The sequence below is a fragment of the Bordetella petrii genome (genome assembly GCF_017356245.1).
Taxonomy (GTDB): Bacteria; Pseudomonadota; Gammaproteobacteria; order Burkholderiales; family Burkholderiaceae_B; genus Bordetella_A; species Bordetella_A petrii_D.
On the sequence record NZ_JAFMZZ010000001.1, the window covers coordinates 1004000 to 1113394 of the forward strand.

Annotated in this window: 117 protein-coding genes, 2 tRNA genes and 3 pseudogenes (2 of these 122 only partly in view); 64 read left to right on the top strand and 58 right to left on the bottom strand. The window is 65.9% G+C overall.

Annotation, left to right across the window (positions count from 1 at the left end; translation table 11 throughout):
• A protein-coding gene (locus J2P76_RS04800; protein WP_207404891.1) for an ArnT family glycosyltransferase crosses the window boundary here: on the bottom strand, positions 1-375 show its beginning. Its footprint begins 1245 nt before the window's first position; only the first 375 of its 1620 coding nucleotides appear in the window; it begins with the start codon at positions 373-375; its stop codon lies off the left edge, out of view.
• Entirely contained in the window at positions 372-1430 is a 1059-nt protein-coding gene (locus tag J2P76_RS04805; RefSeq protein WP_207404893.1) for a glycosyltransferase family 2 protein, read from the bottom strand. Before J2P76_RS04805 ends, J2P76_RS04800 begins: the two co-directional genes overlap by 4 nt.
• Positions 1431-1560: 130 nt before the next feature.
• Here J2P76_RS04805 and J2P76_RS04810 point away from each other — a divergent pair, with 130 nt between their 5' ends.
• Positions 1561-2082, top strand: a complete 522-nt coding sequence (locus J2P76_RS04810) for a GNAT family N-acetyltransferase (RefSeq protein ID WP_207404895.1) — start codon at positions 1561-1563, stop codon at positions 2080-2082.
• A 20-nt stretch (positions 2083-2102) separates the two neighbouring features.
• On the opposite strand, the gene J2P76_RS04815 is transcribed toward J2P76_RS04810, so the two are convergent.
• From J2P76_RS04815 to J2P76_RS04845, 7 genes are all read right to left on the bottom strand, one after another.
• Positions 2103-3779: a methyl-accepting chemotaxis protein gene (locus J2P76_RS04815; protein WP_207404897.1), complete on the bottom strand. Its 1677-nt coding sequence runs from the start codon at positions 3777-3779 to the stop codon at positions 2103-2105.
• 340 nt (positions 3780-4119) lie between these two features.
• Positions 4120-4194 (bottom strand) — tRNA-Val (locus J2P76_RS04820).
• A gap of 72 nt (positions 4195-4266) precedes the next feature.
• On the bottom strand, positions 4267-4992 hold the full coding sequence (gene dnaQ, locus J2P76_RS04825) for a DNA polymerase III subunit epsilon (RefSeq protein WP_207404899.1): 726 nt from the start codon (positions 4990-4992) through the stop codon (positions 4267-4269).
• 6 nt (positions 4993-4998) lie between these two features.
• Positions 4999-8091: an efflux RND transporter permease subunit gene (locus J2P76_RS04830; RefSeq protein WP_207404901.1), complete on the bottom strand. Its 3093-nt coding sequence runs from the start codon at positions 8089-8091 to the stop codon at positions 4999-5001.
• On the bottom strand, positions 8091-9203 hold the full coding sequence (locus tag J2P76_RS04835; protein WP_207404903.1) for an efflux RND transporter periplasmic adaptor subunit: 1113 nt from the start codon (positions 9201-9203) through the stop codon (positions 8091-8093). Before J2P76_RS04835 ends, J2P76_RS04830 begins: the two co-directional genes overlap by 1 nt.
• 161 nt (positions 9204-9364) lie before the next feature.
• On the bottom strand, positions 9365-9832 hold the full coding sequence (rnhA, locus tag J2P76_RS04840) for a ribonuclease HI (RefSeq protein ID WP_207409119.1): 468 nt from the start codon (positions 9830-9832) through the stop codon (positions 9365-9367).
• Between the two features lie 43 nt (positions 9833-9875).
• Positions 9876-10649 (bottom strand): class I SAM-dependent methyltransferase, encoded by a 774-nt coding sequence (locus tag J2P76_RS04845; RefSeq protein ID WP_207404905.1) that lies wholly within the window; start codon positions 10647-10649, stop codon positions 9876-9878.
• A gap of 18 nt (positions 10650-10667) precedes the next feature.
• On the opposite strand from J2P76_RS04845, the gene gloB reads away from it, so the two are divergent.
• From gloB to fabI, 3 genes are all read left to right on the top strand, one after another.
• Positions 10668-11477, top strand: coding sequence for a hydroxyacylglutathione hydrolase (gene gloB / locus J2P76_RS04850; protein ID WP_207409120.1), 810 nt, complete (start codon positions 10668-10670; stop codon positions 11475-11477).
• Positions 11478-11487: 10 nt separating this feature from the next.
• A complete protein-coding gene (locus tag J2P76_RS04855) occupies positions 11488-12867 on the top strand; it encodes a transglycosylase SLT domain-containing protein (protein ID WP_207404908.1) in 1380 nt (459 codons plus the stop codon).
• An 87-nt stretch (positions 12868-12954) separates the two neighbouring features.
• Positions 12955-13740 carry an enoyl-ACP reductase FabI gene (gene fabI, locus J2P76_RS04860; protein WP_207404910.1) on the top strand — a complete coding sequence of 262 codons (786 nt, stop codon included), beginning with the start codon at positions 12955-12957 and terminating at the stop codon, positions 13738-13740.
• A gap of 28 nt (positions 13741-13768) precedes the next feature.
• Here the strand turns inward: fabI and J2P76_RS04865 are convergent, their stop codons facing one another.
• Entirely contained in the window at positions 13769-14167 is a 399-nt protein-coding gene (locus J2P76_RS04865; RefSeq protein ID WP_207404912.1) for an OsmC family protein, read from the bottom strand.
• Between the two features lie 140 nt (positions 14168-14307).
• Here J2P76_RS04865 and J2P76_RS04870 point away from each other — a divergent pair, with 140 nt between their 5' ends.
• Positions 14308-14988: a tellurite resistance TerB family protein gene (locus J2P76_RS04870; protein ID WP_207404914.1), complete on the top strand. Its 681-nt coding sequence runs from the start codon at positions 14308-14310 to the stop codon at positions 14986-14988.
• Between the two features lie 163 nt (positions 14989-15151).
• On the opposite strand, the gene nadC is transcribed toward J2P76_RS04870, so the two are convergent.
• Positions 15152-16021, bottom strand: a complete 870-nt coding sequence (gene nadC, locus J2P76_RS04875) for a carboxylating nicotinate-nucleotide diphosphorylase (protein ID WP_207404916.1) — start codon at positions 16019-16021, stop codon at positions 15152-15154.
• A gap of 120 nt (positions 16022-16141) precedes the next feature.
• A complete protein-coding gene (locus tag J2P76_RS04880; RefSeq protein ID WP_207404917.1) occupies positions 16142-17080 on the bottom strand; it encodes an NUDIX hydrolase in 939 nt (312 codons plus the stop codon).
• A gap of 177 nt (positions 17081-17257) precedes the next feature.
• Here J2P76_RS04880 and J2P76_RS04885 point away from each other — a divergent pair, with 177 nt between their 5' ends.
• Complete coding sequence (locus J2P76_RS04885; protein ID WP_207404919.1) at positions 17258-17491, top strand: hypothetical protein; 234 nt, start codon at positions 17258-17260, stop codon at positions 17489-17491.
• Positions 17492-17518: 27 nt separating this feature from the next.
• Here J2P76_RS04885 and J2P76_RS04890 read toward each other — a convergent pair whose 3' ends face one another.
• The gene (locus J2P76_RS04890; protein WP_207404921.1) at positions 17519-18235 is read right to left on the bottom strand and encodes a LytR/AlgR family response regulator transcription factor; all 717 of its coding nucleotides are present in this window, start codon (positions 18233-18235) and stop codon (positions 17519-17521) included.
• Positions 18236-18634: 399 nt separating this feature from the next.
• Between J2P76_RS04890 and J2P76_RS04895 the strand changes: the two genes are divergently transcribed.
• Positions 18635-19303 carry a DUF3313 family protein gene (locus J2P76_RS04895; RefSeq protein WP_207404923.1) on the top strand — a complete coding sequence of 223 codons (669 nt, stop codon included), beginning with the start codon at positions 18635-18637 and terminating at the stop codon, positions 19301-19303.
• A 24-nt stretch (positions 19304-19327) separates the two neighbouring features.
• Here the strand turns inward: J2P76_RS04895 and J2P76_RS04900 are convergent, their stop codons facing one another.
• On the bottom strand, positions 19328-20326 hold the full coding sequence (locus tag J2P76_RS04900) for a Bug family tripartite tricarboxylate transporter substrate binding protein (RefSeq protein ID WP_207404925.1): 999 nt from the start codon (positions 20324-20326) through the stop codon (positions 19328-19330).
• A gap of 53 nt (positions 20327-20379) precedes the next feature.
• A complete protein-coding gene (locus tag J2P76_RS04905; protein ID WP_207404927.1) occupies positions 20380-21363 on the bottom strand; it encodes a quinone oxidoreductase family protein in 984 nt (327 codons plus the stop codon).
• A gap of 270 nt (positions 21364-21633) precedes the next feature.
• Here J2P76_RS04905 and J2P76_RS04910 point away from each other — a divergent pair, with 270 nt between their 5' ends.
• Complete coding sequence (locus J2P76_RS04910) at positions 21634-22278, top strand: GntR family transcriptional regulator (RefSeq protein ID WP_207404929.1); 645 nt, start codon at positions 21634-21636, stop codon at positions 22276-22278.
• A gap of 137 nt (positions 22279-22415) precedes the next feature.
• Here the strand turns inward: J2P76_RS04910 and J2P76_RS04915 are convergent.
• The 10 genes from J2P76_RS04915 to tyrS all read right to left on the bottom strand — a co-directional run bounded on the left by J2P76_RS04915 (position 22416) and on the right by tyrS (position 33801).
• A tRNA-Ser gene (locus J2P76_RS04915) sits at positions 22416-22506 on the bottom strand.
• A 122-nt stretch (positions 22507-22628) separates the two neighbouring features.
• The gene (locus tag J2P76_RS04920; RefSeq protein ID WP_207404930.1) at positions 22629-24194 is read right to left on the bottom strand and encodes a SpoVR family protein; all 1566 of its coding nucleotides are present in this window, start codon (positions 24192-24194) and stop codon (positions 22629-22631) included.
• Complete coding sequence (locus tag J2P76_RS04925; RefSeq protein WP_207404931.1) at positions 24191-25450, bottom strand: YeaH/YhbH family protein; 1260 nt, start codon at positions 25448-25450, stop codon at positions 24191-24193. The genes J2P76_RS04920 and J2P76_RS04925 overlap by 4 nt, the downstream gene beginning before the upstream one ends.
• 12 nt (positions 25451-25462) lie before the next feature.
• Positions 25463-27379, bottom strand: coding sequence for a PrkA family serine protein kinase (locus J2P76_RS04930; RefSeq protein WP_431603411.1), 1917 nt, complete (start codon positions 27377-27379; stop codon positions 25463-25465).
• A gap of 365 nt (positions 27380-27744) precedes the next feature.
• The gene (locus J2P76_RS04935) at positions 27745-28374 is read right to left on the bottom strand and encodes a riboflavin synthase (RefSeq protein ID WP_207404933.1); all 630 of its coding nucleotides are present in this window, start codon (positions 28372-28374) and stop codon (positions 27745-27747) included.
• 38 nt (positions 28375-28412) lie between these two features.
• Positions 28413-29555 (bottom strand): bifunctional diaminohydroxyphosphoribosylaminopyrimidine deaminase/5-amino-6-(5-phosphoribosylamino)uracil reductase RibD, encoded by a 1143-nt coding sequence (gene ribD / locus J2P76_RS04940; RefSeq protein ID WP_431603412.1) that lies wholly within the window; start codon positions 29553-29555, stop codon positions 28413-28415.
• A gap of 151 nt (positions 29556-29706) precedes the next feature.
• Positions 29707-30183, bottom strand: coding sequence for a transcriptional regulator NrdR (gene nrdR, locus J2P76_RS04945; protein ID WP_207404934.1), 477 nt, complete (start codon positions 30181-30183; stop codon positions 29707-29709).
• A gap of 114 nt (positions 30184-30297) precedes the next feature.
• Complete coding sequence (glyA, locus tag J2P76_RS04950; protein WP_207404935.1) at positions 30298-31545, bottom strand: serine hydroxymethyltransferase; 1248 nt, start codon at positions 31543-31545, stop codon at positions 30298-30300.
• A 342-nt stretch (positions 31546-31887) separates the two neighbouring features.
• Positions 31888-32541: a YbhB/YbcL family Raf kinase inhibitor-like protein gene (locus J2P76_RS04955; RefSeq protein WP_207404937.1), complete on the bottom strand. Its 654-nt coding sequence runs from the start codon at positions 32539-32541 to the stop codon at positions 31888-31890.
• 30 nt (positions 32542-32571) lie between these two features.
• Positions 32572-33801, bottom strand: a complete 1230-nt coding sequence (gene tyrS / locus J2P76_RS04960) for a tyrosine--tRNA ligase (RefSeq protein ID WP_207404939.1) — start codon at positions 33799-33801, stop codon at positions 32572-32574.
• A 274-nt stretch (positions 33802-34075) separates the two neighbouring features.
• Between tyrS and J2P76_RS04965 the strand changes: the two genes are divergently transcribed.
• Together J2P76_RS04965 and J2P76_RS04970 are read left to right on the top strand one after the other, a co-directional pair.
• Positions 34076-35491 carry a M23 family metallopeptidase gene (locus J2P76_RS04965; protein ID WP_207404941.1) on the top strand — a complete coding sequence of 472 codons (1416 nt, stop codon included), beginning with the start codon at positions 34076-34078 and terminating at the stop codon, positions 35489-35491.
• A gap of 18 nt (positions 35492-35509) precedes the next feature.
• Entirely contained in the window at positions 35510-36646 is a 1137-nt protein-coding gene (locus J2P76_RS04970) for an anhydro-N-acetylmuramic acid kinase (RefSeq protein ID WP_207404943.1), read from the top strand.
• Here the strand turns inward: J2P76_RS04970 and J2P76_RS04975 are convergent.
• From J2P76_RS04975 to J2P76_RS23590, 8 genes are all read right to left on the bottom strand, one after another.
• The gene (locus J2P76_RS04975; protein WP_207404945.1) at positions 36597-36980 is read right to left on the bottom strand and encodes a hypothetical protein; all 384 of its coding nucleotides are present in this window, start codon (positions 36978-36980) and stop codon (positions 36597-36599) included. The genes J2P76_RS04970 and J2P76_RS04975 overlap by 50 nt on opposite strands.
• Before the next feature lie 261 nt (positions 36981-37241).
• Positions 37242-37514: a hypothetical protein gene (locus J2P76_RS04980; protein ID WP_207404947.1), complete on the bottom strand. Its 273-nt coding sequence runs from the start codon at positions 37512-37514 to the stop codon at positions 37242-37244.
• Between the two features lie 218 nt (positions 37515-37732).
• The gene (locus J2P76_RS04985) at positions 37733-38077 is read right to left on the bottom strand and encodes a hypothetical protein (protein WP_207404949.1); all 345 of its coding nucleotides are present in this window, start codon (positions 38075-38077) and stop codon (positions 37733-37735) included.
• Positions 38070-38669: a hypothetical protein gene (locus J2P76_RS23580; protein WP_242697295.1), complete on the bottom strand. Its 600-nt coding sequence runs from the start codon at positions 38667-38669 to the stop codon at positions 38070-38072. Before J2P76_RS23580 ends, J2P76_RS04985 begins: the two co-directional genes overlap by 8 nt.
• A gap of 200 nt (positions 38670-38869) precedes the next feature.
• Positions 38870-39115: a hypothetical protein gene (locus J2P76_RS04995; protein ID WP_207404950.1), complete on the bottom strand. Its 246-nt coding sequence runs from the start codon at positions 39113-39115 to the stop codon at positions 38870-38872.
• Positions 39112-41106 carry an EndoU domain-containing protein gene (locus tag J2P76_RS23790; RefSeq protein ID WP_207404952.1) on the bottom strand — a complete coding sequence of 665 codons (1995 nt, stop codon included), beginning with the start codon at positions 41104-41106 and terminating at the stop codon, positions 39112-39114. The genes J2P76_RS04995 and J2P76_RS23790 overlap by 4 nt, the downstream gene beginning before the upstream one ends.
• A gap of 129 nt (positions 41107-41235) precedes the next feature.
• Positions 41236-41580 carry a hypothetical protein gene (locus J2P76_RS05005; protein WP_207404954.1) on the bottom strand — a complete coding sequence of 115 codons (345 nt, stop codon included), beginning with the start codon at positions 41578-41580 and terminating at the stop codon, positions 41236-41238.
• Positions 41577-43142 (bottom strand): hypothetical protein, encoded by a 1566-nt coding sequence (locus J2P76_RS23590; RefSeq protein ID WP_242697296.1) that lies wholly within the window; start codon positions 43140-43142, stop codon positions 41577-41579. The genes J2P76_RS05005 and J2P76_RS23590 overlap by 4 nt, the downstream gene beginning before the upstream one ends.
• Positions 43143-43184: 42 nt before the next feature.
• On the opposite strand from J2P76_RS23590, the pseudogene J2P76_RS05015 reads away from it, so the two are divergent.
• The 18 genes and pseudogenes from J2P76_RS05015 to rpsQ all read left to right on the top strand — a co-directional run.
• Positions 43185-44447, top strand: a pseudogene (locus J2P76_RS05015) (dipeptide ABC transporter ATP-binding protein); the annotation flags it as partial.
• 128 nt (positions 44448-44575) lie between these two features.
• Positions 44576-45706, top strand: coding sequence for an aspartate-semialdehyde dehydrogenase (gene asd, locus J2P76_RS05020; protein ID WP_207404956.1), 1131 nt, complete (start codon positions 44576-44578; stop codon positions 45704-45706).
• 189 nt (positions 45707-45895) lie between these two features.
• Positions 45896-47542: a type IV pilus assembly protein FimV gene (locus J2P76_RS05025; protein ID WP_207404958.1), complete on the top strand. Its 1647-nt coding sequence runs from the start codon at positions 45896-45898 to the stop codon at positions 47540-47542.
• 5 nt (positions 47543-47547) lie between these two features.
• On the top strand, positions 47548-48354 hold the full coding sequence (gene truA, locus J2P76_RS05030; protein ID WP_207404960.1) for a tRNA pseudouridine(38-40) synthase TruA: 807 nt from the start codon (positions 47548-47550) through the stop codon (positions 48352-48354).
• 146 nt (positions 48355-48500) lie between these two features.
• A complete protein-coding gene (locus tag J2P76_RS05035; RefSeq protein WP_207404962.1) occupies positions 48501-49598 on the top strand; it encodes a TRAP transporter substrate-binding protein in 1098 nt (365 codons plus the stop codon).
• A 210-nt stretch (positions 49599-49808) separates the two neighbouring features.
• Positions 49809-50177 (top strand): annotated as a pseudogene (locus J2P76_RS05040) (TRAP transporter small permease subunit); the annotation flags it as partial.
• Between the two features lie 74 nt (positions 50178-50251).
• Positions 50252-50392, top strand: a pseudogene (locus tag J2P76_RS05045) (elongation factor Tu); the annotation flags it as partial.
• Between the two features lie 71 nt (positions 50393-50463).
• Entirely contained in the window at positions 50464-50775 is a 312-nt protein-coding gene (gene rpsJ / locus J2P76_RS05050; RefSeq protein ID WP_012251770.1) for a 30S ribosomal protein S10, read from the top strand.
• A 218-nt stretch (positions 50776-50993) separates the two neighbouring features.
• The gene (rplC, locus tag J2P76_RS05055) at positions 50994-51683 is read left to right on the top strand and encodes a 50S ribosomal protein L3 (RefSeq protein WP_162098136.1); all 690 of its coding nucleotides are present in this window, start codon (positions 50994-50996) and stop codon (positions 51681-51683) included.
• Between the two features lie 5 nt (positions 51684-51688).
• Positions 51689-52306, top strand: coding sequence for a 50S ribosomal protein L4 (rplD, locus tag J2P76_RS05060; RefSeq protein ID WP_207404964.1), 618 nt, complete (start codon positions 51689-51691; stop codon positions 52304-52306).
• Positions 52303-52599 (top strand): 50S ribosomal protein L23, encoded by a 297-nt coding sequence (rplW, locus tag J2P76_RS05065; RefSeq protein ID WP_012251767.1) that lies wholly within the window; start codon positions 52303-52305, stop codon positions 52597-52599. The genes rplD and rplW overlap by 4 nt, the downstream gene beginning before the upstream one ends.
• Complete coding sequence (gene rplB / locus J2P76_RS05070) at positions 52600-53427, top strand: 50S ribosomal protein L2 (protein ID WP_012251766.1); 828 nt, start codon at positions 52600-52602, stop codon at positions 53425-53427. It begins immediately after the preceding gene.
• 12 nt (positions 53428-53439) lie between these two features.
• On the top strand, positions 53440-53715 hold the full coding sequence (gene rpsS / locus J2P76_RS05075; RefSeq protein WP_012251765.1) for a 30S ribosomal protein S19: 276 nt from the start codon (positions 53440-53442) through the stop codon (positions 53713-53715).
• A gap of 3 nt (positions 53716-53718) precedes the next feature.
• Positions 53719-54048 carry a 50S ribosomal protein L22 gene (gene rplV / locus J2P76_RS05080; RefSeq protein WP_066124713.1) on the top strand — a complete coding sequence of 110 codons (330 nt, stop codon included), beginning with the start codon at positions 53719-53721 and terminating at the stop codon, positions 54046-54048.
• Between the two features lie 9 nt (positions 54049-54057).
• Complete coding sequence (rpsC, locus tag J2P76_RS05085; protein ID WP_207404966.1) at positions 54058-54849, top strand: 30S ribosomal protein S3; 792 nt, start codon at positions 54058-54060, stop codon at positions 54847-54849.
• Positions 54850-54851: 2 nt separating this feature from the next.
• Positions 54852-55268 carry a 50S ribosomal protein L16 gene (gene rplP / locus J2P76_RS05090; protein ID WP_006389610.1) on the top strand — a complete coding sequence of 139 codons (417 nt, stop codon included), beginning with the start codon at positions 54852-54854 and terminating at the stop codon, positions 55266-55268.
• Positions 55269-55278: 10 nt separating this feature from the next.
• Complete coding sequence (gene rpmC, locus J2P76_RS05095) at positions 55279-55470, top strand: 50S ribosomal protein L29 (RefSeq protein WP_012251762.1); 192 nt, start codon at positions 55279-55281, stop codon at positions 55468-55470.
• A 2-nt stretch (positions 55471-55472) separates the two neighbouring features.
• On the top strand, positions 55473-55751 hold the full coding sequence (rpsQ, locus tag J2P76_RS05100) for a 30S ribosomal protein S17 (protein WP_012251761.1): 279 nt from the start codon (positions 55473-55475) through the stop codon (positions 55749-55751).
• 289 nt (positions 55752-56040) lie between these two features.
• Here the strand turns inward: rpsQ and J2P76_RS05105 are convergent, their stop codons facing one another.
• Entirely contained in the window at positions 56041-57468 is a 1428-nt protein-coding gene (locus J2P76_RS05105) for an NAD-dependent succinate-semialdehyde dehydrogenase (protein WP_207404968.1), read from the bottom strand.
• 201 nt (positions 57469-57669) lie between these two features.
• On the opposite strand from J2P76_RS05105, the gene J2P76_RS05110 reads away from it, so the two are divergent.
• From J2P76_RS05110 to rplQ, 19 genes are all read left to right on the top strand, one after another.
• Positions 57670-58422, top strand: a complete 753-nt coding sequence (locus tag J2P76_RS05110; RefSeq protein WP_207404970.1) for an aspartyl/asparaginyl beta-hydroxylase domain-containing protein — start codon at positions 57670-57672, stop codon at positions 58420-58422.
• Between the two features lie 390 nt (positions 58423-58812).
• Positions 58813-59181, top strand: coding sequence for a 50S ribosomal protein L14 (rplN, locus tag J2P76_RS05115; protein WP_003806916.1), 369 nt, complete (start codon positions 58813-58815; stop codon positions 59179-59181).
• A gap of 10 nt (positions 59182-59191) precedes the next feature.
• The gene (gene rplX, locus J2P76_RS05120) at positions 59192-59512 is read left to right on the top strand and encodes a 50S ribosomal protein L24 (RefSeq protein WP_012251758.1); all 321 of its coding nucleotides are present in this window, start codon (positions 59192-59194) and stop codon (positions 59510-59512) included.
• Positions 59513-59524: 12 nt separating this feature from the next.
• Positions 59525-60064, top strand: a complete 540-nt coding sequence (gene rplE / locus J2P76_RS05125) for a 50S ribosomal protein L5 (RefSeq protein WP_207404972.1) — start codon at positions 59525-59527, stop codon at positions 60062-60064.
• Between the two features lie 12 nt (positions 60065-60076).
• A complete protein-coding gene (rpsN, locus tag J2P76_RS05130) occupies positions 60077-60382 on the top strand; it encodes a 30S ribosomal protein S14 (protein WP_012251756.1) in 306 nt (101 codons plus the stop codon).
• Positions 60383-60392: 10 nt separating this feature from the next.
• Positions 60393-60788 (top strand): 30S ribosomal protein S8, encoded by a 396-nt coding sequence (gene rpsH / locus J2P76_RS05135; protein WP_207404974.1) that lies wholly within the window; start codon positions 60393-60395, stop codon positions 60786-60788.
• Between the two features lie 12 nt (positions 60789-60800).
• The gene (gene rplF / locus J2P76_RS05140) at positions 60801-61334 is read left to right on the top strand and encodes a 50S ribosomal protein L6 (RefSeq protein WP_012251754.1); all 534 of its coding nucleotides are present in this window, start codon (positions 60801-60803) and stop codon (positions 61332-61334) included.
• A gap of 21 nt (positions 61335-61355) precedes the next feature.
• On the top strand, positions 61356-61721 hold the full coding sequence (rplR, locus tag J2P76_RS05145) for a 50S ribosomal protein L18 (protein WP_012251753.1): 366 nt from the start codon (positions 61356-61358) through the stop codon (positions 61719-61721).
• 15 nt (positions 61722-61736) lie between these two features.
• Positions 61737-62258 carry a 30S ribosomal protein S5 gene (gene rpsE / locus J2P76_RS05150; protein WP_012251752.1) on the top strand — a complete coding sequence of 174 codons (522 nt, stop codon included), beginning with the start codon at positions 61737-61739 and terminating at the stop codon, positions 62256-62258.
• A gap of 3 nt (positions 62259-62261) precedes the next feature.
• Entirely contained in the window at positions 62262-62447 is a 186-nt protein-coding gene (gene rpmD, locus J2P76_RS05155; RefSeq protein ID WP_028355429.1) for a 50S ribosomal protein L30, read from the top strand.
• Positions 62448-62456: 9 nt separating this feature from the next.
• Positions 62457-62897 carry a 50S ribosomal protein L15 gene (gene rplO / locus J2P76_RS05160; RefSeq protein ID WP_207404976.1) on the top strand — a complete coding sequence of 147 codons (441 nt, stop codon included), beginning with the start codon at positions 62457-62459 and terminating at the stop codon, positions 62895-62897.
• Positions 62898-62911: 14 nt separating this feature from the next.
• Positions 62912-64240 carry a preprotein translocase subunit SecY gene (gene secY, locus J2P76_RS05165; RefSeq protein ID WP_207404978.1) on the top strand — a complete coding sequence of 443 codons (1329 nt, stop codon included), beginning with the start codon at positions 62912-62914 and terminating at the stop codon, positions 64238-64240.
• A 9-nt stretch (positions 64241-64249) separates the two neighbouring features.
• On the top strand, positions 64250-64468 hold the full coding sequence (infA, locus tag J2P76_RS05170) for a translation initiation factor IF-1 (RefSeq protein ID WP_003806927.1): 219 nt from the start codon (positions 64250-64252) through the stop codon (positions 64466-64468).
• Between the two features lie 33 nt (positions 64469-64501).
• Positions 64502-64615: a 50S ribosomal protein L36 gene (gene rpmJ, locus J2P76_RS05175; RefSeq protein WP_003806928.1), complete on the top strand. Its 114-nt coding sequence runs from the start codon at positions 64502-64504 to the stop codon at positions 64613-64615.
• A gap of 42 nt (positions 64616-64657) precedes the next feature.
• Positions 64658-65023: a 30S ribosomal protein S13 gene (gene rpsM, locus J2P76_RS05180; RefSeq protein WP_012251748.1), complete on the top strand. Its 366-nt coding sequence runs from the start codon at positions 64658-64660 to the stop codon at positions 65021-65023.
• A 15-nt stretch (positions 65024-65038) separates the two neighbouring features.
• Positions 65039-65440 carry a 30S ribosomal protein S11 gene (gene rpsK, locus J2P76_RS05185; RefSeq protein WP_006216516.1) on the top strand — a complete coding sequence of 134 codons (402 nt, stop codon included), beginning with the start codon at positions 65039-65041 and terminating at the stop codon, positions 65438-65440.
• Positions 65441-65451: 11 nt separating this feature from the next.
• Positions 65452-66075, top strand: coding sequence for a 30S ribosomal protein S4 (rpsD, locus tag J2P76_RS05190; RefSeq protein WP_207404980.1), 624 nt, complete (start codon positions 65452-65454; stop codon positions 66073-66075).
• Positions 66076-66271: 196 nt separating this feature from the next.
• Positions 66272-67258, top strand: coding sequence for a DNA-directed RNA polymerase subunit alpha (locus J2P76_RS05195; protein ID WP_207404982.1), 987 nt, complete (start codon positions 66272-66274; stop codon positions 67256-67258).
• Positions 67259-67364: 106 nt separating this feature from the next.
• On the top strand, positions 67365-67760 hold the full coding sequence (rplQ, locus tag J2P76_RS05200; protein WP_012251745.1) for a 50S ribosomal protein L17: 396 nt from the start codon (positions 67365-67367) through the stop codon (positions 67758-67760).
• Positions 67761-67829: 69 nt separating this feature from the next.
• Here the strand turns inward: rplQ and J2P76_RS05205 are convergent, their stop codons facing one another.
• Positions 67830-68264 (bottom strand): HIT family protein, encoded by a 435-nt coding sequence (locus tag J2P76_RS05205; protein ID WP_207404984.1) that lies wholly within the window; start codon positions 68262-68264, stop codon positions 67830-67832.
• 100 nt (positions 68265-68364) lie between these two features.
• Between J2P76_RS05205 and cutA the strand changes: the two genes are divergently transcribed.
• Both cutA and dsbD read left to right on the top strand, forming a co-directional pair.
• Positions 68365-68706 (top strand): divalent-cation tolerance protein CutA, encoded by a 342-nt coding sequence (gene cutA / locus J2P76_RS05210; protein ID WP_207404986.1) that lies wholly within the window; start codon positions 68365-68367, stop codon positions 68704-68706.
• A gap of 46 nt (positions 68707-68752) precedes the next feature.
• Positions 68753-70642 carry a protein-disulfide reductase DsbD gene (dsbD, locus tag J2P76_RS05215; RefSeq protein ID WP_242697297.1) on the top strand — a complete coding sequence of 630 codons (1890 nt, stop codon included), beginning with the start codon at positions 68753-68755 and terminating at the stop codon, positions 70640-70642.
• 153 nt (positions 70643-70795) lie between these two features.
• Here dsbD and hemB read toward each other — a convergent pair whose 3' ends face one another.
• Both hemB and yihA read right to left on the bottom strand, forming a co-directional pair.
• Positions 70796-71809 carry a porphobilinogen synthase gene (gene hemB / locus J2P76_RS05220; protein ID WP_207404990.1) on the bottom strand — a complete coding sequence of 338 codons (1014 nt, stop codon included), beginning with the start codon at positions 71807-71809 and terminating at the stop codon, positions 70796-70798.
• Entirely contained in the window at positions 71806-72429 is a 624-nt protein-coding gene (yihA, locus tag J2P76_RS05225) for a ribosome biogenesis GTP-binding protein YihA/YsxC (RefSeq protein ID WP_207404992.1), read from the bottom strand. The genes hemB and yihA overlap by 4 nt, the downstream gene beginning before the upstream one ends.
• Positions 72430-72643: 214 nt before the next feature.
• Here yihA and J2P76_RS05230 point away from each other — a divergent pair, with 214 nt between their 5' ends.
• The 3 genes from J2P76_RS05230 to ccsB all read left to right on the top strand — a co-directional run bounded on the left by J2P76_RS05230 (position 72644) and on the right by ccsB (position 76898).
• Positions 72644-73345: a c-type cytochrome gene (locus J2P76_RS05230; protein ID WP_207404994.1), complete on the top strand. Its 702-nt coding sequence runs from the start codon at positions 72644-72646 to the stop codon at positions 73343-73345.
• Between the two features lie 119 nt (positions 73346-73464).
• Positions 73465-75549, top strand: a complete 2085-nt coding sequence (locus J2P76_RS05235) for a cytochrome c biogenesis protein ResB (protein ID WP_207404996.1) — start codon at positions 73465-73467, stop codon at positions 75547-75549.
• Between the two features lie 8 nt (positions 75550-75557).
• Positions 75558-76898 (top strand): c-type cytochrome biogenesis protein CcsB, encoded by a 1341-nt coding sequence (gene ccsB / locus J2P76_RS05240; protein ID WP_207404998.1) that lies wholly within the window; start codon positions 75558-75560, stop codon positions 76896-76898.
• A gap of 591 nt (positions 76899-77489) precedes the next feature.
• Here ccsB and lysA read toward each other — a convergent pair.
• Positions 77490-78782 carry a diaminopimelate decarboxylase gene (gene lysA / locus J2P76_RS05245; protein ID WP_207405000.1) on the bottom strand — a complete coding sequence of 431 codons (1293 nt, stop codon included), beginning with the start codon at positions 78780-78782 and terminating at the stop codon, positions 77490-77492.
• Entirely contained in the window at positions 78779-79036 is a 258-nt protein-coding gene (gene lptM, locus J2P76_RS23825; protein ID WP_431603378.1) for an LPS translocon maturation chaperone LptM, read from the bottom strand. The genes lysA and lptM overlap by 4 nt, the downstream gene beginning before the upstream one ends.
• On the opposite strand from lptM, the gene cyaY reads away from it, so the two are divergent.
• Positions 78987-79316: an iron donor protein CyaY gene (gene cyaY, locus J2P76_RS05255; protein ID WP_207405004.1), complete on the top strand. Its 330-nt coding sequence runs from the start codon at positions 78987-78989 to the stop codon at positions 79314-79316. The genes lptM and cyaY overlap by 50 nt on opposite strands.
• Before the next feature lie 36 nt (positions 79317-79352).
• Here cyaY and J2P76_RS05260 read toward each other — a convergent pair whose 3' ends face one another.
• Positions 79353-81818 (bottom strand): penicillin-binding protein 1A, encoded by a 2466-nt coding sequence (locus J2P76_RS05260; RefSeq protein ID WP_207405006.1) that lies wholly within the window; start codon positions 81816-81818, stop codon positions 79353-79355.
• On the opposite strand from J2P76_RS05260, the gene J2P76_RS05265 reads away from it, so the two are divergent.
• The 4 genes from J2P76_RS05265 to J2P76_RS05280 are packed head-to-tail and all read left to right on the top strand — an operon-like array spanning position 81733 to position 84770.
• The gene (locus tag J2P76_RS05265; protein WP_207409259.1) at positions 81733-81936 is read left to right on the top strand and encodes a hypothetical protein; all 204 of its coding nucleotides are present in this window, start codon (positions 81733-81735) and stop codon (positions 81934-81936) included. The two genes, J2P76_RS05260 and J2P76_RS05265, sit on opposite strands and share 86 nt — an antisense overlap.
• On the top strand, positions 81933-82553 hold the full coding sequence (locus J2P76_RS05270; RefSeq protein WP_207405008.1) for a shikimate kinase: 621 nt from the start codon (positions 81933-81935) through the stop codon (positions 82551-82553). Before J2P76_RS05265 ends, J2P76_RS05270 begins: the two co-directional genes overlap by 4 nt.
• Complete coding sequence (gene aroB / locus J2P76_RS05275) at positions 82550-83626, top strand: 3-dehydroquinate synthase (RefSeq protein WP_207405010.1); 1077 nt, start codon at positions 82550-82552, stop codon at positions 83624-83626. The genes J2P76_RS05270 and aroB overlap by 4 nt, the downstream gene beginning before the upstream one ends.
• Positions 83627-83645: 19 nt before the next feature.
• Positions 83646-84770 (top strand): deoxyguanosinetriphosphate triphosphohydrolase, encoded by a 1125-nt coding sequence (locus J2P76_RS05280; protein ID WP_207409124.1) that lies wholly within the window; start codon positions 83646-83648, stop codon positions 84768-84770.
• A 111-nt stretch (positions 84771-84881) separates the two neighbouring features.
• Here the strand turns inward: J2P76_RS05280 and J2P76_RS05285 are convergent, their stop codons facing one another.
• Positions 84882-85541, bottom strand: coding sequence for a glutathione S-transferase family protein (locus tag J2P76_RS05285; protein ID WP_207405012.1), 660 nt, complete (start codon positions 85539-85541; stop codon positions 84882-84884).
• A 33-nt stretch (positions 85542-85574) separates the two neighbouring features.
• Positions 85575-88433: an excinuclease ABC subunit UvrA gene (gene uvrA, locus J2P76_RS05290; RefSeq protein WP_207405014.1), complete on the bottom strand. Its 2859-nt coding sequence runs from the start codon at positions 88431-88433 to the stop codon at positions 85575-85577.
• An 88-nt stretch (positions 88434-88521) separates the two neighbouring features.
• Here uvrA and J2P76_RS05295 point away from each other — a divergent pair, with 88 nt between their 5' ends.
• The gene (locus tag J2P76_RS05295) at positions 88522-89703 is read left to right on the top strand and encodes an MFS transporter (protein WP_207405016.1); all 1182 of its coding nucleotides are present in this window, start codon (positions 88522-88524) and stop codon (positions 89701-89703) included.
• Positions 89704-89711: 8 nt separating this feature from the next.
• Here the strand turns inward: J2P76_RS05295 and J2P76_RS05300 are convergent, their stop codons facing one another.
• From J2P76_RS05300 to J2P76_RS05315, 4 genes are all read right to left on the bottom strand, one after another.
• Positions 89712-90680: a PDR/VanB family oxidoreductase gene (locus J2P76_RS05300; protein WP_207405018.1), complete on the bottom strand. Its 969-nt coding sequence runs from the start codon at positions 90678-90680 to the stop codon at positions 89712-89714.
• A 13-nt stretch (positions 90681-90693) separates the two neighbouring features.
• Positions 90694-91476, bottom strand: a complete 783-nt coding sequence (locus tag J2P76_RS05305; protein WP_207405020.1) for an SDR family NAD(P)-dependent oxidoreductase — start codon at positions 91474-91476, stop codon at positions 90694-90696.
• A gap of 67 nt (positions 91477-91543) precedes the next feature.
• Positions 91544-92515: a Bug family tripartite tricarboxylate transporter substrate binding protein gene (locus J2P76_RS05310; RefSeq protein ID WP_207405022.1), complete on the bottom strand. Its 972-nt coding sequence runs from the start codon at positions 92513-92515 to the stop codon at positions 91544-91546.
• Between the two features lie 42 nt (positions 92516-92557).
• Complete coding sequence (locus J2P76_RS05315) at positions 92558-93847, bottom strand: aromatic ring-hydroxylating dioxygenase subunit alpha (RefSeq protein ID WP_207405024.1); 1290 nt, start codon at positions 93845-93847, stop codon at positions 92558-92560.
• 150 nt (positions 93848-93997) lie between these two features.
• Here J2P76_RS05315 and J2P76_RS05320 point away from each other — a divergent pair, with 150 nt between their 5' ends.
• Together J2P76_RS05320 and ssb are read left to right on the top strand one after the other, a co-directional pair.
• Entirely contained in the window at positions 93998-94756 is a 759-nt protein-coding gene (locus tag J2P76_RS05320) for an IclR family transcriptional regulator (RefSeq protein WP_207405025.1), read from the top strand.
• Between the two features lie 134 nt (positions 94757-94890).
• On the top strand, positions 94891-95400 hold the full coding sequence (ssb, locus tag J2P76_RS05325; protein ID WP_207405028.1) for a single-stranded DNA-binding protein: 510 nt from the start codon (positions 94891-94893) through the stop codon (positions 95398-95400).
• A 62-nt stretch (positions 95401-95462) separates the two neighbouring features.
• Here the strand turns inward: ssb and J2P76_RS05330 are convergent, their stop codons facing one another.
• From J2P76_RS05330 to J2P76_RS05365, 8 genes are all read right to left on the bottom strand, one after another.
• The gene (locus J2P76_RS05330) at positions 95463-95672 is read right to left on the bottom strand and encodes a hypothetical protein (protein ID WP_207405030.1); all 210 of its coding nucleotides are present in this window, start codon (positions 95670-95672) and stop codon (positions 95463-95465) included.
• Positions 95669-96838 carry a PepSY-associated TM helix domain-containing protein gene (locus J2P76_RS05335; protein ID WP_207405032.1) on the bottom strand — a complete coding sequence of 390 codons (1170 nt, stop codon included), beginning with the start codon at positions 96836-96838 and terminating at the stop codon, positions 95669-95671. The genes J2P76_RS05330 and J2P76_RS05335 overlap by 4 nt, the downstream gene beginning before the upstream one ends.
• A 9-nt stretch (positions 96839-96847) precedes the next feature.
• On the bottom strand, positions 96848-98920 hold the full coding sequence (locus J2P76_RS05340) for a TonB-dependent receptor (RefSeq protein ID WP_347565288.1): 2073 nt from the start codon (positions 98918-98920) through the stop codon (positions 96848-96850).
• 274 nt (positions 98921-99194) lie between these two features.
• Positions 99195-99893, bottom strand: coding sequence for a haloacid dehalogenase type II (locus J2P76_RS05345; protein WP_207405036.1), 699 nt, complete (start codon positions 99891-99893; stop codon positions 99195-99197).
• Positions 99894-99916: 23 nt separating this feature from the next.
• Complete coding sequence (locus J2P76_RS05350; protein ID WP_207405038.1) at positions 99917-100723, bottom strand: SDR family NAD(P)-dependent oxidoreductase; 807 nt, start codon at positions 100721-100723, stop codon at positions 99917-99919.
• A gap of 152 nt (positions 100724-100875) precedes the next feature.
• On the bottom strand, positions 100876-101754 hold the full coding sequence (locus tag J2P76_RS05355) for a DMT family transporter (RefSeq protein ID WP_207405040.1): 879 nt from the start codon (positions 101752-101754) through the stop codon (positions 100876-100878).
• Between the two features lie 62 nt (positions 101755-101816).
• Positions 101817-102566 carry an anti-sigma factor family protein gene (locus tag J2P76_RS05360; protein WP_207405042.1) on the bottom strand — a complete coding sequence of 250 codons (750 nt, stop codon included), beginning with the start codon at positions 102564-102566 and terminating at the stop codon, positions 101817-101819.
• Positions 102563-103078 carry a sigma-70 family RNA polymerase sigma factor gene (locus tag J2P76_RS05365; RefSeq protein WP_207409125.1) on the bottom strand — a complete coding sequence of 172 codons (516 nt, stop codon included), beginning with the start codon at positions 103076-103078 and terminating at the stop codon, positions 102563-102565. Before J2P76_RS05365 ends, J2P76_RS05360 begins: the two co-directional genes overlap by 4 nt.
• Positions 103079-103284: 206 nt before the next feature.
• Here J2P76_RS05365 and J2P76_RS05370 point away from each other — a divergent pair, with 206 nt between their 5' ends.
• The 4 genes from J2P76_RS05370 (at position 103285) to J2P76_RS05385 (ending at position 106626) form a co-directional block, all read left to right on the top strand.
• Positions 103285-104388, top strand: coding sequence for a catalase family peroxidase (locus J2P76_RS05370; RefSeq protein WP_207405044.1), 1104 nt, complete (start codon positions 103285-103287; stop codon positions 104386-104388).
• Positions 104385-104930 (top strand): cytochrome b, encoded by a 546-nt coding sequence (locus J2P76_RS05375; protein ID WP_207405046.1) that lies wholly within the window; start codon positions 104385-104387, stop codon positions 104928-104930. The genes J2P76_RS05370 and J2P76_RS05375 overlap by 4 nt, the downstream gene beginning before the upstream one ends.
• 142 nt (positions 104931-105072) lie before the next feature.
• Positions 105073-105510, top strand: coding sequence for a cupin domain-containing protein (locus J2P76_RS05380; RefSeq protein WP_207405048.1), 438 nt, complete (start codon positions 105073-105075; stop codon positions 105508-105510).
• A 75-nt stretch (positions 105511-105585) separates the two neighbouring features.
• Positions 105586-106626: a LysR family transcriptional regulator gene (locus J2P76_RS05385; RefSeq protein WP_207405050.1), complete on the top strand. Its 1041-nt coding sequence runs from the start codon at positions 105586-105588 to the stop codon at positions 106624-106626.
• Positions 106627-106638: 12 nt separating this feature from the next.
• Here the strand turns inward: J2P76_RS05385 and J2P76_RS05390 are convergent, their stop codons facing one another.
• The 4 genes from J2P76_RS05390 to J2P76_RS05405 form a co-directional block, all read right to left on the bottom strand.
• Positions 106639-107133: an Ohr family peroxiredoxin gene (locus J2P76_RS05390; protein ID WP_207405051.1), complete on the bottom strand. Its 495-nt coding sequence runs from the start codon at positions 107131-107133 to the stop codon at positions 106639-106641.
• 185 nt (positions 107134-107318) lie between these two features.
• Positions 107319-108305: a Bug family tripartite tricarboxylate transporter substrate binding protein gene (locus J2P76_RS05395; RefSeq protein WP_207405053.1), complete on the bottom strand. Its 987-nt coding sequence runs from the start codon at positions 108303-108305 to the stop codon at positions 107319-107321.
• Between the two features lie 158 nt (positions 108306-108463).
• Positions 108464-109237 carry an AzlC family ABC transporter permease gene (locus tag J2P76_RS05400; RefSeq protein WP_207405055.1) on the bottom strand — a complete coding sequence of 258 codons (774 nt, stop codon included), beginning with the start codon at positions 109235-109237 and terminating at the stop codon, positions 108464-108466.
• A gap of 28 nt (positions 109238-109265) precedes the next feature.
• Positions 109266-109395 carry the 3' end of an AzlD family protein gene (locus tag J2P76_RS05405; RefSeq protein WP_207405057.1) on the bottom strand. Its footprint extends 170 nt past the window's final position, so 130 of the gene's 300 nt are visible here — the last part of the coding sequence; the start codon falls outside the window, past its right edge — the gene reads right to left on this strand; it ends in the stop codon at positions 109266-109268.

Sequence of the window (109395 nt, forward strand, 5' to 3'; positions counted from 1 at the left end):
GACCACGGCGGCGGTGGCGCAGGCGGCATCGCGATAGCGCCGCACGAATCCGTACAGGCCGGCCAGCGCGGCCCAGGCGGCCAGCCACGACGGCATGCGGGCCGCCCATTCGTTCAGGCCGAACAGGCGGAAGCACAGCTCGGCCATCCAGTAGTACAACGGCGGTTTGTGGAAATACGGCATGCCGTCCAGCAGCGGCACCGCATGCGAGCCGCTGCGCAGCATTTCCCAGGCCACGCCGGCGTAGCGGCCTTCGTCGGGCAGGGTCAGGGGCCGCATCCAGGCCAGCCAGCCCAGCCAGATACCGGCGGCCAGCAGCAACAGGCCCGCCGGCGGCACCCCGGCGCGCGCCCACCTCAAACGGTATGCGCTCATGCCTGGGTCCGCCTGGCGTTGGCGCGCTGGGCCCGGCCGCGCCGCTGGCGCGTCACGTACAGGGGCCGGCCCTTCACCTCATCGAAAATGCGGGCCACATATTCTCCCACCACGCCCAGCGAAATCAGGTTCACGCCGGCGAAGAACAGCAGCGCGGTAATGATGGTGGTCCAGCCCGACACCTGGTTGCCGTTGAACAGATAGGCCAGCACCAGGTAGGTGCCATAAGCGAACGACGCCAGCGAGAATGCGCAGCCCAGCAGGCTGACCAGGCGCAGCGGCCAGGTGGTGAATGCCGTCAGGCCGTCCAGCGCCAGGCGCACCAGCCGCCACGCGCCGTAGCGGCTGGTGCCGTGCGCGCGCGCATCGGGGGTATAGGGCAAGGGTTCGGCGCGAAAACCCACCCAGGCATACAGCCCCTTCATGAAGCGCGTGCGCTCGGGCAGCGCCACCAGGGCGTCCACCACGCGCCGGTCCATCAGGCGGAAATCGCCGGCATGAGCCGGCACCTCTACGCCGTGGGCGCCGCTGAGCAGCCGGTAGAACAGCCGGGCGCCGGTCCGCTTCAGCCACGATTCGTCGCCGCGGTGCGCGCGCACGGCATAGACCATGTCGGCACCGTCGCGCCAGCGCTGCAGCATAGCGCCGATCAGGGCGGGCGGATGCTGCAGGTCGGCGTCCAGGCAGATTACCGCGTCGCCGTCGGCGGCCTCGAATCCGGCCGACAGCGCGGCTTCTTTACCGAAATTGCGCGACAGCTGCACGTAGCGCATGCCGTCCAGCGCGGTCCATTCGGCCATCAGTTCGGCGGTGGCATCGGTGCTGCCGTCATCGACGACTATGATTTCCCATTGGGTGCACAGCCCCTGCAGCTGCGCGCGCAGCGCAGGCAGCAGCAGGCGCAAGTTGTCGCACTCATTCAGGCATGGAATGACGCAGCTGACGTGGCAATCGCCGAAGGCGTCAGCGCGGGCGGGCAGCGTGCGCAGCGGCGCGGCGGCCTGGGAAGGCGGCACGGCGGGCGCCGGCGCTTCCGAACGGAACTCGATGGGCATATACCGGGTACTTGCAAAACCAGAGCGCCCAGTATGCGCACCCCTACGTCGAATTTTCGTCGAACCGGCGGCCCGGGAAAGGAACCGGCGGCCAGGGCCGATACAATCACCCCGTCCCCACGGAGTTTCCATGACCGACCGCCATCGCGTGCGGCCGATGCAGGCCCACGACATCGAACCCGTGCTGCGCATCCAGGCCAGCGTATACCCGGCCGCGCTGCTCGAGGGCGCCGCCCTGTTCCTGAACCGGCTGCAGATATCGCCCGGCACCTGCCAGGTGGCCGAAGGCCGCAGCGGCCTGCTGGGCTACCTGGTGGCCTACCCCTGGCTGGCCGACCGGCCGCCCGCCCTGGATGCGCCGCTGGATGCCGTGCCTCACGATGCCGACAGCTGGTTCGTGCACGATTGCGCGGTGCTGCCGGCCGCCCAGGGCCTGGGGGTGGCGCAGGCCCTGCTGCAAGGCGGGCTGAACCATGCCCGGCGCCGCGGCCTGCGCCATACCAGCCTGGTGGCGCTGCGGCCGGCGGTGGGCTACTGGGAACGGCTGGGCTACCAGGCCGTGGCCGCCCACGCCGGCTTGCGGGCCAAGCTGGCGCAGTACGGAACAGGCGCCCGCTATATGGTGCGCGCCCTGGAAAAACCGCGCGGCTAGGGCCTGTTCACGCCGGGCGCTCAGGCGGCGATCAGGGCCAGGCCCGGCCGCTGCCCCGCCGCGGGCGGGGTGTCCAGCATCGCCCGGCCTTCCCGGCGCAGCGCCACCGCGTCGACCTCGGCCAGCGAGGTGTCCTGGTCGGTCAGGCGGAAGACGCGGATGGTGTCGTGCACCACGCTGACCTGGTCGTTGAGCGAGCTGGCGGCGGCGGCCAGCTCTTCGACCATGGCGGCGTTCTGCTGGGTAATCTGATCGAGCTGGGTGATGGCCGTATTGACCTGGCCGATGCCGGTGGATTGTTCCTGGCTGGCGTTGTTGATGTGCTCCAGCGAATCCGTTACGCGCCTGATGGCCTCCATGACGTCATCCATGCGGGTACGGGCCTCGCCGGCGCGCTGCTCGCCCTGGTGCACGCGCTGCCCGGACTCTTCGATGAGCACGCGGATTTCCTTGGCCGCCTGGGTGGTGCGCTGGGCCAGCGCGCGCACCTCGCTGGCGACCACGGCGAAGCCCTTGCCCTGCTCGCCCGCGCGCGCCGCTTCCACGGCCGCATTAAGGGCCAGGATATTGGTCTGGAAGGCCACGCCTTCGATCACCTGGATGATGTCGCCGATGCGCTGCGACGCCTGGGAGATTTCATGCATGGTCGTGACGACGTTCTGCACGGCCTCGTGGCTGCGCTGCGCGGCCCCCACCGTTTCACGCGCCATGCTGGCGCCCGATTCGGCCATGTCGGTGGTCTGCCTCACAGTGCCGCTGATCTGTTCGATGGCGGCCGCGGTTTCTTCCAGGCTGCCGGCCTGCGACTCGGTGCGCGACGACATGTCGCGGTTGCCGCTGGCGATCTCGCGCGCGCCCCCGCGCAGATTGACGACTTCCTCGCGCACGTCGCGCACCACCGTGCGTACGGACACGGCCAGTTGGGCCAGGCCCAGCTGCAGCTGGCCGATTTCGCCCTTGCCGTCGACCGGCACATACTGGGTCAGGTCGCCGGCCGCCAGAACGTTGGCGGTGGAAATGACTTCGCGCAGCGGCTTGACGCCGATGCGGATAAGGCGGTTGGCGGTCAGCGCGGCGGCAACCAGCCCGGCCACGGCTGGCGCCCATTCCGGCGCACCGTAAGGTTTGCCAATGAAGTAGGCAAGCGGCGGCACCGCCGCCATGAACAGCGAGGAAAGGATGATCTGGCCGCGCAAGCCAAACGAAAACAGACGGCCGATGCGGCCGAACAGGCTGTTGTTGAGCACCGCACCGTAGTGCAGCACATGGACGCGGCGGCCGCGTTCGGCGTCGCGGCGCATGGCGGCGTACAGCGTTTCGGCTTGCTGGATTTCATCCTGCGGAGCGTGCGTGCGCACCGACAGGTAGCCCACGATGCGCTGGCCGTTGCGCATGGGCGTGGCATTGGCGCGCACCCAGTAATAGTCGCCGTTCTTGCGGCGGTTCTTGATCAGGGCCGTCCAGGGCAGGCCGGCCTGGATGGTTTCCCACATGTCGCGAAAGGCCTCGTCCGGCATGTCGGGGTGGCGCACCAGGTTGTGCGGCTGGCCGATCAGCTCGGCGCGCGTAAAGCCGCTGACCTCGATGAAATTGGGATTGCAGTAAGTGATGCGCCCCTTCAGATCGGTGATCGAGATGAGCGTCTGGTCCGCGGGAAAGTCATAGCTGTTCTGGGTAACGGGCAGATTGATGCGCATTCGGGATACTCCAACAAGTGCGACCCGGCCCGCCGGGGCTTTCCCGCCGGGCTGGCAAGCCGGCGTACGGCCGCCGTGGATTGTGACCAATCTTATACAAAATACATATTTTGTCGAATATATTTCCTGATTTGTTTCAATTTCCCCAGGCGAGTGTTCCAAATGACAACAGGCCTCGCGGCCAGTCGAAGCCGCGGATTCAAGTGATGGGAAAAAGAAAGGGGGCCGCGAGCATGCATCAGCGCGAGCAGCCGGCAAGTGAGACGCCGCCGCGGCGTTTTGGCGCCGCAAAGAAAAAGGGCCTGGCCATATTGGCCAAGCCCTTAATTCTTTGGATACCTGGTGGGTGGTACAAGTTTCGAACTTGTGACCCCTGCCGTGTGAAGGCAGTGCTCTACCACTGAGCTAACCACCCAAAGAGGCGAAATTCTAGCATACGAAATCAGGCCCGCGCAAACTCCCCGCCCGGGCACGTAAAGAACGAGGCTCAGGCGTCGGCAGCGGCCGGCGTGTCGAGCGCCCGCCACACGCATGCGCCCCCCACGGACTTGTCCAGGCTGGCCAGGTATTGCTCGTGTTCGGCCAGTTCGTCGGCCGAAGCCGCCAGCACCGGCAGGACCGAGCCGTCGAACGCGCCCAGCGCGACGCCGGCGCCGCCGGCATGGCCGGCGTCATCCACATCGATCAGCAGCGCGTCTTGCCCGCGCGTCATGGCCAGCCACACTTCGGCCAGCAATTGCGAGTCGAGCAAGGCGCCGTGCAGGGTGCGGTGCGCGTTGGAAATGCCGTGGCGGTCGCACAGCGCGTCCAGCGAATTGCGTTTGCCCGGGTACAGGGTGCGCGCGTGCTGCAGCGAATCGGTGACCAGGGCGCAGTGCTGGGCAATGTCGCCGCGGCCGATCTTGGCCAGTTCGGCGTTGAAGAACTTCACGTCGAACGCGGCGTTGTGCGCGATGATCTCGGCGCCCTGGATGAATTCCAGGAACTGCGCCGCCACCTCGGCAAAGCGCGGCTTGTCGGCCAGGAACTCGGTGGTCAGCCCGTGCACCGCCAGGGCTTCCGGATCACTGTCGCGATCGGGATTCAGGTAGATGTGCAGGTTGTTGCCGGTGACGGCGCGGTTGACGATCTCGACACAGCCGATCTCGACAATACGGTGGCCTTGCGCAGGGTCCAGGCCGGTGGTTTCGGTATCGAAGATGATTTGGCGCATGACAGGCTATTCGGTAGCGGGTGGCTTGCCGTGGGGCGCGGCGTGGCCGGCGCCTTCGGCGGCGTGGCCCGGCTTGCGGCGTGCGGTCGCGATCAGCGTGTAGGCCACCGGCACCACGAACAAAGTCAGTAGTGTACCCAGCATCAGCCCGCCCACCAGCACCCAGCCGATCTGCTGGCGCGATTCGGCGCCGGCGCCTTGGGACACCGCCAGCGGCAGCGTGCCCAGCACCATGGCGCCGGTGGTCATCAGGATGGGGCGCAGGCGCAGCACGCTGGCCTCGACCACGGCATCGACCAGGTCGCGGCCCTGGTCGCGCAGCTGGTTGGCGAATTCCACGATCAGGATGCCGTGCTTGGTGATCAGCCCCACCAGGGTGATCAGGCCGATCTGGCTGTAGATGGACAGGGTGCCGCCGCTTGCCCACAGGGCCAGCAGCGCGCCGGTCATGGACAGCGGCACCGACAGCATGATGATGAACGGATTGCGCCAGCTTTCGAACTGCGCGGCCATCACCAGGTAGATAAAGGCCAGGGCCATGGCGAACACCAGGTAGATGCTGCCCGACGAATCGCGGAACTCGCGCGCCTGGCCGTCCAGGTCGATGACCACGGTGCGCGGCAGCACCTGGCGCGCTACCTCGTGCATGTGCTCGAGCACTTCGCCCAGCGCGTAGCCGGGCGCCACGGCGGCTTCGACCTTGACGGCGCGCAGGCGGTTGAAGTGGTTGAGAGATTGCGGCGACACGTTTTCATGCACGGACAGCAGGTTGTCGAGCTGCACCATGCTGCCATCGCGGGTGCGCACGTAGATGCCCGAGATGTCGGCCGGATTGGCGCGGTCGCGCGGCAGCACCTGCACGATCACGTCGTACTGTTCGCCCTGGTCTTTGAAGCGGGTGACCTGGCGTCCGCCCAGCATCGATTCCAGGGTACGGCCGACCACATCCACCCCCGCCCCCACGTCGGCCATCTTGTCGCGGTCAACCTGCACGCGCAGTTCGGGGGTGTTCAGGCGCAGGTCGGTGTCCAGGTTCTGCAGGCCCGGATAGGGGCGCAGCGCGTCCAGGAACACATTGACCATCTTGGCCAGCTCGGGATACGGCGCCTGGCTCATGATCACGAATTCCACGGGCTTGGAACGCGCCGATTGCCCCAGCGAGGGCGGATTGGTGGGAAACGCCTTGACGCCCGGCAGCCCCGCGAACTTGGGCTGCAGTTCGCGGGCGATTTCCTGCTGCTTGCGGTCGCGCTGCTCCCAGGGCTTCAGGCGCAGGATGGCAGTGGCGTCGCTGACCGTGGGGTAGCCCACCGACACCTGGTAGGCTTCGGCTTCGGGAATCTGGCTGTAGAAGTGCTCGATCTCGAGCATGCTTTCCAATGTGTAGTTCAGGGTGGCGCCTTCCGGCGAGCTGACCGTGCCGAAGATCACGCCGCGGTCTTCGACCGGCGCCAATTCGCTCTTGACCACCGAAAACAGCACGCCGCTGGCGGCCGCCACCAGCAGGCCCGCCACCACCACCACGGCGCGGTGGCGCAGCGCCAGGCCCAGCGCGCGCCGGTAGCCGCGGGCCAGGGCTTCCAGCCAGCCTTCCACCAAGTTGTACCAGCGGTTGTGGCGCGGCTCGTGGCGCAACAGCACCGAGCACATCATGGGGGTAAGCGTCAGCGCCACGAAGCCGGACACCAGCACGGCGCCCGCCAGCGTCAGCGCGAACTCGATGAACAGGCGCCCGGTGCGCCCCGTGGCGAAAGCCAGCGGCGCATACACGGTGACCAGTGTCAGGGTCATGGCCACCACCGCGAAGCCGATTTCCCGGGACCCTTGCAATGCCGCCTGCCGGCGCGGCATGCCCTCTTCGATGTGGCGGAAGATGTTTTCCAGCACCACGATGGCGTCGTCGACCACCAGCCCGATGGCCAGCACCATGGCCAGCAGCGTCAGGGTATTGACCGAGAACCCGAACAAGTACATCAGCCCGCACGCGCCAACCAGCGACACCGGAATCGTGACAATGGGAATGATGCTGGCGCGCAGGTTGCGCAAGAAAAAGAAGATGACCAGCACCACCAGCACGATGGCTTCGCCGATGGTATGGAAGACCGACTGGATCGAGCGTTCGATGAACACCGACGAATCATAGGCGATGTTCAGTTTCATGCCGGCGGGCAGCGTTTCGTTGAGCTGCGCGACCTCGGCCCGCACGGCCCTGGACAGGTCCAGCGGGTTGGCCGTGGACTGCCGCGTCAGGCCGATATTGATGGCAGGCCGGCCATTGAAACGCGACAGGATGCGGTCGTCGGCCGCGCCGATCTCGACCTTGGCCACATCGCCCAGCCGCACCGGATAACCCTTGACGTTGGCCACCACGATGGCGGCAAACTGCGCCGGCGTCTGCAGGTCGGTGGAAGACACCACCGAGAACTCGCGGTCGCGCGATTCGATCCGGCCGGCGGGAATCTCGACGTTCTGGCTGGCCAGGGCGGTTTCAACGTCCTGCACCGTCAGGCTGTAGGCCGCCAGCTTGTCGCGGTCGACATAGATGCGCATGGACGGCAGCCGTTCGCCGTACACGCGCACCTCGGCTGCGCCCGGCAGCACCGACAGGCGGGTCTTGATGTAGCGGTTGATGTAGTCGGACGTCTGGATGGCCGACAGCGAGCCCGACTCGACCGCGATGTAGATGATGGGATACGCATCGGCCTCGACCTTGCCGATGATGGGCTCGTCGATTTCGTCCGGCAGGTAGCGGCGCGCCCGCGAAACCTTGTCGCGCACCTCGGCCGCGGCGGCGTCCGGGTCGCGCGACAGGTCGAACTTGATGTTGATCTGGCTGCGCTCGGTGCGGCTGCGCGAGGTCATGACATTCACGCCCTCGATGCCGGCCAGCTGGTCTTCGAGCGGCTTGGTGACCTGCGATTCGATCACCTCGGGCGATGCGCCCTTGTAAGTAGTATTGACCGAGACGATGGGCTCGTCGATGTTGGGATATTCGCGCACGGTCAGGCGCGAATATGAAATCAGGCCCACCAGCACGATGATCAGCGACAGCACCGATGCGAACACCGGCCGCTTGATGCAGACCTCGGACAGGATCATTATCGTTCCGCCCGGGCCGCGCCGGCGGCGGGCGTCGGCACGATCTCGACCGGCGCGCCGTCGGTCAGGCGCTGGAAGCCGGCCACCACGACCTGGTCGCCGGCGGCCACGCCGGTCAGGATCTCGACCTTGCCGTCGCGGCGCTCGCCCAGGGTGACTTCGGCGCGGTGCGCCCGCCCCTGGCGCACATTGAACACGTACTGCGACTGCCCGGATGGCGCCAGCGCCGCCTCGGGCACCGCCAGCACCTGGTCGGCGCCGAACAGCAGCTGCACGCGGGCGAACATGCCGGGCCGCAGCCGCGAATCGGGGTTGGGCACGGTGGCGCGCAGCAGGATGGAACGCCCGCCCGCATCCACCAGCGGACTGACCGCGTAGACCTGCCCCTGGCGCTCTTCGCCCGGCAGGGCGTCAAGCCGCACGGTAAGCGCCTGGCCGACCTTGACCTTGCCGAAATACATTTCGGGCACGCGGAAATCCACCTTGAGCGGATCGATGGCCTCGAGCGGGGCCAGGTCCTGGCCCTGGTCGACGTAGTCGCCCACCGACATGCTGCGCAGGCCGACAATGCCGGCGAACGGCGCGCGGATGGTCATCTTGTCGAGCCGCGCCTGGGCCAGCGCGGCGGCCGCCTGCTGCACCTTGAGATTGCTGGCGGCCTCGTCGCGCGCCTGCTGGCTGACGAAGCCGCGCCCCTGCAGGTCGACGGCGCGCCGGTAGTGGCTCTGGGCCAGCGCCAGATTGGCGCGCGCCTGGTCGAGTTCGGCGCGCGGCACGGAATCGTCGAGCCGGATCAGCACCTGCCCCTGCTTGACGGGCTGCCCTTCCTGGAAGTCGATATGCTGGATGCGGCCGGCCACTTCGGGCCGCAGCACGACCGACTCGTCAGAACGCAGGCTGCCCACCGCCGAGATGCCGCGGGTGAAGGTCAGTTGCTGCACCTGGGCGGTTTCCACGCGGATGGCGGCCGACGGCCCGGCCGCCGCCGGCGCGGCCGCCTGGGCAGCGGTATCGGCGGACGGCGTGCCCAGCCAGCGCGGCGCCCAGAATCCCAGGGCCGCGCCCGCGGCGAGCCCGGCCGCGGCAGCGGCCAGCAGAACAGCTTTTTTCATGCGTAGTGGTGGCGGTGCATAGGGGCAGCCCGGCGGCAAAATCGCGGCATGGCACTGTAGCACCAGTTCTTACATACTGGCACAAATACGGGCGCGTTAGTACGCCGGACAGAACAGTTAGCGGGTATTCCCCAATGCGCGCGCGGGCCCCGGCTGACAGCCTAGCGCTTGCGCAGGCTTTCGACGCCCAGGTTGGCCAGGGCGTCGGCGCGCTCGTTGCCGGGATCGCCGGCGTGGCCGCGCACCCAGCGCCAGGAAACCCGGTGGCGCGCCACCTGCTCATCCAGGGCCTGCCACAGTTCGGCGTTCTTCACCGGCTTCTTGTCGGCGGTTAACCAGCCGCGGCGCTTCCAATTGGCCAGCCATTCGGTCATGCCTTTCATGACGTACTGGGAATCGGTGTGGATCACCACCCGGCATGGCCGCTTCAGCGTACGCAGACCTTCAATGACGGCCAGCAGCTCCATGCGGTTGTTGGTCGTGCCGGCCTCGCCGCCATGCAGGGTTTTTTCGTGGGCGCCGGCGCGCATCAGCACGCCCCAGCCTCCCGGCCCCGGATTGCCCTTGCAGGCGCCGTCGGTCCACATCTCGACCTGCGGGTCGTCTTCGTTGCTGTCTGTCTGCATCATCTTGTTGGTAACAGGCATGCCGGCGCGCCGCGCCGGCATGGCCTCAGGTTTCGCCCGGCCCGGCCTGGCGGTTGACCGCCACCGATGCCCCGCGGGCGCGCTTGCGCCGCGACTGCTTCCAGGCCGGGCCGATCAGCCGCATGCGGGCCACCCGCTTGACGGCGGACACGACATACACCGCGCCCCCCACCGCCCACCAGCGCCGGCCGTAGGTTTCCATGAAATGCCAGCGCCGCAGCCATTTCTCGGTGCGGCAGGCGGGCGTATAGCAGCCGAAACGGCCGGGTTCGACATCGAACGACAGCAGCTTCAGCCAGTCTTTCAGGCGCGGCAAGGATACCTGAGCCGAGGGCGGATGCGGCAGCCAGGGCTCCATGCCGGGCATGCGGTTGCGCGCGCCCCAGAGGCTCCAGGGGTTGAAGCCGGAAATGACCAGCCGGCCCTCAGGCACCAGCACGCGTTCGGCCTCGCGCAGGACTTCGTGCGGGGCGTCGGTGCACTCGAAGGCATGCGGCAGCACCAGCAGGTCGATGCTTTGCGACTCGAACGGCAGGGCATCGGGGCGGGCCACCACGCATCCCTGCCACTGGGCGGCCTGCTCGGGGGTGGGCATCTGCGAACCCACCCAGCCCTTGAACGGCATACGGTTGGCCTGCAGCAGATTGATTTCGGACAAGCCGGCCTGCCAGGCGTAATATCCGAAAACATCCGCCACCATGGCGTCGAACTGCGCGCGTTCCCAGGCCAGGACGTATTCTCCCGGCGGTGTCTGGAACCATTCGGCCAGTTCTACAATCGGCGGAGTTTCTTCGGTCAAGTCGACGTTCCTGAAATGATGCAAGCCATGCCCGCCCCTGGCGGCGACGGCGCCGTTGTGCCGCTGCCGGCCTTTTCCGACAACTATATATGGGCCATTGTGCGCGATGGCCAGGCTGCCGTGGTCGACCCGGGCGAGGCCGGCCCGGTGCTCGAACTGCTGGCGCAGCGCGGACTGCGGTTGCGCGCCATTCTACTCACCCATCACCACGGCGACCATGTCGGCGGCGTGCTCGAACTGCTGCGGCATGCGCAAGCCACCGTGTACGGCCCCGCGCACGAGCGCCTGCCGCACTGCGACATCCGCCTGTCCGAAGGCGGCCGCGTGGCCCTGCCCGAGCTGGACCTGGACCTGTCGGTGCTGGACGTGCCCGGTCACACCGCCGGCCATATCGCCTACTACGGCCGGGCCGCGGGCCGGCAGCCGCTGCTGTTCTGCGGCGACACGCTGTTCGCCGGCGGATGCGGGCGGCTGTTCGAAGGCACCCCGGCGCAGATGCACGCATCGCTGGAAAAGTTCGCCGCCTTACCGGCCGATACACAGGTTTGCTGCGCACACGAGTACACTCTAGCCAACTTGCGCTGGGCCATGGCGGTCGAACCCGCCAACCGCACCCTGCAACAGTGGTATCAGCGGGCCCAGCAGTTGCGCGAGCAAGGCCGTCCCACCCTGCCGTCCACCCTGCGGCTGGAGCAAGGCACCAACCCCTTCTTGCGTACACAGCAAGCCAACGTTGCCCAGGCTGCCGCAGTCCAGTCCGGACGTGTCCTCGACACGCCCGTGGCCGTGTTTGCAGCCTTGCGCGAATGGAAGAACGATTTCAAGTGACGATCCACCGATGACCCTGTCCCGACTGCTGCTACCCCTAGTTCTCGCCATGCTCGCCGGCTGCGCCGGCACCTCGCGCCAACCGGTACAGGCAGTCGACGCCAAACAGCAGTACAGCGCCAAAGACACTTCCCGCACCGTCGATCTCACCCACCCGCCCGTCGATGCCTGGGACCGCATCCGGCGCGGCTTCGCGATTCCCAACCTGAACACCGAGCTGGCCCAGGAATGGACCGACTACTACGCGGCGCACCCCGAATCGGTGCAGCGCATGGCCGAGCGCGCCGGCAAGTACCTGTACTTCATCGTCGATGAAATCAACCGGCGCGGCCTGCCCACCGAACTGGCCCTGCTGCCTTTCGTGGAAAGCGCCTACAACCCCACCGCGCTGTCGCGCTCGCAGGCCTCGGGCCTGTGGCAGTTCGTGCCCGCCACCGGCCAGTACTTCAACCTGAAGCAGGACTGGTGGCGCGACGAGCGCCGCGACCCCATCGCCTCGACCTACGCCGCGCTCGACTACCTGGAAAAGCTGTTCGAAATGCAGGGCGACTGGTACCTGGCCCTGGCCTCGTACAACTGGGGCGAAGGCTCGGTGCAGCGCGCCATCGCCAAGAACGAGGCCGCCAACCTGCCATCGGACTACCTGTCGCTGGACATGCCCGAGGAAACGCGCAATTACGTGCCCAAGCTGCAGGCCATCAAGAACATCATCGCCAACCCGCGCAAATACGCGGTGGTGCTGCCGCCGGTGGAAAATTCGCCGTATTTCGCCGTGGTGCGCAAGAACCGCGACATCGACCTGGAAGTCGCGGCCCGGCTGGCCGAAATGCCGCTCGAAGAGTTCAAGGCCCTGAACCCGTCGTTCAACCGCCCCCTGATTCGCGGCGCGCATCAGCCCACCCTGCTGCTGCCCACTGACCGGGTCGACATCTTCAACGCCAACCTGCAGGCCTACCAGGGCGACCTGAGCTCCTGGAAGGTCTACAAGCCGCGGCGCGGCGAATCGTATGCCTCGATCGCCAAGCGCTTCGGCATATCCGAGGCCGAACTGCGCCGCGCCAACGACATCTCCAGCCGCCGCCGGACAGCCAGCGGAAGCAACCTGCTGGTGCCCAGCGGCGGCCAGGCCGGCGTGCAGCTCGCATCGCTGGAAACGCCGGCGGGCGCGCTCGATGCGCTGGATGCCCCTGCGCGCGCCAAGCCCGCCACGCGCAGCAGCCGCCGCCCCAACGTGCGCATCCACAAGGTGCGGGCCGGCGATACGCTGTTCGGCCTGGCCAAGCGCTACGGCACTTCGGTCGATACCCTGCGCGCGCTCAATAACCTGAAGGGCAACAACCTTAAAATCGGGTCGCAGCTGCGCCTGCCCGGCACCGGCGCGCGCGGCTGAACGCCGCGCACCGCCGCAGCGGCGCCGGCGCCGCCCGGATACGCTCTAAAATAGCGGCCATCCGTACGAATTCTAAGGACACGACACATGGGTTTTCTCGCCGGCAAGCGCATCCTGGTCACCGGGGTGCTTTCCAACCGTTCCATTGCCTACGGCATTGCGCAGGCCTGCCACCGGCAGGGCGCCGAACTGGCCTTCACCTATGTGGGCGACCGCTTCAAAGACCGTGTCGGCGAATTCGCCGCCGAATTCGGCAGCGATATCGTGCTGCCCTGTGACGTTGCCGAAGACAGCCAGATCGACGCCGCGTTCGCCGAACTGCGCCAGCGCTGGGACAGCCTCGACGGCCTGGTGCATTCCATCGGCTTCGCCCCGCGCGAAGCCATCGCCGGCAATTTTCTCGACGGCCTGTCGCGCGAAGGCTTCCGCATCGCCCATGACATCTCGGCCTACAGTTTCCCGGCCATGGCCAAGGCGGCGCTGCCCCTGATGGAAGGCCGCAAGGCGTCGGTGCTGACCCTGACCTACCTGGGCGCCGAACGCGTGGTTCCCAACTACAACACCATGGGCCTGGCCAAGGCCTCGCTGGAAGCCAGCGTGCGCTACCTGGCCTCGGCGCTGGGCCCGCGCGGCATCCGCGCCAACGGCATTTCGGCCGGCCCCATCAAGACGCTAGCCGCCAGCGGCATCAAAGACTTCTCGGCGATCCTGAAATTCGTCGAAAGCCATGCCCCGCTGCGCCGCAACGTCACCATCGAAGAAGTGGGCAACGTGGCGGCCTTCCTGCTGTCCGACCTGGCCGCCGGCGTCACCGGCGAAATCACCCACGTCGACGCGGGCTTCTCCACCGTTACCGCCGGCATGGAAGACTAGCCGCCACGGGCGAGGCGGCCCCTCCCCGCTACGCCGGCCGCACCACCAGGGTCGACACCTGCACGTCGACCGCGGTCATCAGCTTGTGCAGCGGGCACTTCTCGGCCACCGAAAAAAGCTCGTCGATCTGCGCGTCGCTCAATGGCCCGTGCAGCGTCAGCTTGGCGGTCAGGCGGTAAATGCCCTTGCGCTCTTCGCCGGCATCGCGCACCACGTCCACATCCACCGATTCCAGCGGAATTTCCTTGCGCTGCGCGTACAGCATCACCGTCATGGCCTTGCAGCCGCCCAGCGACGTATCGAAATAATCGTGCGGATCGGGCCCCTGCCCCTGCGGCTGAGGCATGTCCAGCGGCAGATCGTGGCCTTCGGCCGTAGCGGTGAATTGCAGGGTTCGGGGGGCGTTCTGGCGTACGCGTATGGTCATGGGCGGTCTCCGGCAAAGCGGCCCGGCGGGCCGTCCGCTATTTGTAGCATTTCCCGGGTGCGGCGGATTGCTGACAAAAAACTGAACTTCACGTTTACCGGGCGGTCAGACGGAATTACGCATTCCCGACAGGAGCCCCCATGAGCGCCCGCCAGCTACTCGACCAACTACTGCAATCCGGCCAGGGCCTGGCCCGCGACGCCTCGGCCCGGGTACAGTCGGCCAGCGCCGGCGGCAACGCGCCGTCGTTCCTGGCCGGCCTGGGCGGCGGCGCGCTGGGCGCCGGCGCCCTGGGCCTGCTGATGGGCAGCAAAAAAGCCCGCAAGATCGGCGGCAAGGTCGCCATGTACGGCGGCATGGCCGCGCTGGGCGCCCTGGCCTACCGCGCCTACGGCGACTGGCAGCGCAAGCAGGCCCAGGCGCCCGGGCAGGCCCCGCAAACGCTCGACCGGCTGCCGCCGGCCCAGGCCGAGCAGCACAGCAGCGCCATCCTGGCCGCCATGATCGGCGCCGCCAAGGCCGATGGCCATATCGGCCCCGAAGAGCGCCAACTGCTGGAAAGCGAACTGGGCAAATTGTCGGCTGAAGCCGCCGACCGCCGCTGGCTCGAAACCGAACTGGCCCGCCCGCTCGACCCGGCCGCCGTGGCCGCGGCCGCCCAGACCCCCGAAATGGCCGCCGAAATGTACCTGGCCAGCCTGCTGGTGGTAGACGAAGAAAGCTACATGGAACGCGCCTACCTGGACGAACTGGCGCGCCAGCTGAAACTGGCGCCCGACCTCAAGGCGCAGCTCGAGGCGCAGGTCAAGACGCCGGCCTGAAGCGCCGGCACCATCAGGTATCAGGCTCGACAGGTACCGCCTGGCGATCGGCCCCCAGGGTGTCAGGCTCTGCAGGTGCCTGACGCCGCAGTGTGCCGCGGCCATCTCAGTCGTACGGTGTCTGGCACCCTGGCGGGAGCCAGACACCTGGCCGGGCTTATTGTCAACTGTCGAGGCCGATATCCAGCACGCGGGCGCTGTGCGTCAGCCAGCCCACGGCGATCAGGTCCACCCCGGTGGCCGCCACGGCCGGGGCCGATTCCGGCGTGATGCGGCCCGAGGCCTCGGTGACGGCGCGGCCGTCCACGCGGCGCACTGCCTCGCGCAGCGTGGGCAGATCCATGTTGTCGAGCAGCACGACATCCACCCCGATATCCAGCGCCTGGTCCAGTTGTTCCAGCGTGTCGACTTCCAGCTCGATCTTCACCATGTGGCCGATGCCGGCCCGCGCGCGCTGCACGGCCTGGTGCACGCCGCCGGCCACGGCCACGTGGTTGTCCTTGATCAGCACGGCGTCGTCCAGCCCGTGGCGGTGGTTGCTGCCGCCGCCCACCCGCACCGCATACTTCTGCACCGCCCGCAGGCCGGGCAGCGTCTTGCGGGTGCAGGTGACCTTGGCGCCGTGCGGGCGGATGGCATCCGCGATCGACGCCGTGGCCGTGGCCACGCCGCTGAGATGGCACAGGAAATTCAGCGCGGTGCGCTCGGCGGTCAGCATGCCGCGCGCCGGGCCGCTGATCACGGCGATTTCCGACCCGGGACTCAGCCGCGCGCCATCAGCCAGCACCGGCTGGAAGTCGATGCCGGCATCCATCAGCCGGAACGCCAGGCGGGCCAGGTCCAGCCCCGCCAGCACGCCCTCTTGCCGCGCCACCAGGCGCGTGCGCGCCTGGGCAGCGGTGGGCACGATGGCATCGGTGGTGAGATCACCCGCGCGGCCCAGGTCTTCCAGCAGCGCCGCCCGCACCAGCGGTTCGAGCATGACGGCAGGCAGCGGCGCGACGGGCAAGGCGAAATCAGGGGCAGGATCCATGGTTATGCTCACGACGAGTATTTATAGGGCAAAAAAAGCGGCAAGACTGCCGTGCCATTTATGCTATTGCTGAGCATAATTGATGTCAAGAGGGGCCCACGCCCGGCGCCCGGCCATGCCCTATTTCGGCTGGCGCGCCAGGGGCAGCTTGCTGCCCGCGATGGCGCGTTCCAGCAGCACATCGCGCCGGAAACGGAACAGCTTGGCCGGCCGGCCGGCGGTGCCGGTGGCCATGTCGCCGGTTTCTTCAACCAGCGCCTGCTGTTCGATCAGGCGGCGGAAATTCTGCTTGTGCAGCCCGCGGCCCGCCAGGGCCTCGACGGCGGTCTGCAGCTGCAGCAGCGTGAAAGCCGGCGGCATCAGTTCAAATACCACCGGCCGGTACTTGATCTTGGCGCGCAGCCTCGCAATGCCCGTGGCCAGGATGCGGCGATGGTCATGGCGCATGGCCTGCCCCGGCAGCGCCGGGCCGTCCGCGGCAGGCGCCTGGCGGGTGGCCTCGGGCACCAGCCCGGCCTCGAACAGCAGTTCGTAGCGTTGCAGCACCATGTCTTCATTCCAGGCCGCGCCGTCCAGCCCGAAAGTCAGGGCCGCCCGCTGGCGGCGGTGCGCCTGGGCCGCGCGGTCGCCCGCCGCGCGCACCCATGCCTTCAGGCGCGGCGCGATCAGTTCGCCGATCAGCGCGGGCGGCCCGTCGCGGTGGTCTTCCCAGGGAAAATAGCGGTACCAGTCCTGCCAGCCCACCTGCGCCACGCGGGTTTCGCCGGCTTCGCGCGTCAGGCCCAGATAACTGACCGAAATGGCGCGCCAGCCGCCGTCATCGGAACGATCGCGGTCGGCAAAGGTGTAAAGCTGCTCGATGTAGCCCAGCGGATGATGGGTCTGGGTTTCCACCCAGGCACGCAGGCCCGCCTGCAGCGAACGATGTTCCAGCTCGAAGGGCCCCGCCGGCAGGGCGCTGGCGTCTTCGGTGGTCAGCACGCGCGGCTGGCCTTGTGTAACGGCCACCAGCACGGCGACGAGTTCGGCGGAAACAGAGCGTTCGATGGGATCGGTCAAGGCTGGCGCGCGGCAACAGTAGCAAAGCCTGGATTATAAGAGCCGGTGCCGTGCAACAGCCCCTTGCAAACGACACATGCCGTCAACCCCGCCGGGCCGGCCCCGGCCTAACATGGAAGACAGGCGACGCGGGCCGCGGCGCAAGGCCGCGGTGCTGCAACATGACAGGAGGCCTTCATGAACAAGACTGCCCGACAGAATGTTCCCTCGGAACACGCCGACGACCGCTGGCCGAAGACACCCACGCACGTCAACAAGGGAACCGGCATCATGCCCATGCCTGACGAGGCCCCCGACGTGGCCGGGCGTGCCCGGCGCGGACGCGCCATCGCCGAACCGGGCGACCCCGGGGTCATCACGCCCGAAGACGACGTGCTGGATACCTCGCACCTGCACCGCCGGGGCCGCTGACGCGCACCGCCGCGCCCTGGCCGGGCGCTACTGCCTGGCGCGGCGCTCGTCCAGCGCCTCGCGCAGGCGCAGGTAAGCCGTGCGCCCCAGCTGCAGCGGCGGCGCCTGGTTCATGAACTCGACCTGGGCCGCCAGACTGCTTTCCGCCATCACCCGGCCCACCTGGTCCAGGTTCACCACCACCGAGCGCGACACCTGCGCAAACGGCAGGGGGCCCAGTTGCGGCAGCAGGCTTTTCAGGGTGGCGTACATCAGCAGGGTCTCGGCCTGCTCGACATGCAGCTTCACATAATCGCGCTGGGCCACCAGCGCCGCCAGCGCCTGCGCCCGGATCAGCCGATTGTGCCCCTGGTGGCGCACCGTCAGGAACGCCGCGTCTCCCCAGGGGCGGTTCAGGCGCGTGTACAGGCGCTGGACGGCCTGGCGCAGGCGCTCGATGCCCACGGGCTTGAGCAGGTAGTCCACCGCGTCGACCTCGAACGCGCGCGTGGCGTACGGCGCATGGGCGGTCACGAAAACCAGCTGCGGCTGGCAGTCCAGGGCGGACAGCACGTCGAATGACGTGCTGTCCGTCAGCTCGATATCCAGGAACACCGCATCCGGCCGGTGCTGGTTGATGGTGTCGATGGCGCCTTGCAGGCAGGCCGCCTCGGCCACTACCTGCGGGCCATCCAGCGATTCGATCAGGCGGCGCAGATAGCGGCGCGCGGGGGCTTCATCGTCGACGACCACTACGCGCAGCATGAAACTTCCCGCAGGCGGGGCCAGGCCGCACGCAGCGGGCGGCGGCAGGGCTGGCCGGAACAGGGTTCGTGCAAATGAGCTTCCAACGCGGTAATTCCCCCCAACAGCCCCCTGGCGGGCGCCATGTCGAGCGCGGCCCGGGCTCGCCCGCCCGCGGGGACATGCATGATTGAGCAATCATGAGTTCTGAATTGTCGTCGAATATTGTGGCATTAGGAAAGCAGCGCTTTGCCGCGGCATGGCAATCCGGCCGGCAGCCGCCGAAAGACCCACCCGGCGGGCCGGCGGCCATGCCATACTGTCGCGGCTCGACAAGCCGCGCGCCCGCCTGACAACCGGCGGGCCCATCACCACAAACCATCGGCCGGCGCGGCGCCAGCTTCCTACAGGAGACCTTTCATGCGTGCCGTGGCTATTGCGCTGTCATGCGGATTGATTGCCGGGTGCGCCGCGCCCGCCGCCAACCAGGCCTACCGTGCCGACAACTCGGTGTTCTTCACCGATGCCAAGCAGTTGCGCCCCGTCGCCGGCTCGCCCGGGCTGTCACGCTATGTCACGCCCAACTATGCCGAACAGCGGCAGCGCATCAAGTCGGTCTACCTGGCGCCTATCGAAGTCTGGCTATCGCCCGATTCGCCCTACAAGGGGCTGACCGCGACGGACGTCGCCACCCTGACGGCCTCGTTCCGGCAGGCCTTCCTGAAAGACCCGTCGCGCCGCTACCCGGTGGTGGAACAGCCGGGGCCGGACAGCATGGTGGTGCGCGTCGCCCTGACCGACGTCATGCTGACCGTGCCGCGCACGCGGCTGCTGGGATACACGCCCGTGGGCCTGGCAGTGCGGGCAATCCGGAAATCCCAGGGCATCAGCCCCACGCTGGTCGACCGCCTGGGCTACCAGACCGAAGCCACGCTGGGCGTGGGCGGCCCCACTCTGTTCGCGGTGCGCCTGCAGGGCGTGCAGCTGTCCAATCCGGCGGCCGACCAGAAGCAGCGGCTGGATCAGATGCCGGCGCAGATCGCGCAGCAGGCCGCGCGGCTGCGGGCCACGCTGGAAGCCCTGCCCTGAGGCAGCGCAGCCTGCCGCGCCGGCTCACGCAAAGGTGATGCCGGCATCCCGGATGACCTTGCCCCACTTGGCCAGGTCGGCCCGGACCTGGCGCGCCAGATCGTCGGGCGTGCCGGGCTGCGGTTCGTAGCCCTGGCTGCGGATCGCCTCCTGGACTTCCGGGTTGGCCAGCGCGTCGTTCATCGCGGCGTTCGTCTTTTGCACCACCTCGGGCGGCAGCCCGGCCGGCCCGAACATGGCGAACCAGATGCTGGCCTCGAAGCCCGGCATTCCCTGCTCGGCCACCGTGGGCACGTCCGGCAGCGCCGAGGCGCGCGTCGCCGACGTGACGGCCAGCGCCCGCACCCGGCCTGACTGCACATGCGGCACCGCCGTGGCCATCGACGAGAACAGCACGGGCACCTGCCCGCCCACCAAGTCGGCCATGGCCTGGTTGCCGCCCTTGTAAGGCACATGCGTAAGCTGGATTCCGGCCATCTGCTGCAGCAGCTCGGCGGCCAGGTGGCCCGCGCCGCCTATGCCCGAAGTGCCATAGTTGATGACACCCGGCTGCGCCTTGGCCAGCGCGATCAGCTCCTTCAAGTTGCGCGCCTGCACCGACGGATGCACGACCAGCAGGGTGCCGCCCGTGCACCCCATGCCGATCGGCGTGAAGCTGGCAATCGGGTCATAGCTGAGCTTCTTGCCGTTGGGCAGAATAGCCAGCGGCCCCGAGTCGGCAAAATGCAGGGTGTATCCGTCGGGGTCGGCCTTGGCCGTGTAGTCGGCGGCAATGGTGGCGCCCGCGCCGGGCTTGTACTCGAAAATTACCGGCTGGCCCAGCGTGTCGTTCAGCTTGGGCCCCAGCGGCCGGGCCGTGCCATCGGAAGCGCCGCCGGCCGGATACCCGACAATGACCTTGATGGGGCGCTGCGGCCAGCCGCCGGATTGCGCGCCCGCCAGGCCGGGCAGCCCGATCAGCGGCAGGCCCAGGCCGGCCGCCAGCACGCGGCGCCGTTGTTCTTGGAATTCGATGGCCTTCATGTCTCGTCTCCTCGTTGGTGTTGCCTTGTTGTGGAATGGTCGGCAAGTACGCTTCAGGGCTGCAGCAGCAAAGTCCCGTTGAGCGTGCGGCCTTCAAGCAGCGCATGCGCCTGCGCCGCTTCCGCCAGCGGCAGCTTGGCGGCAATGTCAATGCGCAGGTCCCCGCCGGCCAGCAGCTCGAAAAGCTCGCGCGACGCAGCCTCCAGATCGGAGCGCAGCGCAATGTACGTACGCAGCGTCGGCCGGCAGACCGACAGCGATTTGCTGTGCAGGCGCTGCAGCGGAAACGCGGGTACCTGGCCCGACGCGGTGCCATAGTTGATGGCCAGCCCCATGGGCCGCAGGCAGTCGAGCGACCCCATGAAGGTGTCGGCGCCCACCGAGTCGTACACCACTGGCACGCCCGCGCCGTTGGTGATGCGCGCCACTTCTTCGACAAAATTCTGTTGCCGGTAATTGATAGCGTGGTCGCACCCGAGCTGGGTCACGAGATCCGCCTTGGCGTCGCTGCCGACCGTGCCGATCACCACAGCACCCAGCCGCTTGGCCCACTGCACCAGCAACTGGCCGACGCCGCCGGCGGCCGCATGTACCAGGATGGTGTCGCCGGGCTGCACCCGGTACAGCCGCTTCAGCAGGTAGTGGCAGGTAAGACCCCGCAAATAGGTAGCAGCCACCAGGTCGTCGTCCAGCGCATCGGGAATGCGCACCAGCCGCTCGGCCGGCAGGACCCGGTGCCCGACATAGCTGCTCAGGCCGACGTTGGCATGCGTGACGCGGTCGCCCGGCTGCAGGCCCGCCACGCCGGGGCCGACGGCCTCGACCACCCCGTTGGCCTGCACGCCCGGAATGAAAGGCGGCTGCGGCGCATCGCCATGCAGTTGGCCGGTGCGGTGGTACACATCGACAAAGTTCACGCCGATGCCGGTGTGGCGCACCAGCGCCTCGCCCGCGCCGGGCGCGGGCACATCGGTTTCGCCAAACTCCAGAACCTGCGGGCCGCCAAAGGCCGTGATGCGAACGCAACCAGTCTTCATGCTTGAACCTTCCTGAAAACAACGGGACGCTTTTCCATGAAGGCACGCGCGCCTTCCACAGATAGGCTTCGCTGATGAAAGTGGAATATTTATTTGTATCTACACCAGCCTTATAAATATATTTATAATTATCGTCAATACATTTCAATGCCTGGCATATCCCGGGCGAAACTGCCGGTGGCATATACTTTGCGCGCACAGACATACCCATACCAGAACGCCCCGACAGGGCGTCCGGCCAGCGCACAACCCCCGGAAAAACAGTTTTCGATGAAGGCCCGCGAGCGCATCCACCAGAGCATCGAGTCACAAATCGCCAGCGGCCAGCTGCTGCCCGGCGACCCCATCAGCGAAGACGCCCTGATCACGCAATTCGGCGTCTCGCGCACCCCCGTGCGCGAAGCCATGCTGCAGATGCAGGCCGAGGGCCTGCTGACCAGCCTGCCGCGCGGCGGCGTGGTGGTCGCCAAGATGAACGTGGCACAGTTGTTTTCGATGTGGGAACTGCTGGCCGAGCTGGAAGGCATGTGCGCGCGCTACGCCTGCGAGCGCATGAGCAAGGAAGAGCGCGCCCGCCTCGAGGCCGCGCACCAGGCCGGCGCCGAAGCCGTGCGCCTGGATGACGAAATCGCCTGGCAGGCGGCCAATATGGCATTCCATGAATGCCTGTACGAAGGCGCGCGCAATCCTTATCTACGCCAGGAAATCCTGCGCATGCGGATACGCACCCAGGCCTATCGCAAGCACGCGTTCGGGGCGGTTGGACGGCTGAGCATTTCGCACCGCAGCCATGCGCTGATCGTCAAGGCGATTCTGGCGAACAACAGCGCCGCCGCGGCCCGCGCGGCCTTCAAGCACATGAGCCCGGACGCCAAGGACCTGGTCATGAACCTGCCCAAGGATCTGCTGGGCTGAGCCTGGCAGACAGCCGAAGCGCCAGCGGAAATGCAGCGAATGCTGGCGGGAATTTGCCCTCGGCAAGAAAAAACCCCGTAGACGTTTGATTCTACGGGGTTTTTTTGATTTTCCCGGGCTAGCCAGGAATGAATGCTTGGCGGACAGAGGGGGATTCGAACCCCCGATACGCTTATCACGTATACACGCTTTCCAGGCGTGCGCCTTCAACCACTCGGCCACCTGTCCTGATCGGGACCGCACAGGCCCTGGCTACCGGGCGGGCCGGGCAAGGCGCAAATGCGAATCCGCGATTCTAACAGAATGGCGTGGCGCTGGCATTCACAGACACCCGAGACCCTCGGAACCGCTCAGTTCCCTTCCCGGAGCGAATTGGCGGGGTTCACTTCCCGGTACGAGCTGACCGTGCCGTCGGGCTCGGTTTCTTCCAGCCGCACCTTGAACCCCCACAACCGCCCCAGGTGCTTCATGACCTGGTCGGCGTCGTCGCCGGCCAGCGGCCGGCCGCGGGTCTGCAGGTGGCGCAGCACCAGCGATCGGTCGGACTCGCGCCGGTAGCGCACGATCTGGATGTCGGGCACCTGGTTGTCTCGGTTGTGCTGTTCGGCCAGCAGCTTGCGGATCTGCCGGTAGCCCTCGTCGTCGTGGATGGCGGCCACTTCCAGCACCGGGCTGGCCTGGTGGTCGGCGATGGCGAAGAAGCGGAACTCGCGGATCAGGCGCGGCGACAGGTACTGCGAGATGAAGGATTCATCCTTGAAGTTGCGCATGGCGAAGTCCAGCGTCTTCACCCAGTCGCTGCCGGCGATGTCGGGAAACCACTTGCGGTCTTCCGGTGTGGGCGACTCGCAGATGCGGCGGATGTCCTGCATCATGGCAAAGCCCAGGGCATACGGGTTGATGCCGCCGTAGCCCTGCTCGTCGAAGCCGCGCTGGCTGACCACGTTGGTATGGCTTTGCAGGAACTCCATCATGAAACCGTCGTTCACCAGGCCCTTCTGGTGCAGGCGGTTCAATAGCGTGTAGTGCCAGAACGTGGCCCAGCCCTCGTTCATGACCTTGGTCTGCCCCTGCGGATAGAAGTACTGGGCGATCTTGCGCACGATGCGCACCAGCTCTTTCTGCCAGGGTTCGAGCCTGGGCGAGTGCTTCTCGATGAAATACAGCAGGTTTTCTTCGGGCTCGGGCGGGAAGGCGATGCGCCGCTTTTCTTCGGCCGGGTCGGGCTCGGCACGCGGCAGCGTGCGCCACAGGTCGTTGTACTGCAGGCGCGCGTGCTCTTCGCGCTCGGCCTGGCGCTGCGCTTCTTCGCGGTACGACACAGGCGCCGGGCGCTTGTAGCGGTCGACCCCGTGCGGGGTGAGCGCATGGCAGGAATCCAGCAGCGCCTCGACCGCGTCGATGCCGTAGCGGCTTTCGCAGTCCATGACGTACTTGCGGGCGAACACCAGGTAGTCCAGGATGCTGTCCGCGTCGGTCCATTGGCGGAACAGATAATTGCCCTTGAAGAAAGAATTGTGGCCGTAGCAGGCGTGCGCGATCACCAGCGCCTGCATGGCCATGGAATTCTCTTCCATCAAGTAGGCAATGCAGGGGTTGGAATTGATCACGATTTCGTAGGCCAGCCCCTGCATGCCGCGCCGGTAGAACTGCTCGTTGCGGATGAATTCCTTGCCGTACGACCAGTGCGGGTAGCCGATGGGCAGGCCCGCCGACGCATAGGCGTCGAGCATCTGCTCGGACGTGATGACCTCGATCTGGTTCGGATAGGTGTCCAGACCGTACTCTTCGGCCACCTCGGCGATGGCCTCGTCATAGCGCTGGATCAGTTCGAACGTCCACTCGGAACCTTCGGAAATGGGCCGGGCCCGCCCAAGGGCCTCCAGCTCGGCACGAGAGCCCACGATGGCATTCATGCTGTTTCCTTTTTGAACAGGTCATGGAACACGGGGTAGATCTCGCCGCGTTCACAGATGCGGCGCATCACGAAATGCGGTGCCGTTTCCTGCTCGTATTCGGCCCACAGGCTGCTCTTGCGGGCCTCTTGCGAGTCGGGAACCTCGATATAGGCAAAGTAGCGGGTGGCCGGCAGCAGGTTCTCGGCCAGAAAGCGCGCGCTCTTGCCCGCGTCGGCGCCGAACGAGTCGCCGTCGCTGGCCTGCGCGGCGTACACGTTCCAGGAGCTGGGCGGGTAGCGCTGCTGCATGATCTCGTGCATCAGTTCCAGCGCCGACAGCACAATGGTGCCGCCGCTCTTGGGGTCGTAGAAGAAGGTGTGTTCGTCCACCTCTTCGGCGTTGTCGGTGTGGCGGATGAACACCACGTCCACATGCTCGTACTTGCGCGACAGAAACAGGTACAGCAGCGTGAAAAAGCGCTTGGCCAGGTCTTTCTTGCCTTCGTCCATGGACCCGGACACGTCCATCAGGCAGAACATCACCGCGCGCGCCATGGGCATGGCCACCGACACGCGGTTGCGGTAGCGCAGGTCCAGGTCGTCCAGGAACGGCAGGCGGGCCAGCCGGTTGGTGCAGTCTTCCACTTCCTGGCGCAGCGCATCGATTTCGGCCTGCGGCGCGCCCGCGGCAATGGCCGCGTCCAGCTTGGCCTGGGCGGCTTCCAGCTCGGCGCGCGCCGCCACGCCCAGCGCCACACGGCGCGACAGCGAGGCCTTCAGAGTGCGGCTGACGCTCAGCAGGCTGGGCGAACCGGTGGTGGTGTAGCCCGCGCGCTGCCATTTTTTCTGGGTGACATCGCCCAGCTGCGTGCGGATCAGGTGCGGCAGCTCCAGGTCTTCGAAGAACAGGTTCAGGAACTCGGCGCGCGACAGGCTGAAAGTGAACTGGTCCACCGATTCGCCTTCGCCGGGTTCGGACCCGCCCTCGCCGTCTGAGCCCGAAGGCCGCGGAAAGGTGTCGCCCTTGGCGAATTCGCGGTTGCCGGGATGCACCAGCTCGCGATCGCCGCCCTGGCCGTGCCGGAAATGCGGCTCGGAGATATCGCGCGCGGGCAGGTTGATTTCCCCGCCCTGGTCCATGTCTTCGATGGACCGCTCGCGCACCAGGTCCTGCACGGCCCTGCGGATCTGGTCTTTGTATCGCCTGAGGAAGCGTTCGCGGTTGACCGCGCTTTTATTGCGGCCGTTCAGACGCCGATCGATCAGTGAATTCATGATTCACCTCGCTCAGGATGATTTCCTCACTCTCAGGTACCACTCGCACAGCAGGCGGACCTGCTTCTCGGTATAACCCTTGTCGACCATGCGGTCGACAAAGCTCTGGTGCTTGCTCTTGTCTTCGGCCGAGGCCTTGGCGTTGAAGGAAATGACCGGCAACAGGTCTTCGGTGTTCGAGAACATTTTCTTCTCGATCACTTCGCGCAGCTTTTCATAGCTGGTCCAGGTAGGATTGCGGCCGGCGTTGTTGGCGCGGGCGCGCAGCACGAAGTTGACGATCTCGTTGCGGAAGTCTTTGGGGTTGGCGATGCCCGCGGGCTTCTCGATCTTTTCCAGCTCGTCGTTCAGGGCGCTGCGGTCGAAGCTTTCGCCGGTTTCCGGGTCGCGGAATTCCTCGTCCTGGATCCAGCAGTCGGCAAACGTGACGTAGCGGTCGAAAATGTTCTGCCCGTACTCGGAATACGATTCCAGGTAGGCGGTCTGGATTTCCTTGCCGATGAATTCGGCGTAACGCGGCGCCAGGTAGCCCTTGATGAAATCCAGGTAGCGGCGCCGGATTTCTTCAGGATAGTCTTCGCGGCCGATGCGCTGCTCCAGCACGTACATCAGGTGCACCGGGTTGGCGGCGACTTCGGTCTGGTCGTGGTTGAACACGCTGGACAATATCTTGTAGGCAAAGCGGGTGGACACCCCCGTCATGCCTTCGTCGGTGCCGGCGTAGTCTTTGTATTCCTGCAGCGCCTTGGCTTTCGGGTCGACGTCTTTCAGCGTTTCGCCGTCGTACACGCGCAGCTTGGAATAAATGCTGGAATTCTCGGGCTCTTTCAAGCGCGTCAGCACCGAAAACTGCGCCATCATGTCCAGCGTGCCCGGCGCGCACGGCGCCTCGGCCAGCGAGCTGTTGCGCAGCAGCTTGCGGTAGATGTCGACCTCTTCGGTTACCTGCAGGCAGTACGGCACCTTGACGATGTAAATGCGGTCGAGGAAGGCTTCGTTGTGCTTGTTGTTGCGGAAAGTCTGCCACTCGGATTCGTTGGAGTGCGCCAGGATCAGGCCATTGAACGGAATCGCCGAAAAGCCCTCGGTGCCCTTGAAATTGCCTTCCTGCGTGGCGGTCAGCAGGGGGTGCAGCATCTTGATGGGCGCCTTGAACATCTCGACGAATTCCAGCAGGCCCTGGTTGGCCAGGCACAGGCCGCCCGAATAGCTGTAGGCATCGGGATCGTCTTGCGAGTGGCGGTCGAGCTTGCGGATATCGACCTTGCCCACCAGCGAGGAGATGTCCTGGTTGTTTTCGTCGCCCGGCTCGGTCTTGGCGATGGCGACCTGGCGCAGCACCGACGGATTCAGCCGCACCACGCGGAACTGCGAGATATCGCCGTCGAATTCTTTCAGGCGCTTGACCGCCCAGGGCGACATGATGCCGCTCAGGTAGCGCCGCGGGATGCCGTACTCTTTTTCGAGTGTTTCGCCGAAGCGGTCGGGGTGGAACAGCCCCAGCGGCGTCTCGTTAACGGGCGAACCCTTCAGCGCATAGATGGGATAGGCCTCCATCAGCGCCTTCAGACGTTCGGCAATGGAAGATTTGCCGCCGCCCACCGGCCCCAGCAAATACAGAATCTGCTTGCGCTCTTCCAGGCCCTGTGCGGCGTGCTTGAAGAACGCCACGATCTGGTCGATGACGTCTTCCAGGCCGAAAAATTCTTTGAATGCGGGGTAGCGCCGCACGATCCGGTTGGAAAACAGCCGTGACAGCCGGGGATCGTTGCGGGAATCGACCAGTTCTGGTTCGCCTATTGCGGCCAGCATGCGTTCCGCAGGGCTGGCATAGGCCATCGGGTCTTGCTTGGCCAGTGCCAGATATTCCTCGAGGGAAAGTTCGGTTTCCTGGTCTTTCGCGTAAAGCGACTTGAAGCCTTCGACGATGTTTTGCACGGATAACCTCCTACAGCGCATGGTCGGTTAATAAGTTCCGTCATCCCATTGTGTTCCTCATTGCCCGATGTCGCTAGACTTTATGGAAATGGGGTCATGCACATCATCTTGATATGTTGCTTTCGCCACACACCACAGATTGGGTTAGCGGACTTATTTACGTTTAGGCTGCCGGGCTCTGAAACAGTTCCACCAATCACGCAAAGATTCATGGATGCGCGTTTCAATGCGTAGCGCGCCGCCGCGCTTGCTGTCTGCACAGCAAGCGGCGGGCCCATCGCAGCAAGGTCGCAATAATTTGGCAGCCAGACACCGCAAGCGCTAGCAATTTGCGCCGCGGGCCGCCCGTGCGCGGCTTATTTCATGTCATCGGGCCGCGGCGCGGCCAGCATGCGTTCGACATAGCGCGCAATGGTGTCGACTTCGAGATTGACGCGATCGCCCGGTTTCACGTTGCGCAGCGTCGTTACCGCTTGAGTGTGCGGAATGATGTTGATACTGATGTCGCATCCATCGGCAACATCGGTAACGCGATTGACCGTCAGGCTGATGCCGTTGACGGTGATCGACCCCTTGTAGGCCAGAAAACGCGCCAGGTGCGGCGGCACCCGGATGGCCAGTTCGCGCGATTCGCCCACGGTGCCGAAGCGCAAGACAGTTCCCAGCCCGTCGACATGGCCGGACACCAGATGGCCGCCGATCTGGTCGCCCACGCGCAGCGATTTTTCCAGATTGACTTCGCCTTCGCGGTCCAGCCCCACCGTCAGGTTCAGGCTTTCACGCGACACGTCGACCTGGAAATGCCGGCCATCGAGCGCAATGACGGTCATGCACGCCCCCTGCACCGCGATGGAATCGCCGATGCCGACGTCGCCCAGGCCCAGCTCGCCCGCGTCGATCCGCAGGCGCACACCGCCCTGCCCGGTTTCGTCCAGGGGTTCCAGGCGAACAATGCGGCCCACTGCCGCGACCAGGCCAGTAAACATGAATGAAATCTCCAGCGATCAGTACGGTAAGTAGAACATCAACGGCACGTGGCCGCCTCGCGCAGCGCGCGCCAGCGCGCCGGGTCGCGTGCGCGCAGGCGCAGGTCGGGGCCGATGCGCGCGACGTCGGTGAATTCGAGCCGCCGGGCGCCGTCGAGGTGCTCGATCAGCGGCAGGCGCAGCATGGCGGCGGCATCGCCCAGCAGCACCGGCGCCAGGTATGTCAGCAGTTCGTCGACACAGCCGGCCGACATCAGTGCGCCGCCCAGGCCGGCGCCCGCTTCGACGTGCACTTCGTTGATGTCGTGTTCGCCCAGCCAGCGCATCATGGCCGGCAGGTCGACGCGGCCGGCGTCCTGGCCGGGCAGCTCTACGACGCGCACATTGCGCCCGGCCAGGCGGGCCGCCTTGGCCGGATCGGAGCGCGCCGTGAAAATGATGACCTCGGCGCCGTCGAACAGGCGGGCGTCTTCCGGAATGGCGAAATGCCCGTCCACCACGGCCTTGCGCGGCGCGCGCGAGGTGGCCACGGCGCGCACGTTCAGGCGCGGGTTGTCTTTCAGCACCGTGCCCATGCCGGTCAGCACCACGCAGCTGCGGGCGCGCCAGGCGTGGCCGTCGGCGCGCGCCGCCTCGCCGGTAATCCACTGCGACACGCCATTGTGCAGGGCGCTGCGGCCATCCAGCGAGGCCGCCATCTTCACCCAGGCCCAGGGGGTGCCCCGGCTCATGCGGGCGACGAATCCCGCGTTGATTTCCAGCGCCTCGTCCAGGCAGACATTGCCGGTAACCGCGATGCCGGCCTCGCGCAGGCGCGCCAGCCCGCGGCCGGCCACTTGCGGGTTGGGGTCGCCCATGGCCACCACCACCCGCGCCGGGCCCGCCGCCACCACCGCGTCGGCGCAGGGCGGCGTGCGGCCGTGATGGCTGCAGGGTTCCAGGCTGACATACAGGGTGGCGCCCTGTACCGATTCGCCGCGCGCGGCGGCGTCGCGCAAGGCGCAGATTTCGGCGTGCGGCCCGCCGGGCGGCTGGGTGGCGCCCTCGCCCAGCACCCGGCCGTCGCGCACGATCACGCATCCCACGCGCGGGTTGGGCGTGGTGGTGTTCATGACGGTGCGGGCCAGCGCCAGCGCGCGGCGCATCCATATGAGATCGTCGGGGTCGGTCACGGAAATCACGCCTGCGGAAATCACGCCTGCGATTGTATGCTGGCCAGGGGGAAGCCCGGCGCCAGGTGTCAGGCTCCGCAGGTGCCTGACACCGTGCTGTTGAGACAGTCTCCGCACACTTCGGTGTCAGGCGCCTGCGGAGCCTGACACCTGGCCAACCCTATTTGCGCAGCTTGCCCGGCAGCATGGGGCCCTGCATTTCGCGGATGGCCTCGACGAATTCGCCGATGTCTTCGAAGTTTTTGTACACCGAGGCAAAGCGCACGTAGGCGACCTTGTCGAGCTTCTTGAGTTCGGCCATGACCAGTTCGCCGATGCGCTCGGTGGAGACTTCGCGTTGGCCGCTGGCCAGCAGGGTTTCTTCGATGCGCGCGACTACGCTGTCGACCTGGTCGGTGCTGACCGGGCGCTTGCGCAGGGCCAGCGACAGGCTGGCGCGCAGCTTGGCGGTGTCGTAGTCGCTGCGGCTGCCGTTGCGCTTGACCACCGAGGGCATGGCCAGTTCGATGCGTTCGTACGTAGTGAAGCGCTTGTCACAGGACAGGCAGCGGCGGCGCCGGCGGATGGTGTCGCCTTCTTCGGACACCCGGCTGTCTACCACCTGTGTGTCGGCGTTGCCGCAGAATGGGCATTTCATATTGCCGGCCCCCGGTAATAATTTGGCGTATTGTAATGACGCCGGCCCGCAACGCGGCGCCGGCGTGGGGAAAATACGCCAAACGGCGGCCCCCGGGGCCGCCGCGCAGGCGCCTTAGCCGCCGTAAACCGGCAGGCGGGCGGTCAGTTCGTTGACGCGCGCGCGCACCGCGGCGATGTTGGCCTCGTCGCGCGGGTTGTCCAGCACGTCGGCGATCAGGTTGGCGGTAAGCTCGGCCTCGGCTTCCTTGAAGCCGCGGGTGGTCATGGCCGGGGTGCCCAGGCGGATGCCGCTGGTCACGAAGGGCTTTTCCGGGTCGTTGGGGATGGCGTTCTTGTTGACCGTAATATGCGCCTGGCCCAGCACGGCCTCGGCTTCTTTGCCGGTAATACCCTTGGGACGCAGGTCGACCAGCATCACGTGGCTTTCGGTGCGGCCGGACACGATGCGCAGGCCGCGCTTGACCAGGGTTTCGGCCAGCACCTTGGCGTTCTTGGCCACCTGCTGGGCGTACTGCTTGAATTCGGGCGACAGGGCCTCTTGGAAAGCCACGGCCTTGGCGGCGATGACGTGCATCAGCGGGCCGCCCTGGATGCCGGGGAAGATGGCCGAATTGATGATCTTTTCGTATTCGGCCTTCATCATGATGACGCCGCCGCGGGGGCCGCGCAGCGACTTGTGCGTGGTGGACGTGACGAAATCGGCGTGCGGCACGGGATTGGGGTAGGCGCCGCCGGCCACCAGGCCCGCGTAGTGGGCGATGTCGACCATCAGCAGCGCGCCGTTGTCGTGGGCGATGCGGGCCAGGCGCTCGAAGTCGATGTGCAGGGCGTAGGCCGACGCGCCGGCCACGATGAGCTTGGGCTTGTGTTCTTTGGCCAGCTGCTCGACCTGGGCGTAATTGAGCACTTCATTGGCGTCCAGGCCGTACGAAATGAAGTTGTACAGCTTGCCCGAGGCATTGACCGACGCGCCGTGGGTCAGGTGGCCGCCTTCGGCCAGGCTCATGCCCAGCACGGTGTCGCCCGGCTTCAGCACGGCCATGTACACGCCCTGGTTGGCCTGCGAACCCGAATTGGGCTGCACGTTGGCGGCTTCGGCGCCGAACAGCTGCTTCAGGCGGTCGATGGCCAGCTGCTCGACCACGTCGACGTATTCGCAACCGCCGTAATAGCGCTTGCCCGGATAGCCTTCGGCGTATTTGTTGGTCAGCTGCGTGCCCTGGGCCTGCATCACCGCCGGGCTGGCGTAGTTTTCGGAAGCGATCAGCTCGATGTGCTGTTCCTGGCGGACGTCTTCTTTCTGGATGGCGGCCCAGACTTCGGGGTCTACCTGGGACAGGGTAAGTTTGCGGTCGAACATGACGGGAAGGTTCCTGGAGCGTGAAAAGAGGAAAAGCCGGGATGTAGGGGATGGCCGCTAGTTTACCGCGCCGGCGCCCCGCCGCCGGCCCCGGCGATCCGAAAAAACGCCCGAAATGGCGCCCGCCGGCCCGGAAAAGCGCGCAACACGCCCTTAACCCGCAAGCCGGCTCAAGTCAGTTTGAGGAACGCTCATCCAACCGCGAGGGACGATGTACCGGGACAGGCACCGAGCCAGGTGTCAGGCTCCCGAAGGGTGCCTGACACCGCTGTGTGCCGAGGCTGTCTTGGTAGTCCGGCGTCCGGCACCCTGACGGGAGCCGGACACCTGAAGGGGCCCCGATCAGGCCGAGGTGTCGCCGATCTGCTTCGGCGCCAGGTCGGGGTTCAGGGTGTACACACCCGTGATGCTGGCCTGGGCCAGCACATGGCCCTGCAGCGCCTTGAGCACGTCGTTGCCGCCGAAGTTGCCCTGAACGGCCAGCTTGGGCACGTCGAGCGCGTACAGGGTGAAGACGTAGCGGTGCGGCAGCGCGTCGTTCCAGGGGGGGCACGGGCCGTCGTAGCCGAAGTAGTCGCCGCTCATGTCGCGGTCGGCGGCGAACCACGAGGTGTAGTCGTTGATGCCCTGGCGCGCGTCGCCGGAGGCCAGCGGGCCGCCCTTGCCGCGCGGCGTGATGCCGCTGGAAAAATCGCCTTCGCCAATGTCGCGCTTGTCGGCGGACAGGTCGATGAGCACCCAGTGGAAGAAGTCGACGCGCGGCAAGTCGGCCGGCACCTGGCGCCCTTCCTGGTTGACGTCGTCGGGCTTGGACGGCACGTCGGGATCGTGGCAGATGAGGGCGAACGAACGGGTGCCCTCGGGCACGTCGTCCCAGGAAAACTGCGGATTGAAGTTTTCCGCGAGTGCGACGTGCGACTGCGGGTCGATCTTGCCGAAAGCGTAGCGATCGGGAATCGATTCGTTATCGGAAAAAGACAGACTCGAGAGTTTCATGTCGTGCTCCTGCGAGACCGTAGGCGCTTCCTACCCTGCCAAGTTAACACGGGCGAACTTGCGCTTGCCCACCTGCACCACATAAGTGCCGGCCTGTAATTGCAACGATTTGTCTTCGACGCGGTCGCCGTTGACGCGCACCCCGCCCTGCTCGACGTTGCGCTGCGCTTCGGCGCCCGAGGCCACCAGGCCGGCTTCGCGCAGCACCTTCAGAATACCCAGCGGCGCGCCGCCGATATTGATCTCGGGCATGTCTTCGGGAATGGCCCCATCGCGGAAGCGCGCCTGGAAAGCCGCCAGCGCGGCCTCGGCGGCCTGCGCCGAGTGAAAGCGCGCCACGATTTCCTGCGCCAGCGCAACCTTGGCGTCGCGCGGATTGGCGCCGGCCTCGATGCCTGCCTTCAGGGCCGCGATGTCTTCCAGCGTGCGGAACGACAGCAGCTCGAAATAACGCCACATCAGGGTGTCGGAAATCGACATCAGCTTGCCGAACATCGACTCGGGGGTTTCGGAAATGCCGATGTAATTGCCCTTGGACTTGGACATTTTCTCGACGCCGTCGGTGCCCTCGAGCAGCGGCATGGTCAGCACGCACTGCGGCGCCTGGCCGTATTCTTTCTGCAGTTCGCGGCCAACCAGCAAGTTGAACTTCTGGTCGGTGCCGCCCAGCTCCAGGTCGGACTTCAGGGCCACCGAGTCGTAGCCCTGCATCAGGGGGTACAGGAATTCGTGCACGGCGATGGGCACGCCGCCCTTGAAGCGCTTGGTGAAGTCTTCGCGCTCCATCATGCGCGCCACGGTATAGCGCGACGCCAGCTGGATGAGCCCGCGCGCGCCCAGGGGGTCGCTCCATTCGGAGTTGTAGCGGATCTCGGTGCGGGCCGGGTCCAGCACCAGGCTGGCCTGGGCATAGTAGGTTTTGGCGTTGGTCTCGATCTGCTCGCGGGTCAGCGGCGGGCGCGTGGAATTGCGGCCGCTGGGGTCGCCGATCATCGAGGTGAAATCGCCGATCAGGAAGATGACGTTGTGCCCCAGGTCTTGCAGCTGGCGCATCTTGTTCAGCACCACCGTGTGGCCCAGGTGGATGTCGGGCGCGGTGGGATCCAACCCCAGCTTGATGCGCAACGGCACGCCGGTGGCACGGCTTTTGGCCAGCTTGCGGGCGAACTCGGACTCGACCAGCAGTTCGTCGCAACCGCGCTTGGCGACGCGCAGGTCGGCTTCGACTTCGGGGGTAATGGGGGCTTCGGATTGGGACATGTCAGGCTGAAACGGGGCGGGACAACGCAAAAAAGGTGTAAAAAGTGCCAAAAAGGCTTGAAAATCAGTCGAAAATTCTAGCCGGATCAGCTAGGATACTGCCCTAATCATACGCAACTGTTGCCGTTACAGTTGCTGTCCCGGCTAAACACCCGTTGTTCACAAGATGCGTCGCAGGGCGCAAGCCTGCCGCGTGCCGCCATGCACGCCGTGGCACGCCTGCATCCGGCGCAAGCATCCTGGGGACTTACGCCACCCTGAAAGGTCCTGCACGATGAATCGTGGCTCAAACAGCCCGGCTGGCCGCTTCCGCAGCAAAGTTGCCGCCCTGTTCGCCCCCCGCTCCGAGCCCACGTCCCGCCGCGGCGGCCTTTTCCGCCGCACTCTCATGGTTACCGCCATCGGCCTGTTCGCCGGCGCCGCCGCCCTGGGCATGGTGCAGCAGCCCGACCGCACCGAACTGCCCCCGTCGCGCCAGATCCAGAGCATCCTGCCGCTGCAGCCCGACCAGGTCAGCCTCAGCACCGACGACAGCAGCGCCCCCTTCATCAGCGAAACCCGCATCCGCCCGGGCGACACGCTGGCCGCCGTGCTGCAGCGCCTGGACATCGACGCCCCCGGCCTGCAGCGCTTCCTGACCCAGGCCCCCAGCGCGCGCAGCATCTACAAGCTGTACCCCGGGCGGGCCGTGCAGGCCGCCAGCGATGCCGAAGGCAAGCTGGTCTGGCTGCGCTACATCCACACCCCGGGCAACGAAGAAAACGGCCAGGTCACCACCAAGATGCTGCTGGTGACGCCCGCGCAAGACGGCTACACCGCCCGCGAAATCACCGACAACACCGACCGCCAGACCCGCGTCGCCGTCGGCACCATCCGCTCGTCGCTGTTCGGCGCCACCGACGCCGCCGGCGTCCCCGATTCGGTCACCCTGCAGATGGCCGACATCCTGAACTCCAAGGTCGATTTCCTGCGCGACATCCGCCGCGGCGACCAGTTCCGCGTCGTATACGAGGTCCGCTCGCACCAGGGCCGCTATGCCGGCGCCGGACGCGTGCTGGCGCTGGAATTCGTCAACAACGGCAAAACCTACAACGCCGTCTGGTTCAGCCCCGACGGCAAGTCGGGCAGCTACTACGACTTCGACGGCGTCAGCCTGCGCGGCGCGTTCCTGCGCACCGCCCTGAAGTTCACGCGCATCAGCTCAACGTTCGGCATGCGCATGCACCCCATCCACAAGACCTGGACGGGCCACAAGGGCGTTGACTACGCCGCCCCGTCCGGCACGCCCATCCATTCCACCGCCGACGGCACGGTCGAATTCGCCGGGCAGCAGCGCGGCTATGGCAATGTGGTCATCATCAAGCACTTCGGCAAGTACTCCACCGTGTACGCGCACCAAAGCCGCATCGCCGCCGGCATCAAGCGCGGCGCCAAGGTATCGCAGGGCCAGCTGATCGGCTACGTGGGCTCTACCGGCTGGGCCACCGGGCCGCACCTGCATTACGAATTCCGCATCAACAACCAGCCCGTCAACCCGCTGGCGGCCGACCTGCCCGTGACGCGTCCGCTGGACGCCGCCGAGGCCCGCAAGTTCAAGGCCGCGGTGCTGCCCTACAAGCAGCAGATCGCCCTGCTGACCGAATTCCAGCAGACGCTGCCCGAATCCACCACCAACGTGGCCAGCCGCTAGCGCGGCCCGCTTGTTGCCATGACCCGACCAGGCGGCCCGCGCGTTTCCACGCCCGGCCGCCTTTTCATTGGCCTGATGTCCGGCACCAGCCTGGATGGCGCCGACGGCGTGCTGGTCCGGCTGGCCGCCGGGCAGGCGCCGCAAGTGCTGGCTACCGCCGGGCTTCCCATGCCCGACCCGTTGCGCGCCGAACTGCTGGCCCTGAACCGCAGCGGCGCCGACGAACTGCACCGCGCCGCCCTGGCCGCGCAGGCATTGGCCCGGCTGTACGCCGATGCCGTGCAGGCTCTACTGCAGCAGGCCCGTCAGCCCGCCAGCGCCGTCAGCGCCATCGGCGCGCACGGCCAGACCGTGCGCCATCGCCCCGAACTGGGCTATACCCTGCAGCTCAATGCCCCCGCCCTGCTGGCGGAACTGACCGGCATCGACGTAGTGGCCGATTTCCGCAGCCGCGACGTGGCGGCCGGCGGCCAGGGCGCGCCGCTGGTGCCGCCTTTTCATGCGGCCATGTTCCAGGCGCCGCAGCCACGCGCCGTACTGAACCTGGGCGGCATCGCCAACCTGACGCTGCTGGCGCCCGGCCAGCCGCCACGCGGCTTCGACACTGGGCCGGCAAACGTACTGCTGGACACCTGGTGCCAGCGCCACACCGGCCAGGCCTACGACGACAACGGCCTGTGGGCCGCCACCGGCCAGGTGCAGGCGGCGCTGCTGGAACACCTGCTGGCCGCCGAACCCTGGCTGGCCCTGCCGCCCCCCAAATCCACCGGCCGCGACCTGTTCGATGCCGGCTGGCTGGACCAGCGCCTGCAAACCTACGACGGCCCCGCGCCCGCGCCGCAAGACGTGCAGGCCACCCTGCAGCGGTTCACCGCCCGCACGGTGGCCGACGCCCTCGAAGCCGCGGCGCCGGCCACGCACGACGTGCTGGTGTGCGGCGGCGGCGCACGCAACCAGGGTCTGATGCGCGAACTGGCCATGTGCCTGCAGCGGCCAGTGCAGGCCACCGATACCGCGGGCGTGCCCGCGCAATGGGTCGAGGCCATGGCGTTCGCCTGGCTGGCGCAGGCCTTCCTGGACCGCACGCCCGCGGGCGTGCCGCAGGTTACGGGCGCGCGAGGGCCGCGGGTGCTGGGGGCGTTGTATCCGGCATAAGCGGGCCTGCGCCCTTGCGCAAAAATACATAACGGTGCCGGAAGCGGTCCGGCACTTCATAGGCGGGGCTGTCAACGCCCGCAATGGCCGGCACGAATGGTTCGAACAGCCCGCAGCCGGCAGACTGTTCAACAGAGAACGGCGCCCGATCCAGCTGGTTGTTATAGCCCAGCACCAGCAGGCCGCCCGGTTCCGTGACATGATGGATCTGCTCCATCATGCGGTCGAAACTTTCTTCGCTATTCACCCCAAAACCCACCAGGCCGTTGGCAACTACCGCCGCAAACGCGCCGCGCTCGTAATAGTTCGATAAATGCAGGGCCGAACCCACCACGTGCCTGCCCTGCTGGCCATATGCGGCGCTGGCGGGATTAATATCAATGGAGTGGAATTCGCAATCGAGCAGCCGGGAATAGTGCCAATAGTGCTTATCCAGGCCAATGAACAGACAGCGCCCGGGACGCCGGCCATGCAGCTGGAAGCGTCTGACACTTGAGCAGTTCCGTAGTTGGACCGGTCTTCGATCCGGTGCACTACCCGCTTGCCCCCTAGTCTCTAGTGACGAAGGGTTAACAGCTCATGATGACCAAAGCTTTCAATCGCCTCGGCGATGTTTGCCGTCTGGTCCCCACTCCAGTTTCAGCCATTCTGCTTCCGCCCCGGCCGGATCACTTTCAGCCTGCGACAGCGCGGCGTCATCCGCTCGCTTGTCCAGCGCGTCGATCTCCTCGGCCCGATTCGTCGAGTACTGCCCCAGCTGCCGGCTCGCCTCGGACACGATCTCGAAGCCCGCTTCGGTCTGCTCCTTGTCGAAGATTGGGTCCAGCGTATTCAGGTTGTCCGATATGTCCCGGCTGACCAATGCCACAGCCTAGGTACACCGTCTACTCCGTTAGCGCCTGCTGTTCGGTTTGGTCGCGAATCCCGATCGATCCGCCACTGATCGCGCTTTGCGTGGTCGAGCAGACTGTCATACGCAGCGGGTCGCCAAGGCTATGTCGGGCCGCAACCGCACAACAGTTGCTAAAAAAGATGGGAATCTTCAATTCATGAGGCACAACCTGAACATGTAGGCTGTCGTATTTCTTATTCAGGAAAACGATAATTTTCTGGAATTTCTGGCCACTCCCCTGAACGCAACAACGTTTCGATATCGTCGACCAGCGAATTAAAAACGGTGGAAAGACTCATGGAATACCCACGAATATGTAGCAATGCAACCCTCATTGCAACCTCATCATTACCCTCTCGAGCAAGGCGGATCCTCTCTGTCAATTCGCGAATCAATTCGAAGAACATATTTATTCTGTAATCCATGTTATTACCATAATCAAGGGCCAAATCGTGAACATCAAAATCAGGAGAGCATTTGGAGAAGAACTCATTACGCATCATATCTTTGAGATTTTCAAAAAAATCACTTCTATTCATTTTGGCAACCTTCTGTTTGAGCCCTATCCGTTTTTATGGAATTTATTGATCCATCCAGATTGAGCACAACTTTCGCCTTCCCATTTGCATCAAACACTTCTATGTGGTTCTTATGCATTGCATCTAAATAGAATTTGTCGCCCTTTGATATATGCTTGCCAATATCGGCATTAGCTTGATAAACACTTTGCCCTTGATAGATCTGTCTCGTCTTCTGAGATCCGGCTCCGATTTGCGTGCCGAACCCCGACTGGTGCATGAACTCGGACATATTCCCGACACTGCCGGCATTTGGCTGGTACTTCCCTTTGATGACACCAACCGCAGCCGCCCCGAGCGCAGCCCATTGCGCCGCCGTCTCTGACGTCAGACCATACCGTTCCTGCAGATCCGCCGCAATTTCAGTATCCAGCGCCACGCCTATGGCTTCCTGGTGCTGATACAGATAGATTGCCAGGTCCGCCTTCAAGCCGGCCGGAATATCCAGCCCAAGAGCAGCGTCAAGCTCTTTCCGGTAGTCCGTCACGCCCTCGACAAAGTCGCCATACTGCGCACGGCAGGCTATTGGTTCTTGCGCGCACAGCGCAACCATCTTCTCCTGATTCTCGACGCTCAGATCCCGGAGGGTATCATTGATTTTTTCATTTCAACTTCCCTGGAAACGTAGCAAGCAAATTTCCGTACTTATCCGTCATGACGGTTAAAGTGGATGTCGGAATATTTCCGTTAAATCTATCCAATCCAATATTACTGCCGATATCTATTTCACGGACGTAATACGGATACAAGGAGTCATGGCGTGGATGTGTCGAATCCCATTTTATGCCCACATTCGACTAGCCCAGAGGAAACGGGCAGTTGCTGCTTATGAACCAAATGCCAAAGCAGCTCCCAACCAATACCATACTCATCATGATCGATGTACTCTTTAATATCCGTATAGTCCTGAAGAGAAAGGTTTTCCCGCACCTCTTCAAGGGAGGCGGTGAGAAGCTTCTCTAGCGTTTCAAAATACTCATTGGACTGCCCATCGTTCATTTTGGATTCCTCGGAACATTTGTTGGAAAGCCTGTTACGACACCTCCACCCTTAGAGGGCGGTTCAACGACCACTCTAATATTCACCCCGTCAATCGTAGCTTCCTTTACTATTCGACCATTTCCTTGGACACGCCCGGGAATCAAGGGGTCTGACGCAATCGAATTTATTTCGTCCAAAACCCTTGTGGATGACCCGCTTTGAGGAAAGGTGCTTTTCCCCGGAGCACCAGGCCAAAGGTGTCCGCCACCCGTACCATCTCCATGAAGGATGTGGTCGGCCCGGGCATCAGAGATTAGGGATGTCCCCTTTGTGGCCTGAGCCGCCGCCAACTGCCTGGCATGCTCCACCTTCGGCGCGTCGGACAGAACCTTGGCCAAGTCACCCAGCTTGCCAACGGCCTTGCCTACGCCGCCCCCAACCACCCCCAACACCGCAAAGAAGTAATTCGCTTCCTCCTGGCTGGCCACAGTGTGTCCGGTGATCAGCTCGTACGCCGAGCCGGCCATCCCCGGCACTGCCAGTAACCCGCCCACCGCATCGGCCAGCAAGGCCACGTGTGCGGACGACATCTGCCCCAGAACTTGCGACAGCCCTGAGGCACTTTGTACGTCGTACAGGGTCATCAGCGCGTCGATCTTCGCCGATGAAGCATCCAGCGTCTTGATATTCTTCTCGTAGGCCTCGTTGCTTATCTGCCCACTAAGCAGCGCCTGCTCCAGTTCGGCCCGTTGCGCGGCAGTCTCCTTCGCCACCGACGTCCGGTTACGGTAGAACGTATTGTTGTCGGCCTCGATGCGCGCCGCCGCGCTGGTGGTGGCGGCGTCTCCTCCGAGCCCAGTGATCACGCCGGCGACCAGGCCGTTCAGCAGGTTGCTTCTCGCCTCCACCTCTTCCGCAGTAGCGCCTGGCTCGGGCTTCAGCAGATAGCCCAGCACGCTGCTCAGGCTTGCTCCAGCGGCGCCGCTGCCGCAGGCCGCCCCTTGCGCGGCGGCCGATCCACATGCCAACACCCCATGCAGGGCAGCGCGCAGCGTTTCCGACTCGGCGCCTTGCGGAAGCGCATCGGCCAACTGCTTGACCAGCTTGGCGCCCTCTGCTTGCAGGTATCCGAGCGCGGCGTTCAGAGCGAACTGACTGGTACTACCAGTTACGTTGCCTGATGCCGCGGCCAAGATGGCCGTCAGCGCCTGTCTCGATGTGCTGCCAGGCGCCCATTGCCTGGTCTGCTCAAGTTGCGCATTCAACGCCGCCAACCTGGCAGGGTCCGCGCTATCTTCCTTCGCGAGTTCGGCCGCGATTTCCTTCTTTATCGCACGGGCCTCCAGGTCGACCTCCTTAGCCCGATTCGCCAGAAACTGCCCCAGCTGCCAGCTCGCCTCGGACACGATCTCGAAGCCCGCTTCGATCTGCTCCTTGTCGAAGATCGGATCCAGCGTGTTCAGCGTGTCCGATGTGTCCCAGTTCACCGACGCCACGGCCTGGTCTGCCGTCTGCCCTGTCAGCGCTTTCTGTCCCGCTTCGTCACGGATCTCGATCGCGCCGTCGCTGATGGCGCTTTGCGTGGTCGAACTGGCGTCTCCGCTGGCCGCCGCCACTACCGGCATGCCCAGGCCCAGCCCCCCGCCGGTGCTGGGCACCGAGGTGCCGTGCTCCTTGGTGGCTCCGCCCGCGACTTCGTTGTCCTTGGTGGCGCCCAGGTCATCACCGCCGCCAAAATTCACACCACCGCCCACCGCGATCTGGCTGGCGCTGTAGTCGGCCCGGTTCTCGATGTCGCGCACCACCAGCGTGCCGGTCGACAAGCTGTTCAGCGCGGCGGCCACCGCCTGCTGGCTGCTGGCGATCACGCCGCCCGCCAGCGTGGTGTTGTCGCCCACCTTCACCTGGAACCCGCCGTCGCCGGCCCACAGGCCGGCCTGCTGGGTCACCGAGTCGTACTCGCTGCGCATCTTGCGTGTGCCGGCGTTGGCCGATACGGTGCCGCCCACGTAGTCTACGCACACCCTTTCGCCACCACGTCGGACCGCGACCGCATAATGGTTGCTAAAGAACGATAGGGGTTTCTAACTCACGAGACACAAGCTGGACACGGAGACCAAATTGTCGTGAGTCACCTTTTATTCAGGGAACCGATAGCCTTCTGGAATTTCAGGCCATTTTCCCGACTTCAGTAGAGTCTCAATATCGTCAACTATCCAATCAAAAATAGTGGAAAGACTCATGGCATGCGAACGAATCCGTATTAATGCTGCCTGCATAGCGATCTCATCACCGTCCTCCCGAGCAACGCGAAGCCTCTCTGTCAGTTGACGAATCAACTCCAAGAATCGTTTTATCCTGGCATCCATATGATCGTTATAGTCGATAGCTCGTTTTTGACTATCAAAACCATCGGGATACTTGGAGCAAAATTCACTTCGAAGAATATCTTTGAGATCTTCGAAAAATTCGGCTTTATTCATTTTGATAATTTTCTCCCTTCTGCTAAGGCTTTTGTCGTTTTGATGTCGTTAAGAGAGCCATCAAGATTGAGCACTGCTTTTGCTCTTCCATTTGCATCGAATACTTCTATGTGGTTCTTATGCATTGCATCTAAATAGAATTTATCTCCCCTTGATATATGCTCACCAATAGCGCCATTGGCCTGATAGACACTCTGCCCTTGATAAATCTGCTTGGTCTTTTGAGATCCACTGCCAATTTGGGTACCAAACCCTGGCTGCCGCATCAGTTCGGACATATTTCCCACACTGCCGGCATTGGGCTGGTACTTCCCCTTGGTGGCGCCAACCGCCGCCGCCCCAACCGCAGCCCATTGCGCAGCAGCCTCTGACGTCAGACCATACTTTTCCTGCAGCTGCTCAGCAATCTCCGTATTCAGCGCTACGCCTATGGCTTCCTGGTGCTGATACAGATAGATTGCCAAGTCCGCCTTCAAGCCGGCCGGAATATCCAGCCCAAGAGCAGCGTCAAGCTCTTTCCGGTAATCCGTCACGCCCTCGACAAAGTCGCCATACTGCGCACGGCAGGCTATCGGGTCTTGTGCACATAGCGCGACCATCTTCTCCTGATTCTCGACGCTCAGATCCCGGTACTTTTGCTGGATCTCGTCGCAGGTGCCCAGCGCGCGGCACGTGCTGGCCTCGGCGGCAAAGGATTTCAACTCGCCCAGCGACAGCGCATTGTTGGCCAGTTCCGTTGCCGCCGACGAGGCACTGGTTGCTGCATCCATGGCCAGACCGGTAGCCGTGCCTGCCACGATGCTCTGGATCAGATTGCTGCGCGCCTCTTTTTCTTGCGCTGACAGGTCATCGCCTGCGACGCTCGCAAGCAGCGTTGCCAGCACTGAGCTCGCCCCTGCCCCCAATGCGCCTGCCCCGCAGCTTGCACCGCCACCCGCCGCCCCTGCGCAGCCGACGATGGCATGCAACGCGGCCCGAGCCGCTTCGACGTTGGCCCCAGAACCCATGCCATCCGCAATGCGCTTGACCTCGCTCGCCGCCAGCCCCTGCAGGTAGTTCACCACCGCGGCTTGCACGAACTCACTGGTCGCACCCGTCACATTGCCGCTGGCCGCACCCATCACCGCCGTCATCCAGCGGCGATACTTGCCGCCCGGGCCCCACTCCCGTTTCAGTCGTTCGGCTTCAGCCCGGGCCTGATCACGTTCCGCCTTCGACAGCGTGGCGTCATCGGCCCGATCGTTCAGCGCATCGACCTCCTTGGCCCGATTCACCAGAAACTGCCCCAGCTGCCGGTTCGCCTCCGACACGATCTCGAAGCCCGCTTCGATCTGCTCCTTGTCGAAGATCGGATCCAGCGTGTTCAGCGTGTCCGATGTGTCCCAGTTCACCGACGCCACGGCCTGGTCTGCCGTCTGCCCTGTCAGCGCTTTCTGTCCCGCTTCGTCACGGATCTCGATCGCGCCGTCGCTGATGGCGCTTTGCGTGGTCGAACTGGCGTCGCCATTGGCCGCGGCCACTACCGGCATGCCCAGGCCCAGCCCCCCGCCGGTGCTGGGCACCGAGGTGCCGTGCTCCTTGGTGGCTCCGCCCGCGACTTCGTTGTCCTTGGTGGNATCCGCCAGCTGCAGGAAGAAATGGACATGGGCGTGATCTTCATCACGCACGACATGGGCGTGGTGGCCGAAGTGGCCGACCGCGTGCTGGTGATGTATCGCGGCGACAAGGTCGAAGAGGGCGCTTCCGACGCCATCTTCGCCGCGCCGGGGCATGCCTATACGCGCGCGCTGCTGTCGGCCGTGCCGCGCCTGGGGGCCATGCGCGGCACCGACGAACCCGCGCCGTTCCCGCTGCTGCGCGTGGAAGACGCCGCGGCCGGCGCCGGGCCGGCGGCCGCGGCCGCCGATGCGGCCAGCACGGTGCGCCGCGAAAGCGGGCCGGTGCTGCGGGTCAAAGACCTGGTCACCCGCTTCGACATCTCGGGCGGCATCCTGGGCCGCGTGCAAAAGCGCGTGCACGCGGTCGAGCGCGTCAGCTTCGACCTGTACCCCGGCGAAACCCTGGCCCTGGTGGGCGAATCGGGCTGCGGCAAGACCACCACCGGCCGTTCGCTGCTGCAGCTGGTCAAGAGCCAGGGCGGCCGCATCGAATTCGACGGGCAGGACATCGGCACCCTGCGCGGCGCCGCCATGCAGCACCTGCGGCGCCACATCCAGTTCATCTTCCAGGACCCGTTCGCCTCGCTCGACCCCCGCATGAAGGTCGGCGATTCCATCATGGAGCCGCTGCTGATCCACGGCGTGGCCAAGGGCCGGGCGGCGCAGGAACGCGTGCGCTGGCTGATGGACAAGTGCGGGCTGTCGCCCGACATGATCGACCGCTATCCGCACGAATTCTCGGGCGGGCAGCGCCAGCGCATCTGTATCGCGCGGGCCCTGGCGCTGAACCCGAAGGTCATCGTGGCCGATGAGTCGGTGTCGGCGCTCGATGTTTCCATCCAGGCGCAGATCGTCAACCTGCTGCTCGACCTGCAGCGCGAGCTGGGCGTGTCGCTGCTGTTCATTTCGCACGACATGGCCGTGGTCGAGCGCATCAGCCACCGGGTGGCGGTAATGTATCTGGGCCAGATCGTCGAAATCGGCCCGCGCCGCTCCATTTTCGAGAACCCGCAGCATCCGTACACCCGCAAGCTGATGGACGCGGTGCCGATCGCCGACCCGCAGCGCCGCCACCGGGCGCGCTCGCTGCTGGTCGACGAAATTCCCAGCCCGGTGCGCATGGTGGGCGACGACCCCGTGGTGGCGCCCCTGGTGCAGGTGGCCGAGGGCCATTACGTGGCGCGCCATCCGGTGGGCGTGTACGCCTAGAGGCGGGGCCGGGCCGCCAAAGCCCGTCCCCAATTTTCTCTGCAGTGCAACATTTCCGCCGTGCATTTTGATAAAGTGGCGGGATCGACGGCTTTTTTTTCTTATCTTTCACCTCAAGAGCATTGAACATGACGCAAGCAGTAGGCCTGGTCGGCTGGCGCGGCATGGTCGGTTCCGTTCTCATGCAGCGCATGCGCGACGAAAACGACTTCGCCCTGATCGATCCCGTATTCTTTTCCACCAGCAATGCCGGCGGCGCGGCGCCCACCTGGGCCGACGGCGCGGGCCCGCTGCAGAACGCCTACGACATTGATGCTCTGAAAAAACTGCCCATCATCGTCACGGCGCAGGGCGGCGACTACACCTCCGAGGTCTACCCGAAGCTGCGCGGCGCGGGCTGGAACGGCATCTGGATCGATGCCGCCAGCACCCTGCGCATGAAAGACGACGCCATCATCGTGCTCGACCCGGTCAACCGCCCGGTCATCGACGCGGCGCTCAAGCGCGGCGTGCGTAATTTCGTCGGCGGCAATTGCACGGTCAGCTGCATGCTGATGGGCCTGGCCGGCCTGTTCAACAACGACCTGGTCGAATGGATGACTTCCATGACCTACCAGGCGGCCTCGGGCGGCGGCGCCCAGCACATGCGCGAACTGCTCACCCAGTTCGGCCTGCTCAACCAGGCCGTCAAGCCCCTGCTCGACGACCCGGCCTCGGCCATCCTGGAAATCGACCGCGGCGTGCTGCAGGCGCAACAGGATCCGGCGCTGCCCCAGGAACACTTCGGCGTGCCCCTGGGCGGCAACCTGATCCCCTGGATCGACAAAGACCTGGGCGACGGCATGTCGCGCGAAGAATGGAAGGCCGAGGCCGAAACCAACAAGATCCTCGGCCGCGGCCAGGCGTTCGGCACGCCGGCCACTCCCATCGACGGCCTGTGCGTGCGCATCGGCGCCATGCGCTGCCATAGCCAGGCGCTTACCATCAAGCTCAAGCGCGACGTGCCGCTCGATGAAATCGAGGCCCTGATTGCGCAGGGCACGCAATGGGCCAAGGTCGTGCCCAACACCAAAGAAGACAGCATGCGCGCGCTGACGCCGGTGGCGGTTACCGGCACCCTGGACATCCCGGTGGGCCGGCTGCGCAAGTTGTCGATGGGCCCGCAGTACCTGGGCGCCTTCACCGTGGGCGACCAGCTCCTTTGGGGTGCGGCCGAGCCGCTGCGGCGCATGCTGCGCATCGCGCTGGCCGAAGCCTGAGCCCCGCGCGGCCTGTCGGCACCGCCCAGGCCCGCCAGGGCACGGCAAAGGCACCTGCGGGTGCCTTTGCGCTATATGGGCGGCATGCCGGCGGCCGGGCAGTTTGCCAATTTGTGAATCGCGGTCGATCCTTTACACTTTCGCCCAGCATTGGCCGGTAAACCGATACGTATTGCAGGATTTCCCACCATGACCTTGCGCTCGCGTCATTATCCCCGTACCCGTCGTATCAAAGCCCTGAACTGGGCCGTGGCCCTGGCCATCGGCGCCTCAGTGGGCGCGGCGGCACAGGCGGCCACCGTGGGCCATTCGCGCGTGGTGTCCCCGCCGGGCGCGCCCCTGCAGGTGGTGGTGCCGCTCGACGGCCTGACCCCCGAAGAAGTCGCGTCGCTGCAAGTCTCGCTGGCCGACGCGGGCGCGTGGCAGCGCGCCGGGCTGCGTCCGCCGGTGCCGCTGGACAGTGTCCGGGTCGCCATTCAAGACGGCAGCGACGCCACGCACAAGAACATCCGCATCGTATCTTCGCAGCCGCTGGCCACGCCGGCGGTCGACTTGCTGCTCAACCTGCAGTCCAGCGCCGGCCAGCGGCAGGTGCAAGTCACCATCCTGGTGCCGCAGCGCGGCGCCGGCCCCCAGGTTCAGCCGGCCCGCGTGGGCGGGGGCGGCGGCCAGCAGGCCACGGCCGGCTCCGTGGCGGTGCGTTCCGGCGACACGCTGTTCCGCATTGCGCGCCGCAATGCCGTGCCGGACGCCAGCGTGTACCAGATGCTGGTGGCGCTGTGGCGCGCGAACCCCCAGGCGTTCATCCAGAACAACATGAATCTTGTGCGCGCCGGCGAAACCCTGTCCATTCCGGACGCGGCCACCGTGCGCGCCATCGATCCCGCCGAAGCCCGCCGCATTTATGCCGAGCAGGCCGAAGCCTTTGCGCGCTATCGCGGCCGCGCCGGCGCGGATGCCGCCGGCGGTTCAGCCGTCAGCGCCGACCGCGGCGCCGCGTCGGGCCATGTAGGCCGGGCGCCCGAGGGCCAGGCCGCCCCTGGCTCGGCGCCCCAGGACCGCCTGCGCCTGAGCGCGGCCAGCCCCGGCGATGCGCAATCCGATGCGCGCACCTCTGGCGAGCATGCCATGCGCGACGCCCAGCAGCGTGTCGACACGCTGCAAGGCAATGTCGATGCGCTCAACCGCGCCGCGGGCGGGCAGGGCGGCGGGGCGAACGGCGGCTCCGAAGGTGGGGCGGGCACAGGGTCGGCGGGCACGGCAGGCGCTGCCGGCGCGGCGGGCGCCGCCGGTTCCGAAGGCGCTGCGGGCGCAACCGGAGCCCCCGGCGCCGCGGGCGCTGCTGGTACAGCAGGCGCTACCGGTGCGACAGGCGCTACCGGTGCGACAGGCGCTACCGGCGCCACAGGCGCTACCGGCGCCACAGGCGCTACTGGTGCCACAGGCGCTACCGGTGCGGCAGGCGCTCCGGGTGGGGCAGGTGCTCCCGGCGCGGCAGGTGCTCCCGGCGCCGCCAGCACCCCGGGCGCCCAGGCCAATGGCGAGGCGGCATCCGGCAATGCCCAGGCCGGCAAAACCAGCAATGATGCGGCGCCCAGCGCGATGCCCAGCTGGCTGGCCGACAATCTGCTGGTCGTGGTGACGGCCGCGCTGGCCATCATCGTGCTCATCGTGGCATGGCTGCTGCGCCGGGCCGGCGCGCGCCGCGCCGATGAAGACGAGTCGTACGGCGAACCGGCCTTCGACAACGCGGCGCTCAACCGCAGGCTCGACGGCATCAGCCTGGACCTGGACCAGCCGCCCACCGACGAGCCGCGCCCCGGCGGGCCGCGCTGATCCGCATGCCGCGCATGGCGTTGGGGCTGGCGTACGACGGCTCTTCCTGGCAAGGCTGGCAGACACAGCCGCACCGGCAGACGGTGCAGGACACCCTCGAAGCCGCGCTGGCCCGCTTTGCCGGCATCGACGGCACGCTGCCCACCATCTGCGCGGGCCGCACCGACACAGGCGTGCATGCGGCCATGCAAGTCGTGCACCTGGACACCGGCCTGCAGCGGCGCGCCGAGTCCTGGGTGCGCGGCGTCAATGCCTTTCTGCCGCCCAGCATCGCAGTGCAGTGGGCGCAGCCGGTGTCCGACCAGTTCCATGCGCGCTTTTCGGCGCGTTCGCGCACCTATCTCTATCTGCTGTGGCGCGGCCGCGTCCGCCCGCCGCTGTGGGCCGGCCGGGCCGGCTGGTGCTTCCAGCCGCTGGATGTGGCGGCCATGCGGCAGGCGGCGTCGGCCTTGCTGGGCGAGCATGATTTCTCCAGCTTCCGTTCGTCGCAGTGCCAGGCCCGCCATCCGGTGCGCACGCTGCACAGCCTGGATATCGACGAGCGCGGGCCGTTCCTGGTCTTCACGCTGCGCGCCAATGCTTTTCTGCACCACATGGTGCGCAACCTGATGGGCGCGCTGCTGCAGGTAGGGCAGGGACGCCAGCCGGTGTCATGGATGCCGGCCGTGCTGGCCGCGCGCGACCGCCGCCTGGCCGCGCCCACTTTTTCACCCGACGGCCTGTATCTTTCGGCCATCGAATACCCAGCTGAATTCAAGCTGAACGAAACCGACGGCGGGCCGCAACTGCTGTCGCCTTTTACATTTGCTTAAGGGTTATCAGCAGGAAGGCATCCATCAAGAATCACTATATGATTGCGAACGAAAAAAACGGCAGCCTCCACACGAGCTGCCGTTTTCGCGGCCGTTTCACACGAACGGCGCGCACATGCATCGCTTCCAACCAGGAGACTTCCGTAATGCAACGTCGTTCGTTCCTCAAAAAGGCTACCCTGGGTGCCGCGGCCGCTGGCGGCGCGACACTCGCCGCGCCGGTTCTGGCGCAAGAATCGCCCACCCTGAACTGGCGCCTGGCCTCCAGCTTCCCGCGCAGCGCCGATGCCATCTACACTGGCGGCGAAAACCTGGCCAAGTACGTGGCCGAGGCCACCGACGGCAAATTCAACATCCGCGCCTTCCCCGCGGGCGAAATCGTCCCCGCGCTGCAAGTGCTCGATGCGGTGCAGAACAACACCATCGAATGCGGCCATACCGCTTCGTATTACTACTTCGGCAAAGATCCCGCGCTGTGCTTCGACGGCGCCGTGCCGTTCGGCCTGAATACGCGCCAGATGAACGCCTGGATGCGCCACGGCAACGGCCTGAAGCTCACCCGCGAGCTGTTCCAGAAGTACAACATCGTCAACTTCCCCTGCGGCTACACCGGCACGCAGATGGGCGGCTGGTTCCGCAACGAAATCAAGACCGTCGATGACCTCAAGGGCCTGAAATTCCGCGCCAGCGCGTTCGCGGGCGCGGTGCTGTCGCGCCTGGGCGTGGTGCCGCAGCAGATCGCCGGCGGCGACATCTACCCCTCGCTCGAAAAGGGCACCATCGACGCCGCCGAATGGATCGGCCCGTACGACGACGAAAAGCTGGGCTTCCACAAAGTGGCCAAGCACTACTACTTCCCGGGCTGGTGGGAAGGCACGCTGCAGGTGTCGCTGTACGTAAACCAGGACGTCTACAACAAGCTGCCCAAGCACTACCAGGCGGCCCTGTCGCAGGCCTCCGCGGCCGCCACGGCCGACATGATCGCCAAGTACGACGCCGAAAACCCGGCCGCCCTGCGCCGCCTGGTGTCGCAAGGCGCCCAGCTCAAGGCATTCCCCAAGGCCGTCATGGACGCGTGCTACGCCGAGGCGAACAAGGTCTACGCCGAGTTCTCGGCCAAAGACCCCATGTTCAAGAAGGTCTACGACGACATGGTGGCGTTCCGCGACAACGAAATCCCGTGGTTCCGCGTGGCCGAAGGCAGCTTCGACGGCTTCATGGGCACCATCAACCGCCACAAGTAGGCGGGCGCCGACGGGAAGCGGGGCAGGCGGGCTGGCGCGGCGTTATAAAATCGTCCGATTCAGCCCGCCACAGCGCTTGCCACAAGCCGGTTCTGCCAGGGCGCCGCATGTCTACGGCGGCCGCCGGACACCCCGAGGCCCTTCCGCATGCCCAGACCTCCGCCGCATCGGGCGCGGGGCTCATTTTCTTTCCAGATATTCATTTCCATCATGAAAGCATTACTCGCTTTATCGCGCGGCATAGACGCGCTGAATCTGCGGGTTGGCCGGGCTGTCACGTGGATCACGCTGCTGGTGGTGCTGGTCAGCGCCGGCAACGCGGTGGTTCGCAAGGTGTTCGAGATGAGCTCGAACGCGTGGCTGGAGCTGCAGTGGTACATGTTTGGTGCCATGTTCCTGCTGACGGCGGGCTATACCCTGCTCAAGAACGAACACGTGCGGGTCGACATCCTGTCGTCGCGGCTGTCCAAGCGCAAGCAGATCTACATCGAGATATTCGGGGTGCTGTTTTTCCTGCTGCCGATGGCGATTCTGATCATGTACCTGTCGTGGCCGATGTTCATGGACTNTGATTTCTCTTTGGCTTGCAGCACCCTTGTTGCCAAGCGCGCCGCGGGCCGCATCACTCAAGCGCCCACACTTATCGGTTGNAGGAAATGGTGCTGCCGGGCGACAACGTGTCGATGACGGTCAAGCTGCTGGCGCCGATCGCCATGGAAGAAGGCCTGCGCTTCGCCATCCGTGAAGGCGGCCGTACCGTCGGCGCCGGCGTCGTCGCCAAAATCATCGCCTAAGGCGCACACCAACCAGCGAAGGCGGCGGGTCCTCTTCTACCGCCTTCGCTTATCGTTCTTTAGGAAACACCATGAAAAACCAGAAGATCCGCATCCGCTTGAAAGCCTTCGACTACAAGCTGATCGATCAGTCCGCGGCCGAGATCGTCGACACCGCCAAGCGCACCGGCGCTGTGGTGCGCGGGCCGGTTCCGCTGCCCACGCGTATCCGTCGCTACGACGTGCTGCGTTCGCCCCACGTGAACAAGTCGTCGCGCGACCAGTTCGAGATCCGCACCCATCAGCGCCTGATGGACATCGTGGACCCCACCGACAAGACCGTGGACGCCCTGATGCGCCTGGATCTGCCGGCCGGTGTCGACGTGGAAATCGCGCTGCAGTAAGGTTGCCGGGCCCAGCCGGGCTCGCACGAAATGGCCGCATTCCCCTGGGGTGCGGCCATTTTGCCTTGGGGCCTGGCAGTTAAATGCTTGTGCTGCCTGGGAAAACCGTGCTAATATGCCAAGCTTGCCATTTTGTGGCAAGAGCAACCTGTAGGGTAGATGCCTTTACCTTCTGCCCGATTAGCCCCGACCAATCGTAGTCGGGAATGGAGAAAACAATGTCGAATTCGACGTCCACGCCCGCCGCGCATCGGCTGGGTCTGGTGGGTCGCAAGGTCGGCATGACCCGCATTTTTACCGAGGAAGGTGAATCCATCCCGGTAACCGTGCTGGACGTGTCGAACAACCGCGTGACCCAGATCAAGTCTCTGGAAGCCGATGGCTACGCCGCGGTCCAGGTGGCTTACGGCACCCGTCGTGCCTCGCGTGTGGCTCAGCCGCAAACCGGCCACTACGCCAAAGCCGGCACCGAAGCCGGCAGCATCCTGAAAGAATTCCGCCTGGATCCGGCCCGTCTGGCCGAATTCACGCCTGGCGCCGTCATCGCCGTGGAATCCGTCTTCGAAGCCGGCCAGCAGGTCGACGTCACGGGCACTACCATCGGTAAGGGCTTCGCCGGCACGATCAAGCGCCACCACTTCGGTTCGCAGCGCGCTTCGCACGGTAACTCGCGTTCGCACCGCGTGCCCGGCTCGATCGGCCAGGCGCAAGACCCGGGCCGCATCTTCCCCGGCAAGCGCATGTCCGGCCACCTGGGCGATGTGACCCGTACCGTTCAAAACCTCGACGTCGTGCGTGTCGATGCCGAGCGCGGCCTGTTGCTGGTCAAGGGCGCTGTCCCCGGCCACGCTGGCGGCGATGTCGTCGTGCGTCCGGCCATCAAGGCGCCGGCCAAGAAGGGGGCGTAAGCATCATGGATCTCAAGCTCCTGAACGACCAAGGTCAGGCCGCTACGTTCAGCGCGCCCGACACCATTTTCGGCCGCGACTTCAACGAAGCGCTGGTTCACCAGATCGTGGTGGCCTACCAGGCCAACGCGCGCAGCGGTAACCGCGCCCAGAAAGACCGTGCCGAAGTCAAGCACACCACCAAGAAGCCCTGGCGCCAGAAGGGTACCGGTCGCGCTCGCGCCGGTATGACCTCGTCGCCGCTGTGGCGTGGGGGTGGTCGCACCTTCCCGAATTCGCCTGAAGAAAACTTCAGCCAGAAGGTCAACAAGAAGATGTACCGCGCAGGCATCCGCTCGATCCTGTCGCAGCTGGCCCGCGAAGACCGCATTGCCGTCGTCGATGCGTTCGGCCTCGAATCGCCCAAGACCAAGCTGGCCGTGGCCAAGCTCAAGAGCCTGGGCCTGGATTCGGTGCTGATCATCACCGACGCGGTCGATGAAAATGTTTACCTCGCCACCCGCAACCTGCCGCATGTTGCCGTGGTCGAGCCCCGTTATGCCGATCCGTTGTCGCTGATCCACTACAAGAAAGTGCTGATCACCAAGCCGGCCATCGCTCAACTCGAGGAGATGCTGGGATGAACGCCGAACGCTTGATGCAAGTCATTCTGGCTCCGGTGGTGACCGAAAAGGCCACCTTCGTCGCCGAAAAGAATCAGCAAATCGCTTTCCGTGTCGTGGCTGACGCTACCAAGCCGGAAATCAAGGCTGCCGTCGAACTGCTGTTCAAAGTGCAGGTCGAGTCCGTGCAGGTCCTCAACCGTAAGGGCAAAGTCAAGCGCTTTGGCCGCTTCGTGGGTCGCCGCCGCAGTGAGCGCAAGGCCTATGTCGCGCTCAAGGAAGGCCAGGAAATCGACTTTGCGGAGGTGAAGTAAATGGCCCTCGTCAAAGTAAAACCGACCTCGGCTGGCCGCCGTGGCATGGTGAAGGTTGTCAGCCCGAACCTGCACAAAGGCGCGCCGCACGCTGCCCTGCTCGAAAAGAAGACCCGTGGTTCGGGCCGTAACAACAACGGCCACATCACGATCCGCCACCGTGGCGGCGGTCACAAGCAGCACTACCGCGTTGTCGACTTCCGTCGCAACAAGGACGGCATCCCGGCCAAAGTGGAACGCCTCGAGTACGACCCCAACCGTACGGCGCACATCGCCCTGTTGTGCTACGCCGACGGCGAACGTCGCTACATCATCGCGCCGCGCGGCCTGGAAGTGGGCGCCACGCTGGTCTCGGGCATCGAAGCCCCGATCCGCGCCGGCAACACGCTGCCGATCCGCAACATTCCGGTGGGTACCACGATCCACTGCATCGAAATGATCCCCGGCAAGGGCGCCCAGATGGCGCGTTCGGCCGGCGCGTCGGCGGTGCTGCTGGCCCGTGAAGGCACCTACGCTCAAGTGCGTCTGCGTTCGGGCGAAGTCCGCCGCGTCCACATCGAGTGCCGTGCCACCATCGGTGAAGTCGGTAACGAAGAACACAGCCTGCGCCAGATCGGCAAGGCCGGTGCAATGCGTTGGCGCGGTGTGCGTCCGACGGTTCGTGGCGTGGCCATGAACCCGGTCGACCACCCGCACGGCGGCGGCGAAGGCCGTACCGGCGAAGCACGCGAACCGGTCAGCCCGTGGGGCACGCCCTCGAAGGGTTTCAAGACCCGTCGCAACAAGCGGACGAACAACATGATCGTCCAACGGCGCAAGCGCAAGTAAGAGGCGAACACTATGTCACGTTCGATCAAGAAAGGCCCGTTTGTCGACGCCCACCTCATCAAGAAGGTGGACACGGCCGTCGCGGGCAAAGACAAGAAGCCGATCAAGACCTGGTCGCGCCGTTCCACGATCCTGCCCGAGTTCATCGGCCTGACGATCGCTGTGCACAACGGCCGCCAGCACGTTCCCGTGTACATCAACGAGAACATGGTCGGTCACAAGCTCGGCGAGTTCGCGCTGACCCGTACGTTCAAGGGCCACGCCGCGGACAAGAAGGCGAAGAGGTAAGCGATGGAAACTACTGCCATTATCCGTGGGGTTCACATCTCGGCCCAGAAGACCCGTCTGGTTGCGGACCTGATCCGCGGCAAGTCGGTTGCTCAGGCGCTGAACATCCTCACCTTTTCCCCCAAGAAGGCTGCCGGCATCCTGAAGAAGGCTGTCGAGTCCGCCATCGCCAATGCCGAACACAACGACGGCGCCGACATCGACGAACTGAAGGTCACCACGATCTTCGTCGACAAGGCGCAATCGATGAAGCGTTTCTCGGCTCGTGCCAAGGGCCGCGGCAACCGCATTGAGAAGCAGACCTGCCACATCACGGTCAAGGTCGGAGCCTAAGGAGTCACGATGGGTCAGAAAATTCACCCCACTGGGTTCCGTCTCGCGGTCACCCGTAATTGGTCTTCGCGCTGGTTCGCCGATGACAAAGCGTTCGGCAGCATGCTGGCCGAAGACATCCGCGTTCGCGAGTACCTGAAGAAGAAGCTCAAGAGCGCCTCGGTTGGCCGCGTCATCATCGAGCGTCCCGCCAAGAACGCGCGCATCACCGTCTACTCGGCTCGTCCGGGCGTGGTGATCGGCAAGCGCGGCGAAGACATCGAAAACCTGAAGGCCGACCTGCAGCGCCTGATGGGCGTGCCCGTGCACGTCAACATCGAGGAAATCCGCAAGCCGGAAACCGACGCTCAACTGATCGCCGATTCGATCTCGCAGCAGCTCGAAAAGCGCATCATGTTCCGCCGCGCCATGAAGCGCGCCATGCAGAACGCGATGCGCCTGGGCGCCCAGGGCATCAAGATCATGAGCTCGGGCCGTCTGAACGGTATCGAAATCGCACGCACCGAGTGGTATCGCGAAGGCCGTGTGCCGCTTCACACGCTGAAAGCCAATATCGACTACGGCACCTCCGAAGCCCACACCACCTACGGTGTGATCGGCATCAAGGTCTGGGTCTACAAGGGCGACATGCTGGCCAATGGCGAACTGCCGCCCGAAGCCGCTACCCCGCGTGAAGAAGAACGCCGTCCGCGTCGCGCGCCGCGTGGCGACCGCCCCGATGGCGGCCGTCCCGGTCGTCCGGGTGGTCGTGGCCGTGGTCCCCGCAAGGCGGACGCAGCTCCGGCGCCTGAAGGAGAATAACCATGCTGCAACCCTCTCGCAGAAAATATCGCAAAGAGCAAAAGGGCCGCAACACCGGTCTGGCGACGCGCGGCACGCATGTGTCGTTCGGCGAATTCGGCCTGAAGGCCACCGGCCGTGGCCGCCTGACCGCTCGCCAGATCGAGGCGGCGCGTCGTGCCATCAACCGTCACATCAAGCGTGGCGGCCGTATCTGGATCCGCATTTTCCCGGATAAGCCGATCTCGCAGAAGCCTGCCGAAGTCCGGATGGGTAACGGTAAAGGCAACCCGGAATACTGGGTCGCCGAAATCCAGCCCGGCAAGGTGCTCTACGAAATGGAAGGCGTCAGCGAAGAGCTCGCGCGCGAGGCGTTCCGCCTGGCTGCCGCCAAGCTGCCGATCTCGACCACGTTCGTCGCGCGTCATATCGGTGCTTAAGGAGTACACAATGAAAGCCAGCGAACTCCGTTCGAAAGACGCCGCCGAGCTCGGCCAAGAGCTCGAGAGCCTGCTGAAGGCACAATTCGGTCTGCGTATGCAGAAGGCCACGCAGCAGCTTGCCAACACCAGCCAGCTGCGTAACGTGCGCCGCGACATCGCGCGCGTGCGTACCTTGCTGACCGAGAAGGCAGGGAAATAATCATGAGCGAAACTCAAAACACTCAAACCAAGCGCCAGCGTACGCTGGTCGGCAAGGTCGTCAGCAACAAGATGGACAAGACCGTCGTCGTTCTGGTTGAACGCCGCGTCAAGCATCCCATCTACGGCAAGATCGTCATGCGTTCGGCGAAGTACAAGGCGCACGACGAGTCGAACCAGTACAACGAAGGCGACACTGTCGAAATCGCGGAAGGCCGCCCCATCTCGCGTTCCAAGTCCTGGAACGTGGTGCGCCTGGTCGAAGCGGTGCGCATCATCTAAGTGATGCCAGACAGGGCGCGCGCCGCCCTGATGTGAAAACGGCAAGGAGCGATCCTTGCCGTTTTTTTTTTGCTGCTTCTGCCAGGTGTCTGGCTCCGCAGGTGCCGGACACCGTCGCGTGCAGATGGCCTGTTGGAACTTCGGTGTCTGACACCTGCGGAGTCAGACACCTGGGCCCCTGGGCTAGAGAAACAGGTGCCTCCAAAGCGGGGACGCCGCGGAGCCGGCTTTGCCGGTCCGCCAGCGTCGCCCCCCTGGGGGGGGAAGCGCGCAGCGCTTCGGGGGGGTGTTATACGTGCGTGATGAACTTGGTGACCAGGTAGCCGTCGAAGGTTTCCAGGCCGCCCTCGCTGCCGATGCCGCTGTCCTTGATGCCGCCGAACGGGGTTTCGGCCAGGGCGCTGCCGAAGTGGTTGATGTTGACCATGCCGGCTTCCAGCCCGTTGCTGACCTTGGTGGCCGTTTGCAGCGAATTGGTGAACACGTATGACGACAGGCCGAACGGCAGGCTGTTGGCGCGGCGCAGCACTTCATCGGTATCTTTGAAGCGCACCACCGGGGCCACCGGGCCGAACGGCTCTTCGGTCATCAGCATGGAATCGTCGGGCAGGTCGGTGACCACCGTGGGCGAAAAGAAAAAGCCCTTGCGGTCGAGCGGTTCGCCGCCCAGCGCGATCTTGCCGCCGTGCTTCTTGGCGTCTTCCACGAATTTGGACATGGTGGGAACACGGCGCTCGTGCGCCAGCGGGCCCATCTGGGTGCCTTCTTCAAGGCCGTCGCCCACCTTGATGCCCTTGAGCACTTCGGTAAAGCGGGCCAGGAACTGTTCGTAGGCGCCTTCTTGCACATAGAACCGGGTGGGCGACACGCACACCTGGCCGGCATTGCGGATCTTGAACTTCGCCAGCATTTCCGCGGCGCGGCCGACATCGGCGTCATCGAACACCAGCACCGGCGAATGGCCGCCCAGTTCCATCGTGACGCGCTTCATGTGCGCGCCGGCCAGCGCGGCCAGCTGCTTGCCCACGGGCACGGAGCCGGTGAACGACACTTTGCGCACGATCGGCGAGCGGATCAGGTAATCGGAGATCTTGGCGGGCTCGCCCCAGACGATGTTCAGGCACCCCTTGGGCAGGCCGGCCTCGTGGAACATGCGCGCGATCGCCATGACCGCGCTGGGCGAATCTTCCGGGCCCTTCAGGATGACCGTGCAGCCGGCGCCGAGCGCCGCGGCGATTTTGCGGATAGCCTGGTTGTAAGGGAAGTTCCAGGGCGTGAAGGCGGCGCACACGCCAATGGGCTCGCGCACCACGAACTGCCGGACATCGGGATTGCGCGGCGGGATGACGCGGCCATAAATGCGGCGGCATTCTTCGGCATGCCAGTCGGCATGCTCGGCGCAGGCGGTGATTTCACCCACCGATTCCGCCAGGGGCTTGCCCTGGTCCAGGGTCATGTTGCGGCCGATTTCCTTGGCGCGCTCGCGCGACAGCGACGCCACCTTGCGCAGGATGGCCGAGCGCTCCATGGGCGAGCTGTGTTTCCAGGATTCAAAGGCCCGCTGGGCGGCGGCCAGGGCGCGGTCGAGGTCGGCCTCGGTGGCGTGCGGCAGTTGCCCCAGAACTTCCAGCGTGGCCGGGTTGATGACATCCTGAGTGCGGCGACCGTCGCCGGTCAGGAATTCGCCGTCGATATACAGCGCCAACTGTTCATACATGCCAGATTTCCTTGCGAAAGAGGGGGAAGCAGTAAGAGATGCGAGCACCTCTCAGTCTAAACCAGCTTGGGGGCCGGCGCTTGGGCCACTGGGCCGCGCGCGGCCGGAGCCAATTGCCCCTGGGCTTGCGCCGGCCCCGGGTGCTGACCAAAATAAAGCCCCGGGCCTTCGTATCCCCGCATGCCTACGGACCGCCACTCCATGCTTGTGCCCAGCCAGGATATTGACGTTACGCGCAGCCTGTTTTCCCGCGCCTTCTTCCGGTTTCTCGACTGGCTGCAGCGCCGTATCGCCCGGGCTTCATTGGTGGGCGACCGGCCCATCTTCGACAACGCGCTGTTTCCCTGGACCGGCGCCCTGGAAGCCCAGGCCCCCGCCATACGCCGCGAGCTGCAAGCCCTGCTGCAAGAACGCGAGCGCCTGCCCGCCTTCCATGAAATTTCCCCGGACGTCGGCACCATTACGTCGGACGACCAATGGAAGACATTCCTGTTCCTGGCCTACGGCCTGCGGTCCGACCGCAACCTGGCCCGCTGCCCGGCCACTGCCCGGGCGCTGGAGGGGATCCCCGGCCTGCGCACGGCGTTCTTTTCCATTCTCGAGCCGGGCAAGCGGATTCCCCTGCACCGCGGACCCTACAACGGCGTGCTGCGGCTGCACGTGGGCCTGGTGGTGCCCGAGCCGCGCGAGCGCTGCTGGATCGAGGTCGGCGGCCAGCGGTACGCCTGGGAGGAAGGACGGGCCGTGGTGTTCGATGACCTGTATCCGCATCAAGTGCACAATGACACCGCGGGGCTGCGGGCGGTGCTGTTCGTCGATTTCGAGCGCCCCTGCCGGGCGCCGGTGCGCTGGCTGAACCGGTTGGTATTGAAAGCCGCGCCCCTGACCGACGAGGTCCGCCGGGGCAAGGCCAACCACGATGCCTGGGAGGCCCGTTATTACCGCCATAAATAGTGACACATCCATGCCGGCTTCCTTCGTCCCGCCGAACCAGGCTTCGTGGCGCCCGAAGCGCACCTGGCCAAATCGGGCTTGCACCTTTTGGTGGGGCAGGGTAGAATTGTCAGCTTTCCCGAATTGCCGTTATCGGTTTTCGCAGCATTTTGCAGTGCGCGCAGCGCATACGCAGTACGGGCGGCCTACCTAGTAGGGGCTGCCGGCAGCTGAAACCGGCAAGGGCGTCGGGGGAAAAGTATCCGCAGGATTTCAACCCAGGGTCGCGGCATTGCCTTTGAAGATCGTCTTCGAAGCGGGCGGCGGACCTGACGGGACCAAAACTGGCGGGAAAAGCGGTGTTTCCAGGTGGAAAGCTGCAATTCCAGTTAAGTTGGAACAGGAAAAATCATGATCCAAATGCAGACCACGCTGGACGTGGCCGACAACACCGGTGCGCGCGCTGTCATGTGCATCAAGGTGCTCGGTGGCTCCAAGCGCCGTTATGCCGGTATCGGCGACATCATCAAGGTGAGCGTCAAAGATGCGGCCCCGCGCGGGCGCGTCAAGAAAGGCGAAATCTACAACGCCGTGGTGGTTCGCACCGCCAAGGGCGTGCGCCGCAAAGACGGTTCGCTGATCCGTTTCGGTGGCAATGCCGCCGTGTTGCTCAACGCCAAGCTGGAGCCCATCGGCACCCGCATCTTCGGACCCGTTACGCGCGAGCTGCGTACCGAGCGCTTCATGAAGATCGTGTCGCTGGCCCCCGAAGTGCTGTAAGGAGCCCTCGATGAACAACATCCGTAAAGGCGACGAAGTCATCGTCCTGACCGGCCGCGACAAGAAACGCCGCGGTACCGTGCTGGCTCGCGTCGATGCCGACCACGTCCTGGTCGAGGGCGTCAACGTTGTCAAGAAGCACGTCAAGGCCAATCCCATGGCCAACAACCCGGGCGGCATCGTCGAAAAGACCCTGCCGATCCATATCTCCAACGTGGCGCTGTTCAATCCGGCCACGGGCAAGGGCGATCGCGTCGGCGTCAAAGAAGTCGACGGCCGCAAGGTCCGTGTGTTCCGTTCCAATGGTGCCGTTGTCGGCGCCAAGGCGTAAGGGGCGACAGACATGTCTCGTTTGCAAGATTTCTACAAGAGCAAGGTTGCTCCCGACCTGCAGGCCAAGTTTGGCTACAAGAGCCAGATGGAAGTGCCGCGCATCACCAAGGTCACCCTGAACATGGGTGTCTCGGAAGCGGTTGCCGACAAGAAGGTCATCGAACACGCCGTGTCCGACCTGACCAAGATCGCCGGCCAGAAGCCGGTCGTGACCAAGACCCGCAAGGCTATCGCTGGTTTCAAGATCCGCGAAAACTACCCGATCGGTTGCATGGTCACGCTGCGCGGCCAGCGCATGTACGAATTCCTGGATCGCCTGGTGGCGGTTGCGCTGCCTCGCGTGCGCGACTTCCGCGGCATCTCGGGTCGTGCGTTCGACGGCCGTGGCAACTACAACATCGGGGTGAAAGAGCAGATCATTTTCCCCGAGATCGAGTACGACAAGATCGACGCGCTGCGTGGGCTGAACATCAGCATCACCACTACCGCCAAGACCGACGACGAAGCCAAGGCGCTGCTGACCGCCTTCAGCTTCCCGTTCCGTAACTAAGAGGCTGATGACGTGGCTAAACTTTCCCTCATCAATCGCGACATCAAGCGCGCCAAGCTGGCCGACAAGTACGCCGCCAAGCGCGCCGAACTGAAGGCGATCATCGACGACCAGTCGAAGACCGACGAAGAACGTTACCAGGCTCGGCTGAAGCTGCAACAACTGCCGCGCAATGCCAACCCGACGCGCCAGCGCAACCGCTGCGTCGTCACGGGTCGTCCGCGCGGCGTCTTCCGCAAGTTTGGGCTGACCCGCCACAAACTGCGTGAAATGGCGATGAAGGGGGAAATCCCCGGCATCACCAAGGCCAGCTGGTAGGAGAAAAAACATGAGCATGAGCGATCCCATCGCCGATATGCTGACTCGCATTCGCAATGCGCAGCAAGTTGACAAAGTTACGGTGAGCATGCCCTCCTCGAAGCTGAAGGCGGCCATTGCCGCTGTGCTGCAGGATGAAGGCTACATCGACGGCTTTTCCGTCAAGGGTACGCAGGCCAAGCCTGAGCTGGAAATTACCCTGAAGTACTACGCCGGCCGCCCGGTCATCGAGCGCATCGAACGCGTCTCGCGCCCCGGCCTGCGTATCTACAAGGGCCGCAGCAACATTCCCCAGGTCATGAACGGCCTGGGCGTGGCCATCGTTTCGACCTCGCGCGGCGTCATGACCGACCGCAAGGCCCGTGCCAACGGCGTCGGCGGCGAAGTGCTGTGCTACGTGGCCTAAGGAGAAACTCTAATGTCACGTATCGCTAAATATCCGGTCGAGCTGCCCAAGGGTGTTGAAGCCAACATCCAACAGGACCAGATCACCGTCAAGGGCCCGCTGGGCACCCTGAGCCAGGCGCTGACCGGCGACGTTACCGTCGCCCTGGACAACGGCAAGCTGACGTTTGTGGCCGCCAACGAATCGCGCCATGCCGGCGCCATGTCGGGCACCGTGCGCGCCCTGGTGGCCAACATGGTCACCGGCGTGAGCAAGGGCTTCGAACGCAAGCTGACCCTGGTCGGCGTGGGCTATCGCGCCCAGGTTCAAGGCGATGCCGTCAAGCTGCAGCTGGGCTTCTCGCACGACATCGTGCACAAGCTGCCCGCCGGCGTGAAGGCCGAGTGCCCCACCCAGACGGAAATCGTCATCAAGGGCTCCAACAAGCAAGTCGTCGGTCAGGTGGCCGCTGAACTCCGCGCCTATCGCGAACCCGAACCCTACAAGGGCAAGGGCGTGCGCTATGCGGACGAACGCGTCGTCATCAAAGAAACCAAGAAGAAATAACGGCGCACGCAAGGACGAATCATGGACAAAAAAGTTTCCCGTTTGCGTCGTGCGGTTCCGACCCGCCGGAAAATCTCCGAGTTGCGCGTTCACCGCCTCTCGATTTTCCGCTCGAACCTGCACATCTACGCCAATATCATTTCGCCGGAAGGCGATCGCGTGCTGGTCAGCGCTTCCACGCTGGAACCCGAAGTGCGTGCGCAACTGGCCGGCCAAAGCGGCCAGGGCGGCAACACCGCCGCCGCCACGCTGGTGGGCAAGCGCGTTGCCGAAAAGGCCAAGGCAGCCGGTATCGAACTGGTGGCTTTCGATCGCTCGGGCTTTCGTTACCATGGCCGCGTCAAGGCGCTGGCCGATGCCGCGCGTGAAGCCGGCCTGAAGTTCTAAGCGAGGATCTGTCAAATGGCTAAAGTACAAGGCAAAGGCGCCGCGGAAAAAGAGAACGACGACGGCCTGCGCGAAAAGATGATCGCGGTCAACCGCGTCAGCAAGGTGGTCAAGGGTGGTCGCACCATGAGCTTCGCCGCGCTGACCGTGGTGGGCGACGGCGACGGCCGCATCGGCATGGGCAAGGGCAAGGCGCGCGAAGTGCCGGTGTCCGTCCAGAAGGCCATGGAACAGGCCCGTCGCGGCATGTTCAAGGTGGCCCTGAAGAACGGCACGCTGCACCACACCGTGGTGGGCAAGCATGGCGCTTCCACCGTGCTGATCTCGCCCGCGGCTGAAGGTACCGGCGTGATTGCCGGCGGCCCGATGCGCGCCATCTTCGAAGTGATGGGCGTGCGCAACGTGGTTGCCAAGAGCCTCGGCTCGAGCAATCCCTACAACATGGTCCGTGCCACGCTGAATGGCCTGCGCGCTTCCCTGACTCCGTCGGAAGTCGCTGCCAAGCGCGGCAAGACTGTCGAAGAGATCCTGGGGTAAATCATGGCTCAGAAGCAGATCAAAGTTACCCTCGTGCGCTCGGTGATCGGCACCAAGCAGTCCCATCGCGATACCATTCGCGGCCTGGGCCTGCGCCGCATCAACAGCAGCCGCGTTCTGGTCGACACGCCCGAGGTGCGCGGGATGATCCGCAAGGTGGATTATCTCGTGTCCGTCTCGGAAGCCTAAGGAATCACGATGTCGGATATTCAACTCAATACGCTGAAGCCCGCCGAGGGCGCCAAGCACGCCAAGCGCCGCGTCGGCCGTGGCATCGGCTCGGGCCTGGGTAAAACCGCCGGCCGTGGCCACAAGGGCCAGAAGTCGCGTTCGGGCGGCTTCCACAAGGTTGGCTTCGAAGGCGGCCAGATGCCGCTGCAGCGTCGCCTGCCCAAGCGCGGCTTCACGCCGCTGGGCCAGCACCTGTACGCCGAGGTTCGCCTGTCCGAGCTGCAAGCCCTGCCCGTCGACGAAATCGACGTGCAAGTGCTGAAGGCTGCCGGTGTCGTGGGCCAGGCGGTTCGCTACGCCAAGGTCATCAAGTCGGGTGAACTCTCGCGCAAAGTGACGCTCAAGGGCATCACGGCGACGGCCGGCGCGCGCGCCGCCATCGAAGCCGCGGGCGGCTCGCTTGCCTGATTACGAGGTAACACGTGGCTAACGCACAGGCACTGGGCAAAACCGGAGCGCGATACGGCGACTTGAAGCGCCGCCTCGTGTTCCTGGTGCTCGCCCTGGTGGTTTACCGCTTGGGTACGCACATCCCTGTCCCGGGCATCAACCCGGACGCGCTGGCAGACCTGTTCCGCCAGAACCAGGGCGGGATCCTGGGCCTGTTCAACATGTTCTCGGGCGGCGCCCTGTCGCGCTTTTCGATCTTCGCCCTGGGCATCATGCCGTACATCTCTGCATCGATCATCATGCAGCTGATGTCGGTGGTGGTGCCGTCGCTGGAAGCCCTCAAGAAAGAGGGCGAGGCCGGCCGCCGCAAGATCACCCAATACACCCGCTACGGCACGGTCGTGCTGGCGCTGGTGCAGGCGGTGGGCATTTCGGTGGCGCTGGAGTCCCAGCCGGGCCTGGTGATCGATCCGGGCATGTTGTTCCGCTTCACGACCGTCGTGACCCTGCTGACCGGCACCATGTTCATCATGTGGCTGGGCGAGCAGATCACCGAGCGTGGCCTGGGCAACGGCATCTCGATCCTGATTTTCGCCGGGATCGTGGCGGGCTTGCCCTCGGCGCTGGCCGGGCTGCTCGACCTGGTGCGCACCAACGCGATGTCCGTGCCGTCGGCGCTGTTCATCGTGGCGCTGGTGGTGCTGGTAACCGCTTTCGTGGTGTTCGTGGAGCGCGGACAGCGCAAGATCACGGTCAACTACGCCAAGCGCCAGGTGGGCAACAAGATTTACGGTGGCCAGAGCTCGCACCTGCCCTTGAAGCTGAACATGTCCGGGGTGATTCCGCCGATCTTCGCATCGTCGATCATTCTGTTCCCGGCCACGATCACCAGCTGGTTCTCGACGGGCAACAGCATGCTGTGGCTGCGCGACCTGGCCGCGGCGCTCGAGCCGCGCCAGCCGCTCTACATCACGCTGTACTCGGCTGCGATCATTTTCTTCTGCTTTTTCTATACGGCCCTGGTGTTCAACAGCCGCGAGACTGCAGACAACCTGAAGAAAAGCGGTGCTTTCGTCCCTGGCATCCGCCCGGGCGAGCAGACGGCGCGCTACATCGACAAGATCCTGATGCGCTTGACGCTGGTGGGTGCGCTGTACATCACGTTGGTGTGCCTGTTGCCGGAATTCCTGGTGATGCGCTGGAATGTACCGTTTTATTTTGGTGGCACGTCCTTGTTGATTATCGTGGTGGTGACGATGGACTTCATGGCGCAGGTTCAGGCCTACATGATGTCGCACCAGTACGATTCGCTGCTGAAGAAGGCGAACTTCAAGGGTTCCTCGGGTTTGCCGATGCGATAGCAGAAGAGAATGTCCAAGGACGACGTCATTCAGATGCAAGGCGAGGTTCTCGAGAACCTTCCCAACGCGACTTTTCGCGTCAAGCTCGAAAACGGCCACGTGGTGCTAGGCCATATTTCCGGCAAGATGCGTATGCATTACATCCGGATCTTGCCGGGCGACAAGGTCACTGTGGAGCTCACGCCCTATGACCTGACGCGGGCAAGAATTGTTTTCCGCTCGAAGTGAACGGACCGGATTACGGAAAATTAGGAGTCAACCATGAAAGTAATGGCATCGGTTAAGCGGATCTGCCGCAACTGCAAAGTTATCAAACGTCACGGCGTGGTGCGCGTCATCTGCACCGACCCGCGTCACAAGCAGCGTCAAGGCTAACCCCGGTTAGCGACACGCAACGGATTTATTCAAGGAACAGTCATGGCCCGTATTGCTGGCATTAACATTCCGCCGCAACAGCACGCCGAAATCGGCCTGACCGCCATTTTTGGCATCGGTCGTACGCGCGCTCGCAAGATTTGCGAAGCAGCAAATGTACCCCTTTCCAAAAAGGTCAAGGACCTGACCGACGCTGAACTGGAACGCATCCGCGAACATGTGGGCGTGTTCACGGTCGAGGGTGACCTGCGTCGCGAAGTGCAACTGTCGATCAAGCGCTTGATCGACCTGGGCACGTACCGCGGCATGCGTCACAAGCGCGGTTTGCCCGTGCGCGGCCAGCGCACTCGCACCAACGCCCGCACCCGCAAGGGACCGCGTCGTGCTGCTGCGTCCCTGAAGAAATAATCGAGGAACAGGATTATGGCGAAAGCTTCCACCAGCGGCGCTTCGCGCGTGCGCAAAAAGGTCAAGAAGAACGTCTCGGACGGCATTGCGCACGTTCACGCGTCGTTCAACAACACCATCATCACCATCACCGACCGCCAGGGCAACGCCCTGTCGTGGGCGACTTCGGGTGGCGCGGGCTTCAAGGGCTCGCGCAAATCGACGCCGTTCGCCGCGCAGGTGGCTGCCGAGACCGCCGGCCGCGTCGCGCTGGAATACGGCATCAAGACCCTCGAAGTGCGCATCAAGGGCCCCGGCCCCGGCCGTGAGTCGTCGGTGCGTGCTCTGAATGCCCTGGGCATCAAGATCTCGAGCATTGCCGATATCACGCCCGTGCCGCACAACGGCTGCCGTCCGCCGAAGCGTCGTCGTATCTAAAGGGAATCCACATGGCTCGTTATACTGGACCCAAATGCAAGCTCTCGCGCCGCGAGGGTACCGACCTGTTCCTGAAGAGCGCCCGCCGCTCGCTGGATTCCAAGTGCAAGCTGGATTCCAAGCCTGGCCAGCATGGCCGCACTTCGGGTGCCCGCACTTCCGACTACGGTCTGCAGCTGCGCGAAAAGCAGAAGCTCAAGCGCATGTACGGCGTGCTGGAAAAGCAATTCCGCAAGTACTTCGCTGAAGCCGAGCGCCGCCGTGGCAACACCGGCGAAATGCTGATCCAGCTGCTGGAATCGCGCCTGGACAACGTGGTGTACCGCATGGGCTTCGGCTCGACGCGCGCCGAGGCTCGCCAGCTGGTCAGCCACCGCGCCATCGAAGTCAACGGCCACACCGCCGACATCGCTTCGCTGATCGTGAAGGCCGGCGACGTGATCACCGTGCGCGAAAAGGCCAAGAAGCAAGGCCGTATCCGCGAATCGCTCGACCTGGCCTCCAGCATCGGCATCCCCCAGTGGGTGGAAGTCGACGCCAACAAGATGGCCGGCACGTTCAAGTCGATGCCCGACCGCGCTGACGTCGCCCGCGACATCAACGAATCGATGGTCGTCGAACTGTACTCGCGTTAATCGGTGCAGGCGCGGCCCGCATGGCCGTGCCGCCTGCGTCGGCTACCTGATTGCAGGCTTCGCAACAGCCCGCTTCCGCAATTTCGCGGGGCGGGCTTTGCGGTAAGTAACAAGCGGCGTTTTTGCCGTGCTTTTTCTTGTTTCCATCAGCCTTATCGGTGTAACGAGCCGAGGGTATTGAAAAGGAATACTGTACATGTCCACTCAAGGTTTTCTGAAGCCGCGTTCCATTGAAGTCGAACCGGTCGGCACCCACCACGCCAAGATCGTGATGGAGCCGTTCGAGCGCGGCTACGGCCATACGCTGGGCAACGCCCTGCGCCGCATCCTGCTGTCGTCGATGACGGGGTATGCCCCCACCGAAGTGCAGATGACCGGCGTGGTGCACGAATACTCGACCATTCCCGGTGTGCGCGAAGATGTCGTCGACATCCTGCTGAACCTGAAGGGCGTGGTCTTCAAGCTGCACAACCGCGACGAAGTGACCCTGGTGCTGCGCAAGAATGGCGCCGGCACGGTGCTGGCCAGCGACATCGAGCTGCCGCACGACGTCGAGATCATCAACCCCGACCATGTCATCTGCAACCTGACCGAAGCCGGCAAGGTGGAAATGCAGATCAAGGTCGAGAAGGGCCGCGGCTATGTGCCGGGCAACGTGCGTGCGCTGTCCGAAGACCGCACCCACACCATCGGCCGCATCGTGCTGGACGCTTCGTTCAGCCCCGTGCGCCGTGTCAGCTATGCCGTCGAAAGCGCCCGCGTCGAGCAGCGCACCGACCTGGACAAGCTGGTGCTGGACATCGAAACCAACGGCGTGATCTCGCCCGAGGAAGCCGTGCGCCAGTCGGCCCGCATCCTGATGGACCAGATCTCGGTGTTTGCCGCCCTGGAAGGCGCCGGCGATTCGTACGAAGCCCCGGTGCGCGGTACGCCGCAGATCGACCCCGTGCTGCTGCGCCCGGTCGACGACCTGGAACTGACGGTGCGTTCGGCCAACTGCCTGAAGGCCGAAAACATCTACTACATCGGCGACCTGATCCAGCGCACCGAGAACGAGCTGCTGAAGACCCCGAACCTGGGCCGCAAGTCGCTCAACGAGATCAAGGAAGTGCTGGCCGCACGCGGCCTGACCCTGGGCATGAAGCTGGAGAACTGGCCGCCCCTGGGCCTGGAACGTCCGTAATTTTTACCCCCGTATTCCACCGGACCGCGGCCTGGCAACAGGCCGATAGAAGATCCGGATAACCTGGCGGCGCAAGCGCCGTCTTTAGATTCATAAGGAACTTATCATGCGTCACGGTAATGGTTTGCGTAAGCTCAATCGCACCAGCAGCCACCGTCTTGCCATGTTTCGCAACATGGCCGTTTCGTTGATTACCCACGAAGCGATCAAGACCACGCTGCCCAAGGCGAAGGAACTGCGCCGCGTCGTCGAACCCCTGATTACCCTGGGCAAGGAACCCACTCTGGCGAACAAGCGCCTGGCGTTTGCCCGCCTGCGCGACCGCGCTGCCGTGGTCAAGCTGTTTGCCGAAATCGGCCCGCGCTATGCGGCCCGCAACGGCGGCTACACCCGCGTGCTGAAGATGGGTTTCCGTCAAGGCGACAATGCGCCCATGGCCTACATGGAGCTGGTTGATCGTCCTGAAGTCGAGGAAACCGAGGCTGACAACGCTGCCGAATAACCCGGCCAGTGGATAAGCGCAAGGGCGGGCCTACGGGCCCGCCCTTGTTTTTTGGCGCGGGCGGCGTGTTCAGCTGGCGAGGGCCTGGCGCAGCCGCGCCGCGGTGTCGGCCAGCTGGTCGGCGGGGCATTGCGGCGGCATGATGAACTGCAGGCCCTGCTGGGCGATGTACTGCGTGGACGTGATGTCCTGCGGATGATGCATGGGGATCAGGTGCGCATGCGCGTGGGCCACGTGGATGCCCGTGAACATGAACCCCACGCGTTCGACCTGGTACAGCGTTTTCATGGCGTGCGCCAGCTGCTGGCCCAGCGCCATGATGCGATTGGCCAACGCGGCCGGCAGGTCTTCGAAGTAGGGATGGTGCTGCTTGGGAATGATCAATACATGACCCGGGCGCACCGGCTGGATATCCAGAAAAGCCAGGATCTCGTCGTCTTCGTGGACGACGTGGGCGGGAATCTGGTGCTGGGCGATGCGGCAGAACAGGCAGGTATCCGACATGGCAGAAGGGTCTCGGCGGGAGCGGGCGCGCGGCGCCACGGGCAGTCCCGATAAAATACCTCATAGTCGTGGCCCTGCCGGCCGTTTCCCAGGAGTCGCCATGTCGTCCGACGACGATATCGTATTGATCATCAGCAACGCGCCCGATCTTCTGCTGGCCAAGCGCATTGCCCATGTGCTGGTCGAAGACGGCCTGGCGGCCTGTGTGAACCTTGGCGCGCCCGTCCTGTCCATCTATCGCTGGGAGGGCGAAATCGAAGGGGCCGACGAGATCCCGATGTGGATCAAGACCACCGCCGGTCGCCAGCAGGCCGTGGTGCAGGCGCTGGCCCGATTGCACCCGTACGAGGTTCCCGAAATTATTGTCGTGCCCGTCATAGGCGGCAGCGCGCCCTACCTGGACTGGGTGCGCGCGCAGGCAAATGGCGAAGCGGCGCATTAGCGTCCGCACAGGCCCCCGGGCCGGCCGCAACAAAGAGAAAAACTCAATGCATCAGTTCCTGGTTCGTGCGCGGCCCGCCTGGCGGGCCTGGTTGTTGGGCTGCCTGGCCCTGCTGGCATGGGCCGCGCTGGCCTGGCGCCCGGCCGCCGCGTTGACCGAAGCCGATTTCCTGCCGCCCGAGCAGGCCTTTGTTTTCAGCGCCGCCATGGCCGGGCCTGGCACCGTGGAGCTGCGGTACCGCATCGCGCCCGGTTATTACATGTACCGCGAACGCTTCGGGCTGTCGATCAGCCCGCTGGGCGCCGCCAAGCTGGGCGCGCCCGCGTATCCCCAGGGCGACGTCAAGTACGACCCCACCTTCGAGAAGAACATGGAGGTGTACCACCAGCAGGTGTCGATCGCCGTGCCGGTGGCCGGTCAGCAGCCCTTTACCCTTACCGTTACCAGCCAGGGCTGCGCCGATGCGGGCCTGTGTTATCCGCCGGCCGACCATACCGTCAAGCTGGTGCCCGTGGCGGGCGGCTACGCCGTCGATGGCGCGCCGGCGGGCGCCGATGCCGGCGGGGCGGCCGCGGCCCCGGGCGCTTCAGGCGCCGCCACCGGGCTGGGCTCGCTGCTGGCCGCGGGCGACCTCGGGCTGGCCGACGCCATTGGCGGGCTGGGCTGGCTCAAGACCGCGGGTGTGTTCTGGGTGCTGGGGCTGTTGCTGGCGTTCACGCCCTGCGTGCTGCCCATGATTCCCATCCTGTCGTCCATCGTGGTGGGGGGTGCGGGCGGCGCGCGCCCCGGCCGCTGGCGCGGCCTGGGGCTGGCGGCCGCCTATGTGCTGGGCATGTCGGTGGTCTACACCGCGCTGGGCGTGGCCGCCGGCCTGAGCGGCGCCGGCCTGGCCGCCTGGCTGCAGACGCCGTGGGTGCTGGCGGCCTTTGCCGCCGTGCTGGCGGTGCTGGCGCTGGCCACCTTCGGCGCTTTTGATTTCCAGATGCCGGGCTCGGTACAAGGCTGGCTGGCGGCCCGCTCGGCGGGCATTCCCGGCGGCCGCGCCACCGGCGCGCTGGCCATGGGCGCGGTTTCGGCGCTGATTCTGGGGCCTTGCGTGGCGGCGCCGCTGGCGGGCGCGCTGCTGTATATCTCGCAAACGGGCGACGTGGTGCTGGGCGGGGCGGCGCTGTTCGCCATGGCCTGGGGCATGGGCGTGCCGCTGCTGGTGGTGGGGGCCTCGTCGGGCGCCCTGCTGCCCAAGGCGGGGCCGTGGATGGACGGCGTCAAGCGCCTGTTCGGCATGCTGCTGCTGGCCACCGCCTGGTGGATGCTGATCCCCATTATGCCTACCTGGCTGCAAATGGCGGGCTGGGCCTTCCTGGCCATTGTGGCGGCGGTGATGCTGCGCGCCTTCGATGCCCTGCCCGCTGGCGCGGGCGCGCCGCGCATGTTCGCCAAGGGCCTGGGCCTGCTGCTGGCGCTGGCCGGGGTGGTATGGCTGGTGGGCGCGGCCAGCGGCGGGCGCGATGTGCTGCAGCCGCTGTCGCATCTGGCGCAGCGTGGCGGCGGGCCGGCGCCGCTGGCGTCCGCCGGTCCGGTGGAATTCAAGCGCGTGCGCACCAGCGCCGAGCTGGATGCCCTGCTGGCGCAGAGCACGCAGCCCGTGATGCTGGATTTCTATGCCGATTGGTGCGTGTCGTGCCGCGAAATGGAGCGCTTCACGTTTTCCGATCCGGCCGTGGCGGGCCGGATGTCGCGCATGCTGCTGCTGCAGGCCGACGTCACGGCGAACAATGCCGATGACCGCGAATTGCTCAAGCGCTTCCGGCTGTTCGGCCCGCCGGGCATCCTGTTTTTCGAGCCGGGCGGGGCGCCCATCGCCGATGCGCGCGTGATCGGCTTCCAGGATGCGCCGCGCTTTGCCGCGGTGCTCGACCGCGTGCTGGCGCGCTAGTTCTGCCGCCTTTGCGTAAAGGTTTCGCGCCAGGCCGCCGGGAATCTGGCTTCGCAGGCGCCAGATTCCGAAGCGGGCAGCGGCTGTCTCAACGGTACGGTGTCAGGCACCTGCGGAGCCTGACACCTGGCTATACCTGGCTGGCTGCCCAGCCTACTGCTGCTTGAGCAGTTTGGCCGCTTCGACGGCGAAGTAGGTCAGGATGCCGTCGGCGCCGGCGCGCTTGAAGCCCAGCAGCGCTTCCATCATGACCTTGTCGTGGTCCAGCCAGCCGTTGGCGGCGGCGGCCTTGATCATGGCGTATTCGCCGCTGACCTGGTAGGCAAAGGTGGGCACCCGGAATGCGTCCTTGACCCGCCGCAGCACGTCCAGGTAGGGCATGCCGGGCTTGACCATGACCATGTCGGCGCCTTCTTGCAGGTCGGCCGCCACTTCGCGCAGGGCTTCGTCCAGGTTGCCCGGATCCATCTGGTAGGCCATTTTGTTGGACTTGCCCAGGTTCGAGGCCGAACCCACGGCGTCGCGGAACGGGCCGTAGAACGCGCTGGCGTACTTGGCCGAGTAGGCCATGATGCGGGTATGGATGTGCTGGTCGGCCTCGAGCGCCTGGCGGATGGCGCCGATGCGGCCGTCCATCATGTCGCTGGGCGCCACGATGTCGACGCCGGCGCCGGCCTGCACCAGGGCCTGGCGGATCAGGATCTGCACCGTGGGCTCGTTGAGCACATAGCCGTCTTCGTCGATGACGCCATCCTGGCCGTGGCTGGTGTACGGGTCGAGCGCCACGTCGGTCAGCACGCCCAGCTGGGGAAAGCGCTGTTTCAGGGCGGCGACCACGCGCGGGATCAGGCCGTCGGGGTTGGCGGCCTCGGCGCCGTCGGGCGTCTTGAGCGACGGGTCGATGACCGGGAACAGCGCCATCACCGGAATGCCCAGCGCCACGCATTCTTCGGCGGCCGCCAGCAGAGTGTCGGGCGAATAGCGCACCACCCCGGGCAACGAAGGCACCGGCTGCTTCAGGCCGCTGCCTTCGGCCACGAACACCGGGTAGATGAAGTCGTTGACGGTAAGGGTGTGCTCGCGCACCAGGCGGCGGGTGAAGTCGTCGCGGCGCAGCCGGCGCGGGCGCGATACGGGAAACGCGGGGGAAATGATTTGGTGACTCATGGCACTACCTTGGGAGAAATCCAGTTCTCGATGTATTGGGTGGCTTCGGCCAGCCCGATGCGTTCGGTGGCCGAGAAGGGCACGGTGTGCAGCGCGCCGATGTCGGCCAGGTCTTTGCGCACAGCGAATACGGTGCGCTGGCGCTGCCCATAAGGCAGCTTGTCGGCCTTGGTCAGCAGGGCCAGCACCGGGCGGCCGGTGGGGGCGATGAAATCGGCCAGGCGGCGGTCGAGGTCGGTGACGCCGCGGCGGATGTCGATGATGAGCACGATGCCCGCCAGCGACGAGCGGTCGCGCAGGTATCCGCCCAGGACATCGGCCCACTTTTCCTTTTCTTTGTAGGCCACCGAGGCATAGCCGTAGCCGGGCAGGTCGACCAGGAAGCCCAGCGGCTGTTCGGGCGCCAGGGGGTCGGGCAGGCCGAACAGGTTGATCAGGCGGGTGCGCCCGGGCGTCTTGCTGGAAAAGGCCAGGCGGCGCTGGTTGCACAGCACGTTGATGGCCGAGGACTTGCCGGCATTGGAGCGGCCCACGAAGCAGACTTCGGGCGCGCCGGGGGCGGGCAGCTGATCCAGGCGGGCTGCCGAGACAAAGAAAGAGGCGCGATGCAGAAGGGACACGAGGGGGCCGATACGGTTGGTTGCGAACCCTATTGTATAATCGTGCGTTTGCAACAGTGGTCCCCCTGCATTGCGCTGGCTTTTTCCGTCTGTTGAAGACGCCGATTTGACAGTGCTGACGGCCCAGGGCGAACGTATGTTCGATCAGGCATGGCATGGGGCAGGCATGGGGCGCTTTGGCGCCTTGATCGAGATCCGATCGTCGAGGTTTTCAATGAAGCGTGTGCTGTCCCGGATGTTGGTAGCAAGCGGGCTGATGCTCGGTGCGTCCGTAATCTCTTCCAGTTTCGCTGCCGAAGGCGCCGCGGCGCCGGCCAAGCCTGACGCGACCAAGGGTGCGCAACTCTTTGACCAGGGCGATGCCTCGCGCGGCATCGTGGCCTGTGCGTCCTGTCATGGCGCGGCGGGCAACAGCACCATTCCCGTCAATCCCAACCTGGCCGCCCAGCCCCACGAATACCTGGCCAAGCAGCTGGCCGACTTCCAGACCAAGCAGGGCGCCGACAAGCCGGCGCGCAACGGCGCGGGCGGCAATCCCACCCCCATGACCGCCATGGCGCAGAACCTGACGCCCCAAGATATCAGCAACGTGGCGCTGTACCTGGCGCAGCAGCCGCTCAAGCAGCCCGCCACCGCCGGCCACGAAGACTTGGTCGAGCTGGGCCGCAAGATCTGGCGCGGCGGCCTGCCCGAGCGCAACGTGCCGGCCTGCGCGTCGTGCCACTCGGCCAACGGCGCCGGCCTGCCGGCCCAGTACCCGCGCCTGGCCGGGCAATTCCCCGCGTACATCGAAGAACAGCTGAAGCTGTTCCGCAGCGGCGACCGCGCCAACAACCCGGTCATGCAGGAAATCGCCGACCGCATGTCGGACGCCGATATCAAGGCCGTGGCCGACTACGCCGCGGGCCTGCGCTAGGCGCCGGCCCGATCCGCGCGCGGCCGGCCCGCGCAGCAATACAGGCGCCGGCCCGGAACCGGATTCCGGGGGCGCTGTCCATAAGGGGGGAAGCCGGTAACGCGGCCCCCCTTTTTTTCATGAACTCGACCTCCCCGCCCTCTCGCCCCCTGCGCAGCCTGCCAAGCGACCTTTTCGAGTTGCTGGGCTCGATGCGGTTTGCCGTGAGCCTGCTGATGTTCATCTGCGTGGCCAGCGTGCTGGGCACGGTGCTGGTGCAGAATCGATCATCCAGCACCTATATCGACCAATTCGGCCCCTTCTGGTTCGAAGTGTTCGACAAGTTCTCGATCTGGCACGTTTACAACAGCTGGTGGTTCCTGGCGATCATGGGCTTCCTGGTGGTGTCGACCAGCCTGTGCCTGATCCGCAATACGCCCAAGATGCTGCGCGATGCCCGCTCGTTCCGCGAACATGTGCGGGCCAGCAGCCTGCAGGCCTTTCCGCACCGGGTCGAAGTCCGCGACGCGTCGCCGGTGGACGAGGCCGCGGGGGGCATCAAGGGGCTGCTGACCGGGCTGGGCTACGCGGTGCGCGAGCGCCGCGACGGCGATGGCGTGATGCTGGCGGCCAAGAAAGGCAGCGCCAACCGGCTGGGCTACATCTGTGCGCACTCGGCCATGGTGATCATCTGCCTGGGCGGCCTGCTCGACAGTGAACTGGCGGTGCGCCTGCAGGTTCTGCTGGCGGGCAAGAAGCCCATTGTCGAAAACATGCTGATCTCGCAGGTGCCGGCCAGCGGCCGGCTGTCGGTGGCCAACCCCAGCTTCCGCGCCAGCGTGCTGGTGCCCGAGGGCGGGCAGGCCAGCACGGCGGTGGTGATGGTGGGCGATGGCGCGCTGGTGCAGCCCCTGCCGTTCACCCTGAAACTGAAGAAATTCCTGATCGACTACTACTCCACCGGCATGCCCAGCCGGTTCGCCAGCGAAGTGGAAGTTACCGACCCCGACACGGGCAAGACGTTCGAATCCACCATCGAGGTCAACGAGCCGCTGCGCTACAAGGGCGTGACGGTGTATCAGTCCAGTTTCGATGACGGCGGCAGCAGTGTCAGCCTGAGGGGCTATCCGCTGGTGGGCACCAGCGGCGCCACTTTCGACGTCGAAGGCACCGTGGGCAAGTCCACCGAAATTACCGCGCGCGGCGCCGACGGCGGCGCCCGCAGCATGGCGGTCGACATCACGGCGCTGCGGCCCATCAATGTGGAAGACCTGACAGGCGGCACGCCGCGGGGCAACACCCTGACGCTGGGCGAGCATGTGGCCGCGGTGTCCGGCAGCGCGGCCGGCAAGAAGAACGAGAACCTGCGCAACGTGGGCCCCAGCGTCGAATACCGGCTGGTCGACCAGGCCGGTCAGGCCCATGAATTCATGAATTACATGCTGCCGGTGCAGCTGGATGGCGCCGCCGTGTTCCTGGCGGGCGTGCGCAACAACCCCGCCGAGAGCTTCCGGTATTTGCGCATTCCCGCCGACGCCGACAGTTCGCTGGCCGAATTCATGCAGCTGCGCGCCACCCTGGCCGATCCGGCCGCGCGCCGCGAAGCCGCGCGGCGCTTTGCCGAACGCAATAGCTCGGTGCAGGCCGAGCGCCAGTCGCTGCAGACCGCGGCCGAGCGCGCCCTGGACACTTTTTCCAAGGGCGGGCTGCAGGCCATCGCCGATTTCCTGCAGGCGAACACGCCGCCCGCCGACCTGGAGCGCGCGGCCGACGTTGTGATCCGCCTGATTGGCGTGTCCATGGCCGAATTGCGCGATGTCGCGCGCGAGCGCGCCGGGCTGCCGCCCCTGCCCGACCAGGGCCCCGAGGCCGAGCGCGCGGCGCAGTGGTCGCGCCTGGCGGTGGCGGCGCTGTCCGACTTGAATGTCTATCCAGCCCCGGTTTTCCTGACGCTGAGCAATTTCAAGCATGTGCAGGCCAGCGTGTTCCAGGTCAGCCGCACCCCCGGCAAGACCGCGGTGTATATCGGCTGCCTGCTGCTGGTGCTGGGCGTATTTTCGATGTTCTATATCCGCGACCGGCGCGTATGGGTATGGATCAAGCCGGCTGCCGATGGCGCGGGCAGCGATGTCCAGGCCGCGATGACTTCGCAGAAGCGTACACTGGACTTTCATCATGAGTTCGAGCGCTTCAAGCAGGCCTTGTCGCGCCGGAACAGGCCCTGAGGTTTTTCATGTCCGCCAGCACTTCTTCCCATTCGTCCGATGCCTTGTGGCAGCCGGCCCTGTCGCCTACCGGCGATGCGCGCGCGCAGCGCGGCCGCCCCGACTGGACTGACATCGTCTTCTTTCTGCTGCTGACGGCGGGCGCCGGTTATGCGCTGACCGGCTACGGCAGCGCCATGGACTACTACGAGAAGATCATCCTGTGCGGCGCGGTGTTCGTGCTGACCTGGCTGGGCTGGCTGTGGCGGCCCCTGCGGCGCCTGATGATCGCCTGTGCCCTGGCGGCCGGCCTGGCGCTGCTGCTGTACCAGAACGACCTGGCGCGCGCCGAACAGGTGTTTTTCCTGAAATACCTGTTTTCGTCGCAATCGGCCATTTTGTGGATGAGCGCGCTGTTCATCCTGGCCACGGTCTGCTACTGGATCGGCATTTTCAGCCCGACCGCGGCCTGGCTGGGCACCGCCCTGACCTGGGGCGCGGTGTTCGCCGGCGTGACCGGCATGCTGGTGCGCTGGCGCGAAGGCCACCTGATGGGCCCCGACCTGGGCCATATTCCGGTCAGCAACCTGTACGAAGTCTTCGTGCTGTTCTCGCTGATCACGGCGCTGTTCTACCTGTACTACGAACGCAAGTACGCCACGCGCGCGCTGGGCGGCTTCGTGCTGCTGGTGATTTCGTCGGCCACGGTGTTTTTGCTGTGGTACGCCTTCACGCGCGACGCGGCCCAGATCCAGCCCCTGGTGCCGGCCCTGAAAAGCTGGTGGATGAAGCTGCACGTGCCGGCCAATTTCATCGGCTACGGCACTTTCTCGCTGTCGGCCATGGTGGGGTTCGCCTACCTGATCAAGCAGCACGGCACCACGACTTCATGGGTCCGGCTGGCGCCGCTGTTCGTGCTGGGCGTGCTGCTGTGCGTCGAGCCCATGGTGTTCCGCACCGACGGCCTGTCGGCCACCTGGATGATCTACTTCGGCGTGGGCGTGGTCATCGTGGGCGGCATCCTGCTGGGGCGCCGCCGCATCGCCCAGGCGCTGCCGTCGCTGGAAGTGCTGGACGACATCATGTACCGGGCCATTGCCGTCGGCTTCGCGTTCTTCACGGTGGCCACCATTTTGGGGGCGCTGTGGGCCGCCGACGCCTGGGGCGCCTACTGGCAGTGGGACCCTAAAGAAACCTGGGCGCTGATCGTGTGGCTGAACTACGCCGCATGGCTGCACATGCGGCTGATGAAAGGCCTGCGGGGGCACCTGGCGGCCTATTGGGCGCTGGTGGGGCTGCTGGTGACCGGATTTGCGTTCCTGGGCGTCAATATGTTCCTGTCGGGGCTGCATTCGTACGGGGAGCTGTAAGCGGCCCCGTTTCCCGGATGAGTTTTTCTTCTGGCGTCTGCGCGCGGTGGCGTGAGCGCCTTGGCTTCACGGCGCCGTCCGGGCGCCCCGCACGGCCGTGATTGCCATTCGGCTCGCGATTTACCGGTGCCGTGCTTTTCCGGGTGTTGCCAGGTGTCAGGCTCCGCCAGGTGCCTGACACCGAAGTAAGCCGCAGCCGTCTCAGTCGTACGGTGTCCGACACCCTGCGGGAGTCAGACACCTGGGCTGACACCTGGTCTGAGGCGTATGTCTTTCACAGCCTTGGCGAGCCGCCACACGAATGGCCCACGGCGGCGCGCTGGGCGGCGCCGTGGGCCGGCCCTGCGCGATTTTCTTTCTTGAGGCCGACGCTTCGCCAGCATGCAAGAACGCAGCCCGTCCCGGCAATGCGGCGACCGATATTCACCGTGAGTCTGCGCGGGGTGGCGTGAGCGCCGCGGCGCCTCGGGGCCGGGCCCGGGCGCGCGGGGCGCCCGGACGGCACCGTGAAGCCAAGGCGTTCACGCCACCCCGCGCAGACGCCAGAAGAACACCTATTCGATCCGAAATACGCCGAATCGCGCCCCGCCTTCAGGGCAGCGTCGACTCCCCCCGCAGCAGGTCCTCGAGGCTTTCGCGCTGGCGCACGATGTAGTGGCGGCTGCCGTCGACCATGACTTCGGCCGCGCGCGCCCGGGTGTTGTAGTTGCTGGCCATGACCATGGCGTAGGCGCCGGCCGATTCCAGGGCCAGCACGTCGCCTGCCTGCAGCGCCAGCTTGCGCTGGCGGGCCAGCCAGTCGGCGCTTTCGCACACCGGGCCGACGATGTCGTATTCGGTGGCGGCGCCGTCGCGCGGCGCCACCGGCTGCACGCCGTGGTAGGCGTCGTACAGGGCCGGGCGCAGCAGGTCGTTCATGGCGGCGTCGACGATGGCGAAATTGCGCGCCTGCGCGTGCTTCAGGTATTGCACCGTGGTCAGCAGCACGCCGGCGTTGCCCACCAGCGAACGGCCGGGTTCCAGCACCAGGTGCAGGTGCGCCAGGCCGCGCGCCTGCAGCCGTTCGAATACCTGGTCGAGCAGCGCCTTGGGCGACGGCGGCACTTCGTCGGTATAGCGGATGCCCAGGCCTCCGCCCAGGTCGAGGTGCTGGATGGCGATGCCCGCGGCGTCGAGCCGCTGGATCAGGTCGAGCAGCTTTTCGAGTGCATCGAAATAGGGGCTGATGTCGGTAAGCTGCGAGCCGATGTGGCAGTCGACGCCGACGATTTCGAGCCCCGGCAGCGAGGCGGCGGTGCGATAGGCGTCGAGCGCGGATTCGATGGCGATGCCGAACTTGTTTTCTTTCAGGCCCGTGGAAATGTATGGGTGGGTTTGCGCATCGACATCGGGATTGACGCGCAGCGATACCCGCGCCCGCCGCCCCATGGACTGCGCCACGTCGGACAGGCACTGCAGTTCGGCCTGCGATTCGACGTTGAAGCATTTGACGTCGGCTTCCAGGGCGGCGCGCATTTCCCAGGCCTGCTTGCCCACGCCCGAGAACACCACCTTGGCCGGGTCGCCGCCGGCGGCCAGCACGCGCTTGAGCTCGCCGCCCGAAACAATGTCGAAGCCGGCGCCGAGGCGGGCGAATTCTTTCAGCACGGCCAGGTTCGAGTTGGCTTTCATGCCGTAGCAGACCAGCACCGGGCGGGCGCCGATGGCGTCGCTGTACGAGCGCCAGGCCTGGGCCAGCGCCGCGCGCGAATAGACGTACAGCGGCGTGCCGAGCTGGCTGGCCAGGGTGTCGAGCGCAACGCCCTCGGCATGCAGGATGCCGTTCTGGTAATGGAAATGCGGATGGCCGGCCAGGCCGGGCCGCGTGGAATTCGGGGAAGTCATGGAAGCGTGACGGGGGAGGGGATTTTGGGCGGGTCGGGGTACTCTGGCCCTGACTGGCCGGGCTGCGGCGGCAGGTACAGCGGGCCCTTGTAGCCGCAGGCGGCGACCAGGCCGGTCGCGGCAAGCGTGGCTACAATGCGTAAGACCATGCGGCTGCGTGCCAAATGGAACACTCGAAACTCCGTAATTCTTGCAGGTTCGATTATGACTGAAACCGAATTCCTTGCGTTGGTCGACCAAGTACTGGACAGCATCGAAAGCCAGGCCGACGACTGGGCGGCCTCGCAGGACGTCGATATCGAGACCAGCCGCAGCGGCAACGTGCTGACGCTGGTTTTCGAAGACGGCACCCACGTGGTCGTCAACAGCCAGGCCGCCATGCAAGAGATCTGGCTTGCCGCCCGCAGCGGCGGGTTCCACTATCGCTATGACGGCCAGCACTGGAACGACACCCGGGGCGGCCCGCCGCTGCCCGACGCGCTGTCGCAGATCTGCTCTGAAGCCGCCGGCGTGCCGGTGGCCGTGCGGCTGTAACCGCGGGCCCGTGCCGGCCGGCGCCCCGGGCGCCGGTCAGAACGGGATTTTCTGCGACCAGGGCGTCTGTTTTTCGGGGTTCAGGTTGGGCGACACGCGGATGCTGTTGTCGCCGCCCCCGCCGCCGCCTACCAGGTCGTTCAGGAACTCGCCGAGCTGGTCGGTTTCGGCCGGCATGGGTTCAGACAGCCCCAGCCGCGCCACGGCCTGGCCCGGCGGAAACTCCGAAAAATAGAAATCGCCGCGCTCGACCAGCAGGCCGTCGGGGCGCGGGCGTTCTTTTTGCTCGGGCACGCCCTTGAGCATATCGCCCATGTAGTCCAGCCAGATCGGCATGGCCACGCCGCCGCCGGTTTCGCGCGAGCCCAGCGACTTGGGCTGGTCGAAGCCCATCCAGGCCGTGGCCACCAGGCTGGGCGCATAGCCCGAGAACCAGGCGTCGACCGATTCGTTGGTGGTGCCGGTTTTGCCCGCGATGTCGGAACGCTTCAGCGTGGCGCGCGCGCGCGCCGCGGTGCCGCTGGTGGCCACGCCGCGCAGCATGTCGTCCATGACGTAGGCGGTGCGCGGGTCGATCGCCCGGGCCGCGGCATCGCCGGCCACGATGGGCTTGGACTGCATCAGCACCTTGCCGCTGCTGTCGGTGACGCGATCGATCAGGTAGGGGGCGATACGATAGCCGCCGTTGGCGAACACCGCATAGGCGCCTGCCAGCTGCAGCGGCGTGACCGAGCCCGCCCCCAGCGCCAGCGGCAGCACGGCCGGCTGGCGGGCCTTGTCGAAGCCGAAGCGCGTCAGGTATTCCTGCGCGTACTGCGGGCCGATGGCCTGCAGGATGCGGATCGACACCATGTTCTTCGACTTGTACAGGCCCTGGCGCATGGTCAGCATGGGCTCGTATACGTTGCCGTAGTTCTTGGGGTGCCAGGGCTTGGAGCCGGTCTGTTCGGCGGTGAGTTCGAACGGCTGGTCGGATATCTGCGTGGCGGGCGTCAGGCCGCGCTCGAGCGAGGCCGCGTAGATGAACGGCTTGATGTTCGAGCCCGGCTGGCGCCAGGCCTGGGTGACGCGGTTGAACTTGCCGCGGAAGAAGTCGAAGCCGCCCACCATGGAGCGAATCGCGCCATCTTGCGGCGACAGTGACACGAAGGCCGCCTGCACCGACGGCATGTTGATGACTTCCCAGCCTTCGCCCAGCTTGTGGATGTAGACCACCGAGCCGCGCTGCAGGCGCCGTTCGGCCGGGGCCTTGCTGCCCAGCGAGCGCGCCACCACCGCCAGCACTTTCTTGTCGGTGATGGTGATGATTTCATTGGCGCTGCGCGCCACCTTGATTTCGGTGGGGCTGGCCGACAATACGACGGCCGTCAGCAGGTCGTCGCTGTCGGGGTATTTTTCGAACACGCCGTCCAGGTAGTCGTCCAGCGCCTGGGGATTGCTCTCGATGCCCTGGGGCATGTCGAGCTGTTCTTCGGGGCCGGGGTACACGGCGCGGCGCGTGTACTGCAGCACGCCGTCGCGCACGGCGTGATAGGCCGATTCCTGGTCTTTCGAGCGCACCGTGGTGTAGATGTTGATGCCGCGCGAGTACAGGTCGTCTTGGTAGATGCCGTAAAGCAGCTGGCGCGCCAGTTCGGCCACGTATTCGCCGTGGATGGCGTAGCCGCCCGCCGGCGTGCCTTCGGCTGCCTTGATGATGATGGGCTGCGCCTTGGCCTGCTGGTATTCGCTGTCGGTCAGGTAGCCCAGCGAATGCATGCGGCCCAGCACATAATGCTGCCGCAGCTCGGCGCGCGGGCGGTTGGCGATGGGGTTGAAGCGCGACGGCGCCTTGGGAATGCCCGCCAGCATGGCCGCCTCGGCCGCGGTGACCTGCGACACGGGCTTGCCGAAATAGGTGCGCGAGGCCGCGGCGAAGCCGTAGGCGCGGTGCCCCAGGTAGATCTGGTTCATGTACAGCTCAAGGATCTGGTCTTTGGTGAGCTGGGACTCGATCTTGAACGTAAGCAGCAGTTCGTAGAACTTGCGCGAATAGGTTTTTTCGGACGACAGGTAGAAGTTGCGCGCCACCTGCATGGTGATGGTGCTGGCGCCCTGCGACTTCGACATGCTGAGCAGGTTGGCCAGGCCGGCGCGCACCACGCCCGCCCAGTCGATGCCGCCGTGCTGGTAGAAGCGGTCGTCTTCGGCGGCCAGCACGGCCGATTTCATGACGTCGGGAAATTCATTGAAGCGCAGCACGTTGCGGCGTTCTTCGCCGAATTCGCCGATCAGGACGTGGTCGGCGGTGTATACCCGCAGCGGCACGCGCGGCCGGTAGTCGGTCATGGCGTGCAGGTCGGGCAGGTTGGGCCATGCCAGCGCCAGCGCCATGCCGCCCAGCAAGACGCCACACAGCGCCAGGCCGCCAAAGAAAATGCCCATCTTCACGAAAAACCGCAAAATGGGCGATCCGCTTTTTGGAGAGGGGGCTTTTTTGGAAGAATTCTGCGACTTGCTCATCGCGGCGATTTTACGGGTATCTGTAGACGCGCTTGAGCGTGGTTACCGGGTTTCTGTAACAAATTCGTTCAGTGTGGTAAGCGGGCAACTGGCTGGCGATGGGATAATGCGGGCATGAATGGTTTGGTGAATACAGATCCGGCCCCGGACGCCGGCCCTGCCGAAAGCCCCTGCGCGGCGGCCGAAGCCGGGCCGCGCGTGCGCCTGCCGCACGACCTGCCCATCTTCCTGGTGGGCATGATGGGGGCGGGCAAGACCACCATCGGCCGCGGGCTGGCGCGCGTGCTGGGCCGCGAGTTCATCGACCTCGACCACGAGCTGGAGGCGCGCTGCGGCGTGCGGGTGCCGGTGATTTTCGAGATCGAGGGCGAAGGCGGTTTTCGCAAGCGCGAGGCGGCCGCGCTGGATCACTGCACCCAGCGGCCCGGCATTGTGCTGGCCACCGGCGGCGGCGCCGTGCTGGCGCCCGAGAACCGCCGGCTGCTGCGCGAGCGCGGCGTGGTGGTGTATTTGCGCGCCAGCGTCGATGAACTGTTCCGGCGCACCAGCCGCGACCGCAATCGCCCGCTGCTGGCCAACCCCGATCCGCGCGGCACCCTGTGCGACCTGATGGCCAGACGCGAACCGTTGTACGAAGAAGTGGCCGACCTGGTGGTCGATACCGGCACCATGCCGGTTTCGCACCTGGTGAAGTCGCTGCTGCCGCTGCTGCAAGCCTACGAGAAGAATCCATGACCGTTGTTGACGTCGACACCCCCGGCGGCCGCTACCCCATCCATATCGGCCCGGGCCGCCTGGATGCGCTGGACCAGTCCATTCCCGCCGATGCCACGGCCATCGCGGTGGTCACCAATCCCACGGTGGCGGCCTTGTACGGCGAGCGCGTCGAGGCGGCGCTGGCGCGCACCGGCCGCCGCGTGCTGCGCATCGAACTGCCCGACGGCGAGGCCCACAAAGACTGGCAGACCCTGAACCTGATCTTCGACGCCCTGCTGACCCATCGCCTGGACCGCCGCGCCGTGCTGGTGGCGCTGGGCGGCGGCGTAATCGGCGACATGACCGGCTTCGCCGCGGCCGTGTACATGCGCGGCATCCGGTTCGTGCAGGTACCCACCACGCTGCTGGCGCAGGTGGATTCTTCCGTGGGCGGCAAGACAGCGGTGAACCATCCGCTGGGCAAGAACATGATCGGCGCCTTCTACCAGCCGGTGGCGGTCGAGATCGACACCGACGTGCTCGGCACCCTGCCGGCGCGCGAAGTGTCGGCCGGCCTGGCCGAGGTGATCAAGTACGGCCTGATCCTGGACGCCGCATTCTGGGAATGGTGCGAAACCCATGCCGCCGCCCTGCGGGCGCTGGATCCGGCTGCGCTGGCCCACGCCATCCGCCGCTCGTGCGAGCTGAAGGCGCAGGTGGTAGGCAAAGACGAGCGTGAATCGGGCCTGCGCGCCATTTTGAACCTGGGGCACACCTTCGGCCATGCCATCGAGTCTGGCCTGGGCTATGGCGAATGGCTGCACGGCGAGGCCGTGGGCTGCGGCATGGTGCAGGCGGCCGAGCTGTCGGCCGAGGTTGCCGGCTTCCCGCGCGCCGACGTGGCGCGGGTGCGCGCGCTGGTGCAGGCCATCGGCTGCCCCACCGTGGCGCCCGACCTGGGCGCCGACCGCTGGCTGGCGCTGATGCAGGTCGACAAGAAAACCGAGGGCGGCGAGATCCGCTTTGTGCTGATGCCGCGCATCGGCCAGGCGGTGACACGGGCCGCACCGCTGGATACCGTGCGCGACGTGCTGGCCCGCACGGTGCAATGACCCCGGGGGGACGATGCCGATGACCGAACTGGCCCGCTACGCATCCGATCCCTTTGCCAGCCGCGGGCGCCGGCACGCCGAGCCGGCCCCGCAGAATCGCACCGAGTTCCAGCGCGACCGCGACCGCATCATCCATTCCACGGCGTTTCGCCGGCTGGAATACAAGACGCAGGTGTTCGTCAACCACGAAGGCGACCTGTTCCGCACCCGCCTGACGCACAGCCTGGAAGTGGCGCAGATCGCCCGCACGCTGGCGCGCAGCCTGCGCCTGTCGGAAGATCTGACCGAAGCCATCGCCCTGGCGCACGACCTGGGCCACACCCCCTTCGGGCATGCCGGGCAGGACGAACTGAATGCCTGCATGCGCGAGCTGGCGCCGCAGGCGGGCGGCTTCGAACACAACCTGCAGAGCCTGCGGGTGGTCGACGAGCTGGAAGAACGCTACGCCGAGTTCAGCGGCCTGAACCTGTGCTTCGAAACGCGCGAAGGCATTCTGAAGCATTGTTCGGCCGCGCACGCGCGCCAGCTGGGCGAGGTGGGCGAACGTTTCCTGAACCGCACCCAGCCGTCGCTGGAGGCCCAGCTGGCCAATCTGGCCGACGAGATCGCCTACAACAACCACGATATCGACGACGGCCTGCGCTCGGGGCTGGTGACGCTGGAGCAGATGCAGGACGTGGCGATTTTCGCGCGCCACTACGCCCAGGTGGCCGAACGCTACCCGCGGCTGGCCGAGCGCCGGGCCATTGCCGAAACCGTGCGGCGCATGATCAACACGCTGATCGTCGACCTGACCGCCACATCGCTGGCGCGCATTGCCGACGCGGCGCCGGCCGACGCCGACGCGGTGCGCCGCGCAGCGCCGCTGGCCGGCTTTTCGGACGAGGTGCGCCGCGAGGCCGATGAGCTGAAGCGGTTCTTGTTCGACAACCTGTACCGCCACTATCGCGTGGTGCGCATGACCAACAAGGCGCGCCGCATCGTGCGCGAGCTGTTCCAGGCTTTTCTGTCCGACCCGCGCCTGCTGCCGCCGGACCACCGGCGCGAAGCCCCGGACCAGGCCCGCGCCATTGCCGACTACATCGCCGGCATGACCGACCGCTACGCGATCCGCGAGCATCGGCGGCTGTTCGAGATGGGGTAATCCGGGTATCGGGGCTTTCGCGGAGCGCCTGATGCCGTGCTGTTGAGGCGGCGTTGCCGCAGGTCGGTGTCAGGCATCCTGCGGGAGCCTGACACCGGGTGGAATTTTCACTTAGCGTTGCGTGCGGTAGGGCTCGTCTTCGGGCAGGAATACGCCTTCGGCGCGCGCCTCACGCGTCCAGTCTTGCATGGCGGGCAGCGCCAGCACGGCATCCATGTAGTCGCGCACGGCGCCCGCGGCGGGCACGCCGTAGGTGGTAAAGCGCGACACGACCGGGGCGAAGAACGCGTCGGCGATTGAAAACCGGCCGAACAGGAACGGGCCCTCCTGGCCGAATTCGGCGCGCGTATCGTGCCAGATGGCCTGCACGCGCGACACGTCGCCCTGGGCCGCCGAGATATCGATGCCCGGCAGGTGCGCCTCGATGTTCATCGGCATGACCTGGCGCAGCTGGCCGAAGCCGCTGTGCATCTGCGCGGCCAGCGAGCGCGCGCGGGCCCGGGCGCGCGGGTCGGCCGGCCACAGGCCCGCCTGCGGGTGCTGGTCGGCGGCATATTCGCAGATGGCCAGCGAGTCCCAGACGGCGAAGTCGCCATCGAGCAGCACCGGCACCAGGCCGGCGGGGGTGATGGCGCCCAGGCGCTGCGCGAATTCGGGCGTGAACAGGCCCAGCTTCTGTTCCTGGAAGGCGATGCCGGCGGCGCGCAGGGCCAGCCACGGGCGCAGCGACCAGGATGAGTAGTTCTTGTTGCCGATGATGAGGGTGTACATGGCGGTGAAGGGCGGCGTTGGGGGAAAGCCAGTCTACCCCTGATCGTTGCGCCGCAATACCCGGCCCAGGTAATGCCCGGTGTGGCTTTGCGGGTTGGCCGCGACGTCTTCGGGCGTGCCGGTGGCCACCACGCGCCCGCCGCCGTCGCCGCCTTCCGGCCCCATGTCGACCACCCAGTCGGCGGTTTTGATGACGTCGAGATTGTGTTCGATGACCAGCACCGTGTTGCCGCTGTCGACCAGCTGGTTCAGCACCTGCAGCAGCATTTCGATGTCGCGGAAATGCAGGCCCGTGGTGGGCTCGTCCAGGATGTACAGCGTGCGCCCGGTGCTGCGGCGCGACAGTTCCTGCGACAGCTTCACACGCTGGGCCTCGCCGCCCGACAGGGTGGTGGCGCTTTGCCCCAGGCGTATGTACGACAGGCCCACGTCGATCAGGGTGTGCAGCTTGCGCGCGATGGCGGGCACCGATTCGAAGTATTCCAGCGCCTGTTCGACGGTGAGTTCGAGCACTTCGCTGATATTGCGGCCCCGGTAGCGGATTTCCAGGGTTTCGCGGTTGTAGCGCTTGCCGTGGCAGACGTCGCAGGGCACGTACATGTCGGGCAGGAAGTGCATTTCGACCTTGACCACGCCATCGCCCTGGCAGGCCTCGCAGCGCCCGCCCTTGACGTTGAAGCTGAAGCGCCCCGGGTCGTAGCCGCGCGCCCGGGCCTCGGGCACGCCGGCGAACAGTTCGCGGATGGGCGTGAACAGCCCGGTGTAGGTGGCAGGGTTGCTGCGCGGCGTGCGGCCGATGGGGCTCTGGTCGACGCTGATGATCTTGTCGAAATTTTCCAGGCCGCTGATCGAGGCGTATGGCGCCGGTTCGCTTTGCGCATGGTGCAGCTGGCGCGATACGGCCACGGCCAGGGTGTCGTTGACCAGCGTCGACTTGCCCGAGCCGGATACGCCGGTGACGCACACCAGCCGGCCGGCGGGCAGGCGCAGGTCGACCGTTTTCAGGTTGTTGCCGCTGGCGCCTTCCAGCACCAGCCACGACTGCTCGTCGGTGACGGCGCGCCGCTTGGGCACGGGAATGGCGCGCCGGCCGCTGAGGTACTGGCCGGTCAGCGAGGCGGGGTCGTCCTGTACGGCCGCGGGGGTGCCTTGCGCCACCACCTGGCCGCCGTGTTCGCCCGCGCCCGGCCCCATGTCGACCACCCAGTCGGCCAGGCGGATCATGTCTTCGTCGTGTTCGACCACGATGACGCTGTTGCCGAGGTCGCGCAGATGCTGCAGCGTGCCGATCAGGCGGTCGTTGTCGCGCTGGTGCAGGCCGATGGAGGGCTCGTCCAGCACATACATGACCCCGGTCAGGCCCGAGCCGATCTGGCTGGCCAGCCGGATGCGCTGCGCTTCGCCGCCCGAGATGGTGTCGGCGCTGCGGTCCAGCGACAGGTAGTTCAGGCCCACGTTGTTCAGGAAGTTCAGGCGCGCCTCGATTTCGCGCACGATGCGCTGGGCGATTTCCTGCTTGGCGCCGGTGAGGGCCAGCGCCTGGAACCACGCCAGGCAGTCCGACAGCGGCATCGCCTCGACTTCGTAGATGGCCTGGCCGCGCCGCTCGCCTTCGCGCGGGTCGTCGCCGATGAGCACATGGCGGGCCTCGGCGCGCAGGCGCGAGCCGCCGCAATCGGGGCAGGTCTTGATGTTGCGGTACTTGCCCAGTTCTTCGCGCACGGTGGCCGAGTCGGTTTCGCGCCAGCGGCGTTCCAGGTTGGGCAGGACGCCCTCGAAGGTGTGCCGCTTGACCGTGCTGCGGCCCTTTTCGTTCAGGTACACGAAGGCGATTTCTTCATCGCCCGAGCCGTACAGCACCTTGCGGCGCAAGTCTTCCGGCAGGTCTTCGAACGGGGTTTCGATGTCGAATTCGTAATGCGCCGCCAGGCTGGTAAGCAGCGAATGCGTGAAGGCGTTGCGGCGGTCCCAGCCGCGTATGGCGCCCGCCGCCAGGCTGAGCTCGGGGAAAGCCACCACGCGCTTGGGGTCGAAAAAGCCCACCTGCCCGATGCCGTCGCAGGTGGGACAGGCGCCCATGGGGTTGTTGAAGCTGAACAGCCGCGGCTCGAGCTCGGGCAGGCTGTGGCTGCACACCGGGCAGGCGTAGCGGCTGGAAAACACCTGCTCGCGGCCGCTGTCCATGTCGAGCGCCACCGTGCGGCCGTCGGCCAGCTGCATGGCGGTTTCGAAGCTTTCGGCCAGGCGCTGCTTGCTTTCGGGCTTGATGCGCAGGCGGTCGATCACGACGTCGATGTCGTGCTTTTCGTTCTTTTTCAGCGGCGCCATGTCGCTGATTTCCTGCATCTGGCCGTCGACCCGCAGGCGTACGTAGCCCTGGGCCTGCAGGCTGGCGCATTCGTCTTCGAAGCTGCCCTTGCGGGCGCGGGCGATGGGCGCCAGCACCGCCAGCCGCGTGTCGGCCGGCCAGGCCAGCACCGCGTCGACCATCTGGCTGACGCTTTGCGCCTGCAGGGGCAGGCCATGGTCGGGGCAGTACGGGGTGCCCACCCGGGCGTACAGCAGCCGCAGGTAATCGTGGATTTCCGTGATGGTGCCCACGGTGGAGCGCGGGTTGTGCCCGGCGGCCTTCTGCTCGATGGAGATCGCCGGCGACAGGCCTTCGATCAGGTCGACATCGGGCTTGTCCATCAGCTGCAGGAACTGCCGCGCGTAGGCCGACAGGCTTTCCACATAGCGGCGCTGCCCCTCGGCGTACAGCGTGTCGAACGCCAGCGACGACTTGCCCGAGCCGGACAGGCCCGTTACCACCACCAGCTTGTGGCGGGGCAGGTCCAGCGAGACGTTCTTGAGATTGTGGGTGCGCGCACCCCGAATGCGTATCGCGTCCATCGGGCGTTTCAGCGGTTTCAAAGGCCAACTTGGTACTATAGCGCGCCGAGTCCTTTCTCGTATAAGGCCCTGACCTGGCCACTTCTGCATGCCGGCTGATACCAAACTGAAATTGACCCCCTCCGAACGGCGCGCCAGCGTCGCGCTGGCGGGCTTGTTCGCCTGCCGGATGCTGGGCCTGTTCCTGCTGTTGCCGGTGTTCGCCGTGGCCGCGCGCGGGCTGCCCGGGGGCGACGATCCGGCGCGGGTTGGCCTGGCGCTGGGCATGTACGGGCTGACCCAGGCGTTCATGCAGATTCCCTTCGGCCTGGCGTCCGACCGCTGGGGGCGCCGCCCCGTGGTGGTGGCCGGCCTGCTGCTGTTCATTGCCGGCAGCATCGTGTGCGCGCAGGCGCAGGACGTGTTCTGGATCACCATCGGCCGCGCCATCCAGGGCGCGGGGGCGATTTCCGCCGCGGTGACGGCCTGGCTGGCCGATGCCACCCGCGACGAAGTGCGCACCCGCGCCATGGCCATGGTGGGCGGGTCGATCGGCCTGTCGTTCGCGGCCTCGCTGGTGCTGTCGCCGCTGCTGGTGGGCTGGTGGGGGCTGTCGGGCCTGTTCTGGACCATTGCCTGCCTGGGCGTGGCCAGCCTGGCGGTGGCGCGCTGGGTAGTGCCGGTGGTGCCCCGCAGCGAGGCGCGCAGCATGAATGTGCGGCCGCGCCAGGTGCTGGGGCACGCCGACCTGCTGCGCCTGAATTTCGGCGTATTCGCGCTGCACTGCACCCAGGTGGCGCTGTTCGTGGTGGTGCCGGCGCTGCTGGCCCATGCCGGCGGCCTGGCCGCGCAAGACCTGTGGAAAGTCTACCTGCCCATTATCGTGGTGTCGTTCGTGCTGATGGTGCCCGTGATTTTCGTGGCCGAGCGGCATCGCGCCCATCGGGGCGCCCTGCGCGCCTCGGTGGCCGGCCTGATCGTGGTGTGCGCGCTGCTGCCGGCCGCCAGCCACGGCTTTTACACCCTGGCCATCGTGATGACGGCCTTTTTCGTGGTGTTCAACATCCTGGAAGCCCTGCAGCCCTCGCTGGTGTCGCGGGTGGCCCCGGCCCAGTACAAGGGCCTGGCCCTGGGCTTCTACAACACCGCCCAGGCCGCCGGCCTGTTCTGCGGGGGCGCGCTGGGCGGCTGGCTGGCCGCCCATGCCGGCGCCAATGCGGTATTCCTGGGGGCGGCGGCCCTGGCGGCCATCTGGCTGGCGGTGACCTGGGCGCTGAAGCCGCTGCCCTAGGGGCAGGTTCAGAGATCGAGCACCAGCAGCGGGGTCTTCGCCCGCGAGCAGCAGGGCGTGAATTGCGTGTTGCCGGCCTGTTCTTCGGGCGACAGGAACAGGTCGCGGTGGTCGGGCTGCCCTTCCAGCACCCGCGTCAGGCAGGTGCCGCAAATGCCTTGTTCGCACGCCACGGGCACGTCTATTCCCGCCTCGGCGAGGGCGTGCGTGACCGAACATCCGGCCGGCACTTTCACAATCTGGCCGGAACTGGCCAGTTTCACCGAAAATTCGCCGTCGCCATCGCCGCCGGCCGGCGCGGGGTCGGCGGCAAAGAATTCATGATGCAGGCGGTCCTGCGGCCAGCCGCGCGCGCGCGCGGCGTCCAGTACGGCGTCCATGAAGCCCTTGGGGCCGCACACATACAGGTGGGTGCCGGCGGCGGGCGTGCATGCCGCGGCCAGGTCCAGTTTCTGCGCGGGCGCGCCGTCGTCCAGGTGCAGCTGCACGCGGTCGGCGTAGGCCGCCTGGCGCAGCGGTTCATGAAACGCCATGCGCCCGAGCGAGCGCGCGCAATAGTGCAGCTCGAAATCGGCGCCGATGGCGGCCAGCCGCTGCGCCATGCACCACAGCGGGGTGATGCCGATGCCGCCGGCCATCAGGATGTGGCGCGCGGCGCTTTCCTCCAGGGCGAACAGATTGCGCGGCATGCCGATCTGCAGCAGGTCGCCTTCGCGCACGTCGTCGTGCATGGCCCGCGAGCCGCCGCGCGATGCCGGCTCGCGCAGCACCGCGATACGGTAGCGGCCGCGTTCGGAAGGCTCGTTGCACAGGGAATACTGGCGTGTGATGCCGCCGGGCAGATGCACGTCGATATGCGCGCCGGCTGTGAACGGCGGCAGTTCGCCGCCATCCGGCGCGCTGAGTTCGAAGCTGCAGATCTCGGCCGTCTCGGCCGACTTGCGCGCCACGCGCACAGTCAGGGAATTTGCGCTCATGCCACCACTCCGACTACATGGCCGACAGGCCGCCATCGACCATCAGCGTGGTGCCGGTGATGTACGAGGCTTCGTCGCTGGCCAGCCACACGATGGGCCAGGCGATCTCGCGCGGATCAGCCCAGCGGCCCAGCAAAGACGTATCCTGGCGCTGCGTCTTCAGCAGATCGACGCTCTTGCCGGCGGCCTGGGCGCGGCCGATGTGGAAATCGGTCAGCGTCGAGCCGGGGCACACCGCGTTGGCGCGTATGCCGCTTGCGGTTTCTTCGAAGGCCAGCGTGCGCGTCATGGCCAGCATGCCGGCCTTGGTGGCGTCGTACAGGGCCATGCCCTTGCGGCCGGTTTCCGCATAACAGGACGACACGTTGACGATGGCGCCCCGGCCCGATTCACGCAGCGCGGGCAGCGCCGCCTTGCAGTAATTGGACGCGCCGACCAGGTTCACGGCCACTACGGCATGCCATTCTTCCGGCGTTACGTCGGCCAGGGCCGAATAGTTGCGCTTGGCCGCGTTGTTGACCAGGATGTCGAGCCCGCCGTGCGCCTCGACGGCCGCGCGCACCGCGGCCTGCGCAAGCTGCGGGTCCGATACGTCGGCGCAGAAGGTGGCCACGCGCGCCTGTGGCTGGTCTTGCGCAATCTGCGCCGCGGTATGGGCCAGTGCCTCGGCGCTGGCGTCTACCAGCATCACCGCCGCGCCCTGCGCGCAGAACAGCGCCGCGGTGGCGGCGCCGATGCCGCCACCGCCGCCCGTGATCAAGGCGGACTTGCCCGCCAGTCTTGCGTTTTCTTGCATGGGTCATTCCAGGTCGGCCGCGCCGCCGCTTGCCGGCAACCGGCGCAAGCGGCGCGCGCGACGGGGTTCAATTGACTTTGATGTTGGCCGTCTTGATCACCTTGGCCCAGCGCTCGGTGTCTTCCGCGATCCACGCCGAGAATTCCTGCGGGCTGCTGGCGATCACTTCGAATTCCATGTCTTCGAGCTGTCCGCGGATCTTGGGCAGCTTGAGGATGCGCACGAGCTCGGTGCTGAGCCGGTCCATGACAGGCTTGGGCACGCCCGCCGGCGCCAGGAAGCCGATCCACGATGTCGCGTTGAAACCGGGATAGGTTTCCGCCACCGCGGGAACATCCGGCGTGGAGGCAAAGCGCTTCAGGCCCGACGACGCGATCAGCCGGGCGCGCCCGTTCTTGGCGTATTCCTGGATGTTGCCCGGCACCAGGAACGAGGCATCGACCTGGCCGCCGATCAGGTCCACCACCGCCGGCCCGGCGCCGCGGTACGGGACGTGCGTCAGGTCGATGTGCGCCGCCTGCTTCAGCATTTCCATCGTCAGGTGCGACGAGCTGCCCACCGAGACCGAGGCATAGCTCATGCGATGGTCTTTGGCGTACGCGACGAATTCCGCCAGCGTCTTGACCGGCACTTTAGGGTTGACCACCAGGTATTGCGAGGCCTTCACCGCCAGCGTGATCGGGGCCAGGTCTTTGGCGGGCTTGTAGGACGTCTGCGGCAGCAGCGTGGGGTTGATGCTGATGGGGCCGTTGTAGCCCACCAGCAGCGTGTAGCCGTCGGGCGCGGATCTCACCACGTCCATCGTGCCGATCAGGCCGCCGCCGCCGCCCTTGTTCTCGACGACCACGGGCTGGCCCAGCGCGGCCTCCAGCTCCGGCGCCACCAGGCGGGCCAGCACGTCGTTGGTGCTGCCGACGATCGGCACGACGATGCGGATGGGCTTGTTGGGTTTCCATTCTTCCGCCTGGGCGGCGGCAAACGTACAGCATGCCGCCAGCATGGCGGCAGCCAGCGCGGCGCGCCGGGTGATTCGTGACATGGTTGCTCTCCTTTGGTGGTGTGGGATCTTGGCGTGTTGTGCTCAGATGGAATAGACCTTCTGGTTTTTTCCATCGGCCAGGTGCACCGCAGCCCACTCCTGCGGTTTTTGGTCGCGCGGCAGCAGGACGCCCGCTGCCCGCACGCGTTGCTGGTTGGCGTCGAGGGCCGGCGGATCGGTGTCGGCCTGCAGCTTGGTGGCGGCGTCGAACAGCATCCGGCGCGCCATGACGATGGCGCGGTCGGTCGGCAGCAGCTTCTCGTTGGCGTGGTCCTGGATCGGCCCCATGCTTTCCTGCAGCGATGCGTCCTGGATGGCGAAGCCGAACACGCCCGAATACGCCCGCTTGTCTTTCTGCGCCTGCCGGTCGATCAGGTAGTCGTTGTCTTTGTTGGCCTTGGGCCGGAAGGTGCCGCCCGGCACGTTGGTGCCCGGCTCGTATTCGCAGTGGACGCCCTTGCCGCTGTTCAGGTCGCGCAGTTCTTCTTCGTTCAGCGGCCGGTCGGTGCGGAAATTGATGCTCCAGGCCCAGCAGTTGTGGTCGTCGATGGGCACCCACACATGGCCGCCCAGCGCGTGGTCGCCGAAGGGCGGAATCAGGGTGTACCAGGGGAACAGCCACTGCGTGACGCGCCAGTAGTACGAATCAGGCTCGCCGTTGCGGCGGCCGAACAGCGTCAGGCCGAACGGGGTTTTCTCGATTTCGAAGATGACGTTGCCGTCGGCCTTGATGTAGTCCAGCGCCTTGGTGCCCTGGTGCAGCGGGTCGTGGTCGACCTCGTAGCGGTGCACGTACGAAACGTGGCTGGTGTCGATGCCGCCTTCCATGGCTTGCAGGTAGTTGCATTCCTGCAGGCGCTTGGACACGAACACGTGGCTGGCCGGCAGGGTGCACCACTCGACGTCGGGCAGGGCAGGCTGCTTGTCTTTCGGACCCATGTAGGCCCAGACGATGCCGGCCATTTCCGCACAGGGGTAGGCCGTGATGCCCATGTGCTTGCACGCCTGCGGCGCCGAGGGCACGTCCACGCAGTTGCCGTCGCGGTCGAACTTCAGCCCGTGGTAGGCGCAGCGGATGCCGTTTTCCTCGTTGCGCCCGAAGTACAGCGAGACGCCGCGGTGCGAACAGAATTCGCTGATCAGCGCGGCCTTGCCCTCGGTGTCGCGGAAGGCCAGCAGTTTTTCGCCCATGATCTGCACCCGCACCGGCGGGCAGTCCGGCTCCGGGATTTCACTGACTGCCACGACCGGCACCCAGTAGCGGCGCAGCAGCTGCCCCATGGCGGTTCCCGGGCCGGTCCGCACCAGGGTTTCAGCGGTGTTTTTGTCCATGCGTGATCTCCATTCCCGCGCTTCGGGCATCGCCCGAGTTAGTCCGTCAGATAAGACACGAGTCCAGTATACGGACAAGAATTGATCTGGGTCAAGCCTCGCTTTTGAATACAATCGCCACGTTGAACCCAACGTGGTATGGAATCAGGCATGGAAAACGACAAGCGCCAGGAAGGGGTCCGGGCGGTAGACCGGGCGCTGGATATTCTGTTGGCTTTTCGTCCCGGGGACGACGGGCTGACGGCGGCCGAGCTGCTCAAGCGCGTCGACCTGAGCCGCCCCACGCTGTACCGGCTGATCGCCACGCTGGAGCACAACGGCTTTCTGGTGTCGTCCGGCGAGCCGCAGCAATTCCGCCTGGGCAGTTCGGTGGCGCGGCTGGTGCACGTATGGACCACCAGCCACAAGATCGCCGACCTGGCATACCCGTCGCTGCAGCGCCTGTGGGAAGCCACCGGTGAAACCGTGGCGCTGTTCGTGCGCGAAGGCGACTACCGGGTGTGCTTCGCCGAGCTTGCCAGCCCGCAGCCCCTGAGTTTTCGCCGCGGCGTGGGCTATCGCGAAAAACTGGTGCTGGGCGCCAGCGGCCGCACCATCCTGGCGCGCATGAACCTGACCGAAAAAGAGCTCAAGCGCTACGCCGCCGACATCAAAATGGATGCCGCGGCCTACATGGCCGAGCTCGAGCGGGTGCGCAAGCTGGGCTACGCCACCAGCCGGCATGAGCTGATCGAAGGCGCCGTCGCGGTGGCGGCGCCCTATTTCAACGGCGCCGACGTCGCCGCCGGCTCGGTGTGCATTTTCGGCCCCAGCGTGCGCATGACGGCCGACCGCGTGAAAGCCTGCGGCGCGCAGCTGATCGAAGAAGCCGCCGTGCTGTCGCGGGCGCTGGGGCAGAAACCGGCCTGAATCGCAGGGACAGGCGTGTCCCTGGGGCCGGAAAAACCCCGGCAAGGTGCGGTAAGCTTACGGTAACGAAGGTTTGGAACACATTTTGCCTCTCGGGCAAGTCAATTGCGCGAGAGCACCAGAGGAAAATCCCCATGGCATCGGTCAATAAAGTCATTCTCGTCGGCAACCTGGGACGCGACCCCGAAGTCCGCTACAGCCCCGACGGCGCGGCCATCTGCAATGTTTCCATTGCCACCACCTCGCAATGGAAAGACAAGGCCAGCGGCGAGCGCCGCGAAGAAACCGAGTGGCACCGCGTGGTCATGTACAACCGCCTGGCCGAGATCGCCGGCGAATACCTGAAAAAGGGGCGTTCGGTGTACATCGAAGGCCGCCTGAAGACCCGCAAGTGGCAAGACAAGGACACCGGCGCCGACCGCTACAGCACCGAAATCGTGGCTGACCAGATGCAGATGCTGGGCGGCCGCGACAGCGGCGGCGAAGGCGGCTACGGCGGTGGCGGCGGCTACGACGACGCGCCGCGCCAGCAGCGCGCCCCGGCCCAGCGCCCGCCCGCGCAGCGTCCGGCCCCGGCCGCCGCGGCGCCCGCCGCCGGCGGCGCCGCGAACCTGGCGGACATGGACGACGATATTCCGTTCTGAAGCCCGCCTTCGGCACGGCCCCGGCGCGTTATCCCGGCCCCCTTTTCAAGGGGGCTTTTTCATTACGCGGCGCGCTTGCGCCACGCCAGGAACACCGCGGCGATGGGGGCCAGTATGGTCAGCCACGACAGGGTGTCCCAGATGCCATCGCCGAGCAGCGCCGAGACCAGGCCGATGGCGGTGGCCACGCCCAGCCACACCGGGGCGCGGAATACCTCGCGCGCCGATTGCAGGTGGTCGGTGCGCACCCGGCGCGACTCATATCGGTTCATGGCGCGGCCTCGTTGGTGTTGGTGCGGCGCAGGGCGGGGGCCGATTCCGGCGCGCCGCCGGACTGCGCTTTCGGCGCCGCCGCCGGCCGGGGTTTGCGCAGCCACAAGTACAGGCCGCTGCCCAGTATGACGATGGCGAAGATGTCCAGCACGGCCCACAGCAGCTTCAGCGGCAGGCCGCCGTAGTCGCCGAAATGCAGCGGCTGCGACAGGAAAAGCGTCTTCACGTACCAGGGCATGTCGCGCGTATCGGTCAGCTTGCCGGTGGTGGCGTCGACCAGGGCCGGCTTGAGCAGGCGCGCGGTGACGGGCGTGCTGCCCTTCAGGAAGAAGGTGTAGTGGTGCGGGCTTGAGAACATCGTTCCGGGAAAGGCGACCAGGCTGACCGTCATGTCGGGCACCGCGGCGCGGGCGGCGCGGATGGACGCTTCCAGGTGCGCGGGCTGGGTCACGGGCGGCAAGCCCCGGTAGGGCGCCGTCATTTCGGCCATCTGGTCCATCTGCCACAGGCCCAGGATGACCCGGTTCAGCGTATTGATCGTGCCCGTGAGCCCCACGACGGTTAGCCACACGACCGCCACAATGCCCAGCAGGTTGTGCCAGTCGAGCCACTTGACGCGCCTGCTGCGCTGGGTGCGCAGCGCGCCGAACTTGAGGCGGCGCATGAACGGGTAGTAGAGCACCACCCCCGACACAATGGCCACCACCATCAGCAGACCCATGGCCCCCAGGAACAGCATGCCGGGCAGCCCCGCGAACATGTCCGTATGGAGCTTGAGCATGACGTACATGAAGCCTTCATTGGTCGCGGGCTCGTCCAGCACCTGGGCGCTGCGGGAATCGACGATGACGGCATGGTTCTCTTCGGGCGGCGCATCGACGGCGCTGGCCATGGACACGTACGTGATGTCGGGGTGCTCGTCCTGTTCCCAGAACATGTAGCGGATGACCTCGCCCGGGCGGCGTTCCAGCGCGGCCTGCGCGATCCGGTCCAGGCTGGCGTTCGGCGTGCCCGCCGGCATGGGCGGGGCTTCGACCACGCCGGTCAGGTGTTCGATTTCTTCGTGGAAGATCAGCGGCAGGCCGGTCAGGCACAGCAGCAGCATGAATACCGTGCAGACCAGGCTGCTCCATTTGTGGATCCAGGACCAGGTGTGTGTGGACATGGGGCGTCCTTAGAAGCCGATGCTGGCCGACAGGGTGACGGTGCGCGGCGCGCCCACGAACAGATAGCCCGCGGTGGCGGTGCCCCAGTAATCCCTGTCGAACAGGTTTTCCACGTTCAGGCGGAAGGTGACGGGCTTGCCGCTGACTTTGGTTTCGTAGCGCGCGCCGGCATCGAAGCGGGTCCAGCCGGGTACCGACAGCGTGTTGGCGGCGTCGAGATAGGTGCTGGCGGTGTAGATCATGCGGCCGCTGAGCGTAAGGCCCGGCACGAAGGGGGTATCCCATTCTGCGCCCAGGTTGAATTGCCAGTCGGGCACGCCGATGGCCTTGTTGTCTTCGAGCCCGGGGTCCACGGCCTTGTTGATGACGCCGTCGATGTAGCTGATGCCGCCCAGCAGCCGCACGCCGCGCGCCACTTCGCCGGCGAAGGTGGCTTCGACGCCGCGGTTGCGCTGTTCGCCGAACACGCCGAAGGTATTGCCCGAGATGCCGGAACTGGGTTTGGTCAGTTCGAACAGGCTGAGGGTGGCCAGCATGTCGTCGTTCAGGTTGTACTTGAGGCCGATTTCTTTTTGCTTGGACTTGAACGGCGCCAGCTGTTCGCCCGGATTGCTGATCGCCGCGCTGGTGGGCGCGGTGTCGCCCTGGGACAGGCCTTCGACGTAGCTGGCGTACAGCGACAGGTCGGGCCGCAGCCTGAATACGATGCCGGCGAGCGGCGTGGTGGCGTGCTCGTCGTAGTACGGGCCGCTGGGTTCGCCGTTCATGAAGTTGTAGTTCTGGCCGGCCACCTGCTGGCGGCGCGCGCCCAGGGTCAGCTGCAGCTTGTCCTGCATGAACGACATCGTGTCCGCCAGGGCATAGCTGGTCAGTTTGGTGCGCAGGTATCGCTGCAGCGGGTTGTCGATGCCGGAGGTGGACGGGGTGTCGAAGACGTCGCCTGAATAAATGTTCGACGTGCCGGCTGGATATCCCGTGCCGGGCGGGGTTCCCGTGTAGAAGCCCAGGCGTTGGTCCTGGTCGAGCTTGGTGTAGCTGAAGGCGAGATTGTGGCTGACCGGCCCGGTGGAGAACCTGCCGCGCAGCCCGGCCTCGGTGGACTTGCTGTCGACCGTCATGCGTTGCCAGCCGCCGACGTAGGAATAGTCGCCCTGCGCATCCAGCAGCACGGGGTTGGCGGCGATCGCATCCCAGTCCAGTTTGCGCTGGCCGTATCCGGCGTAGGCGGTAATGTGGTCGGTCAGGTCGTATTCGATCTTGAAGACGCCCGACTTATTGGTGCCGTCGCTCCAGCCCAGGCCGGGATAGGGGTTGTTGTTGCTGGGCGCATCGGGGATGGAGGTCAGGTCAGGGCCCGGCTGGAACTGGCGCACCACATTGTCGATGCGTTCTTTCTGCCAGAGCAGGTCGATCGACGCGCGCAGCGCGTCGCCCCGGTAGTCCAGCGCCACGGAACCGAGGCTTTCGTCTACGGACTGGTCCTTGATCGGCGTATCGCCGTTGCGGGTCATGGCGTTGATGCGTACGCCGAAGGCGTTGTCCGGGCCGAAGCGGCGGCCGATGTCCGCGTGCACGCCGAACACCGAATCCGACGACACGCTGCCCGTCAGGCGGGTGATGGGTTCATCGGTGGCGCGCTTGGGCACCAGGTTGACGACGCCGCCCACGCTGCCGCCGGGCGCCATGCCGAACAGCGCCGCCGACGGACCCTTGATGATTTCCACCCGCTCCAGCGTTTCGATGGGGGCGCGCCAGTATGGCGTCAGGCCGAACATGCCGTTCAGCGCGAAGTCGCTGCTGGGCACCGTGAAGCCGCGGATGGTGAGGTCTTCGTTGATGTTGGACCGCGCGCTGCCCATGCGCACCGACGGGTCCGAGTTGGCCACGTCGGCGACCGAGCGGGCCTGCTCGTTTTCCATGGTCTGGGCGGTGTAGCTGGTAACGCTGAAGGGCGTGTCCATGACGGACGTGTTGCCCAGAATGCCCATGCGGGCGCCGCTGCCGATCTGGCCGCCCGCGATCGGCGCGGGCGCCTCGTCCATGGCCGCCGGCGCGCCCGATACGGTAATGGATGGCAGCACCGTCGTTGCCGTGGCCGTGTCCGGGCCGGCAGTTTGCGCCGTTACGGTTGCCGCATAGAGCACCGCGCCACCGGCAAGCGTTCGTTTAGCGGCCGTGGCCACGCGTTTTTTTGAGCCTGTACGGCTGTCCCCTGTTGCTCGCACAATGAGTTCCATGTTCAAAAAGAATCAAAACGAGGATGATAATTATTTTTGTTGAATAGTACCTCGTTTGGCCTCATGCGCGGTAGTGCCCGGATGTCGGCGGCAGGCTGCCGCCTGCCGCCTAGTGGTCCTATGAGGCCGGCGAGCCCTGGCTGGCCGCGCCGATCAACGCGGGCAATTCGTCCAGCCCGCCGGCGACGGCATGGGGCGTGGCGCCCAGTTCGTCGAAGGCGCCGCCGCGGCGGTTCACCCAGCAGACCCTGAAGCCGAAGTGGCGTGCACCGGCCGCATCCCAGGCATTCGACGACACAAAAAGAATCTGCGGCGGCGCCAGCCCCAGCGCCTGGCAGGCCAGCGTATAGACCCGCGGATCGGGCTTGAACACGCCGACCCGCTCGACGCTGAGCAGATGGGCAAAATGCTTCTGCAGGCCGGAGTGCCTGACGACGCTGTCGATCGAGAAAACCGATCCGTTCGACAGGATGGCCAGCGGCAGCCCCATGTCATTGAGCTGCTGTAGTGCCGCGGGGACTTCGGGATACGGCGACAGGTTCAGGTAGGCATTGCACAGCGCGGCGCGGGTAGGCTCGTCGAGGCCGAGCTTCAGGTGCCGGCAGGTGTAGACCAGCGCATCATGGGTGGCCTGCTCGAACGGCACATATTGCCCCATCAGGCTGCGCAGCCAGGTGTATTCGAGCTGCTTCTGCCGCCACAGTTCGCTGATCTGCATGCCTTGCCCGGGGTACGAGGCATTGCATTGCTGCACTACCGAATGAACGTCGTACAGCGTTCCGTACAGATCAAAGACGACGGCCTGCGTATGGGTCATGGCGCGTTCCTTTTTTTGAAGTGTCAGAGCGCGGAGTGATCTTTTACCGCCTCGGCGAGCCTGGGCTTCAGCGCCAGGAACCGCTCGTCCAGCGATGCGGGATCCGAGCGGTTCTGGGCGATCATGGCGGCCCGGACGTCTCCGCCCCGGATCACTTGCAGGGCGTCGGCCTCGATGCCTTCGACAATGGCCTGGGCGACGGCGGAGGCCGGCTCGCGGACAAAGCCCAGGTCGGGGCCGGCCTTGGAAGACGCCATCATCGGCGTGTCGGTCGCGCCGGGGTATGCCGTCAGGACGTGGACGCCCTCGCCCTTCAGTTCGCGGCGCAGCGCTTCGCCGAAGTGTGAAATTCCCGCCTTGACGGCGGCATAGGCGGTGTAGAAGGGAACGCCCACCAAGGCAATTCCCGAGGACACATTGACGATCATGCCGTTGCCCGAGGCGCGCAGGTGCGGCAGGGCGGCGCGTGCCAGCAGCATGGGCGCCAGCAGATTGACGCTGACCATCGTGGCGATGTCGTCGTCGGGGATATCTTCAATGCGCCCCGCGCGCACGCCGCCCGCGCTGTTGACCAGGATATCCAGGCCACCCATGGCCTGGCAGGCTGCCTGCAGGGCCCGCTGCCGGCCCTCGGCGGTGGCTACGTCGGCGTCTGTTCCATCGGCCTGCGCGCCGTCCGCACGCAACTGTTCGACGGCCTGCCGCACGACTGCTTCGCGCCGCCCCACGACGAAAACTGTGGCGCCCTTGTGCGCCAGTTCCATGGCCGTGGCCAGCCCGATGCCGCTGGATCCGCCGGTTATCAGGACTTTCTTTCCCTGTATGTTCATGTTCGCGTGCCTTTGAGGAATGCATGGATGGGCGGCAGCCGTGCTGCTTGCGAACAGTTTTAAATCATTTGATCTAAAACGGTCAAATCCCCTGCGGCCGTTGCGCGCCTGGATATGGCCGGCCAATGCGCCGGCGCCGGCAGCCCGCCGGTTCAGCGCCGCCCGCGGCGCGCCCGGGCCGAGCGCGATTCGCGCCAGGCGATGTACACGCCGCTGCCCACGATGAGCGCCGCGCCGGCGCAGTCGTACAGGTCGGGCGCGTCGTGCCACACCAGCCAGCCCAGCAGCGAGGCCCACAGCAGCGCGCCGTAGTCGAACGGCGCCACCACCGACGCCGGGCCGATGCGAAAGCCCTGGGTGATGAAGGTCAGCCCCAGGGTGCTGAACAATGCGATGCCGGCGAAGTGAGGCAGATGCGGCCATTGCAGCGGCGTCCAGAAGGCCGGCACGGCCACGGCGCTGCAGACGAGCTGGCCGGCCACGATATAGAACGTGGTGGTAAGCATGCTTTCGGCCCGCCCGATGGCGCGCGCGGTGAGCATCATGACGGCATACAGCACCGCCGTGACCAGTGGGTAAAGCGCGGCCGGCTGGAAGCTGGCCGCGCCCGGGCGCACAATGACCAGCACCCCGGCGAAGCCGGCGGCCACCGCCAGCCAGCGGGCGCCGTCCACGCGCTCTTTGAGCGCCAGTACCGACAGCGCGGTGACGAACAGCGGCGCGGCGAACACGATGGCGATGCCTTCGGCCAGCGGCAGGGACTGCAGGCCCAGGTAGAAAAAGCAGGCCGAGATGATGTTGAGGGCGCCGCGCAGCAGGTGCAGACCCAGGTGGCGCGTGCGCAGCGCCGGGCGGCCGCCCACCGCGGCAGCCAGGGCCAGCACGAAAGGCAGGGCGATGGCGGCGCGCAGGAACAGGATCTGTATCGGGCTGTAGTGCTGGCCCACCCATTTGGCCAGCGCGTCGCTGATGGTAAGGAACAGCACGCCGACTGACACGCAGGCGATGCCGGCGAGCGGACGATCGGTCATGGCACATCCGGGGTACGGCAGAGGAATGCCAATGATAGGGCAAGTGCGGCGGCCCACCGCGCCTAGCTGGGCGCCTGGGCGGGCACGGGCAGCGGCGCGTCGGCGATGCCGTCGCCCGCGCCGACCAGCGCGTAGTTGTACCCCTGTCCCGACCAATAGCGGGCCAGCAGCCTGCCGTCGCGCCGGCTGCCTTGCGCCAGCATCTGCTTGCCCGGCCCGGGCGGACGGATATAGAAACTGGCGCGTTGCCCGGCGTTTTCGTAGATGACGATCGCCGCCGGGCCCTGGTCGGTGGCCAGCAGGCGGGCTGCCACCGGCTTGAAGCCGCTGGCGCTGAGGTCGGGCAGGCGCTGGGCGTGCGCGAAGTAATCGTCCAGCCAGTTTTGCAGATTGCCCGCATCGGCGCGCACGTCCGGCTGCGGCGCGTGGTCGGAGGCAAACAGGCGATACGCCTGCACCGCGTCCTGCATGGGCAGCACCCGGTACGCCAGGGCGCTGTCGCGCGCGCCCCAGCCCGCGACGCCGCCCACGGCCAGCGCCACGGCCAGGCTGCCCGCCATTGCCAGCCGGCGCCGCGCGCGCGCGCGCAGCCGCGCGCGGACCGCGGCCGGGTCCAGGGCGGGGTTGGGCGGCAGGCTGTCCTGGCCGGCGGCCTGGCGCAGCTGCTGCGCGTCGCGCTGCCACGCGGCGAGTTCCTGGGCCTGCTCGGGGTGCGCCTGCAGGTAGGCCTCCATGGCCTGCCGCTGCGCGGCATCGAGCTGTCCGTCTACAAAGGCGTTGCGCGCCAGGTCGTCGATGGGGCGTTGGTTCATTTCAGTATCCTCAAGTGCGCCGCGCCGGCCTGCCCTTCGTTCAGGTCGCGCAATGCGCGCCGCGCGCGCGACAGGCGCGACATCACCGTGCCTGGCGGAATATCGAACAGGTCCGCTACCGCCTTGTAGCTGAGGCCTTCCACACTGACCAGCCACAGCAGGGTGCGCTGGGCCTCGGGCAGGCGTTCGAAGGTATCCAGCGAAGAGCGGGCCATCGCCTGGCGCTCGGCCGAGGGCGCCGCGGAATCGGCGCCGGCGAACCATTCGAGCAGCCGCGCGTAGCGGCGTGCACGGCGCTGCGAATCGAGAAACTGGCGGTACAGGATCGTGAACAGCCAGGCCCGCACGCTGCCCTGCGGGCGGCGGCTGTGCCAGCGCGTCAGGGCCCGTTCGAGGGTGGCCTGGACCAGGTCGTCGGCGGCGGCCGGGTCGCGCGTGAGCCGCAGGGCGAACCGGCGCAGCCGCGGCAAGAGCAGGCGCAGCACGGCATCAGACAGCTCTTCTGCCTGGATGGCATCGTCCTCGCTGGATACGGGCCCCGGCGGGGGCGAGCGTACCGGTCGAATCATGTGAGTTCCTGTGCAGACCCGCGCCCATGGCGCCACAAGCTTACAGGCCAATATGGTAGGACGCCGGCCGGGCCGGTTTATTCCCTGGGGGAATAATTTTCGGGGCCCATCGTCTTACCCGGGTATTCCTCGCAAAGCCAAGGAGCCTTATGCCGCAATCTCCTCAACGCGAAGCCCGGCCGCTCGATGCCCGGCAAATCTGCCTGCGCCTGGGCGCGATCGGCGCCATTGTGCTGGGCTCGGGCGCCGCCTTCGCCTACGTGGGCGGCTGGCTGGACCCGCAGCGCCTGACGCCGGACCGGGTGGTCGATGTGCTGGAAGCGAACAGCGGCGTTCACGCCGGCTACCGCCGCAATCATGCCAAGGGGGTCTGTGTGGCGGGCCATTTCGAAAGCAGCGGCGCGGCGCAGGCCCTGTCGACGGCGGCGCTGTTCGCGCCGGGCAATACGCCGGTGGTGGGGCGGCTGGCCGTGCCGGGCGGCAACCCTTATGCGTCGGATTCCAGCGTGCCCATACGCAGTTTCGCCTTGCGCTTTACGTCGCCCAACGGCGAACAATGGCGCACCGGCATGAACAGCATGCCGGTGTTCGTGGTGGCCACACCGCAGGCGTTCTATGAGCAGCAGCTCGCGGCCCGGCGCGAGCCCGCCACCGGCAAGCCCGATCCGCAACGCATGCAGGCCTTTTTCGCGGCGCACCCCGAAACCGCGGCATTCCGCGCCTGGGCCAAGACGGCCAGGCCGTCGGCCAGCTACGCCACCGAAAGCTACTACGCCCTGCACGCGTTTTACTTTATTGATGCCCAGGGCAGGCGGCAGCCGGTGCGCTGGCGCCTGGCGCCGCTGGATGCCTCGCCCGCGCCCGCCGCGGCGCCCGCGCACGATGCCGATTACCTGCAGGCCGACCTGCAGCGGCGCCTGGCGCAAGGCCCCCTGCGCTGGCGCTTGCTGGTCACGCTGGGCGCGCCGGGCGATCCCACCAATGACGCGACCCGGCAGTGGCCGGCCGACCGGCCCACGGTCGAGGCGGGTGTCGTGGTGATTACGCGCAGCGCCTCGCAAAACGAGGGCCCCTGCCGCGACGTGAACTACGACCCGACCGTGCTGCCGCGCGGTATGGCCATTTCCGATGATCCGCTGCTGCCGGCCCGTTCGGCCGCCTATGCCGCGTCGTACGAGCGCCGCACCAGCGAAGGGCCGCCCCGGGATGCCACGGCACCATCCCAGCCCAATCACCCGGAGCACGCGCAATGAACCCATCTACCCAACGACCCTCGGCGGGATTCAGCTTGCCCGCGCGTCTGCTGCACTGGCTGATGGCGATCGGCATGATCGCGATGCTGTTCATCGGCGTCGGCATGGTGGCCTCGGTGTCCGAGCGGCACCAATGGTTGATACAGATCCACAAGCCCCTGGGCCTGGCGCTGCTGGCGCTGGCGTGCGTGCGCCTGGCCAGGCGGCTGTACGGGGGCGCGCCGGCGCTGCCGGCCGGCATGCCGGCCTGGCAGCGCCTTGCCGCGCACGCTTCGCACGTGCTGCTGTACGCGCTGATGTTCGCCATGCCGCTGATCGGGTGGGCCATGGTGTCGGCCGGCGGCTACCCGGTGATGGCGGGCAGCTGGCAGTTGCCGCCCATCGCGCCTGTCGATGCGGCGCTATTCGCGTGGTTGCGGGGCGCGCACCGGTACCTGGCTTTCTTGCTGTTCGCCACGGTGCTGCTGCACCTGGCCGCCGCGCTGTTCCATGGCTGGATACGGCGTGATGGCGTGCTGCAGGCGATGACGCGCGGCCGTTGAGCAGCGGCGCGCAATGGCGCCGGCCCGGGGCGCGGCATTGGTGCCGCAAAGGCAACATCGTGGTCCCCTGCGCGGATCTACCGCCGCCCCGGCAAGCTGCCTACGATAAGCCCGTGCCATCCACCACGCGAAGGAGAAGCTCATGTTGAAATTCATTCGGACCGGGCTGCCGCTGATCGCCGCCGGCTCGCTGTTCGGCCAGCTGGCGCTGGCCGCGCCGGCAGGCCATGCCATGCATTCCACCGCCGCGCCCGAGCCCATCGTGACGCCGCTGATGACCAAAGACCTGCCGGACATTCCCGGCAAGGACGCGCTGATGATCACGGTCGAGTATCCGCCGGGCGGCGCCGACCCCGTGCATCGCCATGACGCGCACGGCTTCATCTATGTGCTCGAGGGCAGCATCGTCATGCAGGTCAAGGGCGGCAAAGAGGTGACGCTGACGCCCGGCCAGACCTTCTATGAAGGCCCCGACGATGTCCATACGGTGGGGCGCAATGCCAGCCAGACCCGGCCCGCCAGGTTCCTGGTGGTGCTGATCAAGCAGAAGGGCGCGCCCGCACTGTTGCCAGTAGAATGAATTCCCGCCCCGGGGCCGGGCCGCCCGGCCGCGGCGGCAACGGGTCAGCCGATTGGCCGATAACGTCTGAAGGCTATGGACAAGAAAGCATCCCCCGCCGACGCGATTGCGGCCCCTGCTTCCGAGGCCCCTGCCGCGCCGGTCACGCCATGCGCCGGCCCCGATTCGCTGGCCTACAGTTTCGCCACCAGCTATGCCGGCGTGGTGGCCTTTATCGCGGTGGCCGCGGAAGGCAATTTCGCCAAGGCCGGCGACCGCCTGGGCATCGGCCGTTCGGCAGTCAGCCGCAGCGTGCAGAAGCTGGAACACCAGCTGGGCACCCGGCTGTTCGTGCGCACCACCCGCAATACCTCGCTGACCCGCGAAGGCGAACTGTTCTACGAAAACTGCCATCCGGGCGTCGAGCGCATCGTGCAGGCGCTGGACGACATGCGCGAACTGCGCGAAGGACCGCCTTCGGGGCAATTGCGCGTGTGCGCCACGGCAGGGTTCGGCCGCAAGATCGTCGCGCCCTTGCTGGGCGGCTTCCTGGCGGCTTATCCGGAAATCTCGGTCGAGCTGCTGCTGGACGACGGCCCCATCGATTTCACGACAGACCGCATCGACGTATCGTTTCGCAATGGCCGCATGGAAGACAGCCAGGTGATCGCCAAACAGCTGATCCCGATGCAGATGCTGTTGTGCGCCTCGCCCGCCTATGCCGCCGCGCACGGCTTGCCGGCCGGCATCGAAGACCTGGCCAGCCATCGCTGCGTGAATTTTCGCCTGGCCTCGGGGCGCATGTGCGAATGGGAATTCAAGGTGGCCGGCCACATGCGCAAGTTCGCGCCGCAGGCCATGCTGGCGTTCAACGATGCCGACCTGGTGCTGCAGGCCGTGCTCGACGGCCGGGGGGTGGCCCAGCTGGCCGGCTACCAGATCAGCGAACACCTGCGCGCGGGCACTCTGGTGGCCTGCCTGCCGCAGTACGCACCGGATGACCGCGGCCACTACATCTGCTACCTGAGCCGCCAGCACCTGCCGGGGCGCATACGCGTGTTCATCGACTACATGACCGCGCAGATCCGCGCGCTGGACCTGCAGACGCTGGAAGCCTTCCTGCTCAAGCCGCGCTAGCCGGCGCCGGCCTTATTGCGTCAGGGCGACCACGCTGTGCATGCCCTGCCGCGCCATCTTCGAATATGGGCACAGGCGCTCGGTGTTGCGCACCAGCTCTTCGGCCACGGCCCGGTCTATGCCCGGCAGGTGGATGTTGACGTGCGCCGTCAGCGCGTACAGGCCGTCGACGGGATCGCGGCCAAAGGTGACGGACACCTTGACTTCGGCGTCGGGGACGTCCAGGCCGGCCTTGGCGGCCAGCAGGCTGAGCGCCCCATGAAAGCACGCGGCGTAGCCGGCCGCGAGCAGCTGTTCGGGGTTGGTGCCCCCGGCAGGGCCGCCAAGCTCGGTGGGCAGCCGCAGATTCACCTGCAGTTCGCCGTCGTCGGAACGCGCGATGCCTGACGCCCGCCCGTGGCGGGCCTCGCCGCCCTGCACAGTGACGGTGGTGGAGTACAGCGCCTGGAAGTCTTCGCCCCGGTATTTGTCCAGCAGGCTCAGTGAAGGAGGTTGCAGTTTGCTCATGAAATGTCCTTGACGCAGCGCCCGAACACGGGTGGGCACGGGCGTATGGTAGGTCGTGAGCAAACCGGGCGGTAGGCCCGATCAGGGGATCATGGTGTTGCCGTGCCGGCACCAATCGCCAACCGAGTGTTGACCTGGCGGCAACGGTGGGCAATGCGCCGGGCGCGCCGCGCCCGGCGGCGCCTTCAGTCCAGGCTGATCTTCGCGTTCTCGATCAGCTTTTCGTAGGTGGCCGATTTTTCGTCGAGCCGCTTGCGCAGTTCGGGCAGCGGCCAGTTCAGCGGTTCGAAGGCAAAGGTGTCGAAGCGCTTGCGCAGTGCGGGGTCGGCCAGCACCGTGGTCACGTCGGTGTAGATCTTGTCGCGCACGCTGTCGGGTATGCCTTTGGGGGCGAGCAGCGACACGATCGAATTGACGTCGAGTTCGGCGGGGCCGCCGGCTTCGGCCACGGTGGGCACATTGGGGTACTGCGGATGGCGCTTCGGGGCGGCGATGGCCAGGTAGCGCAGCTTGCCGCTGTCGTACACGGGGCGCGTGGACGGGATGGTGCCGAAGGCCCAATCCACTTCGCCGGTAGCCACCGCGGTGTACAGCTGGCTGACTTCTTTGTACGGCACGTGGATCATCTTGGTGCCGGTCAGCGCGCCCAGCCATTCGCCGCCCAGGTGCCCGGGACTGCCCACGAACCACGAGCCGTAGGTCAGGCGGTCGGGCTTGGCCTTGGCCGCGTTGACCAGATCGGTGACGTTCTTCCAGGGCGACTGGCTGCTGATGGCGATCATGAACGGGGTGTAGAACACCGGCGCCACCAGGTCGAATTTTTCCAGCGGGACGTAATGGCGCGACTTGTACAGGTGCGGCAGCGCCGAGACGTGCTCGCTGTCGAGCTGCAGCAGGGCGTAGCCGTCGGCGGGCAGCTTGGCCACCGCCTCCATGGCGATGAAGCCGCCGCCGCCCGGGCGGTTTTCGACGATGACCGGCTGCTGCCACTTCTTGCTGAGCGCCTGGCCCAGGATGCGCAGCACCACATCCGGGCCGCTGCCCACGGAGAACGCCGTGTACAGGGTGACCGGCCGGGCCGGGAAGGCGGGCGCCTGGGCCCAGGCGGTGCTGGCCAGGCTGGCGGTGGCCAGCGCGGCGGCCAGCAGAGTGCGGCGTAGTCGGGACGGCATGTTTGTCTCCAGGATCTGTTGTCGTTGTCGGCAGGGGTGTGCCGCTTGGACGCCTGGCTTTCTGCCGCCGGCGCGCACCCATTATGGGTAGCCAGGTATGCGGGAAAAAATGAAATATTCGTATTATTTATACGGAAAAACGTATGCGCGGCCCGGCTTCAGGGGTCGGCCTTGGACGCCGGCGGCGTGGGCGCCCAGGCCAGCGCCGCGAGAATGCCCGCCACCGCCCCGGCCGCCACGTACCAGGCGCCCGGCAGCAGCTTGCTGGCCAGGGCTGCCACCACCAGGCTGGCCAGCCACGGCCAGGCCCGCCGCAGGCCGCGCCACATACCGCGCAGCATGACCAGGAACACGGCGGGAAAAGCCATGTCCAGGCCGTAGGCCTCGGGGTGGCCCAGCAGCGGGCCCAGAATGGCGCCCAGGGTGGTGCAGCCGACCCAGGCCACGTAGAACACCAGCGATGAGCCCAGGTAGTAGGCCAGGCTGAATGCCGGCCCGATGCCCTGTTCGGCGCGGCGCCGCGTGTCGGCCATGGACAGGGCCCAGCTGGCGTCGGTCATGAGGAATAGCGCGGGCAGCACCTTGCGCCTGGGCAGGTGCTGCAGGAAGGGCGTGAGCGCCGCGCCCATGACCAGCATGCGGCTGTTGACCAGGAAGGTGACGGCCATGATCAGCAGGAAATGCGGCGGCGAACTCCACAGGCCCAGGGCGGCGAATTCCGACCCGCCGGCGAAGTTCAGGCCGGTCATGAGCGGCACTTCGAACGGTGTCAGGCCTTTTTGCGCGGCCTGCGCGCCCAGCACCAGGCCGAACGGGATGATGCCGAACAGCACCGGCAGGCTGGCCGTGGCGCCGGCGCAGCACTGCGTCCAGGTGGTGGCTGGGCCGGAGGCCTGGCGTGCACCGGCGCGGCGGGTTTTCAAGTGGCTCATGCGGGGCAATGGCGGCGGGTGGGCGGCATCAGGCCAGCAGGTGGCGCAGCAGCGCGGCGCTGCCCACGCCGATGATGACGGTGGGCAGCAGCGGCAGGCGGGTGGCGGCGAGCACTGTACAGGCCAGCGCGATCAGGTCGGCGGGCCGGTCGGCCACG

Bases quoted from the DNA above. Each gene is read 5' to 3' on its own strand.
- J2P76_RS04805 (WP_207404893.1), bottom strand. From the start codon at position 1,430: ATGCCCATCGAGTTCCGTTCGGAAGCGCCGGCGCCCGCCGTGCCGCCT.
- J2P76_RS04810 (WP_207404895.1), top strand. From the start codon at position 1,561: ATGACCGACCGCCATCGCGTGCGGCCGATGCAGGCCCACGACATCGAA.
- J2P76_RS04815 (WP_207404897.1), bottom strand. From the start codon at position 3,779: ATGCGCATCAATCTGCCCGTTACCCAGAACAGCTATGACTTTCCCGCG.
- dnaQ (WP_207404899.1), bottom strand. From the start codon at position 4,992: ATGCGCCAAATCATCTTCGATACCGAAACCACCGGCCTGGACCCTGCG.
- J2P76_RS04830 (WP_207404901.1), bottom strand. From the start codon at position 8,091: ATGATCCTGTCCGAGGTCTGCATCAAGCGGCCGGTGTTCGCATCGGTG.
- J2P76_RS04835 (WP_207404903.1), bottom strand. From the start codon at position 9,203: ATGAAAAAAGCTGTTCTGCTGGCCGCTGCCGCGGCCGGGCTCGCCGCG.
- rnhA (WP_207409119.1), bottom strand. From the start codon at position 9,832: ATGATGCAGACAGACAGCAACGAAGACGACCCGCAGGTCGAGATGTGG.
- gloB (WP_207409120.1), top strand. From the start codon at position 10,668: ATGCAAGCCATGCCCGCCCCTGGCGGCGACGGCGCCGTTGTGCCGCTG.
- J2P76_RS04855 (WP_207404908.1), top strand. From the start codon at position 11,488: ATGACCCTGTCCCGACTGCTGCTACCCCTAGTTCTCGCCATGCTCGCC.
- fabI (WP_207404910.1), top strand. From the start codon at position 12,955: ATGGGTTTTCTCGCCGGCAAGCGCATCCTGGTCACCGGGGTGCTTTCC.
- J2P76_RS04865 (WP_207404912.1), bottom strand. From the start codon at position 14,167: ATGACCATACGCGTACGCCAGAACGCCCCCCGAACCCTGCAATTCACC.
- J2P76_RS04870 (WP_207404914.1), top strand. From the start codon at position 14,308: ATGAGCGCCCGCCAGCTACTCGACCAACTACTGCAATCCGGCCAGGGC.
- nadC (WP_207404916.1), bottom strand. From the start codon at position 16,021: ATGGATCCTGCCCCTGATTTCGCCTTGCCCGTCGCGCCGCTGCCTGCC.
- J2P76_RS04885 (WP_207404919.1), top strand. From the start codon at position 17,258: ATGAACAAGACTGCCCGACAGAATGTTCCCTCGGAACACGCCGACGAC.
- J2P76_RS04890 (WP_207404921.1), bottom strand. From the start codon at position 18,235: ATGCTGCGCGTAGTGGTCGTCGACGATGAAGCCCCCGCGCGCCGCTAT.
- J2P76_RS04895 (WP_207404923.1), top strand. From the start codon at position 18,635: ATGCGTGCCGTGGCTATTGCGCTGTCATGCGGATTGATTGCCGGGTGC.
- J2P76_RS04900 (WP_207404925.1), bottom strand. From the start codon at position 20,326: ATGAAGGCCATCGAATTCCAAGAACAACGGCGCCGCGTGCTGGCGGCC.
- J2P76_RS04905 (WP_207404927.1), bottom strand. From the start codon at position 21,363: ATGAAGACTGGTTGCGTTCGCATCACGGCCTTTGGCGGCCCGCAGGTT.
- J2P76_RS04910 (WP_207404929.1), top strand. From the start codon at position 21,634: ATGAAGGCCCGCGAGCGCATCCACCAGAGCATCGAGTCACAAATCGCC.
- J2P76_RS04920 (WP_207404930.1), bottom strand. From the start codon at position 24,194: ATGAATGCCATCGTGGGCTCTCGTGCCGAGCTGGAGGCCCTTGGGCGG.
- J2P76_RS04925 (WP_207404931.1), bottom strand. From the start codon at position 25,450: ATGAATTCACTGATCGATCGGCGTCTGAACGGCCGCAATAAAAGCGCG.
- J2P76_RS04935 (WP_207404933.1), bottom strand. From the start codon at position 28,374: ATGTTTACTGGCCTGGTCGCGGCAGTGGGCCGCATTGTTCGCCTGGAA.
- nrdR (WP_207404934.1), bottom strand. From the start codon at position 30,183: ATGAAATGCCCATTCTGCGGCAACGCCGACACACAGGTGGTAGACAGC.
- glyA (WP_207404935.1), bottom strand. From the start codon at position 31,545: ATGTTCGACCGCAAACTTACCCTGTCCCAGGTAGACCCCGAAGTCTGG.
- J2P76_RS04955 (WP_207404937.1), bottom strand. From the start codon at position 32,541: ATGAAACTCTCGAGTCTGTCTTTTTCCGATAACGAATCGATTCCCGAT.
- tyrS (WP_207404939.1), bottom strand. From the start codon at position 33,801: ATGTCCCAATCCGAAGCCCCCATTACCCCCGAAGTCGAAGCCGACCTG.
- J2P76_RS04965 (WP_207404941.1), top strand. From the start codon at position 34,076: ATGAATCGTGGCTCAAACAGCCCGGCTGGCCGCTTCCGCAGCAAAGTT.
- J2P76_RS04970 (WP_207404943.1), top strand. From the start codon at position 35,510: ATGACCCGACCAGGCGGCCCGCGCGTTTCCACGCCCGGCCGCCTTTTC.
- J2P76_RS04985 (WP_207404949.1), bottom strand. From the start codon at position 38,077: ATGAATAGAAGTGATTTTTTTGAAAATCTCAAAGATATGATGCGTAAT.
- J2P76_RS23580 (WP_242697295.1), bottom strand. From the start codon at position 38,669: ATGGTTGCGCTGTGCGCGCAAGAACCAATAGCCTGCCGTGCGCAGTAT.
- J2P76_RS04995 (WP_207404950.1), bottom strand. From the start codon at position 39,115: ATGAACGATGGGCAGTCCAATGAGTATTTTGAAACGCTAGAGAAGCTT.
- J2P76_RS05005 (WP_207404954.1), bottom strand. From the start codon at position 41,580: ATGAATAAAGCCGAATTTTTCGAAGATCTCAAAGATATTCTTCGAAGT.
- asd (WP_207404956.1), top strand. From the start codon at position 44,576: ATGACGCAAGCAGTAGGCCTGGTCGGCTGGCGCGGCATGGTCGGTTCC.
- J2P76_RS05025 (WP_207404958.1), top strand. From the start codon at position 45,896: ATGACCTTGCGCTCGCGTCATTATCCCCGTACCCGTCGTATCAAAGCC.
- truA (WP_207404960.1), top strand. From the start codon at position 47,548: ATGCCGCGCATGGCGTTGGGGCTGGCGTACGACGGCTCTTCCTGGCAA.
- J2P76_RS05035 (WP_207404962.1), top strand. From the start codon at position 48,501: ATGCAACGTCGTTCGTTCCTCAAAAAGGCTACCCTGGGTGCCGCGGCC.
- rpsJ (WP_012251770.1), top strand. From the start codon at position 50,464: ATGAAAAACCAGAAGATCCGCATCCGCTTGAAAGCCTTCGACTACAAG.
- rplC (WP_162098136.1), top strand. From the start codon at position 50,994: ATGTCGAATTCGACGTCCACGCCCGCCGCGCATCGGCTGGGTCTGGTG.
- rplD (WP_207404964.1), top strand. From the start codon at position 51,689: ATGGATCTCAAGCTCCTGAACGACCAAGGTCAGGCCGCTACGTTCAGC.
- rplW (WP_012251767.1), top strand. From the start codon at position 52,303: ATGAACGCCGAACGCTTGATGCAAGTCATTCTGGCTCCGGTGGTGACC.
- rplB (WP_012251766.1), top strand. From the start codon at position 52,600: ATGGCCCTCGTCAAAGTAAAACCGACCTCGGCTGGCCGCCGTGGCATG.
- rpsS (WP_012251765.1), top strand. From the start codon at position 53,440: ATGTCACGTTCGATCAAGAAAGGCCCGTTTGTCGACGCCCACCTCATC.
- rplV (WP_066124713.1), top strand. From the start codon at position 53,719: ATGGAAACTACTGCCATTATCCGTGGGGTTCACATCTCGGCCCAGAAG.
- rpsC (WP_207404966.1), top strand. From the start codon at position 54,058: ATGGGTCAGAAAATTCACCCCACTGGGTTCCGTCTCGCGGTCACCCGT.
- rplP (WP_006389610.1), top strand. From the start codon at position 54,852: ATGCTGCAACCCTCTCGCAGAAAATATCGCAAAGAGCAAAAGGGCCGC.
- rpmC (WP_012251762.1), top strand. From the start codon at position 55,279: ATGAAAGCCAGCGAACTCCGTTCGAAAGACGCCGCCGAGCTCGGCCAA.
- rpsQ (WP_012251761.1), top strand. From the start codon at position 55,473: ATGAGCGAAACTCAAAACACTCAAACCAAGCGCCAGCGTACGCTGGTC.
- J2P76_RS05105 (WP_207404968.1), bottom strand. From the start codon at position 57,468: ATGTATGAACAGTTGGCGCTGTATATCGACGGCGAATTCCTGACCGGC.
- J2P76_RS05110 (WP_207404970.1), top strand. From the start codon at position 57,670: ATGCTTGTGCCCAGCCAGGATATTGACGTTACGCGCAGCCTGTTTTCC.
- rplN (WP_003806916.1), top strand. From the start codon at position 58,813: ATGATCCAAATGCAGACCACGCTGGACGTGGCCGACAACACCGGTGCG.
- rplX (WP_012251758.1), top strand. From the start codon at position 59,192: ATGAACAACATCCGTAAAGGCGACGAAGTCATCGTCCTGACCGGCCGC.
- rplE (WP_207404972.1), top strand. From the start codon at position 59,525: ATGTCTCGTTTGCAAGATTTCTACAAGAGCAAGGTTGCTCCCGACCTG.
- rpsH (WP_207404974.1), top strand. From the start codon at position 60,393: ATGAGCATGAGCGATCCCATCGCCGATATGCTGACTCGCATTCGCAAT.
- rplF (WP_012251754.1), top strand. From the start codon at position 60,801: ATGTCACGTATCGCTAAATATCCGGTCGAGCTGCCCAAGGGTGTTGAA.
- rplR (WP_012251753.1), top strand. From the start codon at position 61,356: ATGGACAAAAAAGTTTCCCGTTTGCGTCGTGCGGTTCCGACCCGCCGG.
- rpsE (WP_012251752.1), top strand. From the start codon at position 61,737: ATGGCTAAAGTACAAGGCAAAGGCGCCGCGGAAAAAGAGAACGACGAC.
- rpmD (WP_028355429.1), top strand. From the start codon at position 62,262: ATGGCTCAGAAGCAGATCAAAGTTACCCTCGTGCGCTCGGTGATCGGC.
- rplO (WP_207404976.1), top strand. From the start codon at position 62,457: ATGTCGGATATTCAACTCAATACGCTGAAGCCCGCCGAGGGCGCCAAG.
- infA (WP_003806927.1), top strand. From the start codon at position 64,250: ATGTCCAAGGACGACGTCATTCAGATGCAAGGCGAGGTTCTCGAGAAC.
- rpmJ (WP_003806928.1), top strand. From the start codon at position 64,502: ATGAAAGTAATGGCATCGGTTAAGCGGATCTGCCGCAACTGCAAAGTT.
- rpsM (WP_012251748.1), top strand. From the start codon at position 64,658: ATGGCCCGTATTGCTGGCATTAACATTCCGCCGCAACAGCACGCCGAA.
- rpsK (WP_006216516.1), top strand. From the start codon at position 65,039: ATGGCGAAAGCTTCCACCAGCGGCGCTTCGCGCGTGCGCAAAAAGGTC.
- rpsD (WP_207404980.1), top strand. From the start codon at position 65,452: ATGGCTCGTTATACTGGACCCAAATGCAAGCTCTCGCGCCGCGAGGGT.
- J2P76_RS05195 (WP_207404982.1), top strand. From the start codon at position 66,272: ATGTCCACTCAAGGTTTTCTGAAGCCGCGTTCCATTGAAGTCGAACCG.
- rplQ (WP_012251745.1), top strand. From the start codon at position 67,365: ATGCGTCACGGTAATGGTTTGCGTAAGCTCAATCGCACCAGCAGCCAC.
- J2P76_RS05205 (WP_207404984.1), bottom strand. From the start codon at position 68,264: ATGTCGGATACCTGCCTGTTCTGCCGCATCGCCCAGCACCAGATTCCC.
- cutA (WP_207404986.1), top strand. From the start codon at position 68,365: ATGTCGTCCGACGACGATATCGTATTGATCATCAGCAACGCGCCCGAT.
- dsbD (WP_242697297.1), top strand. From the start codon at position 68,753: ATGCATCAGTTCCTGGTTCGTGCGCGGCCCGCCTGGCGGGCCTGGTTG.
- hemB (WP_207404990.1), bottom strand. From the start codon at position 71,809: ATGAGTCACCAAATCATTTCCCCCGCGTTTCCCGTATCGCGCCCGCGC.
- J2P76_RS05230 (WP_207404994.1), top strand. From the start codon at position 72,644: ATGAAGCGTGTGCTGTCCCGGATGTTGGTAGCAAGCGGGCTGATGCTC.
- J2P76_RS05235 (WP_207404996.1), top strand. From the start codon at position 73,465: ATGAACTCGACCTCCCCGCCCTCTCGCCCCCTGCGCAGCCTGCCAAGC.
- ccsB (WP_207404998.1), top strand. From the start codon at position 75,558: ATGTCCGCCAGCACTTCTTCCCATTCGTCCGATGCCTTGTGGCAGCCG.
- lysA (WP_207405000.1), bottom strand. From the start codon at position 78,782: ATGACTTCCCCGAATTCCACGCGGCCCGGCCTGGCCGGCCATCCGCAT.
- cyaY (WP_207405004.1), top strand. From the start codon at position 78,987: ATGACTGAAACCGAATTCCTTGCGTTGGTCGACCAAGTACTGGACAGC.
- lptM (WP_431603378.1), bottom strand. From the start codon at position 79,036: ATGCTGTCCAGTACTTGGTCGACCAACGCAAGGAATTCGGTTTCAGTC.
- J2P76_RS05265 (WP_207409259.1), top strand. From the start codon at position 81,733: ATGCCCATCTTCACGAAAAACCGCAAAATGGGCGATCCGCTTTTTGGA.
- J2P76_RS05260 (WP_207405006.1), bottom strand. From the start codon at position 81,818: ATGAGCAAGTCGCAGAATTCTTCCAAAAAAGCCCCCTCTCCAAAAAGC.
- J2P76_RS05270 (WP_207405008.1), top strand. From the start codon at position 81,933: ATGAATGGTTTGGTGAATACAGATCCGGCCCCGGACGCCGGCCCTGCC.
- aroB (WP_207405010.1), top strand. From the start codon at position 82,550: ATGACCGTTGTTGACGTCGACACCCCCGGCGGCCGCTACCCCATCCAT.
- J2P76_RS05280 (WP_207409124.1), top strand. From the start codon at position 83,646: ATGACCGAACTGGCCCGCTACGCATCCGATCCCTTTGCCAGCCGCGGG.
- J2P76_RS05285 (WP_207405012.1), bottom strand. From the start codon at position 85,541: ATGTACACCCTCATCATCGGCAACAAGAACTACTCATCCTGGTCGCTG.
- uvrA (WP_207405014.1), bottom strand. From the start codon at position 88,433: ATGGACGCGATACGCATTCGGGGTGCGCGCACCCACAATCTCAAGAAC.
- J2P76_RS05295 (WP_207405016.1), top strand. From the start codon at position 88,522: ATGCCGGCTGATACCAAACTGAAATTGACCCCCTCCGAACGGCGCGCC.
- J2P76_RS05300 (WP_207405018.1), bottom strand. From the start codon at position 90,680: ATGAGCGCAAATTCCCTGACTGTGCGCGTGGCGCGCAAGTCGGCCGAG.
- J2P76_RS05305 (WP_207405020.1), bottom strand. From the start codon at position 91,476: ATGCAAGAAAACGCAAGACTGGCGGGCAAGTCCGCCTTGATCACGGGC.
- J2P76_RS05310 (WP_207405022.1), bottom strand. From the start codon at position 92,515: ATGTCACGAATCACCCGGCGCGCCGCGCTGGCTGCCGCCATGCTGGCG.
- J2P76_RS05315 (WP_207405024.1), bottom strand. From the start codon at position 93,847: ATGGACAAAAACACCGCTGAAACCCTGGTGCGGACCGGCCCGGGAACC.
- J2P76_RS05320 (WP_207405025.1), top strand. From the start codon at position 93,998: ATGGAAAACGACAAGCGCCAGGAAGGGGTCCGGGCGGTAGACCGGGCG.
- ssb (WP_207405028.1), top strand. From the start codon at position 94,891: ATGGCATCGGTCAATAAAGTCATTCTCGTCGGCAACCTGGGACGCGAC.
- J2P76_RS05330 (WP_207405030.1), bottom strand. From the start codon at position 95,672: ATGAACCGATATGAGTCGCGCCGGGTGCGCACCGACCACCTGCAATCG.
- J2P76_RS05335 (WP_207405032.1), bottom strand. From the start codon at position 96,838: ATGTCCACACACACCTGGTCCTGGATCCACAAATGGAGCAGCCTGGTC.
- J2P76_RS05345 (WP_207405036.1), bottom strand. From the start codon at position 99,893: ATGACCCATACGCAGGCCGTCGTCTTTGATCTGTACGGAACGCTGTAC.
- J2P76_RS05350 (WP_207405038.1), bottom strand. From the start codon at position 100,723: ATGAACATACAGGGAAAGAAAGTCCTGATAACCGGCGGATCCAGCGGC.
- J2P76_RS05355 (WP_207405040.1), bottom strand. From the start codon at position 101,754: ATGACCGATCGTCCGCTCGCCGGCATCGCCTGCGTGTCAGTCGGCGTG.
- J2P76_RS05360 (WP_207405042.1), bottom strand. From the start codon at position 102,566: ATGAACCAACGCCCCATCGACGACCTGGCGCGCAACGCCTTTGTAGAC.
- J2P76_RS05370 (WP_207405044.1), top strand. From the start codon at position 103,285: ATGCCGCAATCTCCTCAACGCGAAGCCCGGCCGCTCGATGCCCGGCAA.
- J2P76_RS05375 (WP_207405046.1), top strand. From the start codon at position 104,385: ATGAACCCATCTACCCAACGACCCTCGGCGGGATTCAGCTTGCCCGCG.
- J2P76_RS05380 (WP_207405048.1), top strand. From the start codon at position 105,073: ATGTTGAAATTCATTCGGACCGGGCTGCCGCTGATCGCCGCCGGCTCG.
- J2P76_RS05385 (WP_207405050.1), top strand. From the start codon at position 105,586: ATGGACAAGAAAGCATCCCCCGCCGACGCGATTGCGGCCCCTGCTTCC.
- J2P76_RS05390 (WP_207405051.1), bottom strand. From the start codon at position 107,133: ATGAGCAAACTGCAACCTCCTTCACTGAGCCTGCTGGACAAATACCGG.
- J2P76_RS05395 (WP_207405053.1), bottom strand. From the start codon at position 108,305: ATGCCGTCCCGACTACGCCGCACTCTGCTGGCCGCCGCGCTGGCCACC.
- J2P76_RS05400 (WP_207405055.1), bottom strand. From the start codon at position 109,237: ATGAGCCACTTGAAAACCCGCCGCGCCGGTGCACGCCAGGCCTCCGGC.